The organism is Shewanella frigidimarina (genome assembly GCF_003797125.1).
Classification (GTDB): Bacteria; Pseudomonadota; Gammaproteobacteria; order Enterobacterales; family Shewanellaceae; genus Shewanella; species Shewanella frigidimarina.
On the sequence record NZ_RKKE01000002.1, the window covers coordinates 1 to 99,560 of the forward strand.

Annotated in this window: 85 protein-coding genes, 1 tRNA gene, 4 pseudogenes and 1 riboswitch; of the genes and pseudogenes, 22 read left to right on the top strand and 68 right to left on the bottom strand. The window is 41.0% G+C overall.

The features are described from left to right. Positions 1-660 precede the first annotated feature (660 nt). Positions 661-1,221: a D-glycero-beta-D-manno-heptose 1,7-bisphosphate 7-phosphatase gene (gene gmhB / locus EGC86_RS05030; RefSeq protein WP_011637023.1), complete on the bottom strand. Its 561-nt coding sequence runs from the start codon at positions 1,219-1,221 to the stop codon at positions 661-663. A 201-nt stretch (positions 1,222-1,422) separates the two neighbouring features. Between gmhB and EGC86_RS05035 the strand changes: the two genes are divergently transcribed. Together EGC86_RS05035 and EGC86_RS05040 are read left to right on the top strand one after the other, a co-directional pair. Beyond that, complete coding sequence (locus EGC86_RS05035) at positions 1,423-2,097, top strand: GntR family transcriptional regulator (protein WP_011637022.1); 675 nt, start codon at positions 1,423-1,425, stop codon at positions 2,095-2,097. 119 nt (positions 2,098-2,216) lie between these two features. Beyond that, complete coding sequence (locus EGC86_RS05040) at positions 2,217-3,299, top strand: ketoacyl-ACP synthase III (RefSeq protein WP_123776851.1); 1,083 nt, start codon at positions 2,217-2,219, stop codon at positions 3,297-3,299. Positions 3,300-3,354: 55 nt separating this feature from the next. On the opposite strand, the gene EGC86_RS05045 is transcribed toward EGC86_RS05040, so the two are convergent. The 4 genes from EGC86_RS05045 to EGC86_RS05060 form a co-directional block, all read right to left on the bottom strand. Then, positions 3,355-4,044: an exonuclease domain-containing protein gene (locus EGC86_RS05045; RefSeq protein WP_123776852.1), complete on the bottom strand. Its 690-nt coding sequence runs from the start codon at positions 4,042-4,044 to the stop codon at positions 3,355-3,357. After that, positions 4,044-5,891: a DUF294 nucleotidyltransferase-like domain-containing protein gene (locus EGC86_RS05050; protein ID WP_011637019.1), complete on the bottom strand. Its 1,848-nt coding sequence runs from the start codon at positions 5,889-5,891 to the stop codon at positions 4,044-4,046. The genes EGC86_RS05045 and EGC86_RS05050 overlap by 1 nt, the downstream gene beginning before the upstream one ends. Before the next feature lie 131 nt (positions 5,892-6,022). Continuing rightward, complete coding sequence (locus EGC86_RS05055) at positions 6,023-7,741, bottom strand: sodium:solute symporter family protein (RefSeq protein WP_123776853.1); 1,719 nt, start codon at positions 7,739-7,741, stop codon at positions 6,023-6,025. Between the two features lie 11 nt (positions 7,742-7,752). Further along, a complete protein-coding gene (locus EGC86_RS05060) occupies positions 7,753-8,019 on the bottom strand; it encodes a DUF4212 domain-containing protein (RefSeq protein WP_011637017.1) in 267 nt (88 codons plus the stop codon). A gap of 360 nt (positions 8,020-8,379) precedes the next feature. Between EGC86_RS05060 and EGC86_RS05065 the strand changes: the two genes are divergently transcribed. Further along, positions 8,380-10,548 carry a diguanylate cyclase gene (locus tag EGC86_RS05065; RefSeq protein WP_245423108.1) on the top strand — a complete coding sequence of 723 codons (2,169 nt, stop codon included), beginning with the start codon at positions 8,380-8,382 and terminating at the stop codon, positions 10,546-10,548. Here EGC86_RS05065 and EGC86_RS05070 read toward each other — a convergent pair. Further along, positions 10,538-12,037, bottom strand: a complete 1,500-nt coding sequence (locus tag EGC86_RS05070; RefSeq protein ID WP_102036834.1) for an alpha/beta hydrolase — start codon at positions 12,035-12,037, stop codon at positions 10,538-10,540. The two genes, EGC86_RS05065 and EGC86_RS05070, sit on opposite strands and share 11 nt — an antisense overlap. A 100-nt stretch (positions 12,038-12,137) precedes the next feature. Between EGC86_RS05070 and EGC86_RS05075 the strand changes: the two genes are divergently transcribed. Beyond that, entirely contained in the window at positions 12,138-12,704 is a 567-nt protein-coding gene (locus tag EGC86_RS05075) for a DUF6942 family protein (RefSeq protein WP_245423109.1), read from the top strand. Positions 12,705-12,708: 4 nt separating this feature from the next. Here EGC86_RS05075 and nadE read toward each other — a convergent pair whose 3' ends face one another. From nadE to recR, 6 genes are all read right to left on the bottom strand, one after another. Next, positions 12,709-13,539, bottom strand: a complete 831-nt coding sequence (gene nadE / locus EGC86_RS05080) for an ammonia-dependent NAD(+) synthetase (RefSeq protein ID WP_123776854.1) — start codon at positions 13,537-13,539, stop codon at positions 12,709-12,711. Positions 13,540-13,654: 115 nt separating this feature from the next. Next, positions 13,655-14,959 carry an inosine/guanosine kinase gene (locus EGC86_RS05085; protein WP_123776855.1) on the bottom strand — a complete coding sequence of 435 codons (1,305 nt, stop codon included), beginning with the start codon at positions 14,957-14,959 and terminating at the stop codon, positions 13,655-13,657. 598 nt (positions 14,960-15,557) lie between these two features. Further along, positions 15,558-16,202, bottom strand: coding sequence for an adenylate kinase (gene adk / locus EGC86_RS05090; RefSeq protein WP_123776856.1), 645 nt, complete (start codon positions 16,200-16,202; stop codon positions 15,558-15,560). Positions 16,203-16,338: 136 nt separating this feature from the next. Next, positions 16,339-17,202 carry a tetratricopeptide repeat protein gene (locus EGC86_RS05095; RefSeq protein ID WP_123776857.1) on the bottom strand — a complete coding sequence of 288 codons (864 nt, stop codon included), beginning with the start codon at positions 17,200-17,202 and terminating at the stop codon, positions 16,339-16,341. Between the two features lie 66 nt (positions 17,203-17,268). Beyond that, a complete protein-coding gene (gene htpG, locus EGC86_RS05100) occupies positions 17,269-19,182 on the bottom strand; it encodes a molecular chaperone HtpG (RefSeq protein ID WP_011637009.1) in 1,914 nt (637 codons plus the stop codon). 279 nt (positions 19,183-19,461) lie between these two features. Continuing rightward, positions 19,462-20,061 carry a recombination mediator RecR gene (gene recR / locus EGC86_RS05105; protein ID WP_011637008.1) on the bottom strand — a complete coding sequence of 200 codons (600 nt, stop codon included), beginning with the start codon at positions 20,059-20,061 and terminating at the stop codon, positions 19,462-19,464. Positions 20,062-20,686: 625 nt separating this feature from the next. Here recR and EGC86_RS21025 point away from each other — a divergent pair. Beyond that, a pseudogene (locus EGC86_RS21025) lies at positions 20,687-21,460 on the top strand (GGDEF domain-containing protein). 61 nt (positions 21,461-21,521) lie between these two features. On the opposite strand, the pseudogene EGC86_RS21030 reads toward EGC86_RS21025, so the two are convergent. Together EGC86_RS21030 and trhO are read right to left on the bottom strand one after the other, a co-directional pair. Then, positions 21,522-21,638 (bottom strand): annotated as a pseudogene (locus tag EGC86_RS21030) (helix-turn-helix transcriptional regulator); the annotation flags it as partial. An 89-nt stretch (positions 21,639-21,727) separates the two neighbouring features. Further along, entirely contained in the window at positions 21,728-22,732 is a 1,005-nt protein-coding gene (trhO, locus tag EGC86_RS05115; RefSeq protein ID WP_123777356.1) for an oxygen-dependent tRNA uridine(34) hydroxylase TrhO, read from the bottom strand. Between the two features lie 285 nt (positions 22,733-23,017). On the opposite strand from trhO, the gene EGC86_RS05120 reads away from it, so the two are divergent. Both EGC86_RS05120 and EGC86_RS05125 read left to right on the top strand, forming a co-directional pair. Beyond that, a complete protein-coding gene (locus tag EGC86_RS05120) occupies positions 23,018-23,734 on the top strand; it encodes a glutathione S-transferase (protein ID WP_123776858.1) in 717 nt (238 codons plus the stop codon). A gap of 176 nt (positions 23,735-23,910) precedes the next feature. Continuing rightward, positions 23,911-24,111 carry a hypothetical protein gene (locus EGC86_RS05125; RefSeq protein WP_011637004.1) on the top strand — a complete coding sequence of 67 codons (201 nt, stop codon included), beginning with the start codon at positions 23,911-23,913 and terminating at the stop codon, positions 24,109-24,111. 80 nt (positions 24,112-24,191) lie between these two features. Here the strand turns inward: EGC86_RS05125 and EGC86_RS05130 are convergent, their stop codons facing one another. From EGC86_RS05130 to hinT, 11 genes are all read right to left on the bottom strand, one after another. Beyond that, positions 24,192-24,740, bottom strand: a complete 549-nt coding sequence (locus tag EGC86_RS05130; protein WP_011637003.1) for an NAD(P)H nitroreductase — start codon at positions 24,738-24,740, stop codon at positions 24,192-24,194. A gap of 158 nt (positions 24,741-24,898) precedes the next feature. After that, entirely contained in the window at positions 24,899-25,492 is a 594-nt protein-coding gene (locus EGC86_RS05135; RefSeq protein WP_123776859.1) for an HvfX family Cu-binding RiPP maturation protein, read from the bottom strand. Positions 25,493-25,584: 92 nt separating this feature from the next. Further along, positions 25,585-26,430 (bottom strand): DUF6279 family lipoprotein, encoded by an 846-nt coding sequence (locus tag EGC86_RS05140; protein WP_123776860.1) that lies wholly within the window; start codon positions 26,428-26,430, stop codon positions 25,585-25,587. Between the two features lie 59 nt (positions 26,431-26,489). Beyond that, a complete protein-coding gene (locus tag EGC86_RS05145) occupies positions 26,490-27,488 on the bottom strand; it encodes a phosphotransferase (RefSeq protein ID WP_123776861.1) in 999 nt (332 codons plus the stop codon). A gap of 36 nt (positions 27,489-27,524) precedes the next feature. After that, on the bottom strand, positions 27,525-28,235 hold the full coding sequence (gene pnuC / locus EGC86_RS05150) for a nicotinamide riboside transporter PnuC (protein ID WP_011636999.1): 711 nt from the start codon (positions 28,233-28,235) through the stop codon (positions 27,525-27,527). A gap of 5 nt (positions 28,236-28,240) precedes the next feature. After that, entirely contained in the window at positions 28,241-28,501 is a 261-nt protein-coding gene (locus tag EGC86_RS05155) for a YkoF family thiamine/hydroxymethylpyrimidine-binding protein (RefSeq protein ID WP_011636998.1), read from the bottom strand. Positions 28,502-28,555: 54 nt separating this feature from the next. Continuing rightward, the gene (locus EGC86_RS05160) at positions 28,556-30,757 is read right to left on the bottom strand and encodes a TonB-dependent receptor (protein WP_123776862.1); all 2,202 of its coding nucleotides are present in this window, start codon (positions 30,755-30,757) and stop codon (positions 28,556-28,558) included. Positions 30,758-30,814: 57 nt separating this feature from the next. Next, positions 30,815-30,922: riboswitch (TPP riboswitch) on the bottom strand. A 125-nt stretch (positions 30,923-31,047) separates the two neighbouring features. Further along, positions 31,048-31,440 (bottom strand): YcfL family putative periplasmic lipoprotein, encoded by a 393-nt coding sequence (locus tag EGC86_RS05165; protein WP_123776863.1) that lies wholly within the window; start codon positions 31,438-31,440, stop codon positions 31,048-31,050. 37 nt (positions 31,441-31,477) lie between these two features. Continuing rightward, complete coding sequence (locus tag EGC86_RS05170) at positions 31,478-31,945, bottom strand: PaaI family thioesterase (protein WP_011636995.1); 468 nt, start codon at positions 31,943-31,945, stop codon at positions 31,478-31,480. After that, entirely contained in the window at positions 31,942-32,451 is a 510-nt protein-coding gene (locus tag EGC86_RS05175; protein ID WP_011636994.1) for a PaaI family thioesterase, read from the bottom strand. Before EGC86_RS05175 ends, EGC86_RS05170 begins: the two co-directional genes overlap by 4 nt. After that, a complete protein-coding gene (hinT, locus tag EGC86_RS05180) occupies positions 32,451-32,804 on the bottom strand; it encodes a purine nucleoside phosphoramidase (protein WP_102037414.1) in 354 nt (117 codons plus the stop codon). The genes EGC86_RS05175 and hinT overlap by 1 nt, the downstream gene beginning before the upstream one ends. Positions 32,805-33,007: 203 nt before the next feature. On the opposite strand from hinT, the gene EGC86_RS05185 reads away from it, so the two are divergent. After that, positions 33,008-34,765, top strand: coding sequence for a M61 family metallopeptidase (locus EGC86_RS05185; protein WP_123776864.1), 1,758 nt, complete (start codon positions 33,008-33,010; stop codon positions 34,763-34,765). Between the two features lie 154 nt (positions 34,766-34,919). On the opposite strand, the gene EGC86_RS05190 is transcribed toward EGC86_RS05185, so the two are convergent. The 27 genes from EGC86_RS05190 to yceD form a co-directional block, all read right to left on the bottom strand. Beyond that, positions 34,920-35,771 carry a CsgG/HfaB family protein gene (locus tag EGC86_RS05190; protein WP_011636991.1) on the bottom strand — a complete coding sequence of 284 codons (852 nt, stop codon included), beginning with the start codon at positions 35,769-35,771 and terminating at the stop codon, positions 34,920-34,922. A 2-nt stretch (positions 35,772-35,773) separates the two neighbouring features. Then, entirely contained in the window at positions 35,774-36,175 is a 402-nt protein-coding gene (locus tag EGC86_RS05195) for a curli assembly protein CsgF (RefSeq protein WP_123776865.1), read from the bottom strand. A gap of 12 nt (positions 36,176-36,187) precedes the next feature. Next, positions 36,188-36,766 (bottom strand): curli production assembly/transport protein CsgE, encoded by a 579-nt coding sequence (locus tag EGC86_RS05200; protein ID WP_244262860.1) that lies wholly within the window; start codon positions 36,764-36,766, stop codon positions 36,188-36,190. Continuing rightward, positions 36,763-37,395 (bottom strand): LuxR C-terminal-related transcriptional regulator, encoded by a 633-nt coding sequence (locus EGC86_RS05205; RefSeq protein ID WP_011636988.1) that lies wholly within the window; start codon positions 37,393-37,395, stop codon positions 36,763-36,765. Before EGC86_RS05205 ends, EGC86_RS05200 begins: the two co-directional genes overlap by 4 nt. Positions 37,396-37,548: 153 nt before the next feature. Continuing rightward, complete coding sequence (locus EGC86_RS05210) at positions 37,549-39,207, bottom strand: curlin (RefSeq protein ID WP_123776866.1); 1,659 nt, start codon at positions 39,205-39,207, stop codon at positions 37,549-37,551. A gap of 20 nt (positions 39,208-39,227) precedes the next feature. Continuing rightward, positions 39,228-39,764: a curlin-associated protein gene (locus EGC86_RS05215; RefSeq protein WP_011636986.1), complete on the bottom strand. Its 537-nt coding sequence runs from the start codon at positions 39,762-39,764 to the stop codon at positions 39,228-39,230. A 721-nt stretch (positions 39,765-40,485) separates the two neighbouring features. Further along, the gene (locus EGC86_RS05220) at positions 40,486-42,036 is read right to left on the bottom strand and encodes a curlin (RefSeq protein WP_165872352.1); all 1,551 of its coding nucleotides are present in this window, start codon (positions 42,034-42,036) and stop codon (positions 40,486-40,488) included. 41 nt (positions 42,037-42,077) lie between these two features. Continuing rightward, positions 42,078-42,611: a curlin gene (locus tag EGC86_RS05225; RefSeq protein ID WP_165872353.1), complete on the bottom strand. Its 534-nt coding sequence runs from the start codon at positions 42,609-42,611 to the stop codon at positions 42,078-42,080. Positions 42,612-43,114: 503 nt separating this feature from the next. Beyond that, positions 43,115-44,905: a bifunctional protein-serine/threonine kinase/phosphatase gene (locus EGC86_RS05230; protein WP_123776869.1), complete on the bottom strand. Its 1,791-nt coding sequence runs from the start codon at positions 44,903-44,905 to the stop codon at positions 43,115-43,117. 56 nt (positions 44,906-44,961) lie between these two features. After that, positions 44,962-46,428, bottom strand: coding sequence for a NarK family nitrate/nitrite MFS transporter (locus EGC86_RS05235; protein WP_011636982.1), 1,467 nt, complete (start codon positions 46,426-46,428; stop codon positions 44,962-44,964). 10 nt (positions 46,429-46,438) lie between these two features. Beyond that, a complete protein-coding gene (gene nirD / locus EGC86_RS05240) occupies positions 46,439-46,765 on the bottom strand; it encodes a nitrite reductase small subunit NirD (protein ID WP_102036736.1) in 327 nt (108 codons plus the stop codon). Beyond that, the gene (gene nirB / locus EGC86_RS05245) at positions 46,762-49,365 is read right to left on the bottom strand and encodes a nitrite reductase large subunit NirB (protein ID WP_123776870.1); all 2,604 of its coding nucleotides are present in this window, start codon (positions 49,363-49,365) and stop codon (positions 46,762-46,764) included. Before nirB ends, nirD begins: the two co-directional genes overlap by 4 nt. A gap of 241 nt (positions 49,366-49,606) precedes the next feature. Continuing rightward, the gene (locus EGC86_RS05250; RefSeq protein ID WP_165872354.1) at positions 49,607-50,299 is read right to left on the bottom strand and encodes an ANTAR domain-containing response regulator; all 693 of its coding nucleotides are present in this window, start codon (positions 50,297-50,299) and stop codon (positions 49,607-49,609) included. Further along, positions 50,287-51,465: a glycosyl transferase gene (locus tag EGC86_RS05255; protein ID WP_165872355.1), complete on the bottom strand. Its 1,179-nt coding sequence runs from the start codon at positions 51,463-51,465 to the stop codon at positions 50,287-50,289. The genes EGC86_RS05250 and EGC86_RS05255 overlap by 13 nt, the downstream gene beginning before the upstream one ends. Further along, entirely contained in the window at positions 51,458-52,342 is an 885-nt protein-coding gene (cobA, locus tag EGC86_RS05260) for a uroporphyrinogen-III C-methyltransferase (protein WP_123776873.1), read from the bottom strand. Before cobA ends, EGC86_RS05255 begins: the two co-directional genes overlap by 8 nt. Beyond that, a complete protein-coding gene (locus EGC86_RS05265) occupies positions 52,342-55,155 on the bottom strand; it encodes a nitrate reductase (protein WP_123776874.1) in 2,814 nt (937 codons plus the stop codon). Before EGC86_RS05265 ends, cobA begins: the two co-directional genes overlap by 1 nt. A 290-nt stretch (positions 55,156-55,445) precedes the next feature. Next, positions 55,446-55,781, bottom strand: coding sequence for a tetraheme c-type cytochrome CctA (cctA, locus tag EGC86_RS05270; protein WP_011636975.1), 336 nt, complete (start codon positions 55,779-55,781; stop codon positions 55,446-55,448). A gap of 392 nt (positions 55,782-56,173) precedes the next feature. Then, positions 56,174-57,049 (bottom strand): NAD(P)-dependent oxidoreductase, encoded by an 876-nt coding sequence (locus EGC86_RS05275; protein WP_123776875.1) that lies wholly within the window; start codon positions 57,047-57,049, stop codon positions 56,174-56,176. 13 nt (positions 57,050-57,062) lie between these two features. Next, positions 57,063-57,551, bottom strand: a complete 489-nt coding sequence (locus EGC86_RS05280; protein WP_011636973.1) for an acyl-CoA thioesterase — start codon at positions 57,549-57,551, stop codon at positions 57,063-57,065. Between the two features lie 139 nt (positions 57,552-57,690). Then, positions 57,691-58,929 carry a beta-ketoacyl-ACP synthase II gene (fabF, locus tag EGC86_RS05285; RefSeq protein WP_123776876.1) on the bottom strand — a complete coding sequence of 413 codons (1,239 nt, stop codon included), beginning with the start codon at positions 58,927-58,929 and terminating at the stop codon, positions 57,691-57,693. 162 nt (positions 58,930-59,091) lie between these two features. Further along, positions 59,092-59,325 carry an acyl carrier protein gene (gene acpP, locus EGC86_RS05290; RefSeq protein WP_011496723.1) on the bottom strand — a complete coding sequence of 78 codons (234 nt, stop codon included), beginning with the start codon at positions 59,323-59,325 and terminating at the stop codon, positions 59,092-59,094. A gap of 163 nt (positions 59,326-59,488) precedes the next feature. Further along, the gene (gene fabG / locus EGC86_RS05295) at positions 59,489-60,235 is read right to left on the bottom strand and encodes a 3-oxoacyl-ACP reductase FabG (protein ID WP_011636971.1); all 747 of its coding nucleotides are present in this window, start codon (positions 60,233-60,235) and stop codon (positions 59,489-59,491) included. Between the two features lie 10 nt (positions 60,236-60,245). Continuing rightward, a complete protein-coding gene (gene fabD / locus EGC86_RS05300) occupies positions 60,246-61,172 on the bottom strand; it encodes an ACP S-malonyltransferase (protein WP_011636970.1) in 927 nt (308 codons plus the stop codon). Positions 61,173-61,204: 32 nt separating this feature from the next. Then, positions 61,205-62,164, bottom strand: coding sequence for a beta-ketoacyl-ACP synthase III (locus EGC86_RS05305; protein WP_011636969.1), 960 nt, complete (start codon positions 62,162-62,164; stop codon positions 61,205-61,207). Between the two features lie 8 nt (positions 62,165-62,172). Then, a complete protein-coding gene (gene plsX, locus EGC86_RS05310) occupies positions 62,173-63,201 on the bottom strand; it encodes a phosphate acyltransferase PlsX (RefSeq protein WP_123776877.1) in 1,029 nt (342 codons plus the stop codon). A 15-nt stretch (positions 63,202-63,216) separates the two neighbouring features. Continuing rightward, positions 63,217-63,387 (bottom strand): 50S ribosomal protein L32, encoded by a 171-nt coding sequence (rpmF, locus tag EGC86_RS05315; RefSeq protein ID WP_011636967.1) that lies wholly within the window; start codon positions 63,385-63,387, stop codon positions 63,217-63,219. Positions 63,388-63,405: 18 nt separating this feature from the next. Then, complete coding sequence (gene yceD / locus EGC86_RS05320; RefSeq protein WP_011636966.1) at positions 63,406-63,930, bottom strand: 23S rRNA accumulation protein YceD; 525 nt, start codon at positions 63,928-63,930, stop codon at positions 63,406-63,408. 246 nt (positions 63,931-64,176) lie between these two features. On the opposite strand from yceD, the gene EGC86_RS05325 reads away from it, so the two are divergent. Continuing rightward, entirely contained in the window at positions 64,177-64,797 is a 621-nt protein-coding gene (locus EGC86_RS05325) for a Maf family protein (RefSeq protein WP_123776878.1), read from the top strand. Between the two features lie 184 nt (positions 64,798-64,981). Here the strand turns inward: EGC86_RS05325 and EGC86_RS05330 are convergent, their stop codons facing one another. Both EGC86_RS05330 and rluC read right to left on the bottom strand, forming a co-directional pair. Further along, positions 64,982-65,635 carry an HAD family hydrolase gene (locus tag EGC86_RS05330; RefSeq protein ID WP_123776879.1) on the bottom strand — a complete coding sequence of 218 codons (654 nt, stop codon included), beginning with the start codon at positions 65,633-65,635 and terminating at the stop codon, positions 64,982-64,984. Positions 65,636-65,666: 31 nt separating this feature from the next. Next, positions 65,667-66,623: a 23S rRNA pseudouridine(955/2504/2580) synthase RluC gene (gene rluC, locus EGC86_RS05335; RefSeq protein ID WP_123776880.1), complete on the bottom strand. Its 957-nt coding sequence runs from the start codon at positions 66,621-66,623 to the stop codon at positions 65,667-65,669. A gap of 626 nt (positions 66,624-67,249) precedes the next feature. Between rluC and rne the strand changes: the two genes are divergently transcribed. Together rne and EGC86_RS05345 are read left to right on the top strand one after the other, a co-directional pair. After that, positions 67,250-70,624 (top strand): ribonuclease E, encoded by a 3,375-nt coding sequence (gene rne / locus EGC86_RS05340; protein WP_123776881.1) that lies wholly within the window; start codon positions 67,250-67,252, stop codon positions 70,622-70,624. A 234-nt stretch (positions 70,625-70,858) separates the two neighbouring features. Further along, positions 70,859-71,486, top strand: a pseudogene (locus EGC86_RS05345) (STAS domain-containing protein). Between the two features lie 397 nt (positions 71,487-71,883). Here EGC86_RS05345 and EGC86_RS05350 read toward each other — a convergent pair. After that, entirely contained in the window at positions 71,884-72,801 is a 918-nt protein-coding gene (locus tag EGC86_RS05350) for a bifunctional methionine sulfoxide reductase B/A protein (protein WP_123776882.1), read from the bottom strand. A 162-nt stretch (positions 72,802-72,963) separates the two neighbouring features. On the opposite strand from EGC86_RS05350, the gene EGC86_RS05355 reads away from it, so the two are divergent. Together EGC86_RS05355 and ylqF are read left to right on the top strand one after the other, a co-directional pair. After that, positions 72,964-73,803 (top strand): isopenicillin N synthase family dioxygenase, encoded by an 840-nt coding sequence (locus EGC86_RS05355; protein WP_123776883.1) that lies wholly within the window; start codon positions 72,964-72,966, stop codon positions 73,801-73,803. Between the two features lie 130 nt (positions 73,804-73,933). Beyond that, positions 73,934-74,875, top strand: coding sequence for a ribosome biogenesis GTPase YlqF (gene ylqF / locus EGC86_RS05360; RefSeq protein ID WP_011636959.1), 942 nt, complete (start codon positions 73,934-73,936; stop codon positions 74,873-74,875). A 151-nt stretch (positions 74,876-75,026) separates the two neighbouring features. Here ylqF and EGC86_RS05365 read toward each other — a convergent pair whose 3' ends face one another. Then, positions 75,027-75,512, bottom strand: coding sequence for a low molecular weight protein-tyrosine-phosphatase (locus tag EGC86_RS05365; RefSeq protein ID WP_123776884.1), 486 nt, complete (start codon positions 75,510-75,512; stop codon positions 75,027-75,029). A 168-nt stretch (positions 75,513-75,680) separates the two neighbouring features. Continuing rightward, positions 75,681-76,529 carry a DNA ligase gene (locus EGC86_RS05370; RefSeq protein ID WP_123776885.1) on the bottom strand — a complete coding sequence of 283 codons (849 nt, stop codon included), beginning with the start codon at positions 76,527-76,529 and terminating at the stop codon, positions 75,681-75,683. Positions 76,530-76,938: 409 nt separating this feature from the next. Between EGC86_RS05370 and EGC86_RS05375 the strand changes: the two genes are divergently transcribed. After that, positions 76,939-77,310 (top strand): diacylglycerol kinase, encoded by a 372-nt coding sequence (locus tag EGC86_RS05375; protein ID WP_102036658.1) that lies wholly within the window; start codon positions 76,939-76,941, stop codon positions 77,308-77,310. 17 nt (positions 77,311-77,327) lie between these two features. Here the strand turns inward: EGC86_RS05375 and hdfR are convergent, their stop codons facing one another. Then, entirely contained in the window at positions 77,328-78,182 is an 855-nt protein-coding gene (gene hdfR, locus EGC86_RS05380) for an HTH-type transcriptional regulator HdfR (protein WP_123776886.1), read from the bottom strand. 108 nt (positions 78,183-78,290) lie between these two features. Here hdfR and EGC86_RS05385 point away from each other — a divergent pair, with 108 nt between their 5' ends. From EGC86_RS05385 to EGC86_RS05395, 3 genes are all read left to right on the top strand, one after another. Continuing rightward, complete coding sequence (locus EGC86_RS05385) at positions 78,291-78,719, top strand: MaoP family protein (protein WP_011636954.1); 429 nt, start codon at positions 78,291-78,293, stop codon at positions 78,717-78,719. Positions 78,720-79,165: 446 nt separating this feature from the next. Beyond that, positions 79,166-80,077 carry a porin family protein gene (locus EGC86_RS05390; protein WP_011636953.1) on the top strand — a complete coding sequence of 304 codons (912 nt, stop codon included), beginning with the start codon at positions 79,166-79,168 and terminating at the stop codon, positions 80,075-80,077. A 153-nt stretch (positions 80,078-80,230) separates the two neighbouring features. Then, a complete protein-coding gene (locus EGC86_RS05395) occupies positions 80,231-81,256 on the top strand; it encodes a GGDEF domain-containing protein (RefSeq protein ID WP_011636952.1) in 1,026 nt (341 codons plus the stop codon). A 57-nt stretch (positions 81,257-81,313) separates the two neighbouring features. On the opposite strand, the gene bioD is transcribed toward EGC86_RS05395, so the two are convergent. Genes bioD through bioB form a run of 4 tightly spaced genes read right to left on the bottom strand, consistent with a single transcriptional unit; the run spans position 81,314 to position 85,108 of the window. Next, the gene (gene bioD / locus EGC86_RS05400; RefSeq protein WP_165872375.1) at positions 81,314-82,057 is read right to left on the bottom strand and encodes a dethiobiotin synthase; all 744 of its coding nucleotides are present in this window, start codon (positions 82,055-82,057) and stop codon (positions 81,314-81,316) included. Positions 82,058-82,064: 7 nt separating this feature from the next. After that, positions 82,065-82,829 carry a methyltransferase domain-containing protein gene (locus EGC86_RS05405; RefSeq protein ID WP_123776888.1) on the bottom strand — a complete coding sequence of 255 codons (765 nt, stop codon included), beginning with the start codon at positions 82,827-82,829 and terminating at the stop codon, positions 82,065-82,067. Between the two features lie 20 nt (positions 82,830-82,849). After that, positions 82,850-84,049: an aminotransferase class I/II-fold pyridoxal phosphate-dependent enzyme gene (locus tag EGC86_RS05410; protein ID WP_123776889.1), complete on the bottom strand. Its 1,200-nt coding sequence runs from the start codon at positions 84,047-84,049 to the stop codon at positions 82,850-82,852. A gap of 6 nt (positions 84,050-84,055) precedes the next feature. After that, the gene (bioB, locus tag EGC86_RS05415; RefSeq protein WP_011636948.1) at positions 84,056-85,108 is read right to left on the bottom strand and encodes a biotin synthase BioB; all 1,053 of its coding nucleotides are present in this window, start codon (positions 85,106-85,108) and stop codon (positions 84,056-84,058) included. A gap of 114 nt (positions 85,109-85,222) precedes the next feature. Here bioB and bioA point away from each other — a divergent pair, with 114 nt between their 5' ends. Next, positions 85,223-86,557, top strand: a complete 1,335-nt coding sequence (gene bioA, locus EGC86_RS05420) for an adenosylmethionine--8-amino-7-oxononanoate transaminase (RefSeq protein WP_123776890.1) — start codon at positions 85,223-85,225, stop codon at positions 86,555-86,557. A 75-nt stretch (positions 86,558-86,632) separates the two neighbouring features. On the opposite strand, the gene EGC86_RS05425 is transcribed toward bioA, so the two are convergent. Further along, positions 86,633-87,526, bottom strand: a complete 894-nt coding sequence (locus EGC86_RS05425) for a LysR family transcriptional regulator ArgP (RefSeq protein WP_011636946.1) — start codon at positions 87,524-87,526, stop codon at positions 86,633-86,635. Between the two features lie 158 nt (positions 87,527-87,684). On the opposite strand from EGC86_RS05425, the gene EGC86_RS05430 reads away from it, so the two are divergent. Further along, positions 87,685-88,317, top strand: coding sequence for a LysE/ArgO family amino acid transporter (locus tag EGC86_RS05430; protein ID WP_123776891.1), 633 nt, complete (start codon positions 87,685-87,687; stop codon positions 88,315-88,317). Positions 88,318-88,368: 51 nt separating this feature from the next. Here EGC86_RS05430 and EGC86_RS05435 read toward each other — a convergent pair. Both EGC86_RS05435 and EGC86_RS05440 read right to left on the bottom strand, forming a co-directional pair. Further along, positions 88,369-88,969: pseudogene (locus EGC86_RS05435) on the bottom strand (glutathione S-transferase family protein). A 32-nt stretch (positions 88,970-89,001) separates the two neighbouring features. Then, entirely contained in the window at positions 89,002-92,424 is a 3,423-nt protein-coding gene (locus EGC86_RS05440) for a hybrid sensor histidine kinase/response regulator (protein ID WP_123776892.1), read from the bottom strand. A gap of 253 nt (positions 92,425-92,677) precedes the next feature. Between EGC86_RS05440 and acs the strand changes: the two genes are divergently transcribed. Then, positions 92,678-94,630, top strand: a complete 1,953-nt coding sequence (acs, locus tag EGC86_RS05445) for an acetate--CoA ligase (RefSeq protein ID WP_011636942.1) — start codon at positions 92,678-92,680, stop codon at positions 94,628-94,630. Positions 94,631-94,742: 112 nt separating this feature from the next. Here the strand turns inward: acs and EGC86_RS05450 are convergent, their stop codons facing one another. After that, entirely contained in the window at positions 94,743-95,144 is a 402-nt protein-coding gene (locus tag EGC86_RS05450; RefSeq protein ID WP_011636941.1) for a hypothetical protein, read from the bottom strand. Between the two features lie 273 nt (positions 95,145-95,417). Here EGC86_RS05450 and radD point away from each other — a divergent pair, with 273 nt between their 5' ends. Together radD and EGC86_RS05460 are read left to right on the top strand one after the other, a co-directional pair. Beyond that, entirely contained in the window at positions 95,418-97,139 is a 1,722-nt protein-coding gene (gene radD / locus EGC86_RS05455; RefSeq protein ID WP_165872376.1) for a DNA repair helicase RadD, read from the top strand. A 79-nt stretch (positions 97,140-97,218) separates the two neighbouring features. Beyond that, complete coding sequence (locus EGC86_RS05460; RefSeq protein ID WP_011636939.1) at positions 97,219-97,479, top strand: GrxA family glutaredoxin; 261 nt, start codon at positions 97,219-97,221, stop codon at positions 97,477-97,479. Positions 97,480-97,543: 64 nt separating this feature from the next. On the opposite strand, the gene EGC86_RS05465 is transcribed toward EGC86_RS05460, so the two are convergent. Together EGC86_RS05465 and EGC86_RS05470 are read right to left on the bottom strand one after the other, a co-directional pair. Further along, positions 97,544-98,695: a DcaP family trimeric outer membrane transporter gene (locus EGC86_RS05465; protein ID WP_011636938.1), complete on the bottom strand. Its 1,152-nt coding sequence runs from the start codon at positions 98,693-98,695 to the stop codon at positions 97,544-97,546. 613 nt (positions 98,696-99,308) lie between these two features. Beyond that, positions 99,309-99,384: transfer RNA gene (locus tag EGC86_RS05470), tRNA-Lys, on the bottom strand. Between the last annotated feature and the right edge of the window lie 176 nt (positions 99,385-99,560).

Sequence of the window (99,560 nt, forward strand, 5' to 3'; positions counted from 1 at the left end):
GAACACTCATCGTTGCATTGAGTTTAAATTTTTTGATTGCCAACATTCCGAAGAACAGAAGACAATTTCGAATAACTCAATACCTGTGAATGTCCACACAGATTACTTGATAAATTGTTAAAGAGCGGACTTGGCAACTAGCGTTAGACGCTGCGTTCCGTGTCAGTGGGGTGTATTATAGGGAAAACAATTTATAGCGCAAGGGCTTTCTACGGTTTTAATGGTTATTACGCCCCAACTGCACACTATTTGAACTTAAAGCCATGTTTATTGATGTTTTTGCTGACTTTATAGGCAAAATTAGCATGCTACAGCGAACATCAAATTTATATTAGTTACCTATATAAGGCTTATTATGCGGCTCACAGTGGTTTAAGCGGGTAATTTAGCATGTTGAGTCTAAAAAATTACTGAAACGACGTTAATTTCATGTTAACTCCGTAGCCGCATTTAGTAGCGCGAACGATTTAGCCTTATTGGATGACATATCTTTATTTGGCTAAGGGGATTTGTATCAGCAAAAAATAAGCTGCTTAGTATATAAAGGAAGAGAAAGACTAAAACGTGGTAAATGGTTACATTGAAAATCGCTGTTCATATATAAGTGGTGAAAGCTTAAATATGAACAGCTGAAATAATCGCTTTGAGTTCGCGATTCTATTATTTGGCGAGTAATTGACTTAGCAGACTCGGAACATCAGCGATACTGTCAACAACTGCACTCGCAAGTTCAATTCCGGCTTCGTCTACTACTTTACCTGAACGAACCAAAATGGCAGTGTTAATGCCAGCCGCTTTTGCTGCGCGTATATCATCAGCTTTATCGCCCACCATGACTGACTGGCTCATATCAATTTTCAAAAATTCTGCAGCATCTAGCATCATGCCGGGTTTGGGCTTTCTGCAATCGCAATCTTGCTTATATTCACCTAGGCCTTTTTGTGGATGATGCGGGCAATAGTAGATACCATCAAGTTCGACACCTTTATCGGCAAAGTTCCAATCCATCCATTCCGTTAAATGATGAAAATCATCCTCACTGTACATACCACGAGCAATGCCAGATTGATTGGTCACCACTATTAATAGGTAACCCATCTGCTTTAATGCGAGACACGCTTCAAATACACCGTCGATATATTCAAAGTCGTCCACGGTATGAACATAACCATTGTCTTTATTGATCACACCATCACGATCGAGAAATACTGCTTTATTCAACCTAACACTCCTTAAACTCTATACTGTGTCGATTATCCCATTGAGATGAATTTTGGGCCAGATAATCTGAATAATTTTGTTAATTTGTTCATTTACCGCGGTTTTATGTGCTTAATCTGCATAATTGTATAGGTTTCACTTTATAAAGCGGCGGCTAAGCGTTACCCTTGCCCGAAGAAATTAGTGATTATTATAGAATACATGAGCAATATACCTCCTATTATTCATAAAACGCGTACGCAACTTGTTGTTGAGGCGCTCAGAGAACGGATCCTTTCTGGTGATATACAAGGAGGAGAACCGCTTAGGCAGTCTGCTATTGCAGAACAGTTAAATGTAAGTCGAATTCCCGTTCGTGAAGCTTTAGTTCAATTAGAAGCAGAAGGTTTGATTAATTTCGAACCACACAAAGGCGCAACGGCAACATTGTTATCTGTTGAACAAGTCACTGAATTATTTGAACTGCGCGCTATGATCGAATCAGATTTGTTGGCTAAGGCCATCCCTAACCTATCTGACAAAGATCTTGTTGAAGCTGAAGCCGTACTGGTTCAACTTGAATTGGCATTTAAACTGAAAGAATCAGTAGCAAGTTGGAGTGAACTGAACACTCGATTCCATACCCGTTTATACCAAGCAGCTAATCGTCCTCATACAATGGAAGTGGTTAACGGTTTAAACACTAATTGCGATCGCTATATTCGTCTGCAGTTGTTATTTACTGGCGGGATACCTATCGCTGAAAGAGAACATCGAGTGTTACTCGAATTATGTAAAAATCGCGACATCGAAAAAGCCACAACTTTACTGCGTGAGCATATCTTGCATGCTTCGGCTTCGATCACGAAACTGGTAGAACAAAAGATTAAGTCATAATAACAATAATAAACCTTAGTCATGATCATTTAAGCATTTAACATCAGCTGGTTAATGTCAGACCATTGATGTTGTAAATAAATTTAATTAACTATTGAAACATATTGAGAGAACTTCTTATGCAGTATGCACACATTACCGGTTGGGGTAAGTCAGTTCCACCCGCAACATTGACCAATGACGATTTAGCGACATTCATGGAAACGACAGATGAATGGATCAAAACACGTACTGGAATTAGTAAGCGTAACATTAGTCACGTTAATACTTCTGAAATGGCTTCGGTTGCCGCTAAGCATGCGCTTGCCGCAGCAGGGATTGATGGCAGTGAATTAGATTTAATTATTCTGGCCACCGCCAGCCCTGATACCTTGATCCCCAATATTGCATCAACGGTACAGGCAAATATTGGTGCTACCTGTGGTGCATTTGACATTAACGCTGCTTGCAGTGGCTTTTTGTATGGTGTTGGCTTGGCCAGCTCAATGATTAAGAGCGGCCAAAGTAAGAAGATTCTGATTATCGGCGCTGAACGTTTATCTTTTTATTTGGATTGGTCTCGACGTGAAACAGCAGTGTTATTTGGTGACGGCGCTGGTGCAGTTGTACTTGAGGCCAGTGACCAACCTGGTGGTGTATTAGGTTATGAATTAAATAATGATCCTGAAGGTCGCGATATTTTAAAGTCTAACTTTGGCACCCAGATGGATAGATTTGACAATGACTCATTGGATTTTTACATTCATATCAATGGTCAAGATGTGTTTAAACGTGCAATTCATGGCATGGGAAGTTTAAGTAATAAGGTATTAGACAGCTGTGGTATCAGCATCGACGATGTCGACTTTGTTATTCCACATCAGGCAAACGAACGTATTATTGATACGCTAGTCAGCCGAATGAAAATTCCAAAAGAAAAAGCCTTCGTCAATATCGCTGATTATGGCAATACGTCTGCAGCGACTATCCCGATTGCGATTTGCGATGCGTTATCTCAAGGTAGAATTGAAGCCAATCAGACTATTCTGTCTTGCGCGTTTGGTGCTGGATTAACCTCAGCGGCCTTACTGCTAAAATGGGGGGAACGCACCACGCCAATTAACACCAGTGATGCTGCATTACCGCCTTGCGATAAAACCGCACTTGAATTGATTAAACCTGCAGTTGATTATTTTTTCAATAAAGCTAAAAACGCAGAATAAGCTGTCTTCAGTGTTTAATAGAAAAGCCAGTCTCGATGACTGGCTTTTTTCTTTTCTAACGAGACACATTGATTAAGTCTTTAACCGACAACTTTTTAATATCACCCATCGCCGAAACTTGAGCCAGCAACAATTCAGCACAAGATAATGCATCAATAAGCGCATTGTGAGCAGAATAAACGGGTAAACGGTAACGTGCACGGCTTGCATTCAAGCGTAACGAACCTTCTTTTAATACAGGCTGTTGCATTAAGCAGCGCTTCTTTTCTATGGCTAGTGTATCAATAAATACCAACGGAATTGATTGTCCAAAACAGCGTATCAACTGCTGCTGAATAAACTGTATGTCCAACGGTGCATGGTGCGCGACCAAAATATAGCCCTTTGTTTTTGATAAAAACCAATCAATTGCCTCTGCTAACGTTAAGGCCATGTGCAATTGGTTATCCACAATACCGTGAACCGTCGCGCTCTGCCCCACACTGCCGCTAATAGAAATCATCATATGCTGTGCTTTATCAAGCGGAATGACCCCGTTGATAATCGGCACTAAACCGATACTGATGACTTGATCATGGATTGGATCTAAGCCAGTCATTTCAAGATCAATCGCCATCAAAGGTGCATCTAGAAATGGTTTTGTTAACGCAGGCGTTATTGCTTCTAAATACGTGTTGAGTAATGAAGGTAAAGTGGTCATTTTTTTACGCCATAACACCACTTTTATCCACCAAAAACTGGCCACTAAAAGCTCCTCATGAACTTAAGTTTTATACCTGCTTGGGCATCATGTACTACTTTGAATGCATCACGAAGCTGATGGCGCATTAATGAAGAAAGGTGTTGTGGTTTTAGATAATTGTTCACAGGTAAGTTATTGGTGGCTTGATAGCCTTGATTAGCTAAACGCATGTGCGCAATGAACTCATGGGCATCCGCCAAATTAAGTGCATCTTTACGATTAATAATATTAGCGTCCATTAACGCTCTGATCCGCTTAGCAGTATTAACCTCTTTGATGCCAGCACTTAAGGCATACACTCTGGCAATATCATTAATTAATGCACTTCCTTTGTGTTTTAAATCCATGCCTTTCACCTCACTACCATCACGCTCAAGAACAAACTTCCTAAAAAAGCCCAATGGTGGTGATTCAGTTAACGAGTTGCCCGCCATTCCGGCAAGGAAAATATCATTATTTTGTGTAGATGCTAAAACATCATCTTGCAGTTCACTGAATAAACTCAATGGCCCAAACACTGGACGCATATCAAAAAATATACTGGCATGCATTAAGGCTTTTGGTTCTGGCGTATTCACCCATCTTGAAAAAAGCCCTTTCCACTTCACCAGTGATAAGCGCCATTTGGGGTTTTGCGCCATAATGTCACCAGGACAATAAATATAGCCACATTCATCTAAGCCCTTACATACTGCTTTTGTTAACGCTTCAAAATAAGCGGCGGCAAATTCATCGGGGTCGTGGGCCAGCAATAAACCATTATCCTGGTCAGAACAAGCAACTTGATCTTGCCTACCTTGGGAACCAAAAGCCAGCCAACAAAACGCCATTGGTGCTTGACCTAAAATTTGTTGATTCAATTCAATTAGCCGACGCGTTAATGCATCGGTTACCGACGTTAATACTCTACCTATTTCTTCTGCTCTAGCATCTGCGCTAATCAAATTTTGCAATAGTAACGGAATTTGCTTACTCACTTGAATAAGCTTTTCGATACTACCTTGCCGCCCTATTTCGCCAATAAGCAGCAAGGGCTGTGAACTTTGCGAACGTAATATATCAGTACTGGTGATCATCCCTAATGCACGGCTACCATCAACCACAGGTAAGTGGTGAATATTATGCTCACTCATCGCCAACATTGCTTCGAACACTAGCGCGTTGGCGTGAGTTGTCACGGGATTGATGGTCATGGCTTGACTCACCAGCGTATTGACGTCTAAGCCTTCTGCGATAATTCGATTACGTAAATCTCGATCGGTCAAAATACCGGTTAATTTTTGATTATCGATAACGAGCACCGATGAAACCCGGTGTTCACGCATTAATTTAGCCGCATCCATAACACTGGCGTGAGCGTCGATGATAATAGGCTGAGATGACATGATGGAAGTAATACGGCTAGTCGTGGTCAAATCTTTAGCACTAAATTTAGTTTCATTGCGTAAGCGTTTAGCAAAAGCACGGGCAAAAAACTGATCAAAGCTCCGATGTTCGGAACGTAATTTGGCAAAGACTGATTGTGGTAAATGATAAACCAAACCATCTTCTAAAATGGCCACTTTATTAACCACTTTTTCACCCGATAATAAGGTGGAAAAACCAAAACACTCACCTTCGCCAACTCGGTCAACCAACACACCTTCAGGGTCACGCACTTCGAATGCACCGCTACGAACAATGTACAATTTTGGATTGTCTTTATCGAACTCAACAAAGGCAGACGCTTTACTGTAATAACCGATGCTAATCTTTCTAGCACAATATTGAATACTCTCTTTAGGTAGCGTGTCGAAAGGCGAATGAGCCGCTAAAAACTGTTCTACTGGTTGTAACTCACTGGCATCCATTAATCATTTCCCTATTGTGCATGGGCGAACAATATCACTATAGCAAAGCGTTTCGCTTATCTGCTATAGGACTAAAGCCCAACAAAAAGAGCGCCTAAGCGCTCTTTTTAAACAGTGTTGATAACAGCAGGTTAATGATCGTGTGCTTCGCCTGACCCTTTAGGGAAACGAATTGACTCAACCATTGCGACTATTTCGTCAGGGATTTTAGCGGTGACTTTACTGACAGCAAAAGCGACACCAAAGTTAACCATCATTCCCACCATACCAATACCTTCTGGTGAGATACCCAGTAACCAATTTTCAGATGAATTGGCTGCCGGATTGATAAACTTGAAGTAGGCAATATAACTAGCCGTAAATAATAGCCCGATCACCATGCCTGAAATAGCACCTTCTTTATTCATGGTTCTAGAGAAAATCCCCATGATAATAGCAGGGAATAACGAGGCTGCAGCGAGACCAAATGCAATGGCCACCACCGCGGCTACGAATCCAGGAGGATTAATACCAAAATAACCCGCCATAACAACCCCGAAACCGGCGGCTATTCGTGCATACATTAACTCTTTCTTATCCGAAATATCCGGCATTAGATTTTTCTTGAGTAAATCGTGCGACACAGATGTTGAAATTACCAGTAATAAACCCGCAGAGGTAGACAAGGCTGCGGCTAAACCCCCCGCGGCAACTAGTGCAATAACCCATGCTGGAAGATTAGCAATTTCAGGCGTGGCAAGAACCATAATATCTCGGTCAATGTTCATCTCATTTTTTTCACCATTGGTGTAAAAAATCTTGCCATCGTTATTCTTATCGTCCCATGTAATTAAACCCGTTTTTTCCCAGTTTTTAATCCACGTTGGCGCTGTTTCATAAGGCACGCCAGTTGATTCTGGTCCATTGATGGTTTCAATCATATTAACGCGAGAGAAAGCAGACAATGCAGGAATAGTGGTGTACATAATAGCGATAAAGACTAATGCCCAGCCCGCTGAAATACGTGCATCTTTTACTTTAGGTACAGTAAAGAAACGTACAATCACATGCGGTAAACCCGCTGTACCAAACATTAATGCACCAGTAATGAAGAACACATCAATCATCGATTTTGAGCCTTCGGTATATTGGGAGAACCCGAGTTCTGCCGATAATCCATCGAGCTTATCGAGTAAGTACACCCCCGTACCATTACCTGCGGCATCAATCATCTCAGCGCCAAAACCAATTTGTGGAAATATATGACCCGTCATCATTACAGAGATGAAGATAGCAGGAACCATAAAGGCAAAAATAAGTACGCAGTATTGTGCTACCTGAGTGTAAGTAATCCCTTTCATGCCACCTAATACAGCATAAAAGAACACCACTGCCATACCAATATACACACCGGTTTCTACGTCAACTTCTAAGAAACGAGAGAACACTACGCCAACACCACGCATTTGCCCTGCAATGTAAGTAAAACAAATAAAGATGGCACAAATAACTGCGACAGTTCGTGCAGTCTGAGAGTAGTAACGATCACCAATAAAGTCTGGAACCGTAAACTTACCAAATTTACGTAAATAAGGTGCCATACATAAGGCTAATAGCACATAACCGCCAGTCCAGCCCATAAGGTAAACTGAGCCATCATAACCGGTAAAAGACACAATACCGGCTAATGAAATAAACGATGCTGCTGACATCCAGTCGGCTGCAGTTGCCATACCATTCATAACAGGGTGAACGCCACCGCCTGCAATATAAAACTCTTTGGTTGAACCTGCTCGAGACCAAATGGCGATCCCGATGTACAACGCAAAAGTCGCGCCGACAATTAAATATGTTAGTGTTTGAACATCCATCTTAGTGCCCCTTAGTCTTCCTGAACATTGTATTTTTTGTCTAATGTATTAGCTTTCGCTACATAAACAAAAATCAGCGCCACGAATACATACATTGCACCCTGCTGCGCAAACCAGAAACCCAGTTTGAATCCCATAAAGGTAATTTCGTTTAACACATCAACTAGTAAAATACCGCAGCCAAATGACACTGCAGCCCAAATTGCAAGCAAGCTAAGTACTAATCGTAAATTCTCACGCCAGTAACCCGCTGCCTTATCGTTATTTTCAAAACTCATTGCGACTCCCCTAAGTTATTTTTTGTAAAGCCATTGTTAATTTAGCAACTCAGGGGGCCACCACAATCAAGACCTTAGTCGTACTTGATTAAAAAACGTTAACGTGAAACTTAAAAACATATATAAATCAGTCAAATAGAAAAATATTAAAATAAAAGCGATTTCTTGTTTATCAATTTAATTAGACCAAGGTCGAACAAGATTTCAGCATTAAAAGATTGAGATCTGCATCACAAAAGATAAAAAGGGACATTTGCGTGTAAAAAAACCTTAGTTTGCGTTGAAATCTGTTCTATTTCCTGAGATAAGTACTTAGATAGGAATAAATCTTTTTAGAATACAAATAATAAGGATATTTTTTTGACCTTGCCACGCATTAATCAACAACATCTTTTATTCTCGATCATCTTGGGAGTCGTTGGATTGCTCATCAATTGTTACCCAATACAATTTTTTGCCAATGTGCAATTTGTATTAGGTAACACGGTGACTGTCATTGCTGCGGTTTTATTGGGACCTTGGTATGCATTTCTAACCGCTATGATGGCATCAACTGGATTAATGTTGATATGGGATAGCCCACATGTGTATTTGTTTTTTGGGCTTGAAGCATTATTTTTAGGTTATGCCAGACGCCGTGATATCTATGCTTTATATGCTGATGCAGCATATTGGTTATTTATTGGTGCACCAATGGTATATTTATATGTGGTGCTATTGATGGACATTCCCCCCTCTCACTTAGGCTTTATTATTTCAAAGCAAGGGATCAACGGACTGATTTATACCAGTATTGCATCACTACTGATTTTAGCGATACCAAAGTTATGGTTTTTAAAAGACAAAGTTAAAGACCGCCATCGTAGACAATTAAGCTCACAACTGACCTATTTCTTCACCTTAATGGTGACTTTAACGTTATTGTTTTCGGCGTTAATCTTTAATTTTTATTTTTTAGAACGTCAACAAGTCATGTTAAAACAAAACATGACGGAAGCAGTTGCTCACCTATCGACCTCAGCACAGAATTACATTGAAAACCATAAAACCGTCATTCAAAATACTGCAAGCCAATTAGACTTAGTTGCAGATACGCCTGAAAAATGGCAAGACATTTTATCGAGTTCACATCAAAACTATTCTGGTTTTATCAGCATGTTGATTGCTAATCCGACAGCCAATATTGTCGCTGCTAGTCCAGTATCAAGACTCATGACAAAGCAAATATCTGAACAAAGCGCCAACATTAAAGACAGAGATTATTTTATTGAGTCATTCTATAATCAGCGCCTATTCGTATCATCTGTCTTTCTCGGTCGCGGATTTGGAAATGACGCAATTATTGCTATGAGTGCGCCCTTTTATCTCGATGAGCAACACACACAAGTTGCAGGAATCGTAGAAGGGTCACTTGATCTGACCCACTTTGCACATATTGACCAAGTTAATGAATATACCGACGATGAATCTATAGTGATGGTTGATGAACAAAATCAAATAATTTACGCATCAACAAAACTCAACTTGAAACCACTCTCACAATTTAATTTTGCAATAAATAAAGGCGTATATCGAGCCAATCTTGAATTAATCAATATTCATAATACGACCTCAATTGTGCCTGAATACATGTATGCTCACCGGGAACTCGATAATGGTTGGACCGTGTATATTTTAAAAGAATTTTCGCCGTTACTAAAACTCGCTGAAGAACAAATGTTCAGTAGCTTTATCATGCTGTTGATTGCATTGTTGTGTACCTTCTATATTTCAAAGAAGCTCAGCGCGTTGCTAACGGTGCCATTAGAAGCTGTCGCCAATCAATTCAGTCAGTCATATTCAGATCCAGCAAAAACATCGGCAATTGACGATAGCTCACCAAGAGAGGTATTCAGTCTGTACCAACGGTTAGCAGCCAGTAAACAACAACTCATCGCGCATCAAGTCGAATTAGAAGAAACAGTTGCTCATCGTACGGCGGAATTAGAAAAGGCCAACAAAAAACTCACAGAACTGGTTGATAGAGATCCGTTAACCGGCTTATATAATCGCCGTTATGCTGAACGTAAATTTGGTGAGTTAGTGGATTTTTGTTTACGAAGCGATCAGGCCATTACTGTTGTATTACTTGATTTAGACTTCTTCAAAAAAGTGAATGACAACTATGGCCATTTAGCTGGTGATGAGTGCTTACGGAACGTGTCACAATTATTACAGAAATACTTTAAACGTGACATTGATATTGTGGCCCGCTACGGCGGAGAAGAATTTTTGCTTATTCTGCCTTTGTCCAATACCTTACATATTGAACATCATCTCAATGGTTTTAGAGAGGCACTGTCGCAATTAGACATCATATCACCTGAAGATAAACAGTCATTTAACGTGACGGTCAGTATTGGTGCTATTACGGCAAGTGCTGATTATGAAGTAGAACTGGATAAATGGATTAAAGTAGCTGATGATAACCTCTATCAGGCAAAGCAACAGGGACGTAATCGAACAATCATTAACATCATTAATGACTAATATTTAGCGGTTTATTGCCTAATGGTGACTCAGGTTGATACCCTTGAGTAAACTCATCAATTCGAGTCATCATGTAAGGATAAAATGGATTCCATTTCTGACGTAACATGTCATCAGCTGTCACACTGAAAATGCCTCGCTCACCTTGATAAATTGCTCTGCCTATTTGGATTTTATCAGGATCATTACTTGGTAGAGGCCCATAAAGGCTGTCTTCAATCGGAAAGTTTAGCGCCACATGAGATAAAGAATATACATCATTCGGCCAAGTCAAACTTAGCGCTATCACATCGTCGGTCTTCGATTTATCAGCAAGCTCCCTAACCTGAACATGATTATCTTGTTGCGGATCATTTTCAACCAAACTTAAGCGATAAGGTAATTGCTTTGGTAACCAAAAAGGGGCAAAAGTCGCCAATGGATCTTGGAAAAGTAATTGGTTGTTACTCTTCGTCCTATTGACATCAAATAGCACTAATTGATGGCCTTTATTTATTGGCAATTTTTGATATAGCAAATCAACCACAGCTAACGAAGATACCGTATCATCGACAACTGACTGAAACGTTAGCATTGCAGGAATGGCATTAAATTGCTGCGCTGACAATGATGCTAATAAGGTCTGATTACGCTGTGTTAACTGATACACAACATCGCCAGCATTAACAGCAAACGATCGATATTTGAATGGATCATATTCTGTTTGAATACTGTTCCAATACAGTTTATCTTGCCCGAGCAACTTACCCAGCTTAGCTTGCCAATAAGCGCCTGCCGCAATGGGAGCTAGACCAATGGCTGGTGATAACATAATCATGCCGGCAAAGCTTGTAGGCTTGTTTAAGCTGATATTTTCAAGTTCATGGTTTAATGCTAAAGCAGCTCCTGTCGAAAAACCGACCACATAAATGGGTTTACCAGGTAATTGAGCAGACAAGCGGGCAACAGCAAGTGATACAGCCCCAGCAAGATCAGGCCAAGTAATGTCGGTTAATCCAGAAGGAATGGTACCGTGCCCTGGCAAGCGCAACCCTAAAACATAAGCCTGGTGCTGATAATGCTGCGCAAAATGCGACATCACATAAGGTGAGTCGGACATACCGTGCAGCAATAAAAGGCCAAACTCAGCCTGGGGATTTTTCCATTCGAAAGAACGGTTCCAATTTTGTTGCCATAATCCAGGATCAGATAAACTATTACGCTCATAACGATTAACCGGGGATGCTATTTCAGGTTGATATTGACGGTAAACTTGCTGCTCTACCTCAGCAAAAAGCTTATCTTCTAACTGTAAATATTGGCTAAAATCAGTTAAACCGGACTGTTGATGGTACTCTGAGGTAAGGTGCGTAGTGTGCCATAATGATAAGTTAGGCCGCGCATTCAGCAACCAAACGGCTGTAATGATTAACGCTAAACCAATACCTAGAGCACCATAAAATGCGGCAAATAAAAAATGTTTCGTCGATCCAATCACAATTGCGCGCATAATAACCTTAAAAATAGATACCAATTCGAACAAAAAAATAGTGTAACGCTTACAACCGAACCGCCAAACTCTTATCATTCATAACGATACTGGAAGTAATATGTCATCAGATTTATTTAGCCATATATGGGGACCGATGAATCCCGATATCATTTTTTATTTACCTACGCCTCCAGAGATACCCTTGCACTGGCAAGCTTCTCATCCCGATGCCATTACACAACTGGTCGCATTGAATGGCAATCACTGGCGTAAAATCGTCACCATTATGGCGAAGATTTGCTGTTTAGAACACGATATCAATGCTAACAAAGGAATTGATTGGAAACAGATCCGTGACCAATTATTTAATGAGTCTCATGATCAACAAATCGATAAACACATCAATACTCCATCACGTTTGCATTGCCAATTACGTATTGTTAATTCAAAGGTTGAACACCACGGCGAGATAGTATTTCCTTCTGAATCTTGGCATATTTTATGTGGCAAAGAAGCCCAACGACGTATGGGAATAACCGATCTTCGGCACTATGTCTCACTAGATGAAAAGCAAAAAATACAGCACCAGCACACGGTATTACTGACGCCATATTTAGATTACCGACAATATGCTAATGTGCTAATAGAACTCACCCGACAACACATCGCCTTAAGTAAAGTGTAAGGTATTAATCGTAAATCGTCGGGATCGGCTTACGTTTATGCTGGGTGCGTTTATAGATGCTCACCAGTTTATCTTCCACAGACTTGGCAACATCTTTGCCCTCTAGAAAGTCATCAATTTGATCATAGGTCAGCCCTAAAGCAACTTCATCTTCAAGTTGAGGTTTATTATCTTCTAAGTCCGCCGTAGGTGCCTTTTTAACCAATATTTCTGGCGCGCCTAAATGGGCAGCTAATAGACGTACTTGACGTTTATTTAAGCCAAATAATGGTGCTAAATCGCAAGCACCATCGCCCCATTTAGTATAGAAACCGGTAATATTTTCCGCACTATGGTCGGTGCCCACAACAAGGCCGCCCATAGCACCAGCAATGTCATATTGGACTATCATGCGCATTCTGGCTTTAACATTACCCTTGAGAAAGTCTGTCTTTCCAGCATCTGTTGATGATAATCCCGCGGCGGTAAGCCCCTTTAGCGTTGCATTATGGATACCAACAACACCATCATGAACATTCACGGTCACTTGTTTTGAAGGCTGAATAAACTGACAGGCTAGCTGAGCTTCGGCTTCATCTTGCTGGACATGGTAAGGTAAGCGCACTGCAATAAACTGATACTCATCACTGGCTTTTTCTTGATTAAGACTATTCACTGCCAGTTGGCATAAACGTCCAGCAAGTGATGAATCAACACCACCACTGATCCCCAAGACTAAAGTTTTGCTATGAGCCTCTGATAATTTTGCCTTAATAAAAGCAATTCTGCGTTGGATTTCAAACTCAGGCTCAATGGCCTTAAGTACATGCATCTCTCTTAAGATTTGTCCTTTCACGTGACGCTCCTGATTGCTTATTAATAATCTGGCTTTCGATGCCTATTCTATAAAAATCTACACAAAAAAAAACGATAATGATGCTTCATTATCGTTTTATTTTATCGACGATAGATTATCGTTCCCAATATGACTCTTCTAAACTGTCTTCCCGCTCAGGTAAACCACGAGACAGACGCGGGCTGTGCTGAGCTAGCACTTCATATGCAACGCGATTGGCATATTTACACACTTGTGAAAATGACGAATAACATAAACCATCTCGTTTATGTTTACTCGATCCAGGCACATTGGTTTTATGGAACGTATTGGCTGATAAATCATGAAGCAGCGCAGACAAGGCTCCATCACCAGCGCCATTGGTATTACGAATTAATTCTGGTCCACCCATATAAGGCGCAATGTGAGCGTACACTTTTATTGGGGTATCGCAATCCACTTGTAATTTCGGGCGAGAGAACTCATAACGGTTAAACTCAGGAATAGCGCCCGGTAATAAAGTATGACTGGTTTCACGCTTTTCAGCATTTTCAGTATAACCCGCAGTATAAAGCCCAATCGCGCCGGCCGTAGTTAACACCATGTCACACCAATCAAGTGCCATTTCACTGGCAAGCAACGGGTCTTTAAAACCCGTTAACGCTTCACCTTCATCTTCATTCATGGCCAAAATAGTGACATGCTCACTAATAAAATTTTGCCACCATTGTGGATCTTCTTGAATTAAAAAGCGTGTCCCTAGTGTTAACACCACTGGCACATCGGCTTCTTTAGCGTAATTAATGGCCGTCATTGCGGCATCTGTAATACCATCACCTTCGCTTGCTCGCATCAGATATGCCGTTAACACTAACGCCGAACTGCCTTGTACCACCTCTTTATCGATATATTCAGGTGTTAGCTTATCCATCGCGCCTTTACTGATAGCAAACGTGCGCTCGCCACAGTCAGAAATTAACGTAAAACAACGACCAATAGGACCATCGACAGGCTGTAAAAAGTTAAGATCAACCTTTGAGGAAGTGTTACATAAATAGCGATATGCATAGCTACCCACCATAATATGTTGGCTCATAACCCCAAAAAGTACTGAGCGATCATCGGCTAAAATCGAATAATTGTGGACGGTGTTACCAATGGTGCCACCGGCAAATTCGTCGCTGATCATCTCATTGGATTTAAGTTCATGGTACAAATTATGGGCTTGCTCATCATTAATGAGAGTTGAGTTGCCTTTAGGTAAGCCATATCGCTCAAGTAACTCGTCTTCTACTTTAGCCTCGATATCAACCAAGGTTTGATCTATACCGCAAATGTAAGTAGAAAAAGGTTGAGGCTGCTGCGTAAGTTGAGCCAATAACGGATCACGACTGTTTACAGGGAAATAGTGTTTGGACTTACGTTGACCAGGAAACTTCATATTGGGCTCTCATAGCTTGGCATCCGTGCAAGTGTGAAATTAATTACCACTGACACTCATTCAATTTTGCATGAGTCGTCATCCGCGAAAATGGCGGCAGATTTTATCATAGGTAAGCGTCAATCCTATATCACTTTTATCACATTCACGGCCTAAATATGCTTCGTTGTGGCTTTCAGTCTTATTTCATTCATTTTTTGTCTTACGACGATATATAGACTTGGGCTCAATCGGCTCGAGAATGTTTATCTGTTCAATCAAATATTAGCTTCAATATCGCTGTATTCCATCACGTTAGTTTGGGCTTATAGATTGGGTCAAACGGTTAAAATAGACTGATTCCTAGCCATATGAAATATTCAATTGAAAGACGAGTAAGGCGCATGAATACATCAATAGTGAGTTGAGGCAAGGATAGTATTAGGATTTGGTAATCGTGTTTACAACCTTGAGCGGAAGTTAAATAAATATTGAGTCAATACGAGGGGTTCACTATCAATGAATAGTATTCCCACTAATACAACGCAACGGTTAGCTTATTCCTTAGGCATAAAAAAAGCCTGCAAAGCAGGCTTTTAATGGAGTAGCTAATCAGCGATTATTTTAATACGCTGGCTAGTTGCTCACTCACTTTAGTTACTGACTGAGTACCGTCAAACTTATTGTACTGAGTACGACCTTCAGCAGCGACTTTGCCATAATAATCAACTAATGGCTTAGTTTGCTCGTGATAAATACCTAAACGCTTACGTACGGTACTTTCTTCGTCATCTGGACGGATAGATAAATCTTCGCCAGTGACATCGTCTTTACCTTCCACTTTAGGTGGATTGAACACCATGTGGTAAACACGACCAGAACCAGAATGAACACGACGCCCGCTCATACGCTTAACGATTTCTTCATCCGGCACATCGATTTCGATAACATGATCAATCTCAATACCATTTTCAGCCATAGCATCAGCTTGAGGAATTGTGCGAGGGAAACCGTCAAGTAAAAAACCTTTAACGCAATCTTCTTGAGCAATACGCTCTTTCACTAACCCAATGATAAGATCGTCCGAAACTAATTGACCTGCATCCATTACTTTCTTAGCTTCTAAACCTAATGGCGTACCAGCTTTAACCGCTGCACGTAACATATCACCAGTTGAGATCTGTGGGATACCATACTGTTCCATAATGAACTGAGCTTGGGTACCTTTACCGGCACCTGGGGCACCCAATAAAATAATGCGCATCTCAAAAGTCCTCTTTTAAGTTTGTGTTCTTTTTAGGGCGGCGATTTTCGCACATCTGCCACACTTTTAATAGCGCTTTTGTTATGACATTAGACCAAGATCTAATAAGGCTTGTAACAAAAAGGCTTCAATTTGTTTAATACAACAAGGTATACAATTTACGGCGATATTGATTGGCTAACGCATTGCCCTGACCTATCGCGGTTAAGATTTCCATGAAGACTTGTTTGATTTTCCCATCAGCAGCGTTCATATCTTTTTGTAAAATAACAAACAATAATTCAAGGGCTTCTTCATTACGTTGAGCTGCATTTAATGCTTTGGCCAAGATGATAACAGCGTCTACATTATCTGGCTGCTCTGCGAGATTTTGTTGCAGTTGACGAATTTCTGGAGTATCAGCCGCATCTTCCGCTAACGCTAATTTAGCCACTAAATTATGATAGTAACTGTCTTGATCCGCTAAACCTATACGGGCAAGTAACCCTTTTGCTTCCGCCAGTAAACCTTGCTGTAATGCTACATCTGTCATCACCAGTGCGACTTCAGGTGCTTGTTGTGCATCGATATAAATTGTTTTTAACTGTTCTGCAATGCGAGTTAAGTCTTCTGACGATAACTCGCCTTGGGCTAATAATTGTTTAACGTCATCAAACTCTTGTATCCACATCGGTGGTAAATGTTTGTCGAGCAAATCACTAATCTGTTCTTGGCTTTGCGCCCCAGAAAAACCATCAATGGGTCTGCCTTTATCTAAAATTAATGTGGTCGGTACATTCTGAATTTGGAAGTAGTTAGCAATTTCTAACTCGGTTTCACAATCCACTTTAGCGAGAATAAATCGCCCACCTTGGCTATTGGTAAGATGTTCCAGCGTCTGCAACATTTGTACACTTTCGGGCTGCTGTTGCGCCCAAAATGCTAATACCACCATTTTTTGCATTGAGGTATCAACAACTTGTTGAATATTGTCTTTAGTAAGATTAATGAGGTAGTCCATATTGCCTCCGCAGAATGACAAAAACAAAAGCGGACTTATTGTCCGCTTTTACTGCTTAAATCGAGTTTACTTTACACTCGCCAATAACATCTGATTGGTGAGTTTAATAAACGCTGAAGGGTCTGCCAAACTGCCTTTCTCGGATAGCAAGGCCTGTTGTAATAACAAGTTAGCCCAATCAGCAAACAATTGCTCGTCAGTTTCGTTATTCAAATGCTCAACCAAAGGATGCGTTGGATTAATCTCAAATGTTGGCTTAGATTCTGGCACAGGCTGACCAGCAGCTTGCATCAGTTTAATCATCTGCGTCGACATTTCACCTTCACCCGCGACCACACACGCTGGCGTGTCAGTTAGACGTGAAGTAACACGAACCTCAGAAACGCTGTCTGCTAACGCAGCTTTAACACGCTCAATTAAACCTTTAGACTCTTCAGCAACTTTGTCATGAGCTTCTTTATCAGCAGCATCTTCAAGTTCACCTAACTCTAAATCACCACGTGTCACTGAATGTAGCTTCTTGTCTTTGAACTCAGTTAAGTGATTAACCAACCACTCATCGATACGTTCAGACAATAACAATACTTCGATGCCTTTTTTACGCAGCAACTCAAGATGAGGACTATTTGCGGCAGCTTCATGACTGTCAGCAACGATATAATAAATCTTGTCTTGACCCGCTTTCATGCGCTCAATATAGGCCTCTAATGACACTGTTGTTGCGGCAGAGTTGTCATGGGTAGAAGCAAAACGCAATAAGCCTGCAATGCGTTCTTTGTTAGCAAAGTCTTCTGCAGGGCCTTCTTTTAATACTTGACCAAATTCAGCCCAGAAAGATTGATACTGTTCTGGCTCATCTTTAGCCAGCTTTTCCAGCATACCTAATACACGCTTGGTGATGCCCACGCGCATTGCTGTTGTTACTTGGTTATCTTGTAAGATTTCGCGAGATACGTTTAATGGCAAATCATTTGAATCGATTAATCCACGTACAAAGCGCAAGTATGTTGGTAAAAACTGTTCCGCTTCATCCATAATAAATACACGTTGAACAAACAGTTTCAAGCCATGCTTATGGTCGCGGTTCCACATATCCCAAGGTGCTTTGGCTGGGATGTACAGTAAACTGGTGTATTCTTGTTTACCTTCAACACGATTGTGAGACCATTTTAAAGCGTCGCTGTAATCGTGAGAAATGTGCTTGTAAAACTCTTGGTATTCTTCTTCAGTGATGTCTGACTTATTACGAGTCCAAAGCGCTGTCGCTTTGTTCATCACTTTCCACTCACCTTCCGTTGCCGCGACTTTCTCGCCATCAGGGCCGTCTGACTCAGGCGTACCTTCATTCCACATTTGTACTGGAACAGAGATATGATCAGAATACTTAGTGATAATTGAGCGTAAACGGTAATCGTCAGCAAATTCAGTTTCTTCGTCACGTAAATGCAGCACAATTTCAGTACCACGTTCATTTTTAGTGATACTTTCTACATTGAATGAACCTTCGCCTTCTGATTCCCACAATACACCTTCGTTAGCAGCATGGCCGGCAGCACGAGTGCGTACAGTGACTTTTTTCGCTACGATGAAAGCCGAATAGAAGCCCACACCAAACTGACCAATGAGTTGTGAATCTTTTGACGCTTCGCCAGAAAGATTACTAAAAAATTCTTTGGTGCCAGACTTGGCGATAGTCCCTAAATGTTCGATAACGCTATCGCGGGTCATACCTATACCATTATCTGAAATGGTTACTGTGCCCTTTTCTTTATTCGCACTAACACGAACGCGTAAATCACCGTTACCTTCATATAAGGTATCGTCAGTTAATGCTAAATAGCGAAGCTTATCTGCTGCATCGGCCGCATTTGAGACTAGCTCACGTAAGAAAATCTCTTTATTCGAATACAGAGAGTGGATCATCAATTGCAGAAGTTGTTTTACTTCGGTTTGAAAGCCATGAGTTTCTTGTTGTGACATGAGTATTTCCCTTGGTGTTACGTTTAAACAATCACGAGTCGAAAAATCCACTCGCCTAAAATTCTGTGTTAATCAAGAGATGGGGGACGTTACAATATTTTCAAGGGGCAACACTGTCTTGTTGAATAATAAATCATCAGATAAGACCAAATCAGCTCAATATGACACATTTTTGCAGCCTGTATTCCGCCATGACTCATCCAGGGTGGAATTAAAAATGCCAACAAATCTAATTTTTAGACTTGCTGGCATCTTGGTTTTTAATCAGGTGTAGGGCTATTACAGCGGAATACGACCATTAAAAGATAATGCTAAAGTGGTGCTATCAACGTACTCAAGCTCTCCACCCACGGGGACGCCATGAGCAATACGACTAATCACCACATTATGCCTTCTGGCCATATCAGCAATAAAATGTGCAGTGGCGTCACCCTCAACGGTCGGATTGGTAGCAAGAATAAGCTCGCTCACCTCATTCGACGTTAAATGGCGCTCAAGTAGCGCTAGCCCCAACTCTTCAGGACCTACACCGTCTAACGGCGATAAGTGTCCTAACAGCACAAAATAACGGCCATTAAAATGGCCACCAGCTTCAATAGCAAGCACATCAGCAGGCGTTTCAACCACGCAAATAATCCCAGTATTAATGCGACGATGGCTACTGCATATAGGGCATAAATCTTGTTCGGTAAACGTACGACAACTTTGACAATGTCCAACTTCAGACATGGCTTTTTGCAACGAATCTGCGAGCTTAAGGCCCACTTTACGTTCACGCTCAAGTAATTGAAATGCCATACGCTGTGCAGACTTAGGGCCGACACCAGGCAACGCACGTAAAGATTGAATTAATTCATCGACCAAAGGACTAAATTTCATAAATTGCCAATACCTTCATAACTAAACTCATTGTAATGTCATGGTGAACCCGTCTTGTGATCGGCTAAGCCAATACGCGGAAACGCCAAAGCAATGCGATTATTGTCTGTGCAGCGTTTGAATGCAAAGATTAAAACCTCTGTTGCAATAAATGAAGCCACAATCGGCGAATTAACAGTGTTCTTATTGAAAACGTTAACTCTATGACCAGAGCCATCGTAGGTAGGTGAATTGCTCAACGATTACTTTTAGTAAAAAATTACCGTGATTACGGGAGCAGATTAATAATGAAACAACCTGTATCTACATCTATTTAAAAACCAAAAAACCAACTTAAAGACAACTCTATTGACTCATCTTTATGGCTTTAGACACAACCAGAAAATAAGGAATTAATTAACTTTGAGAGCCATCACTTTTCTTGTTCAATCCATCTGATATTCTATTGATCAGTACTTAATAGTGTCTGTGGGGGACATAAGGAAGACATTTACGATAATATTAAAAACACTTCCAATAGATGAGTTTCCATATAAAAGTGTCACCAATGCAAGGACTCAATATGCAAGATGTTTTACCACTATTAGGTAGTGGATTGGTTATTTGCGGAGCGCTATTACTTGCAATGGCTATCACACCGGTATGGACAATATTTCGCCGACTTCCAACCGGCGAATTGCGCCACAGTTGGGGTTTTCTAATTCTGCTGATCCTGTTTTTTATCATAGGTTATGTCATTTATGCAAAATTTAGCTTGGTGACATTTTCTCAACCACTTGATCTAGTGGTGCCGGTGATATTTTTTTGCGGAGCTATTTTTGTATTTGTTGTTTGTAGCCTGTCCCTCAAAACCACCAGTGACATTATGCAGATGCATGCCCTTAAACAAGAAAACATCACCGACTCATTAACAGGTATATTTAACCGTCGATACTTAGATCGTCGCCTGAAAGAAGAAACACAAAGGGCGCAAAGTTATTCTAAACCACTATCCATCTTCCTTATCGATATCGACCATTTCAAAAACATTAATGATAAGTATGGTCATCAGATTGGTGACTTAGTTTTGAAAAATATCGCCCAGAACGTTAAAATGTCGTTAAGAGAATCAGATATAGTGGCTCGTTATGGTGGTGAAGAGTTTATTGTCATCCTCCCGCTAACCCAAGTATCTACATCTTATACACTTGCTGAACGACTCAGGACTATTATCGAAAACATTTAGCTGGCACTGCCTAGTGAGTCTGAAATAGATATACTTTCCATTGGTGTCACAGTGAGTGTAGGTGTGGCTGGAATGACATCTGAATGTAAAGACTACCAGTGCCTGATTAAAAATGCAGACAGGGCACTCTATCAATCAAAACAAAATGGCCGCAACCAAGTAAGAGTGGCTTAAACAGGGCGCAAATGACTCAACAAAAGGCTGTTTGAGAAGATTTTCTTATCACGTGCTTAGGTTACTTACCTGAACGATAATTAAACACCTTATCCAACAGTAAATTAAACACCTCTGCAATTTTAAACGCCACTTCTAGTGTTGGCGAGTATTTATTTGACTCTATTGTTATTACCGTTTATTTCAGAACAGAAAAATAATGCAAAATAAAAAATGAAAAGCCCAATCTTATTCAGATTGGGCTTTTCATTTTAATAAAGGAATTAATTAGCCTTTATTATTAATTTTTTCTTGTGCTTTACGTTGAGCTTCTTTTTGTTGGCGACGAGCATCAATCACTTGCTTTACATCGCTACCAATATGCGCTTCACCGCGTTGCTTAGCTAATTGTACTTGACGCTCACGCTCAATAAAGCGCTGACGTTGTTCTTGCGGCACTTTATCAATGCAATGAGGACAGCTGACACCTTGAACATAGGCTTCAGTTTGTTTTTCTGCTTCAGTAATTGGCATACGACAAGCATTACACTGATCGTATTGGCCTTTTTCTAAGCTGTGATTTACTGCTACGCGGTTATCAAACACAAAGCATTCACCTTCCCATAAGCTTTGCTCTTGTTCTACTTCTTCAAGATATTTTAATATGCCGCCTTCAAGATGATATACCTCATCAAAGCCCTGCTCTTTCAAATATGCGGTGGATTTTTCACAACGAATACCACCGGTACAAAACATCGCCACTTTTTTGTGCTTAGCTGGATCTAAATTTTGCTTCACATATTCCGGAAACTCGCGGAAAGTCTCAGTTACTGGATTGACAGCATTTTTAAACGTACCAATTTTCACTTCGTAATCATTACGGGTATCGACCAACACCACATCAGGATCTGAAATCAGCGCATTCCAGTCTTTGGGTTTCACATAGGTCCCGACGACTTTACGAGGATCGATGCCTTCAATACCCATAGTCACAATTTCTTTTTTCAGCTTCACTTTGGTGCGATAAAACGGCATTTCAGCGTCAAAAGAAAACTTAGTCACAATATTATCTAAGCCAGGTTGAGTACCCAACCAAGCCAATAAAATATCAATCGCAGAAGCTGTTCCTGCAACAGTACCATTAATGCCTTCTTGAGCAAGCAACAAAGTGCCTTTGATTTCGTTTTGTTCCATGATATCAAGCAATGGCTGACGTACATCTTCAAAATGAGGTAACGCTACGAATTTATATAACGCGCACACAGCGACTTGGGATTGAGATGAAGCTTGCATGGCTTTTTGAATAGATTCTTGTTTAGACGCTGGTTTAGGTTGTTGCATAAAAATGAGGTCTCCGCTGGCTGGAACTTAATTTCCAGTGCATATTACTGCGTATATAAATAAGGTCTGCACACTGTGCACAGACTCAAAAAAACGGCCGAAAGTATACCTAAATCACAGTCAAAAAAATACTAAAACTAACAGATGTACTTTTTTACAATGTTGTTAACGGTTAATTTTGGGTTTTCAGTCAAGAAACGTTACTCTATTAGCAAGACATCATTTTATAGACACCCAATGAACTCTGCGATTTTATACACCTTTCGTCGTTGTCCTTATGCTATGCGTGCACGTATTAGCCTTCATTTAAGCCAGCTGAATCCGTTAGTACGTGAAATTGAGCTTAAAAATAAACCCGCAGAATTGATCGCCATTTCGGCCAAAGGCACTGTGCCGGTTTTGGTGACAGCAAACAACAAAGTGATAAGTGAAAGTCTTGATATTATGCGTTTTGCATTAACTGAATATCCCGCGCCAGAAAATCATTACTTAACCACAGAAGAGTATCAAGCCCTGCAATACTGGTTGGATCAATCCACGACTGAATCGCTCATTAATGCCAATGATAATGAATTTAAACCGTGGTTAGATAAATATAAGTATGCCGACAGGTTCCCTGAATACAGTCAACTCTGGTATCGACAACAGGCAGAGCGGTTTATTCAAACATTAGAGGACCTGTTGCAGCAACATAACTATTTGTGCACCGACAGCCCTACACTCGCTGATTTTGCTATTTTTCCGTTTATTCGGCAATTTGCTAATGTTGAACCTGTGTGGTCTAACACCATGCCATACCCTAACGTTATCGTTTGGTTGACCACGTTAGTCAACAGCTCACTATTTAACGTGACCATGTACAAATATCCTTTATGGTTACCACAAAAAAATATGATTCAGCTCAAACATTCAGAACATGATGATGGACAAGTAATACCTTTGTGCAAAAATTAAAAAATTATGAATATTTAATGGTTTACGGGCTATTAATCGGTTAATTTTTAAAGTAAATTAAAGGTGTTAGCAGTGAATAGCCGTTTAAAAACATGGATTTTTATTATTTTTACTGCAGATTTTAATTTTAAGCTTACACTTAGATAAGTCATTGCTGGAACGCAAAGGAACATGACATGAATAATATGGATATTACGTTAGTATTAATGCTCATTGCATTACTGATTTTACATATTCACTTTTGCTATCGAGCCTATACCTCGAAAGCACACATCAAAAATGCCCAACGTGTAGTGTGGTCTATGCTCAGTTTGTTAATGGGACCATTAGGCTATTATGTCTATCAGAACATGATCCCACTCGAGTTCTACGAATAGACAGTAAAACTTAGCTTGATGATTAACACATAAACGAGCCTCTTTGTTCAATAAAGGCTCGTACTCTCTGCTGACCAAACTTATAAATAGCGAGCGAATTGCTGACCATTTTTTAATGGTTTTATTGGTGCAGTTACCGCTGGCGTACCTACGTATAAAAAGCCCACTATTTGATCTTGCTTAGACAAGCCTAGTTGTTGATGTACATTTGCATCAAAAGCAAAATCGCCTGTACGCCATACAGCACCTACACCCATCGAAAATGCCGCTTGCTGCATTGCCATCGTGGCGCAACCCGCTGCTATATGCTGTTCTAAAACTGGTACTTTATCATGCGTTTGAGTTTTGGCGACGACCGTAATCACCATAGGTGCACGATAAGGCATGTTGGCTACTTTAGTCAGAAAAGTTTCATCTGCACCACTTTTTTTAGCCGCATCAACAAAAATATCTGCCAATTTAGCTAAGCCATCATCTACCGCAATAATAAATTCCCAAGGCGTTAATGCACCGTGGTCTGGTACTCTTGCTGCTGCATCAAGCAAAAAAGTGAGTTGTTCGGCATTTGGTGCTGGGGCAACTAGGCGAGGCGTCGATTGGCGAGTCAATAACAGTTGTTTGGCGTCCAAGATACAATCCTTTTAAGTAAATTATGCCGCCGATATTAGCAAAAATCCCACGCATTAGGTGGGATTTTTTAGGGTTGTTCTATGTAACCTAAACTCGTAATAACAAATACCTCTCAAACAATCCTTTGGTATTCTGAGTTCAGATTATGCAAACAAGGTTACTTTAACAACCGACGCCCTATAAAGTAATCAACACTCGTATAACGGCCGCCACCAATTACAAATAATGCCAGTAACATGATTAAATACGTCATCGCAAATTCAATACCATTATTTAAAATAACAAAATTACCTGAACTGGTTAACCATTCATAATTACCATGTTCTTGTAAAATAGATTTCGCTGCAGATAGCTTTTCTGCTGAAGCCAACACTTGCTGATTCGCTAACCACGAACTTGGGTCAGCAATTGCCAACCAACCATTAGGTAAATGCACCGCAAAAACAGCAACTAACATGGTGACCATCATCGGTAACGCAACGAGTCGAGTGGCTAAACCTATCAGCAGTAAAAAACCACCGAACAATTCAGTGCCTGCTGCTAACGCTGTCATGACTTCAGGCATAGGTAAACCTAGTCCCCAGTCGGGATTGCCAAACCATGCTGCGGTATCTTCAAAATGTGACAATTTGTTGTAACCAGCCTGCATTAATACTGGCGCAAGATAAAGCCTTAACATTAAGGCAGCTAAGCCTTCTGTATGTTTAATCACATTTAAAAACTGCTGATATAATCCACTTAGTGTCTGCATAAATAATCCTGACTGAAATCGTTGTTGTAGTAATAGACCCGCTGAAGATTAAAAATATTTCAGCTTTGAAGCCTAACTGAAAAAAAAAGATATTATTTGTCTAAGTGTAGTTCAGTTAAATCTTCTACTAATTCAGCTAATTTTTTGTCGAAGTGCTTTCGTTGTTTTTGACTAAATGTTTTATTAATCGCAATTAACATTGAACCAAACTTTCGAGTATTTTCATCTACATTATCGCGATAAACTTTAGATTTTAGCTCGTCAGGCGAGATCATTAACAACTTCATTTGTTGGGTAAAGTAGTCAGTTTGCTGACGGCGTTTCAGCGCTTGTTCAAATTGACTTAGCCATTCATGGCGATACTCAAGCCACATGTCTAACGTGGCTAAACGTTCTGTATTAGCTTGGTGAATAATACTTTTTTGTTCATCTGTAGCGTCGCCAGTCCATTCAGATAATTGTTTGGCAATTCTTTTATCGGAGTCTTTTATCAATTCAGCTTGATCTTTACCGGCATATTCTTCAATTAATTCTTGTTGTTCTTTTTTAAGCTGCACCAGTACCTGATTAACTTGTTCATCGGATAAACTCGCCATAATGGGTAGCAGCTCAGGCATGACAAAATCAAAAATACGGTGCCAATGTGCCTTTGCCATTGACACTTGATTAAGCCATAGCTCTGGGGTCATTGTTTGTTGATTAGTCAATGTTGATAACAAAGACAGTTGATCACGATACCGCGGCAATTCTTGTTGGCGATGCCAAACTAAAAACGATTCAATAATGACATCAAATTTGTCTTGCTGATCTGAGGTTAACTCTACGTATTCTTCAACTTCCCACTCTATTGCCCAATCCAGAAAAAAATAACTTATTTTGGTTGAGCAGCCAACAAAAAGTAGGCAACTAAACAGTAGGATAATCAATTTTTTAGACACAGATAATTCCTTTATCAATACTTATACTTTATAAGAACCTTGTACGTTATCGGAGCATATTAGCAAGTGATTAATGTAAAGTAATGTGTAAAATATTGTAAGTATTGTGTGACTTTTTGTGGTTCTTTGGCTGCCATTAATAATGCCCACATGGCTGAAAACAACCAAAAACAGTTTATTGCGGCGGGTAATGCAGCTTTTGCCGCTGCCACATCAGTAAGACTAGCAGCCTGACAATATTGCATAATCACGTTATCGATTAATTGGTTCACTTGTATCGTTGATAACTGATGGCTGGCCACAACGCTGGCTAAATCGAACAACGGATGACTCGCCACAGCATATTCATAGTCAATACAAAACAGTTGATGAGGGGCTCTGCCGCTAAGCAGTAAATTGTGCGGAGTTAAATCTCGATGACAAAAAGTGGGCAGCAACACACAGGCTTCTAACTGCGATAACCAGTGCCGAACAAGCCCATTTAAGCGTAACAATTGCTGCCACGCATCATGCCATTGCGGATCAATTTGTGATTCAGTTAATGAATCCAATTGATATGCGTATTGTTGCCACTGCTCAGTCACTGTAATACTTTTATTAGGCACTGGCAGCGTACTGAGTTTACAGAATAAGGCGCTAAGCAAAGGAACTGCGTCGACAGCCGAAATGGATTGATTTGTAGATTGCCCAAGCGATAAGTGACTGCGCATTGAGGCAAATATCGACCAGTCTGTCTCTGGTTGATGAATAAACTCACTCAGATACACTTGCTTATCATCACTGACCCAAATCAATACTGGTGCAATGTTAGCCACTATTGCGGCTTGCCAACATTCAACTTCAAGCGATCTATCACACCAATTACTGTGGGGTTGATTCACTCTTAAAACCTTATCTCCATCTTCACAAGATAACTTAATATTAACATTGCTAATCCCTGTGTTAAGAAAAGACACCTCGGTACACTGTGTAGCGAGCTGTTGAAACAATGTGGTAGGCATGGCTTTGCTGATTATATTAAGCACATCGATAGGTAGAGATAACAGCGGCTTGGACATCAAATATTTACTCTAATGAAATGGCATGGTGGTTGGCTATACACCAACCACCTCTTGATTTGTATTGTGTTGCGTGATTATATGATGGCGGTATTTCTTACGCCACATCATGTATCCGCCAACCGCCATCGCGACATATAAAACAAACAAACCCGATGTCAGCATTAAGCCTTTTTGGAAGTAAAGGTAAATAGACACAAAATCAATGACAACCCAATAGAGCCAATTCTCCAGCACTTTTTTCGCCACTAGATAGGTTGTAACGATAGCAAAACAAGTGGTTGCCGCATCGACATAAGGAAATGCTGCCGACGTGTAATGAGCCATTAAATATCCCACCAGTATAGACACTAATGATGTCGCGCCGATGAGCCAAGCATGAGTCCCAAATGACCAACTGGTAATATTAAGATGATTGGTTTCAATGTTGTGCTGAGTACCATTATGCGGCTCAGAATTGTGCAAATTACTTTGCTCAGAAGGTGGCACGTGCAACCATAGCCAATACCCATAAACCGCCATCCCCATATAATAAATATTAAGAACTGACTCCATCAATAACGATACATTCCAAAATAGTACAGTATAAATGGCGGTACTAATAAATGCTGCGGACCAACACCAAATGTTAGTCCGCATAGCAAGAATTAAGTAAGCAAGCGCTAGCATAACGGCAACAGCCTCCCAAAACGTCATTAATGACGCTTCACTAAAAGCTTGTTGTAGCGTTATAAATAGATCATTCATTGTGGTTATTCGCTGTGAGCAAGGTCGAGCTCACCACCAATAAATTTACACACAAAAACAGCTTTACCCCACTTTTGGTGTGCAGCTTGCATTTCAACGGCTAACATCGACATCACATCTGTATATTCACCACAGACTTGGGTTGCCATCGCGTTTGTCACTCGTTGAATATTGTCATAACTATCCACTCTGCCGATAAACCATTGAATAGGATCAAGATAGTTCTCATTAAACGGATACATGCTGATCTCTGCAGTTAACTTCATTTTTTATTCCTTAATTAAAACCGCTACAACTGTGGTTGCAGCGGTTTTGTGTCATTACATAAATTTAACTTCTAATGTCACACCCATTTGGCGCAGATCACCGTAACGAATATATTGCTTATCTGCCCAATCTTGATCTGGTTCGTTGCCAAAGTAAAAGCCTCGCACACCATATTGTTCATCAAACAAATTACGGCCCCATAAATATGCCGACCATGTTGGCGTTTCATAACCTAGGCGGGCGTTGTAAATGGTATAGGCTTCTGACTGCGATTCATTGCTGTCAGAATAATAAAACTGGCTTTTACCACTGGCATTCACGTTTGCAAACCAACCAGAATCAGCAACATAGGTCATACCGGCACTGTAAGTAAATTTAGGCGAATGCGCTAAATCGCGTCCAGATAAATCGATGGTAGATCCGTATTTGTCACTGTATTGATATTGACCATATTCAGTTTCTAACCAACCGAAACTACCATAAAATTCAATATTTTCTGTCAAATACCATTTTGCATCGAGTTCTGCGCCATAGTTACTTGAACTACCGGCATTTTCGGTAAATAGAATAAAACGCTGCGGGCTATCAGGGTCTTGTAAAGATGCGGCAACTTGTTGGTCTTGGCGGTCCATATAAAACAGCGCCAAGGTAGAATCCACTTTTCCGTCAAACCAACTCGATTTTAAGCCAACTTCATAGTTATATAAAATCTCAGTGTCAAACTGTTTCTTGTCAGACAATTCAGCAGGCAGTGTCATATTAAAACCACCCGCCTTATAACCGCGGGCGACACGAGCATAAGCATTGTGATTAGCATTAATCACTTTTGACAACGCAATATGGCCGCCCCACATATCTTCTGATGGGGCAAAGTCATCTTTATTGCTGTCGCTATAATCACTATCGCGGCGCTCGAAGCGTAACCCTGCCGACAATAAGTAATCATCACCTAAATGGCTATCTAGCTGACCAAATACGGCATAGTTTGTCGCGTCGTAATTTGACTGCAATACTTCATCTGGCCAGGTATTGTATTCTGAGTATAAGTCGTTATCTTCTTTTAAATTCATCGCGTATACACCCAACAACCAGTCGGTACTACCGGCGAAGATGCGTCCTGCATCTTTGGATGATAAACGGAACTCTTGGGTTAAGGTTTTACGATCGCCCTTTTTGTCCCAGGTGTAATCATAAACACACGGCTCAGTACCTGACACCGCTCCTGCATCGTCATATACAGTACATGCTTTACTCGCCCAATAATCCGAATTGGCCCAATCACCATCATAAGCATAGTGATGATCAGTTTGCGCAAATGATGTTAATGATGTGAAGTCAAATGCTTGCATACCCGTGAAAATAAACTTAACTCCTACTCCTGTGGTTTTCTGTGCATCGATACCGGGTTGGTCAGTTAAGGTGTTACTGCGATTATTATCTAATGTCCATACATCGTAACCATTATCAAAATTGGCATGTAATAAGGTTAAATCAACTTGAAGATCGTCTGTAGCGTACCAACGGAACTTAGCTCTCGCCGTTAACTCATCGCGCTCATTAGTATCATCACGGTTAAGATAAAGGTTATCACGGTAGCCATTTTGATTGTGTTGTTCTAGTGATACACGGTAGAGCAATTTACCCGAATCATTGAGTGGACCCGAACTAAAGCCTGAAAGCGTGCGAAGGTTGTCGTCACCTAAACTGACTTTTGCGCCATGTTCAAATGATTCAGTAGGATCATTACTTTTTAAGTAAATTAATCCAGCTAACGCATTAGCTCCATATTGGGTGCCTTGTGGACCGCGCAATACTTCAACTTGCTGCATGTCGTACATACTCGACACCATGCCAAGGCCAGACAAATCGATATCATCAACGACAAAGCCAACAGATGAATTGGGTGCACCTTGATATTGTTCTTGTTCACCGACACCACGAATTTGGAAGTATTTAGGACGAGAACTGCCACCAGACCAGTTAAAGTTTGCAATAGAATTGAGCACATCTTCAAAATGTTGTGCCCCTTCGTCTTCTAATTGCTGGGCATCAATAACCGTCACGCTTGACGGCATTTTATCAAGGCTAATATTACTAAAGTCAGCATTAACAACAATCACTTCCATTTTTTCATATTCAGGAGTGACATTTTCAACATCGGCCGTTTTAGCCATAACAATAGGCGAGCTTAATGCCGCCATTACCGCTAAGGCAATAGGTGTTTGGTGTAACCTAGTAGAATTTTTCGTGAACATAGGACCTCAAATAGTGATTTTGAGATCCGGCAAGAGTAGCGAATAAGAGGTGCACATAATAATAGTGTGGCCCATTCCTACGCCGGTATAAGCCGGATCAGGTTCTAAGGGTTCGTCATACAGACATCTCAGTTCAGGTTTTACTGAACACCCCTTGGCGGTCACGATTATAAACTAACTTCAACATGAATACACGAGCAGCTATACAATTTGATAACTCAACGATGTAATTGATTAACTTTATGTTAAATCTCAGTAATCATGTATCTTCAAACTTCATGTTGTGGCGCTTAATTGGAGAAAGCTTCACGTACATAAATATCAAATCGAGTAGCTTGTGAATTAGGCGCGACTGCACCAACTTGCAACTGCTGTTTACCATGTAATTTAACAGACTTCCAACTGCTTGCTTCATCCTCAACTGTAAATCCGCTGGCATCGTACCAAGTGAATTTATATTGCAGACGTAAGTCTATGCTCGATTTACTTTGAATTAACGCCGATGCTTTGATTAAATCAGCAACCATGACCGATGAAATATCCACAACATTGACATCGCTGGCAAAAGAGCTGTTATCGACCCTAACCTGCCCACTTGAATCTACCGAAATACCTGCTGTGTTATGCGCACAGGCGCTAAGCAACAGTGCTGATGCGAACACAAAGATTGACGTTATTTTCATGCTATTCCCTTATTTGCTGTTAATGTAAAGCGTTGATTTAATCTAGCAAAAAATGTGCTCTAGCTGTGGCTATCAATTGTTTACGGTTGGTTTGCCAACAATTCATACTGACGTTAGCCACACGGCGGCCTTGGCGAGTAATTTTACATTCTGCGAATGTGTCTTGGTGTAAACCTGCGCGTAAATAATCAATTGAAAAATCAACGATTTTAGGCACTTTTTTGGCTTGCATAAATACCATTAATTGCACAATTGCTGACATTTCCATAAACCCAGCAATCACTCCACCATGTATCGCAGGTAAAATCGGATTACCAATGTTGTCATCTTTAGCTGGCAGTCTAAATACCATTTCATCACCAAAACGGGCCACTGACATGCCAATAAATTGTGAGTAAGGTACTTTCTCAAGTAAGTAACTATAATCATTCAGTTCAATGGCACGTTTAACCACATCTTGAACATCTAAAGCCTTTTGTGTATCTAGTTGGGTTGGCTCGCTCATGATGTCGCCCCCGGTAAATTACCCATTAACACTTGACGAAACTCTTCGCCGACCATTTCTGGACTAATGCGCATAAAAGATCCCACCGCGTGAGCGATAGGTTCATCAATGCTGTCTTGATATGCTATCGCGCGGGTAAAGGCAACGCTTGACGATAAACGATAGCATTCAGCAAAGGCATAAACTGACTTATGAGGCTCGGCAGGTTTCATGTAATCGACACGTAAATCCAATGTTGGAGACAACTCTAACGATTGGTACTTTTTCAAAATGGCGCATACCACGGCGGTGCCACAAGCGGTATCGATCAAGGTTGTGATCACCCCACCGTGAATGACTCCGGTGTCTGGGTAACCAATAATATCTTGACTGTAAGGCAACTCAATTAACACGTGATGCTCGCTGGCTTCTTGCACAGTAAGCCCTAAACGACGGCACTGAGCCAACTGGTTGACAAAGCGTGTAGCAACTTCAGTTAACGGAAAAAAATCACTGTTAATTTTCATTATCCACGACTCAACATTGGGCCTAATGGTTTACCCCCTAAAAGATGCATATGAATATGGTACACCTCTTGACCGCCATGTTTATTGCAATTCATTATTAAGCGATAACCGTCTTCTGCAATACCGGCTTCATCAGCAAGTTTGGCAGCTACTGTTATCATTCGTCCTAATGCTTTTTCATCAGACGCTTTAACATCATTTGCTGTCGCGATTAAATGATTAGGGATAATCAAAATATGCGTAGGAGCTTGCGGAGTAATATCCCGAAATGCGGTGACTAATTCATCTTGGTATAAAATATCCGCTGGAATTTCACGGCGGATAATTTTGCTAAATATGGTTTCTTCGGCCATTTGGGTGCCCTCATTAGATAACTGCATTGATGCTATTGATAATACTATCAACTCTTTGAACTATCACTCCAGTAAAAACGCTTTTTATGGGTAATATTTTGCCTAAAATGGGATTCGTTTGCTTAAGTGAGTCAATTTTGGCAGCATTAGTTATTATAGCTCAATCGTTTTGATTGCGACTTGCCACTCATTCGGAATTCTTTATGCATTATCATATTCATGCGGTCGACCCTAAAGCTCATTTATTTGAAGTTACCTTTACGCTAAAAAATGCCAATCCATCTCAGATTTTCTCTTTACCAGCATGGTTACCTGGCAGCTACATGATCCGTGATTTCTCCAAAAACATTATTGAAATTGATGCCAAAGAAAACCAACAAACATTATCGGTGACTCAACTAGATAAACAAACATGGCAATTGAATAACCAAGGTAGTCACATTAGCTTGTGCTACCAAATTTATGCATGGGATTTGTCTGTTCGCACTGCACACCTTGACACTAACCATGGCTTTTTTAATGGCAGTAGTGTGTTTCTTGCGGCTAATGGTCTTGAGTATCAACCACATACCGTTACTATTGCCAAACCTGCACTTGCAGAATTAGCTCATTGGACGCTAGCCACCAGCATGACTAGAGCCTCTGGTGAACAATTCAGCTTTGGTGAGTTTAGTGCTGAAAACTACGATGACTTAATTGATCATCCCGTTGAAATGGGTGAACTAACCATCGAAACTTTTTTCGCTGCCGGTGTTCCACACGATATCGTACTCAGTGGTAAACACAGAGCCAATATGGCTCGATTATCTAAAGACCTTAAAGCAATTTGCGAATATCAAATTGACTTATTTGGCACTCCAGCGCCCTTTAAACGTTATGTGTTCATGACCACTGTTTTGGACAATGGTTTTGGCGGCTTAGAGCATAAAGCATCAACCGCCTTAATGTGCTCTCGCAACGACTTACCTTTGTCACTAGATACGCCAGTGGATAAAGGTTATCGCACTTATTTATCCCTGTGCAGCCATGAATATTTCCATTCATGGAACGTTAAACGGATCAAACCTGCTGAGTTTACACCGTTTGACTTATCACAAGAGTCTTATACATCTCAATTGTGGGCGTACGAAGGTATCACGTCATATTACGATGATTTAATTACTTTTAAATCTCAGTGTATTGATGAGAAAGGCTACCTTACTTTACTCAGTCAAATTATGACTCGAGTATACCGAGGCGAAGGTCGCTTTAAACAAACCTTAAAGCAATCAAGTTTTAATGCTTGGACTAAGTTTTATAAGCAAGATGAAAATGCCGCCAATGCCATCGTCAGCTATTATACCAAAGGCGCATTATTTGCCTTGTATGTAGACTTAACCATCCGTATTGAAACCCAAGGAAAACATAGCCTTGATGATGTTATGCGTCAACTTTGGCAACAATATGGTTTAACGGGTGTTGGTACTAAATCGTCAAGCCATCAACAGATTGTTGAAACGCTATTAAATCGTCCTTGTGACGATATCTTTACTTATCTCGATAACACAGACGATTTGCCGTTAAAAGAATTACTGGCTCAAGTGGGTGTAGACATGAGTTTACGGGCCAGTGAAGGTACAACTGATTTGGGTGGTGCTGAAGCCACTGGTTATAAAATTGGTTTTGGCGCTAAAACAAAAGTTGAATCATTAGGGTTAAAAATTCTAACGGTTAGCCAACACAGTCCTGCACATCAAGCGGGATTAAGTGCGGGTGATTTATTGATTGCAGCAGACAACTTGCAGGTAACGAGTCAATTTGAACAGCAACTGCAAAGTCGAACCCTTGGCGAACAAATCACTTTGCATTGGTTTAGACGAGATGAATTGATGCAAGGAACATTAACGATTAGTGAAGCGGCTTTAGACACGATTTCGCTTAGCATCAACGATGCGACTAAAACACCATTGTGGCTTGGTTAATCCGGATAAATAATTCACTGATTTTAGAGTTAATTTACTGAATATTTTAAATATTGTTCACAAACCGCAATCAAAACTGCAAACAAAAAAGGATATCAATTTGATATCCTTTTTTATTAATCTTCTCTATTAATATACAAATGTATCAATACGACTAGCTTTGCTTAATCCGTTCTAATACTTGATTTTCAGTATGTGCCTCTAACCAATATTTTTGTAATGTTGGGTTTTTTACTCCAGATGCTGCATCAAGTAAATTCCAAGCTCGTTTCCAAATACCGTCAGCAATCATATGCACGACCGCACTTTCTATCGCCGCGGCAATACACAAACTCACAGGTTCATTTGAGGTATAACCCACTTCTGATTCTAATAATTCTTGCGCATCAATAAATTTAAATACACCAGCAGTAATTTCTTTTGAAATAACGGCCTTAGTGGTTGTCACACTGCTTAATAATCGACCGGTACGGATATCAACCGCACGTAAGTTAACCGTTATGCTATCGACACGGTATTGACCCGATACGCCGATCCCCAAATAACGAGCGCCTGCGCCACCGGTTTTAATATTGGTGTCGTAAGCTACTATGCCACCTTCCATTAAAATTTGGGCACTGTTTAATTGTGGCAACTTACTGGCGTCACCATTGAGTCCTGCACGAACAATTTTTCGTTCTGTCAGTAAATTTTGCAACCCTTCACGTTCAACAGGCACAAACCAAGCAGAATCATTGAGCGCCTGAGCTAAGAAAGCGGTTCCAGACTGAGGTACTGCGGTTGAAAAGTTACTCGAAGGTATCGGCTTGTATTGGCCCGTTTGATCACGGAAATCATACACTGCAGCCACCATACTTCCTTGGGGAGATGGTAAACTCACTAAATCGTAATAAGTCTCGCCTTTTGGCATTAAACTCGTGGTTGCTTCAATACCGTCGAATTCACTTTCTATCGATGAACACGCGCTCAAAGATAAAATAAATAAGCTAAGCACTAGTCTTTTCATGATTAGCCCCCTGTTGATGCGCCGACAATACCACCAACTTCGATGATGGTCGTCTCGCCGGTTAATAAATCAGTGATGTGAACCAGTAACGATCCATCTTCATTGACCACATTTATCTCAAAGTCATCGGTTTTTAAATAACCTTCACCACCATTTGCAGCATCATTAAACAATTGACTCATTAAGCGTGACTGTAATGAACTTGCAAGCCTGTCAAGCGCTGTAGGGGCTACATAGGAGGAGCCACCTTGATGTTCATTTTGCGCTGACGCATTCGCCAGTAAATAACTACCATTAAGGTAACTCCCCCCAAAAGCAGGATTAACTGGGGTATATACCAGTTGCGTCGCGGCTAAGGGAAAACTAAATGATGTTATTGATAAGATTAATAATAATTTTTTCATATGCATTCCCTGCTAAAACTCATCAGGAGCAAGATCGGGGTCTGAAAATGCCGCCCATTTTGCCTGTTGTTGATATTGCAACAAGGAAGCATTTACCCGCTTTGCTGCCATGTTCGCTTGTGCATCAATATTTCGCGATGCTGGGGATAAAAACGTCACAAAAACCGGCTTGCGATTATGCAACACTAAAATTTTACTACCACTTCTTGCTGTGGCTTGCTCTACAACAGTGAGCCCCGAGTGGTTGCTCATGCCATTGATATCACGATAAGCGCTAACAAATTCTCTATAAAAACGGTGGCCAAATCTTGTCATGGCTCTATTTAAGATTAATCCATCAATTAAATCAGCTTCACGCTTAGGTTTTGCATCACTGACACTCACTACAGGTTCAGTTGAATGCAATAAATTCTCTTGAGCTTTTGAAGCGGAGGATTCTGGAATAACTTCATCTGTGGTGGGCGCAATATTAGCTTTAGTAAACTCTGGAACATTAACGTCAACATCTTTACGATCATCAGCAATAGCATCACTTAACAAAACTGCCTGACTAGCCATCAGACAAAGGAGTATCACTGATGGATATTTCACACTCTCACCTCATGCATATGAGTTTGCGCCCAAGCAATGGCTTGACCACGACTAGACACACCAATTTTTCGAAACGCACGATAGAGATGCGTTTTAATGGTGGATTCACTGACAAATAGTTGATTAGCGATATCGAGATTTGTGCTGCCAGACAACAACGTTTGTAATACCTCACGTTCACGAATGGTCAGTTGCTCACTGTCATCGTCATGGTTAACACTCATTAACGATTGATAGAGATCTTGAGGGATTACACTACGGCCTTTTAGTATTTCATTTAAACCGCTACTAACATCAGCTAAATTAGCATTGGTATAGAAGACACCTGTTGTGGTCGATGGATGAATTAAAAATTTTGCATCAACTTGTTTAGGGAAATTTAGAAAAACGGTACGAATACCACAATATTCACGTTCAATAACGCGTTGTAGTTGATATGCTTGCTGAAGATCAATTGTTGCTAAATCGAAAACCACCATTGAGTTGGTTTGTGTGGAAAGTAACTTAGACATATTACCTGGCTGAGCCTTAGTTAATTTAACCAAAAACTCTTGTGGCCAGCGAGAATCAAGTAAATCGATTAACAACTGCGAACGCGATACGATCATCCAATTTTCAACTTTAAACATTCCTAACACTCCATGTGGTATGAATAAACTCTGGTATGAAAAAGCAATCATATTGATACTAAGTCCGTATCAATGTTCATAAGTTTAGCAAGTGGATTACCGTATAACAATTAGTCAAAAGGGTGCTTGCGCACCCTTCATTATACTTTTGTACTACATCCCTTGAACAACAGTAACTGAGTTACCGTAGCCAATTGAAGTTACATTAGCCGTATTACTCGCATCAGTTTGAGTAATTGATACCATGTTGTTACCCGCACCATTAACAAAAACATCTGCATTATGTAATGTACCAGTTTGAGAAATCATAATATCATTATCAGTACCTAACCAAGACTCTGCGATAGCAGTATTTAGATCTCCAGTTTGGTCGATATCTACTTCTGATGAAAAGTCTGATGAATCAGCATAAGCTTTGTTTTCATTACCGATTTGATCGATGGTAATTACGTTTTCAGCACCATATGTTCCAGCGCCTACATTAGGACCATAATAATTATTTGTTCCTGGCAAATTACCTACATAGTTATTATTACCTTCTTGATTAATCGTAACAGTGCTATCACCACCTAGTTCAGTTGAGGCGCCAGCATAGTTCTCGTTACCAGTTTGATAAATGAATACATCATTATCATGGCTATCTGTTCCTTGTTCAACAATTGCAGTATTGTCACTACCAACTTGTTCGACTAATGCGCTATCACCTAAACCGTCCTGCATAACCGTTGCTAAATTACCCATTCCAGAGGCTGAACCACTTTGAGTAACAGTTGCATTATTATCCACATTAGTTTGGTCAACATTTGCTACGTTGTCATATTCAGACTGGGTAATGGTTGACATATGGTCCGAACCGACTTGATCGATAGTCGCAGAATTGCTAAAACCACTTTGATAAACTAAACCAGTATTTAAGGTGTTCCCACTTTGACTTACAGAAGCGTAACCATCCTGGCCTGATTGACTTACATAAGCAGTATCATTATCACCTTGTTGATCAACATCAGCTTCGTTGTTTTCACCAGTTTGATAAACATCTGCTTGATTGTCATTACCGTTTTGATAAACATCAGCAAGATTTGATAAAGCTGTTTGTTCAATATAACCTGTATTATCATTGCCTGTTTGTGTCAACGTTGCAACAGTATCATCTGTATTAGCACTGTAACTAGTGTTTTGAGTATTTTGGTAAACATCACCATTGTTACCTGCACCTGTTTGAATAATTGATGCTTTTGCTGAATCAGAATCATCTTGATTAATGTAAGCATCATTTCCCCCCCCAACATTTTGGATAATAGTAGCATCGGCAAAATCGGACCAATGGTTACGAATCTCAGCAATATGTTCATTACCATTTTGATCAATCATTGAATTTGAGCCATCACCATCATCTTGTAGTATTTCAGCGCTATTTAAATTACCCATTTGAAGCACAGTTGCTGCCGCATTTGCACCATTACTAAACTGCTGTTCAATATTTGCATCGTTATCTATACCATTTGTGTCAATGGTTGCGGTTGCGGTCTGAGTTGTATTATGCTGAACAATATGACCTTCGTTTAATGATCCCTGTTGGGTTATAAAAGAATCTGAATCTGAGGTATTATATTGATTAACAGATGCATTATTACTCGCGCCACTTTGAATAACTGTCGCATCATTATCAGTACTATTTAATTGCTGATTAACGACAACTGAATTTTCCGCACCACTCTGATTCACATTTGCAGTATTACTATCGCTTGCATAAGCCCCTGCTGAAGTAAATATCGCTGCTGAGATTAATAACGCTAATTTAGAATGTTTCATCTTCGTATTTCCCTTTACTCTTAGTTAGATAAGCTTCCCTGGGTCACAACAACATGTTGTGATACACCCCATTGGGTCACACTTACAGCATTTCCGGAGCCGTACTGCTGGATCCAAATCGCATTTTCACTACCGGTTTGATTGATAATGGCTAAATTATCCGTTCCAATTTGACCAACATCGGCCATCAGGCTAGAACCAAATTGGTTAAGTAAAACAACATTATTAAAACCAGCTTGTAGTATATTGGCTTCAATATCATTTCCTGACTGATTTGCAATGGCATAATTATTTGTGCCCTGCTGTGTAGTGAGAGTTTGATTATTAAAGCCAGATTGAGTTGAAATAAAATGGTTGTTACTACCAAGTTGATTGATATTAACCAACATATCATCGCCAAATTGATTTACATTAGCTTGATTACCAATCGTAGCTAACTCATCAATATCGCTAATATCTTGGCTAACACAAGGAGATGAGGATATGAACAATGCAAAAGTTAACACCCCTGCTTTTGCCGTTAAGCGATAATTATTTTTACGCTTTTTCAAGGTCATGCTTCCTGCCCCTTGTGCGATGTTGGTGACAATTTAACTAAAAAATTGAATAAATCATCAATCATCGCTGTGCCATTGATAGTGTCAATATTATGGCGTCTTACAATTGAGCACGAATCAACCCACAGTATTAAACCGCGATAGACCTTAAGACTAAATGACCTACCACCCCCTACCTTTGTACTATTAAAATAAAAAATAATCATTAAATGATAGCGAATTAGGACTATGCAGTAACTGTTTTCAATTGATAAATCTGTTGAGGGCGGGTAAAAATATTTATCAAAAATTGGTATAAAGCTAACGAGTAACTCATCTATTTCAAGCAATGATTAAACATAGAAACAACATGATACAGGTCATTTACTTAGAATTTACTGCAATGACGAATCCATCAATTAAATCAGTTTCTGGTTGTGTATGATTGACACGCCAACGGGCTAACTTTGATCGTTCAACAAATTTTCTTGAGCTGTTGAGACAATTGATTTTGGTGTCACATTATCGGTTGTTGGTGCAATTTCCACTTTGTAAACGTAGGGCCTTGATATCTGTTGTTAAATATTGAGCTTGCAAAACTATCAGCGAATGTATCTATTACGACTTCAAAAAATGCCAATCTTAAAAATATCAAAGTGAGATTTTTAAGATTGGCACAATATCTTTAATTACTAATGTGTAAATAAAGAGGGTGCTTACACACCCTTCTTTTACTTTAGTACTACATGCCTTGAGTAATGGTCACTGTATTACCAAACCCCATGCTGCTTACAACTGCTGAGTTATTGATATCGGTTTGGGTAACATAAACCATATTGCTGCCAGTGCCATCGACATATACCTCAGCTAAATGCTCACTCCCGGTTTGATCGATAACAATTTCGTTAGCTTCGCCCCACACAGATTCTGCATAGGCTTCATTATGTTGTCCCGACTGGTCTATATCAATAATTGATGACAAATCAGCAGCATCGGCATAGGCCTTGTTATGATGGCCATCTTGGTCCACAGTAACGACATTATCACCCCCCCATGTTCCGGCGCCGAGTCCTTCACCATAAAAGCTACTACCATCGGGTTTATTATTAACTTCATTATGATGCCCAGTTTGATTCACTGTAACGGAACTCAATCCACCAGAGTCAGTTGAGGCACCTGCATAGTTATGATGACCTGATTGATTAATCACAATCGTATTGTCATTACTGAACTCACCTTGAAGCACTACAGCTTCGTTTGAGAAACCCGCTTGTGTAACCGTAGCGGTATCATTCATACCTTCTTGGTCAACAGTAACATTGTTACCAGTACCTGAATTACCGTTGCCGTTACCATTGCCATTCCCAAGAGTTAACGCACTTTGAGTCACCGTCGCAGTGTTGCCTTCATTAGACTGATTGACGGTTGCAACATGATCAAAGTCCATTTGCATTACCGTAGCAGCTTGATTCAAACCGTATTGGTTAACTTGAGCTTCATGGTTACCGCCAGTTTGAGTCACATGTGCATCATTAGATTCACCATTTTGATATACATCAGCCATGTTAGATAAACCAGCTTGTTCAACTAAACCAATGTTACCATTACCGACTTGCTCTAATGCTCCAACGGTATCATCACTACCCGAACCGCCATAATTCTGATTATTTTGTAATATATCACCGTCATTATTTGAACCAGTTTGGGTTAATGTGGCACTGGCAGCATCTGACGCTTCCTGTTGAATATAAGCATTATTGTTGGAGTTACCTGATTGATTAATGGTTGCATCTGCATAATCTGACCAATGGTTATAAACTTCAGCGGTATCCTCGCTGCCAGTTTGATTAACCGTAGACTGTGCACCGTCACCGTTATTTTGAGTGATGGTTGCTAGGTTACCGCTGCCATTTTGATTAACAGTCGCTTGAGCATTTTCACCATTATAAAATTCTTGTGCGACATCTGCTTTGTTACCATCACCAACTGATTTAACCGATGCGCTAGCTGTGCTTGTTGCATTATGTTGGTCAATCAAAGATGTATTATCATTTCCCTCTTGATTTGATGAGGCTTGGGAGTTTGCCGTTTCAGCCTGTAAAATAGTTGAAAGATTATTATTGCCAAGTTGCTCAATAGTTGCACTATTAGCAACACTATTGCTTTGTTGAACAACCACTGCGGTATTTAACTCTCCTTCTTGACTAACATCGGCTTCGTTACCACCTGCATACGCTCCAGCTGAGGTCAATAAAGCTGCTGAGATTAATAAAGCTAATTTAGAATATTTCATCTTTGTATTTCCCTTCATTTGGTTGAATTAAACAACTCAAATTAATTACTTTGAGTCACGCTAACGTTTTGCATTGTTCCCCATTGAAGAATACCAACAGCACTTCCATAACCATTCTGTTGAATCATAATGGTGTTATTACTTCCAGTCTGATGAATAATCGCTAAGTTTTGTGTTCCAATTTGACTCACATCCGTTAGCAAATTGCTTCCTACTTGACTGGTAATCACTCGATTACCAAACCCTGATTGATAGATACTAGCTTCAATATCAGCCCCGGACTGAAATGCAGTTACCCCATTGAACATGCCTTGTTGATGAGTAAAGATTTGATTGTTGTAGCCAAGTTGATTTGAATTGAACTGATTGTTGAACCCGCTTTGATTTAAATTAATGGATAGTTCATCACCAAGTTGAGTGACATTGACTGCATTATTAATACCTATAGCAAGTTCATTTATATCACTCAAATCATGTTGGCCAAGGCTAGGAAAAGACATAACACACAGGAAAATAGCAAGAACCCCAGTTGTTGCATTAAGGTAATATTGATGTACACGCTCGTTCAAGGTCATATTCATGTCCCCGGGTTATTAAACGTATAGAACATTCTATTTATGTCGCTTAATAACTTTTACATTCATTGTTTTGATATTGTGGCTCTGCCATATAACATCCGAATCAACCTTGAGTATTAAACTAATATAGACCTATAGGTTATTTTATTTTAATACCCAGACTTAATTGCGACAACCAAGCTAATAAATTGATCTAAATCAATTTTATGTTAGTACTTAAAAAAATAACACGTGCAACATTGATTTTTCATTTATTTAAATGGATTGATTACTTCTTAAATAATTGATGCTATTTTATTTATTTTTATATAAGCGGATGATTGATATAATAAGTGCTATTTAAATAAATTACACTGCTAATATAGATAGGGTTATTAATAATCATTTTGATGTGCAAAGTCATTACATAAAAAATAAGTGACTTTTAACAAGTTAATTTACTTACACACATTAACTTATTACTTATTTTTAAGCTTTATGTTTAAAAAACACTTTCATAATCAATTATTCCACCAAGAAGCCACTAAACATAAGAACAACGCGATTGAAATCACTTGCCAAAAACGCACAGGGTTACGGGCGATAAGAGGAACAAAATCTTTTACTGTTTGATTAGCTTTGGCGGTGGTTAATTGATGAATAAGCTCACAGGTGTCTGCTTGGCGTAGATTAGGATCAATATTAAGGGCTTTTTTTAATGCGTTATCCATCCACTCTGGCACCATTGGGTTTAATTGGTGCACACTAATGTAGTCTAAACATTGGTAATCCTGCCGCGTTCGACATTTCTCAAGTTTGCCTTTAAAGGGCAATTGTCCTGCCAACATCTCAAAAGCAATCACAGCAAGCGAAAACAAATCGGCACGGCCATCGGCTTGATAACCCAAGATAACTTCAGGAGCGGTGTAATCGGCTGTACCCAAAATACGATCTCGAGTTAACGGACTACTAATTTCTGCTACGCCTTTAATATAACAAGAACCAAAATCGATGATTTTAACTACCCCTTCTCGGGTGATAAAAATATTATCCGGTTTCAAATCTTGATGCAGCGTTTCACGCCGATGAAAGGCTCTGATCCCTAATTCAATTTGTTTTAGCAGTAATAAAACCTCTTCTACTGGCGCTTTTTTATGTTGGGTTAACCATTCACCTAGGCTTATCCCCGATAAAAATTCAGTAACATAGTACAAAGCAGACTTTATTTTTTGCAGTTCGACAACCTTAACCACATGAGTACTGTTGATACGTTGTCCTATCCAGCTTTCTAACATAAAACGTTCTATGTAAGCGGCATCATCAATGTAATTAACAGAAGGGGTTTTCATACAAAAAGCTTCGCCTTGGTCATTGACGACTCGATAAACCTGGCTGCGTTGTGATTGATGAAGTGTATGGGTTACCTGATAACCGTCTAACTTCATTCCAACGCTCAATGGTGGTGGAAACGGTTGACTCGACAAGCTTTGGTACACATCATCGATAGCTTGTTTCGGCAACTGGCTAACACTTAATAACTGCGAACTGAGGTTATCTTTACTGCCTAAATCAAACGCCTTTTTGTTTAACATTAAGCAAAATTGCTCACACAAATCATCACTAAGCATTGAATGTTGCTGACAAAGAACCGTCAGCTTTTGGTGTATTTCAAATTCAGTGAGTACGTCATGCACACCATCGGTAGTCATTAAATACACATCACCGACTTCTACTGATAAGGTTTTGTAATCAACATCTAAGTTAACGTCCATTCCTAATGCGCGAGTGAGGTATTGGTTTGATGAATTGATATTGGTGCTGTGGTCGTGGGTTAATTGCAGTAATTCTCCGTGCCTAAAGCGATAAATTCGCGAATCCCCCACATGCAACATGTGTACAGAACAAGACTTAAATACCAGTGCACTAAAAGTACATACAAAGCCACGCCTTGCATCACGATAATCTTGTCCTAATCCGTACAACCAACGATTCAAAGCCGTTAATACTTTGGAACTCGATGTTTGCACACCCCAGCTTTCAGGGGTGGAATAGTAATCCGCAAGAAAATTACTCACACTAATGGCTGAAGCATGCGCACCGCCTTCAGCTGTACTGACGCCATCGCTGATAACACTTACGACACCTTTGGTTATCAGTGCTAAGCCAGATGGAATACGAATACCGATGGCATCTTCATTTTGTGATTTACGGCCTTTTTCTGATGCTTGACCGACAACCAGTTGCAAGGTTGTAGCGAAGGGCAATGCCGCTTCGGTATTTGGGTTAACTAACGCTACAACCTCAGATGCCATATCGATCCCTACATACGTTTTATTGCTAAGGCTCAAACAAGGTTTGAGCCTTCAGTTTAACTTACGCTGATTAACGTAACTTCGCCATGTTCATTGACTTCAGCAATATGCCCTTTGGGTTCATTCATAAAGAACAAAGTAATAAAACCAAATACGGCACTAACTGCAATCACATAAAAGAAGATTTGAGTAGACACGATGGAATATACAGTTAAGAAAAACACTGCGCCGACATTACCATAAGCCCCTGTCATACCAGCAATTTGCCCTGTTAAACGACGCTTGATCAGCGGCACTGCAGCAAACACAGCACCTTCGCCACCTTGAACAAAGAATGAGCATGCCATAACGACTGCTACAGCCAAAGGCAATGACCATGACGAATCAATTTGTGCCACCGATAAATAACCAATAGCTAACCCTGCAGTTAATATTAACAAGGTCGTTTTACGACCAAATTTATCACTTAACCAGCCACCGCCAGGACGAGACATTAAGTTCATAAAGGCATAGCTTGATGCCAACATACCGGCTTGTGCCATGCCAAGCTCGAACGTTTCGGCAAAAAAGAGTGGCAACATAGATACCACGGCAAGCTCAGAGCCAAAGGTAGTGAAATACAACACATTCAAAACAGCAACTTGCTTAAACTGATAGCGTTCAAACTCAGGCACTTCCATTGAAAACAAGTGCTTGTTCACTTGGTACGTTTGGTAAAAATCGAACAAAAACACCACCACCAACCCAAGATAAATAAGGTAGGTTGCATCTTGAGTAAACATACTCACACCAGCAGGAGACAGTTTCCAACCTAACAACGCTAACGTGGCATACATAGGTACCTTCATAACGATCAGTAACACATAGTCACTTTTGCTGGTGACTTCTAAGCCGCCACCCTTTTTAGGTTTAAAGTAAGTCGAACCTTTTGGGGTATCAGTCACATTGAAGTAATACACAAACGCAAACAACAAACTCATTAAACCGGTAATGCCAATCGCATAGCGCCATCCGTCAGGGCCACCAAAAGCAAGTGCAACGGCCGGTAACGTAAAGGCTGCTGCAGCTGAACCAAAGTTACCCCATCCGCCATATATGCCTTCAGCTGTACCTAACTCTTTAGCCGGAAACCATTCACTCACCATACGGATACCAACCACAAAACCAGCACCAATAAAACCAATCAGAAATCGGGCTAACGCTAACTGCTCAAAGGTGTCGGCTACCGCGAACATAAAGCAAGGAATTGAACAGATCCCTAGTAAGGCAGAATAAGTAATCCTTGGACCATATTTGTCGGTCACCATACCAATGATAATCCGCGCAGGGATCGTTAGAGCTACGTTGAGGATCAGCAGTGTTTTAATTTGAGCTGTAGTCAGCCCTAAACTGTCAGCAATAACACTCACTAATGGGGCAGCGTTAAACCACACCACAAAAGTGATAAAAAATGCCATCCAACTTAAATGCATGATTTTCATCTTGCCGCGAAAAGAAAACAGATTAAATTTGTCAGCACTCATAACGGCTCCTTTATGACTGAGCCAAGACAAACACATTGCCTTGCTCAGTTTTAATGTCGAATGGTTTAACCACTAAATCAGCATTTTCAATGCAACGTCCGTTATCTAAACGGTAATGTTGTTTATAAAGCGGTGAAGCGACACAAAGCTCTCCATCGATTTCACAAATCAGTCCTCTTGCCAGCAAACTCACACCACTGGCGGGGTCAACGTTATCAAGGGCAAATAAACCGTCATCCCCTAAATTAAAAATGGCAACGGCCCGCCCTGCTACCCAAGCGGCTATTCCTGTGCCTTTTGGCATGCTTGCTTCATTACACACATTTATCCAATTCATGCTAATTCCTCCACTGCGAGTTGTGCTGCATCGTCTGTAATATCTTTAATCGCTATTGTTCCTGCCCCTGCGTCTTTAATACTCGGGAAACGTTGCTCACGAATTCGCTGGTAAGCACTGGTATCTGCTTCTGGCGCATCACTTGGATTAACAAACTCATTAAAGCGCGCCAAAAAGGCCGGTTGTTCAAGGCTGGTTTTCCACTCACATTGGTATGTGGCGGCAATATGGTCCATCTGCTGCTCTAAGATCGAGTTAATCCCCAACGCATCGTCAATAACGACTGATTGTAAATATGCTAGGCCACCTTCTAATGAATCCATCCAGATCGAGGTACGCTGCAATTTGTCTGCGGTTTTGACATAAAACATCAAAATGCGATCGATGTATTTATAGAGGTCTTGAGTTGATAAGTCGGTGGCAAATAAATCACCGTGGCGTGGACGCATGCCGCCATTGCCAGCCACATATAAGTTCCAACCTTTGTCGGTTGCGATAATGCCGATGTCTTTACTTTGTGCTTCAGCACATTCACGAGTACAGCCCGACACCGCAAATTTTAATTTATGTGGACTGCGTAAGCCTTTGTAACGATTTTCTAAATCGATAGCGAAACCGACTGCATCTTGTACGCCATAACGACACCAAGTACTGCCAACACATGACTTAACTGTTCTTAGTGATTTGCCATAGGCATGGCCAGTTTCAAAACCAGCATCAATGAGTTTTTTCCAAATTTCGGGTAGCTGCGACAAGGTTGCACCAAACATATCAATACGTTGGCCACCCGTTATCTTGGTATAGAGGTCATATTCTTGAGCAATTTGGCCCATGGCGATAAGTTTAGTTGGAGTGATTTCACCACCAGCGACTCGCGGCACAATAGAATAAGTGCCGTCTTTTTGGATGTTGCCTAAGTAAGCATCATTGGTATCTTGCAATTGCACATGACCCAGATTTTGATCCAGCACATAATGATTTTGTAGGCTGGCAAATATGGACGCGGCTGCAGGTTTGCAAATATCACAGCCATATGCGTGACCACTGGCTGAAGGTTTGCCATGCAGAGTGATTAAGGTATTGAAATCATTAATGCCTTCGACTTGGCATAAGTGATACAAGGCTTGTCGGTCATGATCAAAATGGGCACAAATCCCAGCATTAAAGTCGAGCCCTGCTGCTTGTAAGGTTTGATCAATAATTTTTTGAACTAACGGCGCACAGCCACCACAACCCGATGCAGCTCGAGTACATGACTTAATCTCGGCCATTTTATGATTGCCAGCAGTCACAGCCTCAACAATGTCGCCCTTGGTCACTTGATGACAAGAACACACAATAGAGGTGTCTTTTAAATCGGCTTCGTTTTCAGCACCGGCTAGCAATAACTCAACTGCAGAACCTTCAATCTCGTCTTGAGACAAATAGCTATCAAGCAAACGGCTGTAATCGCTGTTATCGCCAATCAGCACTGCACCTTTTAAATATTTACCGGTTTCGTCTAACCATAATTTTTTATAAATACCCGCCTGGTTATCCGATAACTCAACAAACTGGGCGTTATCAAAACCACGGCTAGCGCCAATTGCGGCCACATCAACACCCAGCAACTTTAATTTGGTGCTCATGTCTGCACCGGTAAATGACTGTGAAACAGTATTTGATCCTAATGATGCAATATGCGACGCCACAACACGGGCCATTTGATAACCCGGAGCCACTAAACCAAATATTTTTTGCTGCCATAATGCACATTCACCAATAGCATAGACATCTGGCGCAGAAGTTAAGCAGTAGTCATCAATTTCAATACCGCCACGCTCACCGATACAGATATTTGAAACTCGAGCTAATGAATCTTGTGGACGAATACCGGCAGAAAACACAATCATGTCAGTTTCAAGACAAGACTCATCATTAAAGGTCATTCGGTGCATTGCCGTTTCACCGTCAATGATCGCAGTGGTGGCTTTTGATGTATGTACACTCACGCCGAGCTGTTCAATTTTACTGCACAGTAATTCACCCGCTTTATCATTTAGCTGAACGGGCATCAATTGTGGTGCAAACTCAACAACGTGGGTTTTTACCCCGAGCTGCATCATGGCATTTGCGGCTTCTAAACCTAATAGTCCACCACCAACAACCACCCCAACTTGACTGTTTTGCGCAGCAGCTTGAATCGCTTCAAGATCTTCAATGGTGCGATACACCAAGCACTGAGCACGATCGTTACCCTGTATCGGTGGTACAAACGGAAATGATCCCGTTGCAAGTACTAAACGGGTATAAGAATAATGGTCACCTTGTGCGCTGGTCACCGTTTTGGCGGCAATATCAATTGCCGTAATAGGCGTGTTTAAGTGAAGCGTAATGCCCCAATCTTGATAATCTTGCGCACTGGTTAACATCAGTAGATCAGCGCTACCAGTCTCAAAATATTTTGACAACTGCACTCGGTCATAAGCTGGACGCGGCTCTTCGCCAAACACGTGCACGTCAAACGTTTTATTGAGACCTAAACTGCAAAGTTGCTCAATAAAATGATGACCAACCATGCCATTACCTACGACCACTAACTTGGGTTTTGAGACTGCCATATCCAACTCCTTCATGCCTTGGACCGTAAAAAGCAAAATGGCGCCAACTCCGCTTAAGAGTTGGCGCCATTGCCTGTTGAGATCCAAATTTTTAAAATAAACTGCTGAGGTAAACGAGCCAATTAGTTGCTGCCGTTCACACTATCGTCAATCTGATACTTTATTCATTATAAGTATTGTTTGCAGGCTCTATGCCAACTACAAAACAAACTTAACCTATTGATTAATTTGTTTTAAAAAATCAACAATCTTTACTGAACGGTCTATGGTTGTCCATATTAGTCACAACCGCACCAAAATGAGGCGCACCATCATTGTTCGCCACGGTGTTAAGTGGTTCTACAGGACTATGATTCCGAGTAACGACAGCAATAATTTGCGCCGACATTTGTGCCAATGACAAACCTTTTTGCATCGCTTGTTGTTGAATAATCTGATGTGCTTTGGTTTCATCAAATCCTTGCGCCATAACAATTAATTTTGCTTGGCTAAGCAATTTTAAACTGCGGATTTCATCAGCCAATTTCTTAAATTCGACTAGCGTTTTACTCGCAGCATTAAAACGTGCTTGAGCCAAACTAATGACACTGGTTAAGCGATTAACACTCAACGTCTCTGGAATAAAAGTGATGCGACCACAATCAAGTAACTCGGTTAATGCTGTCTGCTGCCATGTTTTGGCATTGACAACTATTACCATAGGCTTGCTTGTTAATGTACGTTGGATTAGTGCTTGGATTTGAGCGTGCAATGTGTCGGTTAATATCAACAAGGTATCAAATGTTTGTTGGTGTAATCGTTGCTCAACTTGGCTTACAGAAGTCAGCACAGTGACATGTCCAAACGCAGCCAAACAAGCTTGGTACTGTACAATTTCACAATCGACTACTGGAACGGCCGAGAAACTCGAGTCACAAAATATTAAACTGCGCATAACAACACCCTGTTCCGCCATTGTTTTAGTGGACTATCTGCTGTATTAAAACGGTTTGTCCAACATTGTTGGCTTAAATTAACTGCTTGTTCTGTTGTAATAATTGCAGTTGTATTGGGTTCCGTCATAGCTGATTTACGACTCAGTAATAACAGCACAGCAGCCAAAGTGGCCGTAACACTGCTAAGCGCTTGCTCAATCATGGTGCGTGACATTAATGTTGTCAGCGCATCTGCAGAAAAAGGTTCTTGTTCGCGCCATAGAAGCGCAAGAATATCGCTAGACAATTCAGCTTGGCCCACTTTTTCACCAGAAAAGCCTTCTAATAACGTAGGGATAGATAAGCTCGATACCGCTATATTATCTGTCTGTCCGTTGACGACAGTTATCGTGGTTGCCACTCTTGGATTACACTCGGTTTCACCTTGTAAGCCTTTAAAAATAGCCACACTGCCGGCGTGATATTCGCTTTTCTCAAATAAAATTTCGCATATTCCTTGGTGTACCGTATCTAATCCAGGGTGAAAATAACTGCGAAGGCTTATTGGTGCATTAGTTGGGTTCATGCAACGCGCTGCGGTTTGAATCAAACTGCGTAGACCTAATTCTTGATGTAATTGGCGACACTCATCTAACACAGGGGCTAAATCACCGGCGCATACGTAAACAATGTTATCTGAATGCAACGCCGCTTTGGCCATTTGCGGTGTAGTACAACACGCAATATTAAGCGACGCTAAACATGATTCAACATGGCGGCGATGAGGTAGAGCTTGGCTGTCACCGTGTAACATCACTCGAACACCCTGTTTTGCTAATAACTTAGCGACGAGTAAAAGCCAAGGTAACTGCTCGCGCTTGCCCGCATACACAGGCCAGTCGATATCGACCTCAAGCGAATGCCAATCTTTGTCTACAGTGCGACGTAAACCGGCCACCATGCCTGATATTTCTTCAGTCGTTTCGCCGCGCACGCGCATGAGCATCATGGCACTGGCCATTTGTGCGCGCGTTGCTTTTCTTTTAGCAAAACCTTCAAGCAGCAAACATGCCTCGTCAAACGTTAATGCACGAGAGCCTTTTTCGCCCTTACCTAATGCTTTTATCAACAAACGAAAGTCAAACTCATCCACGGATGTCAGCGTTAACTCACCCATTTTAGGCATATAAAGCCTCGTACCCATATTCTAATGGGGGTTGTGTTGCATCAACGTCAATATCGGCAAGTAAAGCATTCAGCTGTTGACCAACAGACACCACGTCACCAATGATGATTAACGTCGGCCCAGAGTCTTTAATGGTTAACGCTGCATCGGCCATAGAAGCGACTGTGGCATAAGTGACAATTTGATTCGGCCTGCCACCATTGGTGACTAGCGCTACCGGCAAATTTGCGCCACATTGAGCATCAAGTAATCCAACTGAAATGCTTTGTGCTTGTTCTTTACCCATATAAAACACTAACGTAGATTGCGCCGCTAACAATGCTTGCCACTGAGTTGGAGCATTGGCATTATCGGCATCGGTCATTTTGGTGCCGGTGATCAGTGTGACACTGCGGGCCATACCACGATACGTTAATGGAATGCCGGTACTTGATGCACAACCTAACGCTGCTGTAACACCTGGAATAAATTGCGACCGGATACCATTTTGTGCAAGGTAATGCGCTTCTTCTGAACCTCTACCAAAAATATGCGGATCGCCGCCCTTTAAGCGCACCACTTTTAATCCTTGCTGCGCCAATGTCAGTAATAATTCATTAATATCGTCTTGCTTTTTACTCGGTTGACCACAGCGTTTACCCACAAAGTGACGCTGACAACTCGGGGTTACTAACGTCAAAATGTCACTACTCACCAGGCTGTCAAACACCAACGCTTCAGCTTGTGCCACTATTCTAGCGGCCCTAAGTGTCATTAACTCTAATTGACCACAACCCGCACCAACAATAGCCACATCACCCGCGTGTAATTCATTTGCGGCATGCCCTAAAGCATTTATAGATTGATGACCTTTTATCATTGCTTCTACTGTTTTCATTAGGCTACGTCCTCTGCTACTGATGGTTGATGGTCAATGTCGGAATAAGATTCGCAATAAGATAAGGCATCTATCCAACTCTGCTTGGCACACTGCTTAACTTCACTATGACAACTGCCACATTGACGGCCGCAGCCGAGTAATAACTGGGTGCTATCTAACGCCTGCTCAAAACTGATATTCGCAAAACCGTCACTCATGACTTGATCATTAAATTGTTGATTGATTTCGTCATTAATGTTCGCTTCAGTTACCCCTGTACAAGCACAGATTAACGAGCTGTTACCGGCCTTTATTTGCTGATGTAGTAACTTCATTAACGGCTGGTCTACAGGTTTACCAATAAAATCATTCATCTGATTTAAGGCCACATTCACTTGAGTGTGAGACAACACTTTTAATGCCTTAAGTAATCCTTTATCCATATTGCATTGGATATATAAAGGCTGGTCATCTACCGTTAAAGTCCATTTTAGTGAATGCGCTGTTGCTTGGTAGGCAAAGCCGTCGTCGGTATCAGTAAAACCGATGTGATGACACACTCCGTTCTCTAGCGTTTGTGCAACTTGCCAACATAGCCCGTGAGCAGAAGAGTCGTGTTGACCAAAAACCACCCCTTGCAGCGCAAGTTCAACAGGGGTTAATGCCACGGGTTGACACTTAAACCCAGGTTGTTTTGATATTGGGTCGACACGTGCATCTAATGCTTGATTCACGCCTTTTGTCAGCGAAAACTGTGCAGACCAATGCATCGACATCAAAATCATATTTGCCGGCATTTCATCATCGACAACGGCGCGAGCCATCGTGAATGAAGCGTGGGTTATAAGGTCAGGGTTAGCAGTCTCTGCAGAGTTTTGTTCAATTTGATTTTGAATAGCTTCAATGCGGACAAAGCCACCTTCTGTTAACGACAATGCACTGAGTTGTGATGAATGCAGATGAACTATTGGTTCTGGAATGCTGGCTCGTAGGCTAGCAATATGCCCGGTGCGAGTCATGGTATGCCACTGATCTCTACTGCGGCCAGTATTTAATAATAGCGTGTTACTCGGCAATAATTGCTGCGATACATTAGCGGCTGGCGCGACAAACTGCGCTTTACCCGTTGCGGTAGCAAATTCACCTAGGCCGAAAACACGCACGTTTTGTTGACCAATTTGAGTTGCCGAAGCAATAGGCCATTGCGTCGGTGCCAATGCATCATATTGTGCTTTGGATAACTCTGTTAGCCCAGTAAGATCAAATACCTTAGTTGGAAAAACCTGTTTAACCTTCGCCGATAAGGCTGCAAACTCGCTAAATATGCTGGCATTGTCATCAAACTCAAAACCATCAAAGCCCATTTTCTTAGCTACTTGGCTAACGGCCCACCAATCTGGTTTAGCTTGCCCTTTGGCAGTGATAAAGCCGCGTTGACGAGTAATAGTGCGTTCACTATTAGTGACGGTACCGCATTTTTCGGACCAACCTTGAGCGGGGAGTAATACATCAGCAAATTTGGCGGTATCAGAATCAGGACTGATTTCAGACACCACCACAAAAGGACAATCTGCTAATGCCCGTGCAATTTTTTCACTGTTGGGTAAAGACACCACAGGATTTGTGCCCATAATCCAAATCGCTTTGATTTTACCTTCGGCAAGGGCATCAAACATCTCAACTGCAGCCAATCCTTTTTGATCCGCAATACTATCAACTTTCCAAAAATCAGCTAATAACTGCTGCTCCGGTTGTGAAAACCCCATATGACACGCTAACTGAGTGGCCAACCCACCAACCTCACGACCGCCCATGGCATTAGGCTGCCCTGTTAACGAAAAAAAACCACAACCAGCTTGACCAATGTGCCCTAACGCGAGGTGGCAGTTAATCATCGCATTGGTTGCATCGGTGCCAATGGTTGACTGATTAACCCCCTGACAAGATGCCGTAAGTACTTTTTTATTGTTGGCTACAAGTTGATAGAATTGTGTCAGCTGAGTGACTGAAACACCGACTTGCGTGGCAAGATCGGCTAAATTGGCACTTAATTGTTGCGCCTGCAAAACCACAGTATCAAAGCCTTCTGTATGTGCGGCAATATACGCGTGGTCGACACGATTTTGATCTGCTAGGTAACCGAGTAAGCCATGAAATAAGGTTAAATCAGCGCCCGGTTTAATGGCTAAATGTAAGTCTGCTTGTTTTGCTGTGGCTGTTGATAACGGGTCGATTACCACTAGCTGAGCATTATTGGCTTTTTTTGCGGCTAAAATTCGTTGAAAAATAACGGGATGAGTCCAAGCTGTATTGGCCCCTACAAGCACTATCACATCAGCTTGCTCTAGATCGTCGTAACATCCAGGAACTACATCCTCACCAAAGGCACGCTGCATTGCGCTCACTGCTGACGACATACATAAGCGTGAGTTAGTATCGACGTTAGCCGTTTTTAAAAAACCTTTAGCAAACTTGTTGGCAACATAATAATCTTCAGTGAGTAATTGGCCAGAAAGATACAGTGCGACTGAATCTGGACCATGTTCTGCAATGGTTTGCGCAAAGGTATCAGCAATTAAGGTGCTCGCCTTGTCCCAATCAAGTGGCATACCAGAACGAAGTTTAGGGTAACGCAGTACATTGGGTTGGGCTAAACTGTCGAGTAAGCGTTCACCTTTGGCACATAAATGACCGTAATTAGCTGGATGCTTGTTGTCACCAACTAGTATTAAATCTGCAGCATCGACATCGGTCCAATTCGGTTTATTTGAAGACACGCTAACACCGCATCCGACACCACAATAAGCACAACTTGATTGGACCACTGACATACATCTACCCTTTCACTTTGACTATCTCATGGGTAAGGTACTGCGAAAGCTGTGCCAGAAAATTAACTCACTGATTTATAATAGAAATGGATATTTAGATAAATAAAGCATTACAACATTTGCGCAACAAAAGTGCATTGACTGCGCTGTTATGTAGCGCATCTAATTGAAATCAAAAGACTTTAAATACCTATAAAGAGGTATAAAAATAAAAGTGAGATGTATACTCTTGAGGAATAAAAACAAAAATACCGACATTATGTCGGTATTTTCAAGCTATCTAAGATAACTTATTTTGCAGTACGGCCATCATCGTGGCATGTATCACATGTTGGCTTTTCGCCTACTTTTGCTTCATGTGGCGCATGACAATCAGCACACATAAGTAACCCATCATGTGGCTTATGGTTATCATCCATTTCAGCTAGTGAACCATGACAACTTTGACATTGTTCAAATTCATAAGCGCCATCTTTTGATGGTTCACCATCAGCGTGACAGTTTTCACAGCCACCCATTTCAACGTGAAACTCTGCGAGGGTCTCATCAGCAGCAAATGATGCAGAAGACATCATCATTACCGCGAAACCAGCCGCAAACAATGCACTTAGTAGTTTATTGCTCACCATTCATTCCTCCAATTTAGTGTGTGTCCGCATTCTTTTATCTGACGCGGATCAGCACACTGCAACACGACACTTTGCTTAAGGGTTATTCAACAACTTTGTTTATAAACCGTTTATCAAAGATTTATAAACAATCTCAAATTAACTGACAATATAAACGTAGTTAATCAATCCACTTTAAGCAAAATTAATTTAGATTAAGTAATAATAGCAGCGATAATTAGATGAAGATGTGCGCTACATCATGTAACTCGATGGTTTTTAGTCAATAAATCATCTTAAGAGCAGAAACAAGCTAATACAGCAAAGGCTAATACATTGGCTTATAGCCAATAAAAAGCCCCAATCGATATTGGGGCTACATTTACACATATAACAACTTAGTGTTTATATTAACTGCGAGACTTTTCTAAGCGAGCAAGTAAACTAGAAGTATCCCAGCGATTACCTTTCATTGCTTGAACTTCAGAATAAAATTGATCAACTAATGCGGCTACCGGTAAATGGCTACCATTACGACGGGCTTCATCTAATGCAATACCCAAATCTTTACGCATCCAATCGATAGCAAAACCAAAATCATATTGACCTTGCCACATCGTTTTATAGCGATTTTCCATCTGCCAGCTTTGTGCCGCGCCTTTGCTGATCACTTCAATCACTTTCAAGCCATCTAAACCAGCACTTTTAGCAAAATGAAGTCCCTCTGCGAGGCCTTGCACTACACCAGCAATACAAATTTGGTTAACCATTTTAGTCAACTGCCCCGCCCCAACTGGCCCTAACAATTCAGCGCAACGGCTGTATGCCGATATGACGGGTTTAACAGTATCAAAATGAGCTTGGTCACCACCCATCATCACCGTTAACGCACCATTTTCGGCACCGGCTTGACCACCTGAAACTGGCGCGTCTAAGAATGCGATGTTAAGTGGCTCAATGTGCGCGGCAATTTCACGTGCAACATCTGCTGAAGCGGTTGTATGGTCAACTAAAATAGCACCAGCATGCATACCATGCACAATCCCATGTTCACCTAATACTACTTGACGTAGGTCATCATCATTACCCACACAGGTAAAAACAATGTCTTGGCCTTGGGCGGCATCTTTTGGTGTATCAGCCTTCTTACCACCATATTGTTCAACCCACTGAGTCGCTTTAGCCCCTGTACGGTTATAAACAGTAACGTCATGACCCTGTTTAACCAAATGCCCCGCCATCGGGAACCCCATAACGCCTAAACCAATAAATGCTACCTTGGCCATGATTTCCCCTTATTTATTCAACTGAAGGTTTAACGTGAGCTTCCATTTCGGCACCGATACGCTTACGCATATCCATTAGTCTCAATGCACTATCACGTAAGCGAACATCATCAGCGGTAGCTGGTATCCACTCAGGAACCGATGTCGGATGTCCTTCATCGTCTACTGCTACCATAATAACAATACAGTGGGTTGTCAGATGACGTTCAGATTCTTTAGGATCGCCTGCTTTTACATCAATGGCAATGTGCATAGACGTTGTACCGGTATAAATAACTTTACCAGTCACTTCAACAATATTACCCACATGGATAGGCTTAACAAATCGAATGCCGCCAGCATAAACAGTAATACAATATTTACCGCTCCAGCCTGCTGCAGCTGCATAAGCAGCTAAATCGATCCATTTCATTACAGCACCACCGTGAACCTTACCGCCAAAATTGACATCTGCAGGTTCGGCCAAAAAACGTAATGTAAGTTGTCTATCTTTACCGGCCATAATAGATCCTATTAACTAAGTTTCATTACTTATCAGTCTACGCTAAATCATCATTTAACGGGAATTGATAAATACTAATGTGACAAAAAACAAATAAAAAAGGGAAGATTTTCATCTTCCCTTTTTGGCATTAACTCGATTAAATTTTCTTAAACAGTAACGAACCGTTTGTGCCACCAAAGCCAAATGAATTACATAAGGCATAGTCAAACTGATGTCGACGTGAAGTGTGGGCAACAAAATCTAAATCGCACCCTTCATCTGGATTATCTAAGTTGATTGTTGGCGGTACGTGTTGGTCACGCAGTGCAAGCAAAGTAATAATGGCTTCAACAGCGCCTGCTGCACCTAATAAATGTCCGGTCATGGATTTAGTCGAACTCACCAATACATCATAAGCATGTGGTCCAAATACCGATTTAACCGCGGCAGCTTCAGCTTTATCGCCTGCATTGGTTGAAGTGCCATGAGCATTAATGTAACCCACTTGTTCTTTTTGGATCTGTGCATCATTAATGGCATTGACCATTGCAGCCGCAGCGCCTGCACCATCACTTGGTGGTGATGTCATGTGGAATGCATCACCGCTCATGCCAAAACCGACTAACTCACCGTAAATTTTTGCACCACGCGCTTTAGCACGCTCGAACTCTTCCATCACAATCACACCCGCGCCATCGCCAATGACAAAGCCATCACGGTCTTTGTCCCAAGGACGGCTTGCTGCTGTTGGATCTTCATTACGAGTAGATAATGCTTTAGCGGCACTAAAACCTGCGACACCTAATGGGCTCGTCACATCTTCTGCACCACCGGCAACCATCACATCAGCATCACCATAAGCAATGGTACGTGCAGCAAAACCAATATTGTGAACACCTGTAGTGCAGGCTGTAGTCACGGCAAAGTTAGGACCTGTCATGCCATACATAATCGACAAGTGTCCGGCAATCATATTGATAATAGTGCTTGGCACAAAAAAGGGTGACACTTTACGTGGTCCACCATTTAATAATGCAGAATGGCCTTGTTCAATTAACCACATCCCCCCCATACCAGCACCAATAGCGGTACCTATACGAGCTGGGTTTTCTTGGCTCATATCTAAGCCTGAATCTTTTACTGCTTGAATGCCTGCAGCCATGCCGTATTGGATAAATAAATCCATTTTACGAGCATCTTTTTTGGTTAGGTATTGTTCGACATCAAAATCTTTCACAGAGCCACTGAAACGAGTACCAAATTCACTAGCATCAAACTTAGTGATTGGAGCAATACCACTCTTACCTGCCAATAAGGCATTCCAAGTAGACTCGACATCATTACCCACAGGAGTCACTAGGCCAAGACCTGTGATGACGACACGACGTTTAGACATGATATTCACCTTTAAATAAAATCTGCCACGATGCCATTATTGCGATTTAGCTAAAGAAGTATAAGGAGGGATGTTCTAATGCAATAAAATGGAACGAGCGTTTACAAATGCTTTAAACAAAAACAGGCGGCATAAATGCCGCCTGTTTTTGTGAATTCTTGATTACTGATTCTTAGAAACGTAATCGATCGCTGCTTGAACAGTAGTGATCTTTTCAGCTTCTTCGTCAGGGATCTCAGTATCAAACTCTTCTTCTAGAGCCATAACCAATTCAACAGTGTCTAGAGAATCAGCGCCTAAATCATCTACAAAAGAAGCAGCTGATTTAACGTCTTCTTCTTTAACGCCAAGTTGTTCGATGATGATTTTCTTTACACGTTCTTCGATGTTGCTCATTAGTTTTCTTTCCTATTCAAATTACGCACTTGCGTAAGATTGCGAGTAGTTTATTCGAATTAGATAACAATGCAAGCTTAGATTTTGTGGTCTAACCACAAAAATTAACATTGAATTGTCTCTAACACTGACTCAAATGAAGGTAGTTGCCTACCTATCGCCCTTAAACCATGTACATACCGCCATTCACATGCAATGTTTCGCCTGTGATATAAGCGGCTGAATCCGAGGCCAAAAACAATACTGCATTGGCAATTTCTTGTGCTTGCCCTAATCGTTCCATCGGAACTTGCGACATAATAGCTTGTTGCTGCTCAACTGTCAGCTCATCTGTCATGTCTGTCTGGATAAATCCAGGTGCAATAGCATTCACTGTTATTTGACGAGATGCAACCTCTCTTGCAAGAGATTTTGTAAATCCGATCAAACCAGCTTTAGCTGCCGAGTAATTTACTTGGCCAGCATTACCCATTGTACCTACTACAGAACCGATACTGATAATACGTCCGAAACGTTTTTTCATCATAGATCGCATTACTGGTTTAGACAATTTAAATAGGGATGTCAAATTCGTGTCAATAATATCTTGCCACTCATCATCTTTCATCCGCATTAATAAATTGTCACGGGTAATACCCGCATTGTTGATAAGAATATCAACTTCACCTGCTTTTTCTTTGATCTGGCTATATAAATCAGCAACAGATTGAGAATCAGTGACATTTAACACCATCCCAAAGCCTTTGTCACCTAAGTATGCTTGAATCGCCGCAGCACCTTTTTCACTGGTTGCAGTACCGATAACCATCGCACCAGCTTGTACTAATGATTCAGCAATCGCACGCCCAATACCACGACTAGCACCTGTTACTAGGGCAACTTTACCGTCTAAATTAATGCTAAAGCTCATATCAACTCCTTTATTCGACTAATGCAGCAAATGAAGCAGCATCATTGACCGCTTGAGCGGATATCGATTTATTAATTCTTTTTGTTAAACCGGTTAATACTTTACCCGGTCCACACTCTATTAATTTTGTAACACCTTGTGTCGCCATAAATTCAACAGACTCACTCCAACGCACTGGGCAATATAACTGACGCACTAATGCATCTTTAATTGCCTGTGAATCCGTCGGCATGGCCACATCAACATTGTTAACAACATTAATGGTAGGCTCTGAGAATGTCACTTCAATTAAGGCTTTAGCGAGTTCATCAGCGGCTGGCTTCATTAGTGCACAATGTGATGGCACACTCACAGGCAATGCTACTGTCATTTTGGCCCCAGCAGCTTTACATGCTGCTGCTGCGCGTTCAACAGCCGCTTTCTCACCGGCTATCACGACTTGCCCAGGGCTGTTGTAGTTAACAGGGCTTACCACGCTACCTTCAGCAGACTCTGCACATGCTTTAGCAATAGCATCATCATCAAGACCAATAATGGCAAACATGGCACCAGAACCTGCTGGTACAGCTTGTTGCATTAATTTCCCCCGTAGCTCAACTAATTTAACGGCATCGGTAAATTCAATCACACCGGCGCATACTAAAGCAGAATATTCACCAAGGCTGTGGCCTGCTAATAAAGAAGGCATAGTCTTGTTAGATGCTTGATATGCACGCCAAATAGCCACGCTTGCAGTGAGCAATGCTGGTTGGGTTTTATCTGTTTCATTTAAGGTTTCAGCTGGGCCATTGGCAACAAGATCCCATAAATCATAACCTAACGCGTCACTCGCTTCGGCAAAGGTTTTGCCGATAACATCGTTAGATTGAGCTAATTCAGCTAACATTCCTACAGCCTGTGAACCTTGGCCAGGAAATACAAAAGCAACATTTTCCATAAACGCTTACCTGTATAAAATTAATTTGAAAATTAAAAACGAACTAAAGCACTGCCCCAAGCAAAACCACCGCCAAATGCTTCGAGTAGTAATAAATGTCCACGCTGAATTCGACCATCACGCACCGCTTCATCTAATGCGATAGGCACCGATGCGGCAGAAGTATTACCGTGTCTCGCTAAAGTCAGCACGACTTTATCTAGACTCATGTGCAACTTTTTAGCCGTGGCATTAATAATGCGGAAATTAGCTTGATGCGGCACTAGCCAGTCAATTTCTGATTTATCGACATTATTAAGACGCAAGGTTTCAGTGACCACATTAGACAGCTGGGTAACTGCAACTTTAAAAACATCGTTGCCTTTCATGGTCATAAAGCCAACAGCTTCAGAACTTTCGTTAGCACGAGGAGGGAAAGAACATTTTAATAAATCCCCTTGGCTGCCATCTGCATAGATATGCGTAGCAATGATACCAGGTGTATCACTAACGCCAATAATCGCTGCGCCGGCGCCATCGCCAAATAAAATGACGGTAGAGCGATCAGCAGGATCGCACATCCGTGACAATACGTCAGAACCTATAACCAGTACTTTTTTAGCAGAACCTGTTTTTACAAATTGATCCGCGACCGATAAAGCATAGATAAATCCAGAACACGCGGCAGCAATATCAAAGGCAGGAATATTTTTAACGCCTAAAAGGGCCTGAATTTCGCATGCAGCTGCAGGAAATGCGTTTGATGCACTGGTGGTTCCACAAACAATCATATCGAGATCGCTAGCTTCGATTCCTGCCATTTCAAGCGCTTTTAGTGCCGCTTGATAACCCATTGTTGAAACCGATTCGTCTGATGCAGCAATGCGCCGCTCAGAAATACCGGTTCGGTCAACAATCCATTGGTCACTGGTTTCAACCATTTTTTCGAGATCTTGATTGCTACGAACTTGCACAGGTAGATAGCTACCTGTTCCGAGAATTTTTGTGTGCATATATGAGATCAGCTATTGATGTCTAAAAGAATCGACTCCAAACGATCTTTAATCATTTCAGGAAGACGACGTTTTGCTTCTGTTGCTGCTAAATTTAATGCTTGTAAAAATGCAGCTTCATCCGCGTTACCATGACTCTTTACTACTATTCCGCGCAATCCTATCAGACTTGCACCGTTATAGTGGTCGGGGTTCATCTTACTAAGAACAGCTTGTATGCGTGGAGCGATGAGTTTGGAGAGTAAACGAACAAAAAAACCGTCATTTAAGCCGCGTTTTAATTGATGTACTAAAAGTTTTGCAATGCCTTCAGAAGTCTTTAAGGTGATATTACCGACAAAGCCATCACAAACAATCACATCCACATTACCAGTGTAAATCTCATCACCTTCGACAAAGCCAATATAATTAACTTGTTCGGTGTGCTGTAAAATTTGTCCGGCCTGTTGAACCTGATCGTTCCCCTTAATGGCTTCAATACCCACATTAAGCAAAGCGACTTTAGGACGAGATTTCTTATGGACGGCTTCACATAAGACAGATCCCATAATGGCAAACTGGAATAAGGTCTCAGAATCACAAGATACATTGGCCCCTAAATCCAGCAGATAAACTGGCTTGCCCGTCATTGCCGGTAAGCAAGAAACAAGAGCGGGTCTATCAATACCCGGCAATGTTTTTAATAACACCTTAGCCATTGCCATCAACGCACCAGTATTACCAGCGCTAACGCAGGCTTCCGCTTTTCCGTCACGCACAAGTTCAAGCGCTATTCTCATAGAACTGTTTTTACGTGAACGCAAAGCATGAATGGGCCTATCGCACATTGTCACGACTTCAATGGTGTGGATTATTTCAATTCTGGATAAATCAGCTGAATGAGCTTGAGGGAGGTATTTTTCTATTTCGGTTTTATCGCCAACCAAAATAATATTTAAAGAGGTATGAAATTTCAGTGCCTGCATCGCTGCAGGCACTGTCACGTGGGGACCGTGGTCGCCCCCCATCGCATCTAACGCAAGCGTCAGATTTGTCATCAGATAATCAACAAATTACTTGTTGATAACCTTTTTACCGCGGTAAAAACCATCAGCAGTCACGTTGTGACGTAGATGTAATTCACCGCTAGTAGCGTCTACTGATAATTGAGCAGTGCTCAATGAATCATGTGAACGACGCATGCCGCGCTTTGAACGTGACTTTTTATTCTGTTGTACAGCCATTGGACCTGTCTCCTACGATTACTTGCTCTTCAGTTTTTCTAACACTGCAAACGGATTTGGACGCTCCTCATGAGCGGGTTCGATCTCGCCTACAACTATATCTTTCGATCCAGACTTACAACTATTATCATCGTGCATCGGGATGATAGGCATAGCGACTATCAATTCATCTTCAATCAATTGATGCAGACGTACTTCACCAATCTCATTACACTCAATTGGATCATACGCATCCGGGAGCTCATCGATTTCTGCCTCAGTCTTACAAGGACTAAAACAAAAGTCGACCGTAACCTCGGTAGTAAATTGTGTCATGCAACGTTGACATAGCAGAGTGAGCTCCGTCACAGCCTTCCCGCGAAGGTAGACTATCCCCTGTAAATCGACGCCACATTCCAACGACACAACTACGTCGGAACAGTCGCCGGCACATAACTCGCTTAATCGCTTTAGTTGCTTACCTAAAATGATACCTTCGTATCGAAGGCCACTTGAAGCAGCGCGTATAGGATCAATTGAAACCGGTATCTTTACTGTTTGCATAAGGCGCGCATATTATAGTTTGAAAACGCTGGAGTCAAAGAAAATTTCCGTAAATACGGTAATCTCACCTAACTAGGAACTTTAGGTACTCTTTAAATCCGGCATTGAATTTGAAAGTTGGCAAATTTTACCGAACCAAACCCCATCACACAAGCATTACTCGAGAAAAATGATCCATTTGCATAGATGAATACAGTAAACTGACTAATATTCTGTTATTAGCCACTCAATAATGAAACAAAACCAATGAAATTCAATCTTGTACTTGCTTCAACCTCACCTTTTCGCCAGCAGCTATTGCAAAAATTAATGCAGCCTTTTACTTGTGTTAACCCAGATATTGATGAAACGCCAATAAAAGATGAGACAGCGTTAGCATTGGTTAAGCGCTTAGCAGAGCAAAAAGCATTAGCTGGAGCGAACTTAATTGATGAAACATCGGTACCGCAATTAATTATAGGTTCAGACCAAGTCGCGTTGATTAACGGTCAGATTATCGGTAAACCTTATACTGTAGACAATGCGATAGCTCAATTAAGCTCGGCATCTGGTCAATCTATTACTTTTTATACTGGTCTTGCTGTATTCAATAGTGCCAATCAGCAAATGATATCTTGTGTCGAACCGTTTACGGTTCATTTTAAACACTTATCTACTGCGCAAATTCGCTATTACGTGGATGCTGAACAGCCACTATATTGCGCAGGGAGTTTTAAATGCGAAGGATTAGGAATTGCCTTATTTAACCGTTTAGAAGGTGACGATCCAAATAGCTTAATTGGACTACCATTAATTAAACTTATTGATTTACTCTCACAGCACGGTGTCGATATTCTCAGCCAAGCACCAGAATGCTCAATCAATTAATATTGATACCAAATCTAATAAGGGTGTATTCGTTAAGGTAATAACGTTTGCGCTTGATATGGTGACGATAAGAGGTTTAACACCGAGATAAACTAAGCAGCATATAAAGGCTTATGTTTTACAGCGTCGAACACTTATAATTCGACGCTGTATTACGTCTCTGGCAAAGCATTATCCAGAAAAATTAAAGGTAGTCATGTATCGCCAGAGGCTGGTCGACAATCGCACGTGGGTTTAACGTTTTCAATCTAGCTTCATTATGCGCACCATAACTCACACCAATACTCGCCATACCAGCATTATTGGCCATCGTTAAATCATGAATGGAATCTCCAATCATAATGGCTCTGTCGGCAGCGACATTAAAATGACTCAATAATGAATGCAGCATCTCAGGGTGCGGTTTACTTTTAGCGTCATCTGCACAACGTGTGGCATGAAAATACTGCCCTAAGCCTGTTAATGCTAATACCTTATCTAGGCCATCTCGTCCTTTACCGGTCGCAACAGCTAATTGATAACCAGCCGCATGTAGATTACTAATGAGCGACTCTACCCCCTCAAATAGAGGTGTAGGTTGCTCATTGGCAACATGATGACGTCGATAGCAATCAATAATCTGTTGATGGTTTTGATGACCAGCAAATAAAATCGGCATGATTTTAGGTAAAGATAAACCGATGACATCTCTAATTTGTTGCTCAGTGGGTATAGGTAAAATTAATTCTTGTGCTACATATTGCATACAAGACACTATTTTACCTACGGTATCCATTAGGGTGCCATCCCAATCGAAAATGACCAGTTCATAAGCTTTATCTTTAATGTTCAATATCATGCCCTACTTCATTTGCACATATCCGTGGGTGTTATACTCTTTTCAATTTATCAAGAGTACTCAATAACACAGGGTCTAAAGGCGCTTTAACTTGCATGATTTCATCATTTTCTGGATGAGTGAATTTAAGTTCAGCCGCATGTAAAAATAGACGGTCTAATCCTAAAGCACGCATGCTATCGTCAAATAGCTGTTCGCTGTATTTATCATCGCAAGCAATTGCATGGCCAGCATACTGACAATGTACTCGTATTTGATGGGTTCGCCCTGTAACAGGACTCGCCTTCACTAAAGTACAGCCTTGATAACGTTGCATGATCTTATAGCGAGTTTCAGACTCTTTACCCTCTTTATTAACCCGCACGATTCGCTCGCCCGATTTTAAGGTAATTTTTAATAGTGGTGCTTTAACCACTTTATCACTTGCCTGCCATTCACCACGCACCAAGGCTAAATAATCTTTTTGCATGGTTTTGCTGCGTAATTGCTCATGTAAATGCTTTAGCGCACTACGCTTCTTAGCCACAAGCAGTACACCGGAAGTATCTTTATCTAATCGATGTACTAACTCTAAAAATTTTTGCTGTGGTCGCAGTGAACGTAATCCTTCAATCACACCATAATCGACACCGCTGCCACCGTGTACAGCAATACCAGCAGGCTTGTTTAACACAATAAGATGATTATCTTCATGGATAATACGATCTTCAAGCTGTGACACTCTGGATAAATTAGGAGATGGTGCCTTACGATTGTCTTTTTCGGCAACACGAACAGGCGGTACCCTTACGATGTCACCAATTTGTAATTTGTACTCAGGCTTGATGCGTTTTTTATTTACCCGCACTTCCCCTTTGCGCACAATCCGATAGATCATGCTTTTAGGAACACCTTTTAATTTAGTTAGCAAAAAATTATCGATTCGTTGTTCAAAATGATCTTCGTCGATAGTCACGTATTCAACTTGGGGGGTAGTTTCAGTATTCATGATGCGCCATATAGTGGTAACCCCAATAGTGTACCTTATCTTGTAAATGATTGGCTATTGCCGCATCAGACTTGAAATAAATACATGAAAGAATATGGGCTTTTGATTGCTGAAAATAACGTTTGTTGCTATATTTGCCCACAGGTTGAGAGTAAACAGTGGATAAAGTGTTCACAACTTTCACCAAATGCGAAACACTAGCAGTTAGAAAAATGAACCTAATCGGTAGCAACTCATTGATTTGCAAATTGTATTAATTAAAAAACGACAAAAACCGTTTGTGCAATTAAACCGTAAGTTTTGAATAAAGATTTCAATTTAACTGTAGTAAATCGCCCCAAATTCGAACAACATTTTAGCTTGTTATCAAACAAACCGATTCGACTTGGGCATTAACGGATTAAAATACCATAATTTATGGGGTTGGTTGTTAGTCAACCAATTCCTTGTTTTTGTAAACATTAGAAAATAAGCCATAAATAGGATGCGACACGCAGTGATTGCGTTTTACAGTAATGAGCACCTAATTGCCTGGATCTAGCCGTGAGGTTATACCGATTAATTCAGGCCCGTAATGCAGAAAAATCGTGTTGTTTGATGACCTCATTTAGAAGAATCACGTCATCATGAAACGTATGTTAATTAATGCAACTCAATCAGAAGAGTTGCGCGTAGCCCTAGTAGATGGGCAAGAACTGTATGATTTAGACATTGAAAGTCCTGGTCACGAACAGAAAAAATCAAATATCTATAAAGGTAAAATCACTCGAGTAGAACCGTCACTTGAAGCTGCATTTGTTGATTACGGTGCAGATCGTCACGGTTTTTTACCTCTCAAAGAAATTGGTCGAGAATACTTCCCAAAAGGTTATTCATTCCAAGGCCGTCCAAACATTAAAGAAGTGTTACAAGAAGGCCAAGAGGTCATCGTTCAGATAGATAAAGAAGAACGAGGCAACAAAGGCGCTGCACTAACTACTTTTATTAGTCTTGCTGGATCTTATTTAGTCTTAATGCCAAATAACCCTCGTGCTGGCGGTATTTCTCGTCGTATCGAAGGTGATGAACGTACAGAACTAAAAGAAGCAATGGCTGAGTTAGAAGTACCTAATGGTATGGGCTTGATTGTGCGTACTGCTGGTGTTGGTAAAGAATCAACAGAGCTAAAGTGGGACTTAAAAGTACTACAACATCATTGGGATGCTATTCAAGAAGCTGCTCAAAGTAAAGCTGCACCATTCTTAATCCACCAAGAAAGTAACGTGATTGTTCGCGCTATTCGTGACTATTTACGTCGTGATGTAGGCGAAATCCTTATCGATCACCCACGTATTTTCGAAGAAGCTAAATTGCATATTGGTTTAGTGCGTCCTGATTTTGTTGAACGTGTAAAGCTATATGACTCAGAAGTACCACTGTTTACTCACTTCCAAATAGAGTCTCAAATTGAGTCAGCGTTCCAACGCGAAGTGCGTTTACCTTCAGGTGGATCAATTGTAATTGACCCAACAGAAGCATTAACGTCTATCGATATCAACTCAGCCCGTGCAACTAAAGGCGGCGACATTGAAGAAACTGCACTAAACACTAACCTTGAAGCTGCTGATGAAATTGCTCGTCAATTACGTCTTCGTGATTTAGGTGGTTTAGTGGTTATCGACTTTATCGATATGACACCTGTTCGTCATCAGCGTGAAGTTGAAAATCGTTTACGTGATGCAGTACATCATGACCGTGCTCGTGTGCAATTAGGTCGTATTTCTCGATTTGGTTTGATGGAAATGTCGCGTCAGCGTCTACGTCCATCGCTAGAAGAGTCTGCCGCTCATTTGTGCCCTCGTTGTCATGGTCAAGGCACTATTCGTAGTACCGAATCTTTAGCATTATCGATTTTACGATTAATGGAAGAAGAAGCCATTAAAGAAAACACCACACAAATCGAAGCGATTGTGCCTGTTGATGTTGCTGCGTTCTTACTAAACGAAAAACGTAAAGCGATTCGTATTACAGAAGAGCGTCACCAAGTTGAAGTGTACATCATTCCAGATGCACACATGCAAACACCAGATTACCGTGTAGTGCGTCGTAAGAGTGATGATGAAGTCAGTGAATCTAGCTATAAGCGAGTAGAACAGCCTGCCGCAAAATTGTATGAGCCTCGCAAGCTTGAGCGTGCAGCATCTCCTGAACCTGCATTAAAAGGCTTCGCAGCGCCACAAAAAGCAGCTGAAGATACAGTAAAAGCAACACCAGTAAATGTCGCTCCTGTGGCAACGTCTAATCAGCCAAGTTTATTCACTCGAATGATCTCTGCCATTAGCGCTTTATTTTCTGGTAGTGAAGCTGAGGTTAAAGAGACTAAAGCGGCAGTATCAACTAAAGAATCGACTCAAACTAACACTCGTCGTAACACCCGTCGTAATGACACTCGTAACGACAGCGCTAACCGTAATGACAAACGCAATGACAGTCGCCGTCAGCGTAATGACAGCGACAAATCGAAAGACGGCACAGAAGCTCGTCCTCAGAATAAGCGTAATGAACGTAATAGCAGAAATACAGTTCAAGATGACAACACCAAAAACAAACCGAGAACTGAGAAAGTTGACAAGCCATTAGATGTCAATGAAACCAAAGCAACAGATGCTAAAGTAGCCGAAGTTAAAGTCGCTACAGAGAAGTCTCCAAAACAAGAAGCTGCTCGTGAGCGTCGCCAACGTCGTAATTTACGTCGTAAAGTGCGTATTGAAAACGAACAGAGTGAAGCATTACCAACAACCGATGTTAATGATAATAAATCAACTGAGCAATCAGTTGAGGTAATGACATCAGAACCTAAAGCGGTAGAGTCAAAAGTAGCTGAAGATAAAACATCAGAAACGAGAGCGCCACGCAGTCGTCGTCAACCTCGTAAAGAAAAGACTGAACAGGCGGTTGAAGCACCAGCAGAAAATGGAACAGAGCAAGCAACTGATCCAGTTACTGAAGTAGCAAATGTTACCAGTAATGCTGCTCCAGTTGAAACTGACGCTACTGCCGTGGTTGAAGTAAAAGCAGAAACAACTCAAGCAGATATTGATACTGTCACTAAAACGGTAGTTGCTAGCACTGACGTTGCAGCTGAAACTGATGAGTCAAGCACGAGCGCTGAAGATGCTACAACAGACAGCGAAGCTGAAGGCCGTGAAGGTCAACGTCGTAGTCGTCGTAGTCCTCGTCACTTACGTGCAGCAGGTCAACGTCGTCGTCGTGATGATGAAACAGGCTCTACACAACCAGCTGTTTTCACTCCTAATGATGAGTTAGAGAAGCAATTAGACGCAGAGCAAGCTAGAACTCAAGCACCAGATACTGTAACTGAGGCTATTGTTGAATCCGTTACTAAACCTGCTGAAACGGTTAGCACGGTTGTTGAAACCGCTACTAAGCCGGTTGAAGTAGTTAAAACTGAAGTTAACAAGGCTGATGCAGCACCCGTTAATGTTGAAGAAACTGAAACGCCAGTAGAAATAAAGGAAGCACCTCAAGCAGTAAAAGCACCTGAGGCCCCTGAACCTAAAGCTGAAGTAGAAGTTGCTAAAACAACGGTTGATGTTGAAGCTAAACAAACCACTGTGGCAAATACCGCAGTTGTTGAAGCTGAAAAAGCTGCAGCGTTAACTAGCAAGCAAGATAAAACGGTTGCGGCCAATTCATCTGCACCTATGGCTAAGCCTGCTGCAATTGTGCGTCAAGCTAAACCTGAAGTCGTAAAAGAAGTCGCGGCGACAATAGCAGAGACTGTTTCTACTGAAGCAGCGCCATCAACCAAAGCCCCTGTAAAGGTAAGTCGCTTTGGTTCTATGGTGTCATCTGACACGACTAAACCTACAGTAGATGTCCGTGAGCAGAAAGCGGTACCTCAAGGACGCACTTACGAAGCTCAAGCGACTGACAGCAAGGCTCCGAAAGTAGCGAAGAATAACAGTGCATCTGCTGATATGACTCGCCCTGGAGAGTAAACTTAATAAAGGGCTAACTTCGCCCCATTATTTATAAAGCCATGCTTAGCATGGCTTTTTTATTGGAAATATTAATATAAAACTTAACATTTAGTGTCATTGAATCGATGTCACGATCATTCAACGGTTAATTTTTTGTGTTAAAGCAAACATCCTTTTTATTAACTTAAATACAAAACCAGAGGTTAAATGTTCGATCTCATTCGCCATTAAACAAGTTATAGTAAAGCCGATATTTTATCTGGATTAATCGTGATACTCGCCCTTATCCCTGAAGCTGTTGCCTTTGCATTCGTCGCCCATGTTGAACCTATGGTAGGACTATACGCAGCCTTCATTATGGGTTTAAGCATCGCATTGGTGGACGACCGGGGATTATTTCCGGCGCTACAGGTGCTATGGCAGTAGTAATGGAGTCACTAGTGATTGAACACGCTATAACCGTATTTACCGATCTGGCTTTTGCTGTGTTTGTTGGTGTTATCGTATCTGCTTTGGTGTTTACATGGGAACATGCAAAACACATCAACATTGACATAAGTGAAGATACAAATGGTTAGAAAATATATCGCTTAAATGGGCCATTATTCTTTGGCTCAGTTGCTAACTTCCTTGAATTATTTGATGTTGGATATGATAACTAAGATGTGATTATTGATTTTCAAAATTCACGAGTAGCAGATCAATCAACATTAGAGGCTATCGATACTTTAGCTAAACGTTATGTGGCTGCGGGAAAATGTCTGCATTTACGTCACTTAAGTCAAGATTGTAAAGCCCTACTCCTAAAGCACGTGATCTGGTTGAAGTTTACCTTATTGAAGATCTGCACAACAAAGTGACCGACGATAAATTAGGCTAAACGGACATAATACCAATTCCAATAATTATCTGGTCATTCAGCGGGAGTTCTGCGCCTTCTAGGCAAGTAATAGGTTTGTAGACATAGTTGTTCTCGGCAACAGCTCCTGCGTTACTCTACCTCCTGCGTCCTTGCAGTCGTACGTCAATTAGCAGCATAGAAGATACAGAAACCCGCCCTGCTGGAGCTACTACTCAGGCTTTCCATTTCTTTGTTGCATTGTTTTACAAGGGAACAACCATTCTTTCAACAATGCGCCTCAAACTGGAAAACCTGAGTGGCTCTGATTAAGCACATAATTAATGGAATTGGTATAATAAAAAAAAGGGGTGAATGAATATTCAACCACCCCCTTTTTTATCATGTTTAGCCCTAACACAAGAGCAAAAAATTTAGTTTACACTTTACGTTTATCTGCAAATTTACTCATCACTTTGTCAAATTTTGGCTTCACCACAAGTTGGCAATATGGTTGCTGACCGTGTTTAGCAAAGTAATCATCATGGTAATTTTCAGCGGGATAGAAAGTGTCAAACGCGCTTATTTCGGTCACAATAGGTCTAGGCCATACTTGCTGCAGAGTTAAGGTATTGATGAATTTATTGGCGGCATCAGCTTGTTCACTATTATGAACAAAAATTGCCGAACGGTATTGCGGGCCTTTGTCATTGCCCTGCTGATTCAGTGTTGTCGGGTCATGGCTTTCAAATAATACACTGAGCAGAGTGTCGTATTGAATTACAGCGGGATCGAACTCAATATGAATGACTTCTGCGTGCGCGGTTTTACCAGAACACACAGCATCATAATTTGCATCTTTAGCGTCACCGCCACAATAACCTGATTTAACACTGTGCACGCCTTTAAGTTGAGCAAAAATAGCCTCTACACACCAAAAGCACCCGGCTCCAAAAGTAGCCTTTTGGTAAGAAGTTTTAGCAGAACTTGATTGTGCTAATTCATCACGGGATTTAAAAATCATCGATACTGAATTAACACAATGACGAACATTATTATCTGTTAAATGCTCCCCTTCAAACACATGGCCTAAATGACCGCCACATTGTGCACAGGTAATTTCGGTTCGATGTCCATCGGCATCAGGAGTATGTTCTACTGCTCCCTTAATTTCATCATCAAATGCAGGCCAGCCACAATGGGCATTAAACTTATGCTCACTCTTATATAGAGGTGCATGGCACTTTTTACATAAATAAACGCCTTGTGCATCATGATCAACATATTCACCGCTGAAAGGCCGTTCAGTACCTTTTTGTTCAATAACATATTTTTCAAATTCGGTTAAATCATTCATTGTCGGCTCTCATTGAGTTGTTTGTCGCAGATATTAACAAAGGATACGTGAGATCTGCGGCATCAGTTCAACCAATACAACATGAAGACACGCAAAGAATTGCGACAAAGTGTGACTAAGGTTACCATTAGCAGTGGGTCAACACACTAATAAGAAAATATAATGAAACTAAATACAATTGATTACTTAGCACCAGATAGCGCTGAGCGCTTTGTTGAATCACTTCGTGAAACAGGTTTTGGGGTACTATCGAATCACCCTATTCAAAAGCAACTTGTCGAAGATATTTATAAAGAGTGGTACAACTTCTTTCAGTCTGAACAAAAACATGACTTTTTGTTCAAGTCTGAAACACACGATGGATTTTTCCCTGCATCGATTTCTGAAACAGCCAAAGGTAACAATGTAAAAGATATCAAAGAATATTATCATGTGTATCCTTGGGGCCGTATTCCTGATTCACTTAAAGCCAATATTCTTGCATATTATGAACATGCCAACACCCTAGCAGCGGAATTACTCAGTTGGATTGAAAAATATACACCGGCAGATGTTGCGGAAAAATATTCTATTCCATTACCAGACATGATTGCTCAAAGCCAACAAACCTTGTTGCGGATTTTACATTATCCACCAATGAAAGGTGATGAAGAAATGGGCGCTATCCGTGCAGCAGCGCATGAGGACATTAACCTCATCACTATATTACCCGCAGCAAATGAACCTGGATTACAAGTGAAAACTAAAACAGGTGAATGGATTGACGTACCTAGCGATTTTGGCAGTATCATTATTAACATCGGTGACATGCTGCAAGAAGCATCTGGTGGTTATTTCCCTTCAACTTCACACAGGGTAATCAATCCTGAAGGGACAGACAAAACCAAATCACGGATTTCATTACCGCTGTTTTTGCACCCTAATCCAGAAGTAGTACTATCAGAGCGTTATACCGCAGACAGCTATTTACAGGAAAGATTACGTGAATTAGGCGTTATTTAAACATTAATGCTTCATTTAACAATGATACTAAGCGCCTTCGGGCGCTTTTTTTATGCATTTAATCTGCTAACGAGGTAGAATATCACTTTTGTATTTATTGTATTTACTCTCCGGTTTATAAGGCAACATCATGGCAATTCAGTGGTATCCAGGACACATGCACAAAGCACGTAAAGAGATCGAGGAGGCAATGCCTCAAGTGGATCTCGTTATTGAAGTGCTCGATGCACGTATTCCATACAGCAGTGAAAATCCGATGGTGTCACAACTACGTGGTGATAAACCCTGCATTAAATTACTGAATAAATCTGATTTAGCCGATCCTAAGGTTACCGCCCAATGGATTGAATACCTAGAACGTGAACAAGGCGTTCAGGCATCAGCAATCACAAGTTTACAACCCAGTATGGTAAAAAGCATTCCTGATCTTTGCCGTAAACTGGTGCCACACCGTGACATCATGGAAAAAGACATCCGCACCATGATCATGGGTATTCCTAACGTCGGTAAATCTACAATTATTAATACCTTAGCGGGTCGCACTATAGCTAAAACGGGTAATGAACCAGCAGTCACAAGACGTCAGCAACGTATTAACTTACGTAACGGAATCGTACTATCGGATACTCCAGGCATTTTATGGCCAAAAGTGGACAATGAAGCCAGTAGCTATCGCCTTGCTGTCACCGGTGCAATTAAAGATACCGCTATGGAATACGAAGATGTGGCAATGTTTGCTGCTGGCTATTTCCTTGAAGCCTATCCTGACGAAATTTGTGAACGTTATAAACTTCAATCGCTACCAGCCAGTGATATCGAATTACTCGAAGCTATCAGTCGTTCTCGCGGAGCACTTCGCCCTGGCGCCCGAGTTGATTACCATAAAGTATCTGAACTATTACTACATGAATACCGCTCAGGGAAAATCGGACTTTTAAGCCTTGAAACTCCAGCGATGGCTGAAGTAGAAAAAGAGGAAGTTGCACGTAAATTAGCAGAGAAAGAACTCATTAAACAGCAGAAAATAGAGCAAGAGAAACTTAAACGCTCCGGTAAACGTTATAACGATTAAGCCGAACAAAGTCTAGGTCGTCAACATCAATGACGGCCTAGCACTTATCATTCAGAGTGACCTATCATACGAAGTAGCCTGAATAAAGTAATCATAATTAAGTCGCCTAGATAAGTAGCTTAGTTAAATCCCTTAGTTAATTGATTATATTTCAACGATTAGCTAGTTTAATCGCCAATGCAGCTAAACTGCCTTCAAGTAAATCGATAACCATCTCAAATCCTCTTTCACCACCATAATATGGGTCAGGCACTTCTTCGACTAACGAATCACCATAGCTTAATATCAACTGTAATTTATATCGTAAATGGGCAGGACACCTGTCTTTCAAATCAGTTAAATTGGCAAAGTCTGCCGCTAAAATTAAATCGAATCGTTCAAAGTCAGCGTCGATAACCTGCCGAGCTTTCATACCTGAAAAATCAAGTCCGCGCTTGTTGCCAGCAATAATACTGCGACTGTCCGGAGCATGCCCTTGATGATAGGCAATAGTCCCTGCAGAATCGATGTCGAGTTGAAGCGAGTGACGTTTCATTTGTTGCCTAAACACTGCCTCTGCCGTCGGCGAGCGGCAAATATTACCCATACAGACAAACAACACCGAGCGAACATTTAAAAGATATTTATCATCGATCATTGATAACCGCCATTATCACCAGTTTTATGTCATCACTTAATCATATTGCCGATACCTAAACTGGGGTTATGATCATTACCAATTGTAGTTCTACATTTAGTTTTACATTTAGTTTTACCATTAATTATACAATGATACGCAACGCAACATGCCAGCAATTTTGAAGCGTTATTGCGGGGATCTTTGTCGCAGAAAAGTAGCAAATCTTGGCGTCCCTTTTTGAGTTAAGCCTAAATATTGATAAGTAATGGTAGAACCGACTAAAGGTGGATTTTCTCGTTGTTTATCGCTTAAACCACTGCCGATATTAAACACTATCCCCGCAGGTGTTTTTACAATTAACGCACCTAGCTTACCTCGATACTTACCCTTACCTTCTGTATGACCAATCACTACAGCTTCAGCGTCATATTTGGGTTTGAGCTTAACAATATACTCACTGCGGCCGACTGCATAATGCGCTTGCTGATAATGTAACATCAATCCTTCACCACCAGCATTAACGATGGAATCAAGCAATGTAAACAGAGCTTCAGTTGAAGCCACTGGCTCCTGCTTAATGACCTGTAAATGTATGGAGGCCGTTTGTTCTGCCAACATTTTCATCGCTAAGTAGCGTTCAATAAAAGGGCCTGAATGCCGCGGTAAATCAAACATCATAAACTTAACTTCCTGCCACTCTTTATCAGGTACTTGCTGACGTCGAACCAATGCTGAAATATCTTCGAAACGGTTATGACCTAACCAAAGTTCACCATCAATGGCAGTATCAGGAAAACCAAGGGTAAACGACGGAGGTAATGCCACTTTTCGGCCACTGCGAGTCAGCATGTTACTGCCATCCCAGTAGCCTCGAACACCATCAAGCTTCTCGCTGACTAAGTATTCAGTGACATCTATATCTTGTTGATATTTTGTTGCCAACTGAATAGGAGGTATTGATAACACTTCACTCTTTATCGTAAAACAATGCAGTGAAATAATGACCAAAATAAAAAGATACGGTAGCTTACGCATATGCAATCCTTGCTAAAAGTTAAATCCATTTAGTGTTTTTTCATTTTCGTTCAAAAGTTTATTTCAATATCTCGATGATTGTACTCTCTCGGCATCGAGCCACTTCCAAGTAAAACCTCTAAAATACTGCTATAACGCCTATCATCTGTGGATGAATACGACTTTCACCTGTTTAAATGATTCTCAACCCTCTACAGTGTTAGGTGAGCGTAGTACAAACAGAATAATTATCCATTCATTGGTAGGGCTTATATTGATATAAATCGCTGCATAATGAGGGCATATACCATCACAACAATAAATATTTGTTTTGTTCTACAGCACATCATAAGACCTAAATTACTGCTGGAAGCATATGAACGGAATGTTACAATCTACGGAATTAACATCAATAAAGATAATGAATAAAATGAAACCAGAGAACAATCATGGTCTAAAACGCGTGTTTCGAGCGACAGGGTTTTCTATGCAAGGTCTAAAGTCAGCGTGGAAAAATGAAGCGGCATTTAGACAAGAAACCGTGCTTGCTTGCCTAATGTTACCCATTGCTCTGCTACTCAATATAAGTAGTACTGAACGTATTTTGCTTATCATGACAGTATTAATTGTATTGATTGTAGAATTGCTGAACTCCGCTATTGAAGCGGTAGTTGATCGGGTTGGTGATGAGATCCACCCACTTAGTGGTCAGGCAAAAGACATTGCTTCTGCAGCAGTCTTTCTCAGTTTAATATTATGTGCAATCACTTGGGGCATCGTTATTTGGCCATTACTGTTTTAATAACGGCCAGACGAATATCATTCAGTGTGCTTATCGGTTGTCAGAATTGAAATGGCTTGTTCAATATAAGCAAGTCTTTCATTTTCAGCCCAATAAGCAGCATACACATGTCTATGGATACATTTTGCATCATCCACGACATATAAGCTCCCGTTATCTAAATAAGGCTTTATGAGTGCTTCAGGCAAAAATGCACATCCACCGTTATTAAGTATAAAGTCCAATGCCATACGAGCAGAACTAGTGTGTAATACCGGCAAAGGCAACATGGTAAAATCTTGGGCATGAGTGATATTAAAGGCGGTACCCCAGTCTACTTTTATATAAGGTAAAGTAGGTGTTTGTGTAAGCTTAACGCCTGCTTGTTTGGATACTAAATACAATTTTACTTCAGCAAGCTTAACTAATATGACTCCATCAAGCTTTGGAGGGTCAAAAGTAATCGCAATATCTAAAGTTCGTTCAATAAGTTGGCGAGTCATCACCGTTGCAGGTAATACATCAGTTCTTAAAGCCACCCCTTCTAAGCCTAAATGTAATGGCTGCAAGAAACCTTGTAAAAAAGCATCCCAAATATTATCGCCAGCCGACAACGCTAACTGAGCACTGTGTTGCTGATTTAAAATAATATCTTGTTTTGCCCTTTCCCAAGCATTAAGCACTGCCTCAGCATGGCCGAGCATTCTTTCACCTGCAGGTGTTGGTTGAATATTATTACGTAAGCGTTCAAATAACTCTAAACCCAAAATATTTTCTAACTGCTTTATCCTAAAACTGACAGCACTTCGAGTGAGGTATAGATTTTCAGCCGCCTTACCAAAGTGCCGAGTACGGGACACTTCTAAGAATGTTTTTAATAAATCTGTATCCATAAAAATTCTTTACCATTAAGGACAAAATATTTTGATTTAAAAAATGATAATACTAGCCAATACTCCTGTTGCAAATCTTTATATCTCATAATCTAGAAGGTATTAGCCATGTCTCAGCAATCATTTATCAATGCAAAACAAGGTATTGATGCTAACACCAATGGTCATAGCAACAGTTTTCAATCTACTAAACGCTTCTATGATGACGTGAATTTCCCAAAGGGATTTAAACGTTGTGGTGATTTTACCAATAAAGAAGCTGAGTTGCTTGAACAACACGGTCAAGCAATGAAAAATTTAGCCAATGGTTCGCAGTTACCTTGTAATGTTGACGAAGACCAATTTGTTAACGTTTTACAGGGGAAAAAACCTGCATCAACTCCAATGGAGTTATTGTGGTCTAAATATTGTCGTCTGGCAAAAGGCAAACCATTTTATGCTGTTGTTGGGACAATTCATGCACCTGCAAGCTCTAAAGTTGAAATTGAATTTGACGATGTAGAAGAAGATGCTTCAGACACCGATGAGTCAGAGTAAACCATCTTTTAACTGCTAAAGTCGCCGCCCACAGAATTTAACACTCCTGTAACACAAATGATAAAAGTAGAGTCAACTTCCCGCTCTACTTTTTCGTTTTGTCACATATTTGTCACCCACCGCAATTCCGCCAATGCTCTGGCGCCTTTATACATAGCGACTCTTCACTAAAATGGTTGTTTTTACACCGTAGAGGTCAAGCTATTAACGAAAACTTGATTTAGCGCAATAATCCTATACAAATACTTCACAATTAGTAACAAAGTGTTAGTATATGCACTGAACAGTTTGTCGTTTTTATTTTAACTTAATGTTTATGACTGCGCATTTTGATAACCCTTATTTTGGATATCTGCGTTGAATAGATTAGGTATTAAATTCGACAAAAGCATCATATGAAGACGCATATCCTGTGATATAGAAAAAATAATAAATGCGGAGTTTCAATGATAAGAACTTTTTTTTGTATAGTGTTATTGATATTAGGTACTCGAACTGCCTCGGCAGAGACGAACCTATCAACTAACGACTCAACAGTCTCCGACAAATATACTCTTGATGTCGGTATGTTTTATGCTAACTCCGATTCAAACTTCATCGTTACAAACCCTAAAACAGGTGGAACATTCCCAGTAGATTTTGAAGATGAACTTCTACTTGCTGAAGAGCAATACTTACCCTACTTTGAATTCACATTCTCTTTCAACCAACGCCATAATATTTATATTGATTGGAAGTCGTTAGATCGCAAAGCCGACACAGAAACGGTATCACAAGATTTTATTCTTGAAGATATTGATGGAAAAGACTACCTGATTGAAACTGGCGCTAAACTGAATACCGAACTTAATATTGATATTCTGCGAATTGGTTATGGTTATGACATTTGGCAAGGAACTCATTACGCTGTTGGAGTATCCGTTGGTATACATACCATGTTTATCGAAACCGCTTTTAAAGGCACTATCGGTATTTGTGTCCCAGATTCAACCTTAACCAGTTTATGCAGCAATGCAGTTGCCACACCAGAAGTTATCGACGACACTCTAACGGCACCTCTTCCAGACATTGGTCTTTACGGCTCCTACGAGTTTTATCCTGGTTGGACATTTGATGCTCACGCCCAGTATTTTGCTATCAAATATGATGATGTAGATGGATCACTGATCGATATCCGCTTAGGTGTTGAAGCTAAAATTTGTGATAATTGGTCATTAAAACTGGCTTACAACTATTATGATGTCGATGTCACTATCGAAAAAACACGTAATGTCGGTAATATTGAGCAACGTACCTTTGATTACAACATAAACTACAGCTTTACTGGCCCAATGTTTGCGGTCTCTTACGTTTTTTAATATGATTCAAGTCACTAAAAAAGCATCTTCGGATGCTTTTTTGTTATTTGTATCACTATAATATCATGGTGCAAAACCTGCTATTATTGTTATATTTACTTCAATTGTAGATTTTTTCAAAGTCTTTCCTTAGCCCGGATCATGAGGCACTTAATGTCGAACACACTACTGCAAACCGCTGCAGCCAATTTGAAAAAAGCTGTTCCGTTAATGTTAAAATATAGAATACCCACAACGCCAACAAACTACGCGCTTTGGTATGCTTACGTGGGTGAACAAAACCCGTTACTCAATCAAGAATTAGATACAGCAGTCAAACAACATCAAACCTGTTCACCTGTGACCAGCGAATTATTATATCGTAAACATGTGGCTGACCCGGTTGAGCTTGATGTGCGAGACATGCGTAAAAATCTTGATGCGATGGTATGTGAATTATCTCAGTCACTCAAAGATACTAATTTGGACACTGAGACATTTCAAAATCAAATTGATAAAGATTTTAAGAAATTAAGCGACCTCGAAAATCAAGGTTTCTCGTTAGAGCAAGTGATTGGTATTGTAAGAAATATCGTTAAAGAATCTTCCAGCATCCGTTCTAGCACCGTGAGTTTTACCGAACAACTCCAAAAAGCTCAATCAGAAATCGATACTCTCAAAACTCGTTTAGCTGAATCTGAAAAAGACATGCTATTTGACGCCCTAACCAATGTGTTAAATCGCCGTGCATTTAACACTGACATTGAAGCGCAAATTGGCTCAGCTCCTGCGGGTACCTGCATGATTTTAATTGATATTGATCACTTTAAAACCTTCAACGATAATTTTGGCCATCAACTTGGCGATTTAGTCCTAAAAACCGTTGCCAAGCGTATCCAAGAAGCCTGTCGTGACGGCATTAAACTGTATCGTTTTGGTGGTGAAGAGTTCGCTATTATTGTACCAAGTAGTCAGTTTAGAGTTGCCAGACAATTAGCTGAAGGCATTCGCAGAGCGCTCGAAAAACTCAGCGTCAAAGACAGACGCAGTGACAAGGTTATTGACTCAATAACTGCATCTTTTGGTGTTGCTGAATGGAAAGCTAAACAAAGTGTATCTCAATTAATTGAAGCAACTGATAAGTTACTGTACGAAGCAAAACGCCTCGGTCGTAATAGAGTGATGCCAATCGCAAACTAACCATTCTGATAATATCAATTGATTGTTCGCCCAATTTTTACCTGCCCATGCTGAAAGCTAACAGCAGGAAAAATTGGGCTGAATATTTTTTGATATTGCGGGTAATTGCAGATAAACAGCAGCATTCTCAGCTGTTGCTGCCGTTAAATGAGGCACGTAACCTAAAAATGGTGCCTGCATCATCTGCTGTAAGCTGTTGAGGTTGTCGTCAATAAAAGCCATCTCAGCATCGACTTGATTCGCCACCCACCCCGCTATCGTTAATCCGTCAGCCAATATAGCCTCTTGAGTTAACAACGCATGGTTTAAACAACCTAGCTTCATGCCAACCACTAAAATAACCTCTATCTTTGGCTTCTTTTTTGGGTTTTGAATTTGTTGTGCTTGTTGCAGTTTAGTCTGCAATAATTTGACAGTATCAGATAAATACTCACCATTACCAAACGGTAAGCGCCAGCCACCAGCACCTTCTATCAAGGCAAAATCTGCTTCTAACATCGCGGGGTTGTACATAGTATCAAGGACACTTTGAGCCGTTAATGTTCGATTAATTTGCTTGGCGGCAATGTGCGGCGCAATAGCGGGTTCAAAACTAATAGGATTAACCATTGTATAAGGCAAGTTCATATTCGACTGCGCCATTAGCATCATCGCGTCGCTATTGCGTAAGCCATCCTCGGTTACGTCACAACCAGATGCAATGGGTTTAAAGCCGCATTTATGGCCTTGAGCCTTTGATAGTAATGCTGCCGAAACTAATGTTTTGCCGCTGTCGGTATCTGTTCCTGTCACAAAGTACAACATCGTTTCAACCTCGCTTGGCGCGGATATACGCAATTTGATAAGTTAATGGTATGCCTTTATCGGTACGCATTGTTTCTGCAAGTGCGGTACGTTGCTGCCATTGTTGCTTAGTAAGGGGATGATGATGTGTTGCATTGTTTTCGCCTTGTTGAGCAAACGACGCACCCACACCTTTTATTGAGTACAGCAAGCTGCGCAAATCATCAAAATACACGCTAATACTCTTTACTTGAATATCAATATTAAGCCAATCGTTTGGTGAATCTTGAGATGCGATAAACGCTGCTTTAATAGCTGATACCGAATTAAACTGATTCACTCTAAAGCCCAATGTCTGCAATTCAGCCAAGCTACCATCAACAACCACACTAAGATGACATTCGCCACTGGGTCGCAATACTCGATGAAATTCAACAAACGCTTCGGGTAGGTTTTGGCACCATTGTAAAGCTAAATTGGAATAGATACTGTCAATGGAAGCACTTTGTAATCCAAGCGCCTGTGCATCGCTGCAAATAGGTAAGTAGTCAGGGTATTGTTTTGTTAGTTGGTTAAGCATCCCATGCGCGATATCAACCGCAACGACCTGCTCAACGTCATTAAAGGCGTTAAAACTCGTACCCGGGCCGGCTCCTACATCAAGTAAGGTGCCAAATAATGGCGCATTGTCTAATAATTGCTTAGCAGTGATACGTTGTAATACATCATGTTGCTTGTATTGAGATGCGGCGATTGAAAATTTATTTGCCACCGGATTATCTAACGTCATGAGGGTCTCATAGATACGATTTATTTAGCCATTGTTTGTGGTGCTAATGCGCCTTGCTTTTCGTCAGAATCATTATATTGATCAATAAGCAGAGTCAAAGCATTAACCAATGCATGAATGTCATCGACTTTATGCAGTGCATTTAAAGTAATACGCAAACGCGCCTGACCTTTTGGCACCGTTGGCGAACGAATTGCGCCGACTAAAAAGCCTTGTTGTTTTAACTGCTGCGCAATCGCGATAACCTGATGGTTATCACCGATCATAATGGGCTGAATTGCGGTGGTAGAAGACGTAATACTCAATTTATTTGCTAATGCAAGTTGTCTAAACAACGCAATTTTAGCCGTTAACTGTGCCAATAATTCAGGGTGAGTTTGTTGCCAATTAATCGCCGCTAATGCTAAATGAGCATTAGCTGGAGATAAAGCTGTCGAGTAAATATACTCACGGCAGGTAGCAACCAAGTAATCAATTACCTCTTTTGAGGCTAAAATCGCTGCGCCTTGACACCCTAACGCTTTACCAAAGGTGACCACTTGAATATCGACATTATCGGCATTAACAAACGAGCTTGGTAATACCCCAAAACCATGGGCATCATCGACAATAAGCCAACATCCATATTGCTTACATAAATCAGATAGCTCAGTAATGGGGGCTATATCGCCGTCCATACTGAATACACTCTCGGTGACAACGGCTGAATTGGGATTTCGTTCAATAATACGTGCTGCGCTGTTGATGTCATTATGCAAAAAGCGACTAATTTTACTGCCACAGTCTTTTAAGCCATCAATAATTGAGGCGTGCACCAATTTATCGGCAATGACCGTGTCATCGGTGTTAAACAAGGTTTTCATTAACGCACTATTGGCACTAAAGCCTGAACTAAACAGCATACAAGCTTGGTGGCTGGTAATCTCACATAAGCGTTGTTCCAGCGCCAGATGGGCTTGGCTATAACCACTCACAAGCGGTGATGCCCGACTGCCTACACCATACACGGTTGCACCATCGTAAAGTGCTTGTGCTAAAGCAGGTTCGTGGGCTAAACCTAAATAGTCATTATGGCTAAAATCAATCAATGTTGATTGTTGCGACGTTGCCGACACCTGTCGTTGGCGTAACAATCCTGCAGCCTGCAGTTCGGCAAGCTTCTCACTTATCCGTAATGTAATTGGATGTTCTCCAATTTCAGGCTGACTGAATGATGTCATATTAGATTACAGCGCTGCGGCATCAAAAAACTGCTTAGTCGACTTATCTTGTTTGGCACTGGCTTTGGCTAATAGTGCGCTATCGTTTTCAATGTTGGCTTGTGGGCCTTGCTCAGGATGCAAACCTAAACGACGGAACAAACTCATATCATCATTTTCTTCAGGGTTTGGCGTTGTTAATAGCTTACAACCGTAAAAAATAGAATTAGCACCGGCAAAGAAACACATAGATTGCAGTTCATCACTCATGCTTTCACGTCCTGCAGATAAACGTACTCGAGATTTAGGCATTAAAATACGGGCAACAGCAATAGTGCGCACAAATTCAAGCGGATCAAGATCATCGATATTCTCAAACGGCGTACCGGCCACTTTAACTAACATGTTGATTGGTACTGAATCTGGGTGTTGTTCTAAATTAGCTAATTGTTGCAATAAACCTGCGCGATCAGTAGCTTTTTCACCCATACCCACAATGCCGCCTGAGCACACTTTCATGCCCGATGCGCGCACGTTTGTTAGCGTATCTAAGCGACTTTGATAAGTACGAGTGGTAATAACGTCGCCGTAATATTCAGGCGAGGTATCAAGGTTATGGTTGTAATAATCTAAACCAGCGTCGGCTAATTTTCCGGCTTGTTCAGACGACAACATCCCTAATGTCATACAGGTTTCCATGCCTAAAGCACGGACATCTTTTACCATTTGCGTCAAATATGGCATATCTTTGTCACGCGGGTTACGCCAAGCGGCGCCCATACAAAAACGCGATGCTCCTGCCGCTTTAGCACTTTTAGCTTCGGTTAGTACTTTATCAATTTCAAGTAAACGTTCTTTTTCAAGACCTGTATCGTAGCGTGCACTTTGAGGACAATATTTACAGTCCTCTGGGCATGCGCCGGTTTTAATCGACAATAGGCGGCTGATCTGCACTTCGTTAGGGTCAAACGTTTCACGATGAATACTGTGAGCTTTAAACAATAAATCATTCATAGGCAGCGCAAACAATGCTTCAATTTGTGCTTTTTGCCAATCGTGACGAACTTCAGCTAACGACATGGATCATTCCTTTATTTTGATTTTATGTTGGCTAGGATACCCTGAGCCCGTAAACTGTCAACGCAGCAACCACTTTACGCTTTACTAGCGGTCAAAAAAAGAGCACTTATAATTATGCCACTTTCCGATACAAATACCACAATCGATTATGCTTTCGATGCACAACATATCTGGCACCCATACACCTCTATGACCCAGTCTCTGCCTGTATATGGAGTCGTTTCAGCACAAGGTTGTGAGTTGACTTTAGATGATGGAAAAGTACTTATAGATGGCACCAGTTCATGGTGGTCTTGTGTGCATGGTTATAGTCATCCGACCATTTTGGCCGCTATGCAAAAGCAGCTATCACAGCTCAGTCATGTGATGTTTGGCGGCATAACCCATCAGCCAGCCATTGAGACCTCAAAACGCTTAGTGCAGATGACCAGCGATAACTTAACTAAGGTTTTCTTAGCTGATTCAGGCTCAATTGCAGTGGAAGTTGCGCTAAAAATGGCGCTGCAATATTGGCAGGGGCGAAACCAGCCGCAAAAGCAACGGATTATGACTGTAAAAAGTGGTTATCATGGTGATACTTTTGCCGCGATGAGCGTATGTGATCCTGATGGTGGAATGCATATCATGTTTGGCAACAATGTGACTAAACAAGTCTTTATCCCTGCGCCAACCTCAAAGTTTGACGAACCGTTGAATCAAACCGATACACTCGCATTAAATGCCGCATTTGCGCAACACCATCAAGATATTGCTGCGGTGATTATTGAACCCATCATGCAAGGTGCTGGCGGAATGCGTTTTTACTCACCAGCTTATTTAGTTAAACTTCGCCAACTTTGCGACCAATACGATGTGCTATTGATATTAGACGAAATAGCTACCGGATTTGGCCGTACTGGCACTCTCTTCGCTTATGAGCATGCCAATATTGAGGCCGATATTTTATGTGTAGGTAAAGCCTTAACCGGTGGATATATTAGCCTCGCAGCCACCTTATGCAGTGACGAAGTGGCCAATGGTATTAGTGATTCGCCCGCCGGTGTGTTTATGCATGGCCCTACTTTTATGGGGAATCCATTGGCATGTGCTGCAGCAACCGCTAGCTTAGACTTATTGCTTGCCGGCGATTGGCAACAGCAGGTAAAAGACATTGAAACGCATTTAATACGCACCTTACCCGCAGCCATGACGTCAAAAGAGGTTAAAGATGTACGAGTACTTGGCAGTGTCGGCGTAATCGAAATGCACTCGCCAGTGAATACAGCAGCCTTACAAAAAGCCTTTGTTGACTTAGGTGTGTGGGTAAGGCCTTTTAGCCGCTATATCTACATCATGCCGCCTTACACTATTAGCGCTGCACAATTAACCCAACTAACCTCGGCCATGTTGTTAATTGCCGATACCCTTATTCCTACCGAAGAGAATCAAACGTTGATTAGCCATGGATAATCAAAGCAGGTCTATTCACTGCTTGGGTAAGTCTTAATTTGGGCCCGTCTCAGCTTAGGTAGATCAAAGTTTAGCTTAATCTAATACCGATTGAGCGTGGGCAATAATGGCATCTGAAACGTCTTTATAGACACCTTTAAGTAAAATCCAATGGTGCCAGTAAAGCGTTTCAGTGATGATATGGTCTTTACATATGTGCACTAACTCACCAGTGGCTAGTTCTGGTTTAATTTGCGTTTTTGGTACTAAACAATAGGCAGCACCATGTTTAGCCATGGTCACAAAAGCATCTGATGAACGCACAGCATGTAATGGATATTCACCTTGCATCAAACCAAAATGCTGTTGAATATAACGTGTGTGCATATTGTCTTTATGATCAAACGCAATACCCGGTGCTTTTCTAAGGCTGTCAGCACTAATGCCGTTAGGGAAATAATCACGACTAAACTCAGGTGACGCCACTAGCAGATAGTCGACACAGCCTAATCGAGTTAATTGACAACCTTTAATCGGTGTAGATTGCACCGAAATGGCACCAAAAGCTTGGCCATCCTTTAACCTATTAATCGTACGAGCTTCACCTTCAATCAGCAGGTTTATCTCAACTAAATGTGACTTAATCACTGGGGCTATTGCCGGAATGAGCCAAGTTGCCAACGTGTCGGCATTGGTGGCGATATTCAGAGTTAACGGAGTTTGGGGGGAATGCGGCATAGCACTAGGAAGTACGTCAGCTTCTAGCTGTACCACTTGGTAATAGTGCTTTAAGAGCTGCTTACCTAAATCTGTAGTTTGAATAGGTTGGCTTCTAATCAATACTGGTTGAGCAAACTGTTGCTCTAATTGTTTAATCCGCTGTGACACCGCCGATTGCGATAAGCACAACACACCTGCTGCACGCTCAAAACTTTGTTCTTTAATCACACAACTCAATGCTTGCAGCAATTTATAATCAAGTTTACTCATTGTTTTACCAACTCATTAAATCCCCTGAGACCATCGTAACTGGTATTTATACTGCTTTCATTAATTTATCTTATATAGCAGAAAAATTATTAATTTAACTTATAACAAAACTGTTGCTACTTTAGCAACTCATTACATTGCTTGTAACTAGGAAACTCATGGCCACTTCTGCATTATTTCAAGGACTTATTCTCGGCTTAGGAATGATTATTCCAATTGGCGCCCAAAACTCTTACATATTAAGTCAAGGAATAAAACGCAATCACCACTTTCTCGCGGCTACAATTTGTATGTTGTGTGATGTGTTATTAATTGGTCTAGGTATTTTTGGCGGAGGTAAATTAATCGCCAGCAGTGAATGGCTAATGTTACTTATTGGCTGGGGCGGAGTCACTTTTTTAGTTGTTTATGCAGTTATGTCGTTCAAAAATGTATGGCGAAATCAGTACCAAGTTGCAACACACATTGCTGCAGCCAATAGTCGTAAAAAAATTATCGGCACCACATTTGCAGTCACCTTGCTTAACCCTCATGTGTATTTAGATACTGTGATGATATTAGGTAGCGTGGGCGGTACTTTTGATGGTAACGAAAAATGGGCATTTGCAATAGGTACTATACTGGCATCGGTTTTGTGGTTTTATACTATTGCATTTGGTGCTGCTAAACTTGCACCCTGGTTAGGTGCACCTAAAGTTCAACGCGTGATTGATGCCATAGTCGGCACTATTATGCTTTTTATCGCCTATTCAGTATTTAATACTTTATTAATAATACCAACAAACTCATAGCGACAGGCTACACATGTAGACCAAAAGATACTCATAAAAAACAGTAAAGAATTAACTCTCCATTGGCACAAAACCAGCTTGCTGTTTTATGCGTATTAACCATTGATTAATCTGCGGGTAATGGGCTAAATCAAAGCCACCTTGATGTGCAACATGAGTATAAGCAAACAAAGCAATGTCCGCTAAAGTAAACTGCGAACCACACAGAAAGGGTTGCCAAGCGAGCTCAGCCTCCATAGCCGCAAGCGCTTTATGGCCTTTAACGTGCAGTGAGTGATATTCAGCTAAACGATCTTCAGGTAGCCCTAAATACAACTGAATAAAGCGTGCTACGGCAATATATGGCTCATGGCTATACTGTTCAAAAAAACATCCACTGATACATTTTAGCTTTACTAAAAGTATCGGTGGGGATCAATTCAGAGCCTTCAGCAAGATAACCCATAATGGCATTCGACTCCGATAATACTCTCCCATCATCGAGTTCTATTAATGGTATTTTACCCTGCGGATTTTTAGCTAAAAACTCTGGTGTCTGCGTTTCACCATTCGTGATACTCATTTCTTGCCATAGATGATCGACATCGAGCATATTCAACACCAGCTGCAATTTATAACAATTACCCGACATGCTATCGCCATAAGCTGTGATCATTAGTTGTCCTCAACGCTAAAATAACTCAATTACTTTTTAACAAGACTAGAAATTAACGCACGCAATGCGGCAGGTTTTACCATCTTTGCCATATAGTGATAGCCACGTTTTTCAACATCATCAATCAAATCTTTATTAGTATTGGCAGTAATTAATATCCCTGGTAAATGCTCACCATAACGACTGCGAATACCATTCATCGCATCAATACCATTTTGGTCATCATCTAAATGATAATCAGCTAACATAATGTCTGGGGCGACTCCTTTAAGCCCTAATTTAATTCGAGCATCGGCAAGGTCTTTGGCACAAATAACTTCACATTGCCAACGACTTAACAAAGACTCTAGCCCCGCGAGAATGGCTTCTTCATTATCAATACACAAGACTTTAATGCCAGCTAAAGGCTGCAATAATGTCGGTAAAGGTTTACTACTTATTTTGCTGACCGTTTCACCTAATGGCACGAATATAGAGAATAGAGAACCATGACCTAAAGTTGAACTTACATGAATTTGATGATCAAGTACTTTACTAATCCGATCGGCAATCGCCAATCCCAATCCCAAGCCGCCAACATTACGGCTACTGGGATGATTAAGACGTTTAAACTCTTTAAAAATTTCTTGTATATCAAACTCATTTATCCCACAGCCAGTATCTAACACTTGGATCTCGATAAAATCACCTCGATGGCGGCAACCAAATAACACTTTTCCACCACGGGCATATCGATATGCATTGGTTAAGAAGTTTTGCAAAATACGTCGTAATAATGAAGGGTCGGAGTTAACTGTCGCTTTAGAAGGCACCATTGAAAACGAAATTTGGCTATCACTGGCCATGGCGTCAAATTCAACCGATAAACCGTTAATCACCTCTGCGATAGCAAAATCACGACGATTAACGTCCACCATGCCAGAGTCGAGTTTTGAGATATCGAGTAAATCGGTCAATAACTCTCCCGCTATTTTCAACGAACTGTTTACATGAGTTAGCGTGGTGCGGGCTTCTAAATCTAGATTAGGATATTGCGATAATGAGGCCGTAAATAACCTTGCCGCATTTAATGGCTGCATTAGATCATGACCGACGGCGGCTAAAAATCGAGTTTTAGACGCATTAGCGAGCTCTTCTTGCGCTTTTGCTTCAAGTAATTCACTGTTTAGCATCGCCAATTCATAGGTTCGTTCTTGCACACGACTTTCTAGAGTTTCGTTGGCTTCCAGTAACGCTTTTTCTTGCAAACGATATTGAGTAATATCGGTAAATGTCATCACAAAGCCACCATCGGGCATTGGATTACCTTGAATTTTAATCACTTTACCATCTTGGCGTTCACGCTCAGATGTGTGCGGAGTGCCATTACGCATATGCTGTACCCGCACTGCTACCTGGTTTTCAATGTCTCCCGAGCCACAAAAGCCGCGCAACGCATTAAACCGCACCACTTCAGCAATAGGCATTCCTTGTTGTAAAAAGCCTTCAGGATATTGATACAATTCAACATAGCGATAATTCCACGCAACCAAGCTTAGGTCTTTGTCGACCACACTCATACCTTCATAAGCGTGTTCAATTGCACCGCGCAGCATATCCTGACTTAAAATAATTTTAGAGGATGCTTCATCTACAAGACTGAATACTTCATCCAGCGCCAAATCGCGGCCTTGTAGGACAGAGTCCATCACTAATGATGCACTTGATGCACCTAAAACACCCGACAGCATGTGTTCAGTGTGAGCAATTAATTCTTCTGGAGCAGCTTTGTACCAACTGTCACTTTTAACTGCATCGGCAGAAAAACGACTAAAGCTTTCATAAGCACGAGTTGGGCTCACAAATCGGCTTGCTAAAATTAATAAATCTTGTTGCGAAATAGGCCCTTGACGTTTCTTCGAATCTTTCTTAGATGACCAAGGTTTAACAAAATTACTTGCTTGAATACGTTCGGCAACGCCCGCTCTAAACCAAATAGAACCCAACACATAACAAAATATATTCGCTAACAAAGCGATTAATGTATCACTAATATTGGGGGTTATTGAATTGAGTAAGCCAGACTCACTACCGAGTAAACGAGCCTCGCCTGCACCTTGAAGTAAAATAAAACACCACAAGCTAAAACCGACAGCTAGGCCAAGATAAACACCCGCTCGATTACCGTGCTTCCAATATAATCCACCGACTAATGCCGGTGCTAGTTGAGAAAATGCGCCAAAGGACATCATTCCCAAATGTGAAAGCGAGTCACTGTCAGTAAACAGTAAATAACTTAAATAGCCAAAACCTAGAATAACCACAATCGATAAACGGCGGACATTTAATAATAATTGAGAAAATTGGCTAAAGTTCTTTTCTCTTATTTGCCCCGTTCGCAGCAAAAATGGCACCAACCACTCATTACTGACCATCACACTGATGGTCACTACGGCCACGATCACCATCCCCGTTGCCGCAGACAAACTACCTAACAAGGCTACAACCGCTAATATTGGTTGGTCTAGTGCCAAAGGTAAATTAATCACATAAGTATCAGCAGATACCGAATCACCCAGAATAATTTTACCGGCTAATGCCAATGGCGCGACAAACATGCCAAACAAGGCTAAATAAATTGGAAATATCCAACGTGATTTCTTTAAAATATGCTCGCCGCCACATTCAACCACCATCACATGGAACTGCCTTGGCATACACAAAAACGCTGCCATACCAACAAATAGTTCAGGGAGAAACGATTCTAAACGAATGTGACTATTTTCGATTAATGCTTTATCCGATGCCTGCTGCCAAATATCGCCAAAGCCATCAAAAACACCAAAACTAATCACCACACCGACTGAGATAAATGCAGCGAGTTTAACCAATGACTCAAACGCAATTGCGACCATCATTCCAGGATTATGTTCAGTCGCATCTAATTTACGCGTACCAAATAAAATGGCAAAGATGGCCAGTAACATGGTGATTAATAATGGCACTGCAACTGGGCTCAAAGGGGTATTGTCAGGTTGGAATAAGTTAAGGCTAAACACCATTGCTTTAAGCTGTAGCGCGATATAAGGCATGATGCCAAACAATGCAATAAGCGTCACTAAAGCGGCTAATAACTGTGACTTGCCATAACGAGCAGCAATAAAGTCGGCAACTGAAGTAATGTTTTGTGCTTTAGACACCACAACCATTTTTCGTAGCATGCCAAACCCAAGGGTAAACACTAATATTGGGCCGACAAAAATAGGTAAAAAGGACCATAAATCATTGGCAGACTGACCTACTGTGCCTAAAAAACTCCATGATGAGCAATATACAGCTAAGCTAAGCCCATAAATCCATACTTGAGCTTTTTGATTTATTTTACTAAACCACCGCTCGGCACCCCATGCCAAAATAAACAGCAATGACACATAACATACCGCAATCACGGCAACGATTAAGGTTAAGTTCATGAAACGTCCGCTATCACTTTATTATTAAAAATCTGTTTTATTTTCATCTAAAACATCATGTATTGAGCAGAAAACAACCTGCATAAGAGAATCGATATAAATAATCGACCAAATCTGCAGCAACCATTACCATATTAACACGTGCAACAGACTAAATATTAAGGATATTTTAAAACTAGACCAAGGTCTAATAGTGCAAACAACCCGTTGCAGATGATACTTTAACCACGCCATTTTTAGAAAGGGAAGCCCCATGACCCCGCAGTCTCTTTACAAAGTTCCTAGTGACATTGCAGAAAACGCACTGGTTAATAACGATCAATATAAGAAAATGTACCAGGAGTCCATTATTAATCCAGAAGGTTTCTGGAGAGAACACGGCAAACGTATTGATTGGATTAAACCTTATACCAAAATTAAGAAAACGTCTTTTGATGATCATAATCTTTCGATTAATTGGTTTTATGATGGCACGCTCAATGCTTCGGCCAATTGTTTAGATCGTCACCTTGAAGAACACGGCGATAAGCTTGCCATTATTTGGGAAGGCGATGACGCCAACGAACAACGCAAATTAACTTACGCAGAGCTACACACACAAGTGTGTAAGTTTGCCAATGCGCTACGTAGCCAAGGGGTTAATAAGGGCGATATCGTCACTATCTACATGCCGATGGTGCCTGAAGCGGCTGTCGCTATGTTGGCTTGTGCTCGCATTGGTGCAGTTCATTCAGTGGTATTTGGTGGCTTCTCACCCGACTCGATAGCAGCAAGGGTAATTGATGGAAAATCAAAAGTCTTAATTACTGCCGACGAAGGTATTCGTGGTGGCCGTAAAATCCCTTTAAAACGCAGCATTGATGAAGCCATATCAAATCCTGATGTTACTTGCGTCGAAAAAGTTATTGTATTTAAGCGCACAGGTGGTGACATCGATTGGGTTGAAGGTCGAGACGTTTGGTGGCATTCACTCATGGAAGTGGCTTCAGAATTTTGCCAACCAGCAGAAATGAACGCCGAAGATCCACTATTTTTGCTTTATACCTCTGGCTCTACAGGTAATCCTAAAGGTGTGCTTCATACTACCGGTGGTTATATGGTGTATGCCTCGATGACACACGAATACGTGTTTGATTATAAAGCTGACGAAGTATATTGGTGTACCGCCGATGTAGGCTGGATTACCGGTCATTCCTATATGGTATATGGACCTTTTGCTAATGCCGCCACGGTATTAATTCATGAAGGTGTACCTAATCACCCTACTCCAGCTCGATTAGGTGAAATGATTGACCGACATAAGGTCAATATCCTGTATACCGCTCCTACATTAATTCGTGCATTAATGGCTGAAGGTAAAGAACAATTTAGCAGCTATAAAGGTGACTCATTGCGCATTATGGGTTCAGTAGGTGAACCCATAAACCCTGAGGCTTGGCGTTGGTACCATGAGGTAATCGGTCATGAAAACTGCCCTATTGTCGACACTTGGTGGCAAACTGAAACTGGCGGCATCCTGATCAGCCCATTACCTGGTGCAACGGATACCAAACCTGGCTCTGCAACTCGACCATTTTTTGGTGTGCAACCAGCACTGGTTGATAACATGGGTGATATTGTTGAAGGTACTGGTGAAGGTAACTTAGTTATCCTTGACTCGTGGCCAGGCCAAATGCGAACAGTGTACGGTGACCATGATAGATTTGCGCTGACTTATTTTAAAACATTCCGTGGTATGTATTTTACCGGTGATGGCGCACGTCGTGATGAAGATGGCTATTATTGGATCACTGGTCGTGTCGATGATGTCATCAACGTTTCTGGGCATCGCCTAGGTACGGCTGAAGTGGAAAGCGCTCTAGTGTCGCATGAACTCGTTGCTGAAGCGGCCGTTGTGGGTTACCCACATGACATTAAAGGCCAAGGCATTTATGCATACGTCACCCTAACCCGTGGCATTGAACCGACAGAAGAGTTACGTCAAGAGTTACGTCAATGGGTTCGTAAAGAAATTGGTGCACTTGCCACACCAGATCTTATCCAGTGGGCAAGTGGTTTACCTAAAACGCGTTCAGGCAAAATTATGCGTCGATTCTTACGTAAAATTGCGGCTAACGAAGTAACCAACTTAGGTGATTCTTCTACTCTGGCAGATCCTGCAGTGATTGATACGTTGATTGAGTCTCGCTTAAACAAAACTGAGTAATGAAAATCAACTTGTGATGTTCTATCCACCCTGAGAAATCCTGACCAATTTCTCTTTTCGCCCCTCAATTGAGGGGCTTTTTTTTATCTAAAACCAGCATTATTTAACATTATTACTTATCTGAAACCTTAGGCTGTGGAGCATAAGCAGTATCAATAGTGACATTATATGAATGATCATTTAATGTCATTTTGTAGCTCGTTGATTGACCCACTTTAATCGTTATGGCTTTGTCACCTAATAGATCCGCACCATCATTAGATTCATCGCGTAAACTTATCAACAAATTAACCTTATTATCACTATTTGCTGTCGATACTATGGTCACGCCATAGTCTCCTTCAACACTGAGTGACACAGATTCATTTAGTCCCATCTCAATTTTTGATGCCGATGCAGTTGCATCGTCTGAATGCTTAACCGTTTCTTCAATAGATAAACCAATGACCAGACTTTCTTCGGCAACGGCGAGATGGCTAACCATTAACAGAGCGGCTAACGATAAAAATTTCATAATGTGTTTTCCTGATGGTGATAAATTTCATTTTTATTAGTATTAATATCATCTGATTCAATAGATGAATCTACACCAACTGATATAAAAAAACAGCGCTTAACACGCAAAAAATACCATCCCTGTCTATTTATCATCTTTAACCATCAGCAATTGATTTATCCAACTCAATTAAAACATCATGGTTTATCAATCATTGGCTATGTTAAGCTTTATATAAACCAGAACAACGCTACCGGTAAAGTGAAACACTCATCTACTCACCCCGTAAATATCACCTTACGTGACTATCAACAGCAATCGGTCGACGCGGCTATAGCTCACTTCAAGCACAGCCAACAATCGGCGGTATTAGTGCTACCTACCGGTGCGGGTAAAAGTATTGTGATTGCCGAACTGGCACGTATCGCGAATGGTAATGTGCTAGTGCTCACCCATGTAAAAGAATTAGTCGCTCAAAATGCTGAAAAAGTGGGTTTACTCACTCAAGAGGCCAACATCTATTCCGCAGGATTAAATCAAAAAAAGGCTAATGGCAAAACCGTGGTAGCCAGTGTCCAATCAGCCGCTCGCGCCCTAGATAAATTCACTCAAGCATTTTCATTAGTGATCATTGATGAATGCCATCGAGTCAGTAATGAGTCTACTAGCCAATATCAACAACTGCTCACGCACCTTAAAGCGCGTAATCCTGACATTAAACTGCTTGGGCTAACTGCCACGCCTTATCGTTTAGGTTTAGGCTGGATTTACCGGCACCATTATCATGGAAAAGTAGGTAATACAGATACACCTGTATTCGAAAAATGCATTTTTGAACTTCCAATGCGACCATTGATCAAAAAAGGTTACTTAACCAAACCAACCATTTTTGACGGACTGAGTGCACAGTATGATTTTAGTGAGCTCGTTGCACATGACAGTGGTGAATATCCACAAATGGAAATCGATTCTTTATTACATCATCAAGGACGAGCAACCACAGCTATTATCAAACAAGTAAAACAACTTGCTGAACTCCGAAAAGGTGTATTGATTTTTGCTGCTACGGTCAGACATGCCAATGAAGTAATGACTCTATTAGACGACGATGCCGCCTTAATTACCGCTCAAACGCCACATAGCGAACGTGATGACATCATCAATCGCTTTAAAGCCCAACGTCTCAAATACATTGTTAACGTTGCCGTATTAACCACAGGCTTCGATGCTCCTCACGTCGACCTTATCGCAATTTTGCGCCCCACCGCATCGGTGAGCCTATTCCAACAGATGATAGGTCGAGGATTACGCTTGGCCCCCAATAAAGCAGATTGTTTAGTCATTGATTATGCAGCTAATGGTTATGACTTATTTTACCCGGAAGTCGGTCAAGCCAAACCCAATAGCAAATCAGTACCAGTACAAGTGCATTGTCCTGTATGTCAATTTGCTAATACTTTTTGGGGCCTAGTAGATGGCGATGGCGATATTATTGAACATTATGGCAGACGCTGTCAGGGGTTAATCGATGAGCTGCAACAGTGTGACTTTAGATTTAGATCAAAGTCATGCCCTGACTGTGGAGCGGAAAATGATATCGCGGCACGTATTTGTCATAGCTGCCAATCAACCTTAATTGATCCCGATAAGCGACTAAAACAAGTACTTAACGCTCAGCATCATCACTTATTTAAATGTGAGCAAATGTTGTTGCGCGATCAAGACAATAAGTTGCTTATTCAATATATTGATATTGAAGGTAATGATTTTAAGCGAATGTTTAGCTTCGCCACACCAGCACAACGAAAAGCATTTTATGCGGTATTTGTTCTCAGTCATACCCGCACTCCAGGTATACCGCATCCTCAATATAATAAAGTAACCGATGTATTGACGGATCAAATTCGATTCAGAAAACCCGATTTATTATTACTGAAAAAAAACAAACATCGCTGGGATTTAGTTGATTCATTTTTTGACTATCAAGGCAAATATAAAATCGATATGAGTTAAAACAAAATTAATTGCGTTGAATTATGATTTGAAAAGTACTTATGGTATAAATTGGCCATATCATTAAACAGGAGTCACCATGTTTGTAGTTATTTTTGGCCGCCCAGGTTGCCCATATTGTGTTCGAGCTGTTGAATTATCAGAAAAATTAGCGGCGCAGAGTGAAGATTTCAAATTCAAATATATTGATATTCATGCCGAAGGTATCACTAAAGCGGATTTATCAAAAAGTGTGGGTAAAACGGTAGAAACTGTTCCACAAATTTTTGTAGATGAACAACCTATTGGTGGTTGCACCGAATTCGAAGCGTATGTTCGTCAAAACAACTTACTTAATTAAGCTTCGTAAGTATAAAGATAAAAAGGCAACCTAATGGGTTGCCTTTTTATTATCTACTCAAATACTAAAGAGCATATTTCGCCGAAAACATAATCCGATTCAAGTCGCCATCGGAACCGTCTTCACGTTCATTCAAGGCATGCATAAACTCAACTCCAAAAGTCAGTGGCTTTGAAGGTGAGAACAATAAGTTAACGTAACCAGAGTAAGCCTCTTTATTAACGGCACCGCCGGTAAGCGCTACATCATTATCTGCGCTAAAACCTGAAAGCGTCACACTAGATCGCCATTGCTCTGACCACCAATGACGATATGAGACGAAACCACCAAACGATTTAATCGTTTGAATTTCACCGTTGGTATCAAGCACACCAGCGTTAGCATAATTTAGCGCCATATAACGACCTAGCCCTTCCCCGTAAGTGGCAGTAAATTTGAGGTCATCTTTACCAACAGGGATAACCCCCGCAAAACTGACACCATAACCCAGCTCTGAAGTATCATACGTTGTGGTACCAACGACTTGCTCTAGATCTAATTGCCTTACAATCGCCGCAACTGAAAATGCAGAACCACTGGCAGCGCTAAAATTATAGCGCCCTACAAAATCAGGAACAACGCCACTGCCACTGGTAATTCGACCACCGCCGCCTAATGGCGTCACAGTAGTTTCAGGGTTTTCAATCGAAAATTGCCAGTTACCACTGGTATAACGTAATAGTGATTGTCTAACAAACGGTGTGCCTTCTGCCGCACCAACAAAATCCAGGTTTTCCGGTAAAGCACCAGGATTTTGGAACGTGGTCCACGTTTGTCCTACTGTCCAATTATCATAACTTACAAATGCATGGCGAATACGTGGAGAGTAACTATTAGACACACGTTCATTACCATCTGTATGTGTCATAAAATCCAGTTCAATAAAACCGGTCAGTTTATGCCCTTCAAGATCAGTAACAGTCTTAAAATTAAAACGCGATTCACGAGCTTGAAAGTCGACTACTTGCTTACCATTTCCCGTCGTGCCATAAATCGTTCCTGGCACATAGAACTGACGAGATAGAGAACCTGAATCTGGCGCCCCATTACCATAATCACTAAACATCACATCGGCTTTGATGTAGCCACCAAAAGTCATATCTGTAGCAGCCTGAGCTCCCCCGCTCATTGCCAATAAAGCACCTGCAACATAAAGACTGAGTTTTTGCTTTTTCATTATTATCTCCCTATTGATATTGTTCTAATCTTGAGCAATATGAGCCAATTAACAATCATATAACATTAGCAATAGGTCTATGAGACAAAAGTAGACAAGCAAAAACTAATAAATAGACTACTTCGAAAACAAGATGTTGTTTAATACAATGTAGATCTTGATGAGTTTGGACACTAAAGATTTATAAGAAATTAAACGCTAAATAAGCTGATAACAAAATACATCGACCAGTTACGACCTGGATTGGTTTTGTATAACATCTTAGGCTCGCTGGAATATAATCATCGAACGCTACTCAAATCTTGTAACGTAATAATAAGATATAACGTTGATAAAAGGGATTCTTAGAGGACATAACTAAAGGAGTAAAATAGTGGGTAATGAAAGGTTCAAACATTGGAAAAATGACTCAAAAGTCAACGGCAGCAGTTGATTTCACACAGAGTAACTGAGCTGACGATCCATCTTGATTTTGCAAAACCTAATTATTATTGAAATTAAAGCAAACTATCGAGATTTAAACATCTGAAAATATACTGAGCTATTTTAGCCAATGATAAGTATTGTATTCTGTGATGATTTAGAAATAATAGTGAGGGAAAAACAGAGAAAGTGGTGGGTCGTGAAGGATTCGAACCTTCGACCAATTGGTTAAAAGCCAACTGCTCTACCAACTGAGCTAACGACCCATCTTGGTTTTGGAAGAACTAATATTCTTTCTGGAACAAAAGCCAACTGTCTCTATTTCAAGACCAACTGAGCTAACGACCCATCTTGGTTTTGCAAGAACTGATATTCTTACTGGAACAAAAGCCAAATGTCTCTATTTCAAGACCAACTGAGCTAACGACCCATCTTAGTGTAA

Bases quoted from the DNA above. Each gene is read 5' to 3' on its own strand.
- EGC86_RS05035 (WP_011637022.1), top strand. From the start codon at position 1,423: ATGAGCAATATACCTCCTATTATTCATAAAACGCGTACGCAACTTGTT.
- EGC86_RS05040 (WP_123776851.1), top strand. From the start codon at position 2,217: ATGCAGTATGCACACATTACCGGTTGGGGTAAGTCAGTTCCACCCGCA.
- EGC86_RS05050 (WP_011637019.1), bottom strand. From the start codon at position 5,891: ATGGATGCCAGTGAGTTACAACCAGTAGAACAGTTTTTAGCGGCTCAT.
- EGC86_RS05055 (WP_123776853.1), bottom strand. From the start codon at position 7,741: ATGGATGTTCAAACACTAACATATTTAATTGTCGGCGCGACTTTTGCG.
- EGC86_RS05060 (WP_011637017.1), bottom strand. From the start codon at position 8,019: ATGAGTTTTGAAAATAACGATAAGGCAGCGGGTTACTGGCGTGAGAAT.
- EGC86_RS05070 (WP_102036834.1), bottom strand. From the start codon at position 12,037: ATGCGCGCAATTGTGATTGGATCGACGAAACATTTTTTATTTGCCGCA.
- EGC86_RS05075 (WP_245423109.1), top strand. From the start codon at position 12,138: ATGTCATCAGATTTATTTAGCCATATATGGGGACCGATGAATCCCGAT.
- EGC86_RS05085 (WP_123776855.1), bottom strand. From the start codon at position 14,959: ATGAAGTTTCCTGGTCAACGTAAGTCCAAACACTATTTCCCTGTAAAC.
- adk (WP_123776856.1), bottom strand. From the start codon at position 16,202: ATGCGCATTATTTTATTGGGTGCCCCAGGTGCCGGTAAAGGTACCCAA.
- EGC86_RS05095 (WP_123776857.1), bottom strand. From the start codon at position 17,202: ATGGACTACCTCATTAATCTTACTAAAGACAATATTCAACAAGTTGTT.
- htpG (WP_011637009.1), bottom strand. From the start codon at position 19,182: ATGTCACAACAAGAAACTCATGGCTTTCAAACCGAAGTAAAACAACTT.
- recR (WP_011637008.1), bottom strand. From the start codon at position 20,061: ATGAAATTTAGTCCTTTGGTCGATGAATTAATTCAATCTTTACGTGCG.
- trhO (WP_123777356.1), bottom strand. From the start codon at position 22,732: ATGCAAGCTTCATCTCAATCCCAAGTCGCTGTGTGCGCGTTATATAAA.
- EGC86_RS05120 (WP_123776858.1), top strand. From the start codon at position 23,018: ATGAACTCTGCGATTTTATACACCTTTCGTCGTTGTCCTTATGCTATG.
- EGC86_RS05125 (WP_011637004.1), top strand. From the start codon at position 23,911: ATGAATAATATGGATATTACGTTAGTATTAATGCTCATTGCATTACTG.
- EGC86_RS05135 (WP_123776859.1), bottom strand. From the start codon at position 25,492: ATGCAGACACTAAGTGGATTATATCAGCAGTTTTTAAATGTGATTAAA.
- EGC86_RS05145 (WP_123776861.1), bottom strand. From the start codon at position 27,488: ATGTCCAAGCCGCTGTTATCTCTACCTATCGATGTGCTTAATATAATC.
- pnuC (WP_011636999.1), bottom strand. From the start codon at position 28,235: ATGAATGATCTATTTATAACGCTACAACAAGCTTTTAGTGAAGCGTCA.
- EGC86_RS05155 (WP_011636998.1), bottom strand. From the start codon at position 28,501: ATGAAGTTAACTGCAGAGATCAGCATGTATCCGTTTAATGAGAACTAT.
- EGC86_RS05160 (WP_123776862.1), bottom strand. From the start codon at position 30,757: ATGTTCACGAAAAATTCTACTAGGTTACACCAAACACCTATTGCCTTA.
- EGC86_RS05165 (WP_123776863.1), bottom strand. From the start codon at position 31,440: ATGAAAATAACGTCAATCTTTGTGTTCGCATCAGCACTGTTGCTTAGC.
- EGC86_RS05170 (WP_011636995.1), bottom strand. From the start codon at position 31,945: ATGAGCGAGCCAACCCAACTAGATACACAAAAGGCTTTAGATGTTCAA.
- EGC86_RS05175 (WP_011636994.1), bottom strand. From the start codon at position 32,451: ATGAAAATTAACAGTGATTTTTTTCCGTTAACTGAAGTTGCTACACGC.
- hinT (WP_102037414.1), bottom strand. From the start codon at position 32,804: ATGGCCGAAGAAACCATATTTAGCAAAATTATCCGCCGTGAAATTCCA.
- EGC86_RS05185 (WP_123776864.1), top strand. From the start codon at position 33,008: ATGCATTATCATATTCATGCGGTCGACCCTAAAGCTCATTTATTTGAA.
- EGC86_RS05190 (WP_011636991.1), bottom strand. From the start codon at position 35,771: ATGAAAAGACTAGTGCTTAGCTTATTTATTTTATCTTTGAGCGCGTGT.
- EGC86_RS05195 (WP_123776865.1), bottom strand. From the start codon at position 36,175: ATGAAAAAATTATTATTAATCTTATCAATAACATCATTTAGTTTTCCC.
- EGC86_RS05205 (WP_011636988.1), bottom strand. From the start codon at position 37,395: ATGTTTAAAGTTGAAAATTGGATGATCGTATCGCGTTCGCAGTTGTTA.
- EGC86_RS05210 (WP_123776866.1), bottom strand. From the start codon at position 39,207: ATGAAACATTCTAAATTAGCGTTATTAATCTCAGCAGCGATATTTACT.
- EGC86_RS05215 (WP_011636986.1), bottom strand. From the start codon at position 39,764: ATGACCTTGAAAAAGCGTAAAAATAATTATCGCTTAACGGCAAAAGCA.
- EGC86_RS05220 (WP_165872352.1), bottom strand. From the start codon at position 42,036: ATGAAATATTCTAAATTAGCTTTATTAATCTCAGCAGCTTTATTGACC.
- EGC86_RS05225 (WP_165872353.1), bottom strand. From the start codon at position 42,611: ATGACCTTGAACGAGCGTGTACATCAATATTACCTTAATGCAACAACT.
- EGC86_RS05230 (WP_123776869.1), bottom strand. From the start codon at position 44,905: ATGGCATCTGAGGTTGTAGCGTTAGTTAACCCAAATACCGAAGCGGCA.
- EGC86_RS05235 (WP_011636982.1), bottom strand. From the start codon at position 46,428: ATGAGTGCTGACAAATTTAATCTGTTTTCTTTTCGCGGCAAGATGAAA.
- nirD (WP_102036736.1), bottom strand. From the start codon at position 46,765: ATGAATTGGATAAATGTGTGTAATGAAGCAAGCATGCCAAAAGGCACA.
- nirB (WP_123776870.1), bottom strand. From the start codon at position 49,365: ATGGCAGTCTCAAAACCCAAGTTAGTGGTCGTAGGTAATGGCATGGTT.
- EGC86_RS05250 (WP_165872354.1), bottom strand. From the start codon at position 50,299: ATGCGCAGTTTAATATTTTGTGACTCGAGTTTCTCGGCCGTTCCAGTA.
- EGC86_RS05255 (WP_165872355.1), bottom strand. From the start codon at position 51,465: ATGCCTAAAATGGGTGAGTTAACGCTGACATCCGTGGATGAGTTTGAC.
- cobA (WP_123776873.1), bottom strand. From the start codon at position 52,342: ATGAAAACAGTAGAAGCAATGATAAAAGGTCATCAATCTATAAATGCT.
- EGC86_RS05265 (WP_123776874.1), bottom strand. From the start codon at position 55,155: ATGTCAGTGGTCCAATCAAGTTGTGCTTATTGTGGTGTCGGATGCGGT.
- EGC86_RS05275 (WP_123776875.1), bottom strand. From the start codon at position 57,049: ATGGCCAAGGTAGCATTTATTGGTTTAGGCGTTATGGGGTTCCCGATG.
- EGC86_RS05280 (WP_011636973.1), bottom strand. From the start codon at position 57,551: ATGGCCGGTAAAGATAGACAACTTACATTACGTTTTTTGGCCGAACCT.
- fabF (WP_123776876.1), bottom strand. From the start codon at position 58,929: ATGTCTAAACGTCGTGTCGTCATCACAGGTCTTGGCCTAGTGACTCCT.
- acpP (WP_011496723.1), bottom strand. From the start codon at position 59,325: ATGAGCAACATCGAAGAACGTGTAAAGAAAATCATCATCGAACAACTT.
- fabG (WP_011636971.1), bottom strand. From the start codon at position 60,235: ATGAGCTTTAGCATTAATTTAGACGGTAAAGTTGCCCTAGTAACAGGT.
- fabD (WP_011636970.1), bottom strand. From the start codon at position 61,172: ATGGAAAATGTTGCTTTTGTATTTCCTGGCCAAGGTTCACAGGCTGTA.
- EGC86_RS05305 (WP_011636969.1), bottom strand. From the start codon at position 62,164: ATGCACACAAAAATTCTCGGAACAGGTAGCTATCTACCTGTGCAAGTT.
- plsX (WP_123776877.1), bottom strand. From the start codon at position 63,201: ATGACAAATCTGACGCTTGCGTTAGATGCGATGGGGGGCGACCACGGT.
- rpmF (WP_011636967.1), bottom strand. From the start codon at position 63,387: ATGGCTGTACAACAGAATAAAAAGTCACGTTCAAAGCGCGGCATGCGT.
- yceD (WP_011636966.1), bottom strand. From the start codon at position 63,930: ATGCAAACAGTAAAGATACCGGTTTCAATTGATCCTATACGCGCTGCT.
- EGC86_RS05325 (WP_123776878.1), top strand. From the start codon at position 64,177: ATGAAATTCAATCTTGTACTTGCTTCAACCTCACCTTTTCGCCAGCAG.
- EGC86_RS05330 (WP_123776879.1), bottom strand. From the start codon at position 65,635: ATGATATTGAACATTAAAGATAAAGCTTATGAACTGGTCATTTTCGAT.
- rluC (WP_123776880.1), bottom strand. From the start codon at position 66,623: ATGAATACTGAAACTACCCCCCAAGTTGAATACGTGACTATCGACGAA.
- rne (WP_123776881.1), top strand. From the start codon at position 67,250: ATGAAACGTATGTTAATTAATGCAACTCAATCAGAAGAGTTGCGCGTA.
- EGC86_RS05350 (WP_123776882.1), bottom strand. From the start codon at position 72,801: ATGAATGATTTAACCGAATTTGAAAAATATGTTATTGAACAAAAAGGT.
- EGC86_RS05355 (WP_123776883.1), top strand. From the start codon at position 72,964: ATGAAACTAAATACAATTGATTACTTAGCACCAGATAGCGCTGAGCGC.
- ylqF (WP_011636959.1), top strand. From the start codon at position 73,934: ATGGCAATTCAGTGGTATCCAGGACACATGCACAAAGCACGTAAAGAG.
- EGC86_RS05365 (WP_123776884.1), bottom strand. From the start codon at position 75,512: ATGATCGATGATAAATATCTTTTAAATGTTCGCTCGGTGTTGTTTGTC.
- EGC86_RS05370 (WP_123776885.1), bottom strand. From the start codon at position 76,529: ATGCGTAAGCTACCGTATCTTTTTATTTTGGTCATTATTTCACTGCAT.
- EGC86_RS05375 (WP_102036658.1), top strand. From the start codon at position 76,939: ATGAAACCAGAGAACAATCATGGTCTAAAACGCGTGTTTCGAGCGACA.
- hdfR (WP_123776886.1), bottom strand. From the start codon at position 78,182: ATGGATACAGATTTATTAAAAACATTCTTAGAAGTGTCCCGTACTCGG.
- EGC86_RS05385 (WP_011636954.1), top strand. From the start codon at position 78,291: ATGTCTCAGCAATCATTTATCAATGCAAAACAAGGTATTGATGCTAAC.
- EGC86_RS05390 (WP_011636953.1), top strand. From the start codon at position 79,166: ATGATAAGAACTTTTTTTTGTATAGTGTTATTGATATTAGGTACTCGA.
- EGC86_RS05395 (WP_011636952.1), top strand. From the start codon at position 80,231: ATGTCGAACACACTACTGCAAACCGCTGCAGCCAATTTGAAAAAAGCT.
- EGC86_RS05405 (WP_123776888.1), bottom strand. From the start codon at position 82,829: ATGACGTTAGATAATCCGGTGGCAAATAAATTTTCAATCGCCGCATCT.
- EGC86_RS05410 (WP_123776889.1), bottom strand. From the start codon at position 84,049: ATGACATCATTCAGTCAGCCTGAAATTGGAGAACATCCAATTACATTA.
- bioB (WP_011636948.1), bottom strand. From the start codon at position 85,108: ATGTCGTTAGCTGAAGTTCGTCACGATTGGCAAAAAGCACAAATTGAA.
- bioA (WP_123776890.1), top strand. From the start codon at position 85,223: ATGCCACTTTCCGATACAAATACCACAATCGATTATGCTTTCGATGCA.
- EGC86_RS05425 (WP_011636946.1), bottom strand. From the start codon at position 87,526: ATGAGTAAACTTGATTATAAATTGCTGCAAGCATTGAGTTGTGTGATT.
- EGC86_RS05430 (WP_123776891.1), top strand. From the start codon at position 87,685: ATGGCCACTTCTGCATTATTTCAAGGACTTATTCTCGGCTTAGGAATG.
- EGC86_RS05440 (WP_123776892.1), bottom strand. From the start codon at position 92,424: ATGAACTTAACCTTAATCGTTGCCGTGATTGCGGTATGTTATGTGTCA.
- acs (WP_011636942.1), top strand. From the start codon at position 92,678: ATGACCCCGCAGTCTCTTTACAAAGTTCCTAGTGACATTGCAGAAAAC.
- EGC86_RS05450 (WP_011636941.1), bottom strand. From the start codon at position 95,144: ATGAAATTTTTATCGTTAGCCGCTCTGTTAATGGTTAGCCATCTCGCC.
- EGC86_RS05460 (WP_011636939.1), top strand. From the start codon at position 97,219: ATGTTTGTAGTTATTTTTGGCCGCCCAGGTTGCCCATATTGTGTTCGA.
- EGC86_RS05465 (WP_011636938.1), bottom strand. From the start codon at position 98,695: ATGAAAAAGCAAAAACTCAGTCTTTATGTTGCAGGTGCTTTATTGGCA.